Source organism: Advenella sp. FME57, assembly GCF_014897675.1.
Lineage (GTDB): Bacteria > Pseudomonadota > Gammaproteobacteria > Burkholderiales > Burkholderiaceae_B > Advenella.
In genome coordinates, this window is record NZ_JABUXU010000003.1 from 55,383 (window position 1) to 170,725 (window position 115,343).

Sequence of the window (115,343 nt, forward strand, 5' to 3'; positions counted from 1 at the left end):
GGCGTGTTGGACAGAAAAATACAATGAGATGACTGACCCGGTGCAAAATTGGCAGAACTGTCAATGACATGTAGGCGTGTCGGGGAGGGTGTATAGTGGAGTATTTACCCGGAGCATGTCATGACATTCAGGGACTGGGCTGACGAGAAAGGCAATACACTGGCAAATCAAGATGACGAATGTGAAGTTCGTGCTGAGTGGGCCAAGTTTTACGTGAAGAACCCGCAGGCGGGTTCGGTACTGGTGTATGAATCAGCTTTTGCAAAATTTGGCAGGCAGCAACTGGATAGTATGCTTGACGAGCAGTGGCACAAAGCGGATCTGCAATGGGTACAGATCACGGACAAGGGCGTTACCGAGACGCATAAAGAGGCACCCAACCGGCCGGGCAAAGGGTCCGCTACTAAACACTGACTCACGTGAGGCTGCTATCCGGAATAATTGATGCAATAAGCTGCAATCGGTCCACAATGCCTATCAGAATTGATGTTTATCGCCCTGCCATTGCCATTGGCCCAGCAGTGGCAAGCCAACGGGTTCCCCCTGCGGCACGTACCCTGGACTTGCCGGGCAGTCAGGAACCGGGCCTGATTAATCGCTACGATGCGTTCGGCCCGGGGTATTCGGCCTGACCATTGATCAGTTGGATCTGAATCCGCCAATAATCAGCTTTACGCCGAATCCCATCAGCACCACGCCGACCAATTGTTCCAAATACGCCTGCACATGCATATAGCCGCGGCGGACCAAAGGTCGGGAAAATGCCAGGGAAACCATCACGCGCCACAGCAGGGAAGTCAGGCTGACGCCGATCCAAATGGCCAGCTTGGTAGGCCATTGTGTGGAAGGCGTGATCGTGACAGAGAAAATACTCACAAAAAATAGGGCGGTCTGGGCATTGGCCAGATCGGTAATCATCCCTCTGCGAAAATTCACACCGGCGCTGGCGGCCAATGCTGGTGCTGCCGTATTGCCAATGACCGCTTTGGTGCGCCCCCGGGCCTGCTTAAACAGATTGAAGCCGTACCAGATCAGGTATGCGCCACCCAATACCTGAATGCAGGCGAATAAGGTGTGGCTGGTGGCGATAATGGTTGCCATGCCCACCAGGCCGAGCGCTGCGTAGATGGCATCGCCTGTTGCGACCCCTGCACCGGCAGCGATGCCTGCCGATTTACCTTGGGACAGGCTGGTCTGCACGATCAAAAACAGATTGGGGCCCGGGCTCAGAAAAGTAAGGGCGAACAGACCGATGGCAGTGAGTACGGCGTGGTAAGACATGTGAACAGTCCGATGAGAATGCGAGTGTGCAAAAATCCACTATAACGCGATGCGGGCCCGCACAGGTGATTTCACGTGTGATATTGCGCAGCGTTGGAAAAAAGCGGCAGCACGCATTGCCTCTATATGAGTCAGCGAGCACCGTTGCGGCCAATGATTGACCTTATTATCGCTATGACAGGCTATATTGCGGGGCAGTCAGTTTGGCGCGCTCTCTGCCGGCTGGGTACTGATCACGCCGTCGCTTCGCGCAAGGCACCCATGCGGCATGCAACTCGGGAATGGTCATGCAAGCGCATGAAGTAATGACTGCTGCTGTCGTATCGCTTGGTGCTCGCCAGGCAATCTACGACCAAGGGGCAAGACGACATCCCCTTATTTATCGACTTCGGAAATAAATGTTTTGATAAGGCCCAGCGTTCGTGCTTCGTCTTCCCGATAGGGTACGTGGCCGATGCCGTTCAGAATTTCAACCCGCCCGTAGCCTGCTGCGATAACGTGGGCGTGCTCGACCGAACCGTAAGGATCATTGTCGCCGTGGATAGCAAGTTTCGGACACCGGATCCGCGCCAGTTCATTGCGGACATGCCATTGTGAAAATTCCCGCGATAGCCAGGTATCAGTCCAGGCATCTACAACCCAGCGGCTTTTGTTTCCGTGATATTTGTCCAGTCTGGACAGATTCTCCGGCTTTGCGAAATCCAGTTTGGCCTGGCGTATCCCGCTGAGGGTGAGTTCCTCGACAAACACCTGTGCGCCCATGGTAATGAGCGCTTTGCAGGTGTCCGGAAATTGCGCTGCTGCCTGCACCGCCATGGCGCCGCCGACGCTGTGACCGCAAGCAATAAAGCGGTCGATATCAAGTGCTGTAAATATTTGCGGCATGATCTGCACGGCCTCCTGGGCGATGAAGTCAGCTGTTAATGTGCCCGGATGAGGATCGGAGCGGCCAAATCCAAGACGGTCATAGGCAATAACCGGGTGACCGGTGGCCAGCGCCAGTTTTTCCGGAAAGTCGCGCCAAAGGGGAATGCAGCCCAGCGAATCGTGCAGCAGAATAATCGGCGTCTGGCGGTCTGCGCCTGCCGGCGACAGCGACCAGGACTGGGCATGTAAACGGCCTTGGCTGGTCTGAATCTGGTGGGTATCAGTTATTGTTGTATGCGTCTGTGTCATTGCTGCAGTCGGAATTCATGTCAATAAATAGGTTGGCCTGGCAGGACGGCTTAGCCAGGCTGACCGGTGTAACTAGCATGTTGAGGCATTATAGTGCCTGCACCGGTTTTTTGACTTCAGGTGGTGCGATCGGCCATGATTGGGTGGCAGCGGACATTGCAGGAATAAAGCGCCTTGCCACAGGCCAGCAGCTAACGTAAACCCGCTGCTGGCAGCGGATTTGTCATTGTCGGCAAGACGGGCCCGCTTACGGTCAATCCTGGGTTTTCCGGCAGCGCCCACAAAGGCGATTGGTGTGCAATTTTTATAGATAAAACAAAAAATTTTTTGGTTGTCGCTGGCTTTTCGTTTGTCATACTGCACCTTGCTCTGTGCTGTGCGCCTCTGGCCAGGCGGACACGTCAAAGCGCTCCTTTCGCAGTGGCGCCTTGATGGTGAAACCTTGTCGGCATCCCATGCAGGGCCGGTGACAAGGCCGCACAAGTTCACAAAAAGCACAAGCAACCCATACCAATAATCGGGAGACAAGATATGTTCATGACCAGATTTCACCGCAGGGCAGCCAGTGTGGCGACCTGTCTGCTGCTTGGCAGCCCGTTGGCGCTCGCACCGTTTGCGGGCGCGCATGCCCAAACGTATCCCGATCAGCCGATCCGGCTGATCATTCCATATCCGCCGGGTGGCGCGACCGATGTGATCGGGCGCATTGTGGGCAAAAATCTGGGTGACCAGATTGGTGCCCAAGTGGTGATTGAAAACCGTGGCGGCGCCGGCGGCAATATCGGCGCGGTCGAAGTTGCCAAAGCCCGACCGGATGGCTACACACTGCTGATGGGGGCGCTAACGTCGCATTCGGTGATGTCCATACTGGAAAAAGGCAAGTTGAGCTACGATCTGCAAAAAGACCTGACCCCAGTGGGTGTAGTGGGTTCGGTGCCGCTGGTTGCGGTGGCCAATCCGTCCCTGAAGGTATCGACTTTGCCGGAGCTGGCAGATAACGCCAAAAAGAACCCAGGCAAGCTCAATTTTGCGTCCTCCGGCGCCGGTGCGCCGCAACGCATGGCCATGGAATTATTCAAGCAGATCGCAGGCGTCAATATTGTGCATGTCGCCTATCGCGGCAGTGGTCCGGCCATGACGGACCTGGTTGGCGGGCAGGTTGAGGTCATGACTGAAACTGTACCGGCAGCCATCAGCTTTATCAAATCGGGACAGTTGCGGCCACTGGCTGTGTTGACGCCCGAGCGCATTTCCATGCTGCCTGATATTCCCACCGCCAAGGAACAAGGTTATGACAATTACAATGTCAGCTCCCTGTTTGGCGTCATGGCGCCGGCCGGTACGCCTAAGGCGATACTCGATAAGGTGAACGCAGCACTGACTACGGCACTGGCCAAGGATGAAGTCAAGAAACAATTGCTGGAGCAAGGGGTGTATGCCGATCCCCTGAGTATCGACGCTTCGGCAGAGCGCCTGAAGGCAGAGATTGCCCTGTGGGACAAAGTTATCAAAGACGGCAATATCACCACCCGCTAATCACAATTGAGGTAAAGCAACATGTCCAGACGCAACCAGTCGGATGACCAACCCGAAGCAACAGGATTGAAAAAAGGCCTGACCAGTTATGGCGACAATGGTTTTTCTCTGTTCCTGAGAAAAGCGTTTATCAAGGGCGCCGGGTACTCGGATTCGGCGCTGACCCGTCCGGTTGTAGGCATTGCCAATACCGGCAGCGCCTACAACCCCTGCCATGGCAATATGCCTCAACTGCTGGAAGCGGTCAAACGGGGCATCATGCTGGCTGGCGGCCTGCCGTTGGACTTTCCCACGATCTCCATTCATGAGAGCTTTTCATATCCGACCAGCATGTACCTGCGCAATCTCATGTCGATGGACACCGAAGAGATGATCCGGGCCCAGCCGATGGACGCGATTGTCCTGATTGGCGGATGTGATAAGACAGTACCGGCTCAGTTGATGGGTGCGGCCTCGGCAGGCATTCCGGCGATTGAACTGGTCACCGGTTCCATGCTCACCGGTTCACACCGTTCCGAAAGAGTGGGCGCCTGTACTGATTGTCGCCGCTACTGGGGTAAATATCGGGCACAGGAGATTGACGACCAGGAAATTGCAGATGTGAATAATCAACTGGTCGCCAGTGTGGGCACCTGTTCGGTCATGGGGACCGCCAGCACCATGGCGTGTCTGAGTGAGGCGCTGGGCATGAGTTTGCCAGGCGGCGCGAGTCCGCCGGCCGTGACAGCAGATCGCATGCGCATTGCCGAGCTGACCGGGGCCCAGGCTGTGCAGATGGCGCACGACAAGCTGACGATCGATAAAATCCTGACGCCCGATGCATTTGAAAACGCCATGCGGGTGTTGCTGGCTATCGGGGGCTCCACCAACGGCATTGTGCACCTTGCCGCCATTGCCGGACGGGTCGGTCTGGATATCGACTTGCAGGCGCTGGATCGCATGGGCAAGGACACGCCGGTGCTGCTCGATCTGAAACCTTCGGGCCAGCACTATATGGAAGATTTTCACAAGGCGGGCGGCATGGCTACGCTGCTGCGCGAGCTCAAGCCGTTGCTCAAGCTGGATGCGTTGACCGTCACCGGCCGCACCCTGGGTGAAGAAATCGAACGCGCCGGCCCCGGGTTTGCGCAGACTGTGGTAAAAAGCGCTGCCGAACCAATCTATCCGCAAGGCGGGATTGCTGTGCTGCAAGGCAATCTTGCGCCGGGCGGTGCCATTATCAAGCAGTCTTCGGCTGATGCCGGCCTGATGGAACACGAAGGGCGGGCGGTGGTGTTCGAAGACGCCGCAGACCTGGCGTTGCGTATCGATTCGGATGAGCTGGACGTGACGGCCGATGATATTCTTGTTCTTAAAAACATCGGTCCCAAGGGTGCACCGGGCATGCCGGAGGCCGGTTATATTCCCATTCCCCGCAAACTGGCGATCCAGGGGGTGAAGGATATTGTGCGTATCTCCGATGGGCGTATGAGTGGCACCGCCTTCGGTACGATCGTGCTGCACGTCACACCGGAGTCGGCCATCGGCGGACCGCTGGCCTATGTACAAAATGGCGACAGAATTCGCCTGAGCGTGAGCCGGCGCGAGATATCCCTGCTGGTATCCGAGCAGGAGCTGGCGTCGCGTCGCGAGCGAGCGCCGGTGGTGGTACCAAGCGCCGAGCGCGGATATAAAAAGCTGTTTCTGGACACGGTAACGCAGGCAGACAAGGGCGTGGATTTCGATTTTCTGCGGGCGCCGCAGACCAAAGGCACGGTGCCGCGCTAATTCAGCGTCGCGCCAGGTCCAGGCTGCAGTGTCCCGCCACAGCAGCCTGGCGCCGCAGCACATGGATTCGGAATCCTGCAGCATGCGGCAAAGCGTCATCTTTCTTGGCCAGGGGCGCCAGCATCAGTTGCCCGCACCAAATACAGCCCGGGCCTGTTCATGGATACAGGCGGCCAGCCTGGCATGATGCCCATGCTGGTTCCAGACCAGCCCGTTGCGCCTGACCAGCGTTCTGCCCGGCAGCTTGATCTGTACAATATCCAGCGATTGCCACATGGCAGACCAGTCCGGCAGCAATGAGACGCCCAGCCCTTCGTGTACCATGACGGCAATCGAGGACAGGCTGTTGATCTCCAGGCGCTGCCTGGGGTGCAGGTCGTGGTCACGCAGATAGCGATCGGCTAGTTGTCCGCCGTAAACGCTGCGATCATAGCGAAGAAAGGGTTCGCTGGCCAGGACATCATGGGCGTTGCGACCCAGCATATGCGTAGGGGCAATCACCACCAGGGGTTCTTCCATGAACTTTTGCCAGATGCAATGCTTTGCCACGGCAAACTGCGGTTCGACCACGATGGCCGCATCCAGTTCGCCGACCGCGACCTTGCGACACAGCTCAATTGAGGCGCCCGGCGTCACAAAAACAGACGCTTCGGGATAAATGTCATAGAGGCGCTTCAGAATAGGTGGAAGGATATTGGTCAGCGCAGAGACAAAGCAGCCCAGACGCAGTTCGCCCTGATTGTTTCTGTCCATCGCCATGGCGCGCATATCCCTGATCTGCCTGACGACCGAACGCGTACTCTCGATAATCCGCATGCCGCTTGCCGTGGGCTTGACCGATCGACCCGAGCGGCGGACCAGTTCTACGCCCATGTCGTCTTCCAGGGCCTTGATGCGCGCGGCAACCGCCGCGGAGGTCAGATCAAGCCGGCGACCGGCTTCGGCAAAAGAGCCGGCTTCGACAACGGTGATGAAACTCTGCAGGTAATTAATATCCATTATTTTTATGCCATTTCAGGTTCGTGGACGATGGATGATAAAGCTGGCTGCGCATTCAAACTCCTTATTATGTAAGCCGGCGCTGCGCTCAGGCTGCACACGGGCCGGCCACGGTGGCCTTGTTCAGTTGCGATCAGTGTTGTGATCAGGCCTGGCTGCCGGCCAAGGATATTCCAGCTGCATCGCCACCACGCTGGCTGTCGGCAAGCCATAGCGCTTGCCGATTGCTTCAAGCGTGCCGGTCAGCGCGGTGGCCGGATGCGCCATGTCGACCATCGTGACGCCTGTGTTATTGTCCGACGTTGTAGCGGCGCGGTCGGCGATGATCTGCATGCCATTGCGCGAGACGATCGCGCTGCGATCGGGAGCGAACGTGGCTACGTGCGAGCGATAGGTGCGTGACCAGGCATCCGCCACCAGTGCCAGCGATACCTCGTCAATGCCCGTGTGCAGCGGCAGAGCCAACTGTTCCCTGCGCCAGAACGCCAGCGTATTTTCAATGACGGTAAGGGCAAAGGGGCGGGTGAACCGGAACGATTGGCTATCATGCGCCGCACTCCATTGCGCAACGCCCAGATTCTGGCCAACGTGCTGTGCCGTCTGGCGGCCGGCGATGGCCTCGATCAGCATGAGCATGGTCGGCATAGAGGCCGTGATGCCGGTTGTGGTGACAATGCCATTGTCCACCACCCATCGACGGTTGGCCACATAATCGATATCGGGATGATTCTCCAGCAGCGCGTTCAGATAATACCAATGGGTTGTGGCGCGCCTGCCATCGAGCAGCCCGGCTTCGGCCACGACCTTTGCGCCGGCACAGACCCCGATAATGATCGCGCCTTTGGCTTTCTGGTGGCGCAGCCACGCAATGACGGCGGGGTCATCGTCACGGCTCATCGCCGGTACAATCACATAGTCTGCGCCCGTGGGGTAGCGGCGATCAAACTGCGCAGCGGTGGCATCGGCCCGGACTGTCAGCGCCGGATATAACCGGACCGGTCCGTCTTTCATGGAAAGTGCCATGACGTCGGCGATGCCGGCACGTTTGAGAATGCCATAGGGCAACAGGTAGTCTGTGGTTTCGGTGGCGTCGTTAAGACCGATAACGGCAATCAGTGGGCGCTGGCGTTTTGGCGGAGCAAGGGCTGCCATTGCTGTTTCATGCTCGCGCGAATCAAGTCCGGGCAACGCAGGATGGCTGCCTGGCAGGGGAAGGGTTAGCAGCCAGATTACACCTGCCACTATCGAGAAGGCGACAATGCCAATCACAACCAGCATAAAAATACGGAGTTTCATGGGAGTGACCTCTGCGCTCAGCAACAGTGCTGATCAAAATAGAAATCGGCTCTCGGGCCTGCCAGTTGCCTGAGCGGACAGCAGGCCCGATGCATAAAAGACGGGTTGATGCTCAATATTATTCATTATTCAATTGTGTTTTACCACGAATGCATACACCCGTTATGTGTAGCTGCGATAAACTGGGCAGATTGCTTTTTTTAGCGTAAATCAACGGAGATACGGTATGAAGATCGGTCTGATCGGTGCAGGTGCGGTAGGACGTGCCTGCTTGATGTCCCTGGCCTATGGGGGCGGAGCGCGCGAGATTGTTCTGGTCAATCGCAATCACAAACGGGCCCAGGGCATGGTAGCCGACATTCAGTACGGAACCACATTGTTGCCGGCAGTTCATGTGCGGGCAGGTCACTATGAAGATCTTGACCAGTGCAGGCTTGTCATTGTAACCGTGGGTGTGAACGAGAAAACGGGCGGGGCGACGGACCGAAGCGATGACGCCGGTCGCTTGCGGCTGCTGGATGATAATGCAAAAATCTATCAGGACATTATCCCGAAAATCAATGCGGTGGCGCCTGGGGCCATCATTCTGGTCGTGACCGATCCGCCGGACCCGCTGGCCGAGGTTGCACGCCATTACAGCAACGCAGCGCATGTGATCAGCTCAGGAACGCTGCTCGATTCCCAGCGCATGCGCTTTCATATTGCCCGTCACGCGGGCGTACACCCTGCGTCCGTTGAAGCCATGGTGCTGGGCGAACACGGGACTTCCCAGGTGTTTATCTGGTCCGGCGTACGTATCGGCGGTGTGCCGCTGGCGCGGGTTTTGGATGTCAATGAAAAGGATTGCGAAGCATTCCAGAAAAAGATCGAAGAAGAAGTCAGGTTTGCCAATATCAGCATTATTGAAGGCACCGGCGCCAGCCAGTTGGGCATTGGCATGGTCACCGCGCATATTACCAGGACGATACTGAACGATGAAAAACTGGTCGTGCCCATTGGGTCTCATATTGAAGCCTATGAGACGACGCTGTCGCTCCCGTCGTTGCTTGGCAAGGAGGGGGTGCTGGAAACCTATATGCCGGCACTGTCGACAAGGGAACAAGATGCGCTGGCTGCCAGTGCCACTGTGATCCGGCAGGCCTGGGAGGGCGTGGCCTGATCAACCCGCCGGCGCCATCGTCCTGTGGCCGGGCCTGTAGGCAGTGTTCGTGACAGGATGACCGGGTTCGGGATCGGTGGGCCGAGCCGGCGCCGTGGCCAGTGCTTGCGACGGGCCGGCGAATCCCTCTTGCTTACTGGGGTCGGGGGCCGCGTGTCGACTGCTGGGCTCAGGTTGCCTGTCCGGCTGCAGACCTGAGGGTGAGCATCCCGGCTCGCGGTTTTCATACATAAAAAATGTACAAAAAATTTATCCAGATCAATGTCGGGTTTTTGACTGGGCGCTACTATTATGCCTGGACCTTTAATCCGGAGGCAGGCTCAAATCCCATACGCAGCAAGCAGGGCCTGTCGAAGGTGTTAAAGGTCTTTTTTTTGCCGTGCTTTTCCACGTTTTTTTCAGGCATCCCGCGCTTTTTTCTTCACTCTGTCTCTCAGCAATTCGGCATATTGCGCGCTTGCCCGTTTTCCGTCTGAATAGATCCGGATCTGATCGCAGTCGGGCGTAAACCTCACAATTGGAATCGGACCCAAGTCTGCCGGCAATGCATCACTCAAAATCAATGACCGCTTCCTGCGTGTCTTTCAGATACAGCACGTTTACCGTATTGTTTTTTTGTATTTTCGCCATATGGTAGATTGGAATGACCTGGCTGCAGACCGTCTCAAAGGCCGGCCCGAATGCCGGTGCAATGCGAACACCCACGTTCAGCACAAAATGGTCATTGATCCGGGTTCCCGAATCTTCCACCGACAGGATCGTGGCCTGGCCTGGCTCACCCGTCTGGCGGATCCGGCGATGATCGCTGGCGTCCGAGGACAGCGACACAAGAATCAATGCGATGCCGCTGATCATCGTGCACATCGAGATCACCAGGCAATATATCGAAACAGGGGGCAGCCATTCTTCTATCGGGTAGAACACATAGGAAAAGATGCCGATAAAGGGAATCCAGGAAAGGGCGAATAATCGCCAACCCAGGCTTGCTGCACTTTTTTTGTTGGACATAAACATGAGTTCACAGCACTATCTGCACACGGCAATGGTTGTAAGAAATAGGAATACTCGCGACTACTGAATGATATTACTTCAATCGTATGACAGAAATAATAACAGCGCGTATTACCGTTAGAGCGCAGGCGGCCGCTGCCGAACGGACCAAGTCATTCCCGCGGGTTTTGGCCGGGGCAAACGAACAGAGCCGTTTAATGATGCGACAAGCGCCTTGCTCACTGCGAAAGCGGATGCTGCTTTTATGCCTCATTTGCGCTATTGAAAAATATTTCAAATGTAAAAATATGTTCCGCAAGAGCCATGCAGGACCGCCGTCAGCCCGTTATATGGTCGTTTGACGCCAGACATATGCCACGAGGCAGGCATGCCGACTTATTCAGGTAATCATCCTGACATAAAGCCTGCCTATGATTTGTCGTATCCCGATCAGGTTGATCAATAAGCAACTGAACTATCTGAATATTAACCATTTCGGACAGTGGCCCATTTGACTGGCAGCCCTGATCACAAGTGAGCACCGCTCATACCCGCAAATTCGCTCCCTATTTCGATCGACCCGAACGCATCCAACGCGAGAGATGAACATGGATATCCCTCAGTTACAGAACCGGCCCGTCATTGCGCATACGCCCATGCCCGAAGTGCTGCACTTCAAAAGCATGAAAGGGCAGGCCGGACTGTCGGAACTATTTGAGTTCAATGTCGAGCTGGTTGCCAAGACCTATATGCTGGACGTTCGGTCTCTACTGGGCAAGCCGCTCACGCTGCAGGTGGAAACCGCCGGTGGCGCACCGCATTACCTCAATGGCCAGATTATCCGGTTCGAGCTGGTTGGCCGTGAATTGCTCAATTCCGAATATTATGTTTATCGCGCTACGGTGCGGCCTAGCCTGTGGTATCTGACCCAGTCCAGGGACAATCGTATTTTCCAGAATAAGTCGGCAGTGGATATTATCAAGCAAGTGCTGGGCACCTATAGCTTTGCGGTGGAATATAACCTGACCGAGTCTTACCGCGACTGGGAATATTGCGTGCAGTATCAGGAATCGGATTTTGATTTTGTCAGCCGACTGATGGAGCATGAGGGCATCTATTACTGGTTTCGTCATGAGAACGGCCAGCACACGCTAGTGCTCACAGATGATATGTCAACGCACGAGCCGGCGCCGGGCTACGATACCTATACCTTCTACGATGGCCAGATGCACATGCTTGCGCACGAAGAGTTCGTATCGGACTGGCATGTGCAGGCGCAGATCACGCCCGGCGGCTACGCGACGGTTGACTACGATTTTCGCAAGCCTGGTGCCCGACTGGACTCGACCAGCAAGAATGCCGAAGCAGCCAATACAGACAAGCTGGAAATCTACGAGTGGCAGGGCGGTTACCAGGAAGTGGACCACGGTGAAAAATATGCTCGCCTGCGGCTGCAGGAAATACAGGGAGCAAGAGAGCAGGTGCTCGGCATATGCAATATCCGCGCCGTTGAACCGGGACGTCTCTTCAAACTGCGCAATCATCCGCGCCGTGCCGAAAATCGCGAATACCTTTGCGTATCCGTCACCTACAATATGAGTGTGGCCGGTTATTCCTCCGGTACTGAGCAAGAGGATCATTTTGAAGTGATCTTTCGCGCGTTGCCATCCAATATTCAATTTCGCGCGCCTCGGGTGACGCCGCAGCCCAAAACCAGCGGGCCGCAAACGGCCCGTGTCGTGGGTCCGGCCGGCGAAGAATTGTGGACTGACCAGTACGGCCGCATCAAGGTCATGTTCCACTGGGATCGCCAGGCGACTGGGGACGAAAACAGCTCCTGCTGGATTCGTGTGTCCAGTCCGTGGGCGGGCGGCGGGTTTGGCGGACTGCAATTGCCACGTATCAATGATGAAGTGGTGGTGGATTTCATCGGCGGCAATCCGGATCGACCGGTCATTCTGGGACGGGTTTACAACGCGCAGAACATGCCGCCGGTGTCGCTGCCAGCCAATGCGACGCAAAGCGGTTTTCGCAGCCAGTCCGTATTCGGCGACCCCAGCATGCGCAACCAGATGATCTTCGAAGACAAGCTGGGCCAGGAGCTGGTGGATATGCGTGCCCAGCTGGACATGCTGCTGAACGTGGTGCGTGATATGACGGTCACAGTGGGCGCCAATTTGAAGACGACTGTGGGCGAGACCGAGACCCGGGACGTAACGGGAACGCGCACCACGCATATTATCGGGCATGAAAAGGAAACGTTCGACGCCGGTGTTCATCGGGAGATCACCAGCGCCGGCCTGGCCGACAATATCAAGGACGGCGCGGTGACCAAAATCCTGACTGGAGACAATGAATTCCGTGTTGAGGGAGGGGACAATACTGTCTACATAAACGGTCTCGAGGATTATCATGTAACAGGTACGCACACTCAGACAATCGACGATGCCGAGATCCAGAAGTACAACACCAGCCTGAATCAGACGGTCACCGGTCCTACAGATCTCATGTATGACGGCACGCTCAAGCGCACCGTGACGGATACCGAGACGGTTGAAGTTGAGGGTGTCGCAGACCATACCTATGGCGCGGAATATACATCCAAACATAGCGGCAAAGTCTATTACGACGTATCGGGTCAGGACTATGAAATTCTATGCGCAAATTACAAAATCAAGGCCACTGCGCAGGAAGAGCGTATCGTTACCGCTCACGCCAAGAATACCTTTAAAGCCGGACGGGAAACCAGCGTGACGGGTCACGACTCCTTTGAGGGTTCGACCAGGTCTGCCACTTATATTGCAGGAACGACGATGGCGGCCATGATTGCGAACTACCGTGCCTATGCGTTTTCTGCCGATGCACTCAACCTGAATCTGGCTGCTGTCAAATTTTCCTTTCAGGTCATGAAAGTCGATTTGAGTGCGGGCTCCATGAAAGCCGACGGTGCTGAGTTGAACACCGGGGGGCTGGACGTCAAGCTAAAGGGGCTGGGTACCCATATCTTTGGTTTTCTCGGACTTCTATAAGGAGATTTGCAATGATACTTCAAGGCCGTGTCGGCTCCTGCGCGACAATCGTCGACATCATGCTGCTGGGCCCACGGCCCAACTTTGGCCCAAAGTTAACAATGATACCTAATCCGCTTTCACGCGTATTTACCCCTGGGCTGGATTTGGAGTGCTGTCCGTTACCGACGATGATTACCTGGGCAAATGAGAGCGGTATTCTTGGGGTGTTGGTACCGGTGGTCAAATGTTTTTCCACCAAATTCATCAACGTCAGTTTTCGTGTGTTTTCGGGTGCGCTGCCAGTGTGTCGATGGACGTCTATTGGACTGAGCAATATTATCAACGGCGTGGCGTCACTCAATGCCATCCCGTCACCGAATCGTACTTTTGTGTTTGCCTGATCCCAAGGGTTGTCCGGCAGACTGATTGCGGTCCAGTATACGAAGTGTTGCCTGTTCAGTCCTTGAGTTTGTTGGCCAGGCTCCACGCCTGCGACTCGGCCAGATACGGCTGGCGAGCGATTGCCCCCGGTGAGCGCAGGACGGTTCCATCGGAGAACAGGGCGCCATGAAACAGGGTATCGTTTAGTCGGACTGCGTCAAACCGACCCTGCTGCAGATTAGCGAAAGAAAAATCGGCACGGGACAGGTTGCTATTTGAAAAATTGCCGGATTTGCAATTGGCATAATGAAGAATGGCTTCTGTCATATCACAGTCCAGAACGACGCTGTCTATGGCCAACGCATTCATCCATATCGATTGCTGCAACCGGCATGCAATAAATGCAGCCTGGGTCAGGTCCGCTTCTATAAGTAATACGTTTGTGCAATCTGAATGTCGGAATATACTGCGTTGTAGATTGGTGCCTTGAAAATTGCACATGGTCAGTTCACATTCACTGAATGTCACTGCTTCCATATTTGCGCGGGTAAATGGACACTGGTGAAAGGTCAGATTTTCAAACACCATGCCGGTCATAGTGCATTCAGTAAATACAACACGATCGAAATATACATTTTCAAACAGGGACTGTCGCAAGTCATTCTGGAAAAATATCACAAGTTCCAGATAGGCATCCGAAAAGTCAGTCCCTTCAAGACGGATATCATGGAATGTGGTTTTTTCTGCCGCCTCCAGATGCAGCGTTGCATTGGATAAGTCGGCGCTGGAAAAGGAGCATGATTGCAGCTTTGCATTGCGCCAGGTAGTCTGTGTCAGGTCGCTATACACAATATTGTGCTCGGTGAAGCTGGCTTGGTCAAAGCACACGTTCTTTACGCTGCAGTGCGATATCATGCCCTTGTTGAAATTCGTATTGCTGAAGTCCGCCTCGTCAAACACGCATTTGGAAAACATCGTTTCGGTCAGAACGGCGTTCCTGAACGAAGCGCCGGAAAAATCTACTTTCTCAAATATCTGCCCGCTCAGATCGAATCCATCCAGAATCAGTCTTCGGCAATCCTCTTGTACGACAGGTTCATACAGGGTCAGAAGTTCACGAAACTTTGCAATATCCATCATGACTGCTGCTCCCAGAAATGCGTTGCCCGTTTGCGCAACGGATATAGCTTTGCGTATTTAAGAAACACGCCCTGGGTACGCGAAGTGTCGTCCAGAAGGGTTTCTGATACGTCAGCGGTGCACAGGTTGGCCCGGCGCAAATCAGTTCCACGCATATCTGCCTGCTGAAAGTTGCTGCCGGTTAAGTCTGCAGCGACAAAGCGTGCAAGACGCAAGTCGGTACGCCTGAATATAGAGCCGGTCGCTTTGACTGCAGTGAAGTTTGCGGCTTGCAGAAGCGCCTCACTGAAATCACAATGCAGTATGACCGCATTGGAAAAATCAATGGTGTTTAACACTGTTCGATTAAACGAGCTGTTTTTCATATTTGCTCCCCGGAAGCTGCAAGTATCCATTTGCAGTTTGTAGGTGAAGGAGGCACCCTCCATATGAGTGTGCATGAAGCTTATGTTTTTCAGGTCGCTGGCAACGAAAGCAATACTGCTCAGTTTGGCATTTTCAAACGTGATGTTTTCAAGTGTATTGGCCTGGAATGCAACTTGTGAGAACTGCCCCAGGGCAAAGTTACTGTTGGAAAAACTGGATTCAGTAAAGATCGTCTTGTTGATGGTCGCATTGTCAAAGCGGCAGCTAGAGAACGTGGCGCGCGTTGTCTGTACGATGTCTTCCCAAAGAGTGCGCTCAAAGTTGCAGTAGGAAAAAGTGCTTTCCTGCAAAACCATTGCCGAGAGCCTGGCGCCGGTGAAATCTGCCCGCAACAGGGTGGTGGCGCCCAGATTGGTTTCGCTGAACAGGGCGTCGCGTAGAGAGGTGTTTTCAATCACCGCCCGTGTCAGCAAAGCACGACTGAAATTAGCCCCATCCAGTGTGGCGAGGGTCAGATCTGCATCCGATATGTCGCTGCCGGTGAAATCAGCGGCCGTCAGGTTCAGGCCAGACAAATTTGCACCAGACAGATCCAGCTCACGCATGTCCATGCCACTTCGATAGCGTTCAAGTACCACGTCGCGCTTCTGATCGGCTATGTGTTTTGTGACAGCGACACCCTGCGGCAGAAGATGGGCCGAGTACAAATTGATCTTTTTTATCTGTTGTTTGGTCTGATTTAACTGCTCCCTGTCCGGTGTCCCGGGAGTGCTTTTCTGGCCCGACTGATGTCCTGCCTGCCATTGTGTTTCCATCTCGGTTTGCAATTGCTCCAGCCGCAGCATGGCGTCTTTCATGTCCTGTGCTGCAGAGTCGGGTACCTTTCCGTCTACAACGTCCTGCATTTTCTTGGTAAATGCAGGATCAGGCCCCTGGTTTGCCGCAAGGTCCTTTTTGACACGTTTTTTTTCTTCATCAATCTGTCGTTCTGATGCTTTTTTCAGCCGTTGCATGCGTTCATGCAGTTCCGGCAGATATTCGCCGCTGATAGGGAACTGGGGGCCGCTGAACTCCGGCATGATATTGTATGGTTCCAGGCCAGTATCCAGCAATTTGTCACGGATTTCGGTGCGAATACGCTGTTCGCGTTTGCCCGCGTTTTCCAGCAATAATCCTGTGTCGACCGGCCGGGTATCGAGCCAGTCTCCCATGATCGATTTGGGCACCAGATCTTTGTCACGCAGGGCATATAATGCGCCTGTATCCATGTCGCTGCGCAGATCAAAAATGTCCTTGTACCAAGATTTTTCACGGGCATGTCCCGGCAGTTCGATGGCGGCGATAATGGCGCGTACGTCTTCGGCGTAGGTTTGCGCGACTGCGGTCGAACCATGGTACATCATGATGGCGTGTTTAATCCCCGGTAGCAGCCAGATCGTCGTCGGCTGCAAATCGACCTGTAGAAAATCTTCGTCGCCATGGTCGTTCTGCTGACTCACGAAGCACCGGGGAATCCAATCGGGAATTGTTCCTGTCCAGCATGCCTGCTCGGGGTGCATGTTCCAGACAGAGAACTCGCAGCCTAATGGCAGGCTGTCCCTGTTGGTCCAGTGCTGGTCATCGTCTGCCGCATTGAATAGGCGGGTATCCATGTCCGGAAAGAAGCCGGTAATATCCGTTTTCATCCAGGTCTCGCTAAAGCTGCCTACGTGCTTATAACGCCGCGGCCGGTTGATCATGACCGGACTGAATCCAGCTGGCTTGGGGCGCTGGGTTTTGGAAGAGATGCGTTCCGTTGGCAGCTCTATATTAGGCAGCCGCGTTGTCCATACGCCGTTGATAAGTTCGCGGTCGATGCCTTTGCCGTCAGGATTCTCGTCAAAGCCTTTTCCGCCAAATGCGTTGGCCCAGGTTACCGGCATCTGCTCAAAGGATTGTGGATCTGATATCCGATCGCCCAGCCAGTAGCGCTCGCCAAATACAAGTAGACTCTTTTCGTTGTCTCCTACTTTGGCGCGCACAGCACATTGTGTTTTATCTTGCTGATGCGCAGTGTAGGCCGTGCCACTGACAATAAATTCCGGACATGTTTTGGGCAGAATCAGGTCAAGAATGTTATTGCAGTCCATCGCCGGCAGCAGATGTGTGGTGATTTCAGCTTCGGGAACCAGCCGGGGCGTGGGGCCGTTGAAATCAATCAGCGTATAGACCAGAACACCCAGACGGCTTTGTTCCAGATATCCGTAGGGCCGTGTGAGTACGCCCACGCGAAGGGGTTTGACAGTTCTCATTGGCAGATGTGTGAGTGAAAGAAAGGCAGCCGGAGTGGGCGCAGGAAAGACTGCGCTAGCTATACCAAGGTTGAGCGTCAGCTCATATGGATTTGGTCGCCGTTGATTTTCATGACGTCCTGAGCCGTTAGCGTCGTGTAGCCGCCGTGGACTCGCGTCAATTTGTCTGCTTCGTAATCAATGGTTTGCGCACGCACATGGTCGACTTCTTTGATATGGCGAAAGCAGAGTCGGGCGATGCTGTTGATGCGATCGGCCATAAGACTGACAATACTGGAGAAAAAGGTGGTTGTGCCAACAGTGGCTTCCAGTGTTTCGCCGGCGTATGACATCTGTCCAATCGTAAGTTTGGCTGTGTCGTTCGTCTGTTCGTAATGAGCAGAGCTGAGGGTCAGCGTGGTATCGCTGGCTATCCGGGTGCTGGTTGCCGAGTGTAGCGACACACTGCCGGTTGTACTGCTGATGGCCAGGTCTCCCCGGATTTTGAGGGCAACCGGCGCATTGCTGCTGCGCGAGACCACAGCAATTAGATAAACACGGTCCTGATCCGGGCCGCTGATGATGACCTGATCGCCCACTTGCGGCTCGATCAGGCAGCTGAGGGCCTGCTGGCAGACCCAGTCAACTCCGTCGCAGTTGACGGTAAAGAGGGCGCCATCGACCAACTGAACCGTACCGATAAGCTGTACTGGATCATAGCTGAGTGTCCGCTTTTGTGTGGCGAGCATGACTTCTCTCCGGTCAAATGAATAATATGCAATTGTCAGGGTTGAATACTTCATGGATATGACATTCTGATGAATAGCGCCGTTTTTACATTTTGCAGCATCTGTATCGCACAAATAACCGGAGAGGTTCACGCAAGGCAACGTAATTGAGCGTTGCGGCATGAATACGACGACGGCGCGCTTCTGTGCCACGGGACGCTTCGCATGGCGGCAGCGGCGGCAGTGTTGCCTGGCTGGCATCGGTACCACTCGCTGGCTATGACAACTGTCGTATTCCTCCCCTGAAGTTGTCGTATCAGCCTATTTTCGCTTCAGCGCATTATGCGCATACTATGGCTGTAGACGACAGTGTCTGTCGCTCACAAACTAACGGAGAATACACATGAATTATGTCGATGGTTTTGTTGCTGCGGTGCCGACTGCCAACCGTGAAGCGTACATTAAACATGCCTCTGAGGCTGCGGAGATTTTCAAGGAGCTGGGGGCGTTGAGTGTTGTTGAGTGCTGGGGCGACGAAGTGCCCGATGGCAAACTCACCTCTTTTGCCATGGCGGTGCAATCCAAGCCGGATGAAACTGTGGTGTTTGCCTGGATTACATGGCCTTCCAAAGAGGTGCACGACGAGGGCATGAAGAAAATGATGGAAGATCCGCGGATGCAGCCTGACGTTAACCCCATGCCTTTTGACGGCAAACGCATGATATTCGGTGGGTTCGTTCCGGTTGTGAACGTGTAGGGTCGCCTGCCGCGCCGGCGTGGCGCTGCATTGGTCGTCGCGCTCTTGCTGCCTACAGTGCAGCAGCGCGGGGCGGGGTAGCAGCGCGTGATATTCTTGGAAGCCGACACGGCGCGATGGCGATGTCGTCGGTTTTCTGCCCGCAATCGCTGTTGGTATGTGACACAGCGGCGGGGAGCCTATAAAATACCAGATACTTAATCCCGCCTGGTGTCTGCGTTTCTGCCATTGGTTGGTCATGCAGCGCAATCGGGCAATCTGTCTGGATATTGCATTATGAGAAAAACCCTGCTGTTGCTTGCCGGCTCGTGCTCGCTGTTGGCTGCATGCGCCGCACCGCCGGTTGTTGCCCCGTTGACTGAATCACAATTGCAATCGATGAGCTGCAGGCAGATCGGACGCGAAAGCGATAAACTGAACCTGCAGGTCGATCAATTGCGCGGCAACGACGCCCTGTTCGGACCGGACGAGAGCCAGAAGCAGGCCGCCATCTCTGCAGGGCAGTTCCGCCTGCAGCAATTACGGACACAAAGCGTCAGAAAGCTTTGCACGTTCGGCTGAAAAACAGGATAGCCATGTTTAAAAATACAGCAGGGCGCGTGATCTGCATCATGGCGCTGGGGTTGATCGCAGCATGTTCAACCGGCACTGATCATTCAAAAAATGCAGAATGCGGACGCATCAATTCACGCATCATGATGGCGCCGGCGCCAGGAGCAGGGGACAATTTCCTGTCTCGCAACAGTGCAGACCAGCGTGCCGATGCGCATCGGGCAAGGGCACGTCGCATGGGCTGCGACTGACAACAACCCAGGAATCGTCACAACCGAGGGTGGCAACAGCCACTACAACATGGTATGAGACCCGCTATGCCTTGCTAAATGGGAGCGTCAGACATGAACTCACAGGACAAAAACGGAAAACTTGACTATATCGAGTTTACGGTCAGGGACATTGTTCGTACTTGCAAATTCTACGCGAGCGCTTTTGGCTGGTCCTTCAAGGACTATGGACCGCAATACTGTGAGTTTACCGACGGGCGTTTTACCGGGGGATTTGCGCAGGGCGAGCCGGTCAGCCCGGGCGGCCCGCTGGTCATTTTGTATACGGATAATCTGGCGCATATGCAAGAGCGCATCGAGCGGGCCGGGGGTCGGGTTGTCAAACCCGTTTTCGCGTTTCCCGGTGGCCGGCGATTTCACTTTGCCGACCCGGACGGCTACGAGCTTGCGGTGTGGTCAGACCAGCAGGATTAAGCCTGTACTGAGTGTTTCTGTTTCCTGACCAGATCCACGCCCTGGTTGGCCAGTGCATCTGCCCGCTCGTTGCCCGGGTCGCCGGCATGGCCCTTGACCCACTTCCAACTGACATCATGCCTGGCAATCTGCTCATTGAGCAACAGCCACAGATCGACATTTTTGACCGGCTTTTTATCGGCGGTTTTCCAGTTGCGCGCCTGCCAGCCGGCCATCCATTCGCAGATACCCTTTTTTACGTATTGTGAATCGACATGCAAGGTGACGTTGCAACTGCGTTTGAGCGCCCGTAACGCTTCGACAACGGCCATCATTTCCATTCGATTGTTGGTCGTTTGCGCCTCGCCGCCGAAAAGGGTTTTTTCATGCGGACCCTGGCGTAGCAGTACGCCCCAGCCGCCGGGGCCGGGGTTGCCCTTGCAGGCGCCATCTGTCCAAATATTGACTTGCGGTTTATCCATGAGGTTCTTTAAAAAGCTGACGTACTTCGCGGCGGGATATTGCGGCTTCGCCGCGGGCGAATTTTTTCTTCTTCTTGCCTTTCCAGGAGGGGCCGATCAGCGTCATCCCATGGGCCCGCTTGACTGCGGCCAGCAAGTAAACGGCGCCTGCGACTGGCCACCATCGATCGCCGGCTTGGTTCATGAAGTTCCACCGATTCAGCCACCGATCCGTATGGCAGGCGGGAGTGTAACAGCCAAAGTAGCCCCGGTCTACCTCGAATGACAGCAGTTTCATCCAATCTTTCAGGCGTGTGATCGATACCTGGCGCGAAGCGGCCACCGGCATCCAAGGCTTGCGTGCAGGCATGCGCGAGCGCAGGCCCCACAGGCTCCAGGGGTTGAACCCCGAGATAATCAGGCGCCCTTCGTGAACCAATACCCTTTCAGCTTCCCGCAGGACCAGATGGGGGTTGTCGGCGCATTCCAGAATATGGGGCAGGATCAGCAAATCGATGGAGTTGGAGGCCAGCGGCAGGGCGTCCAACTGCGTCTGGACAAATCGGGTGTTGGGGTAGTGGGTGCAATTGTTAAAGCTGTCATCGGTCAGAATGATTTTGCTGCGCATTCTGTTATGATGCAAAAAATTCCAGTCAGGCAGGCCGACCTGAACCGCGTTGAACCCGAAAGAGTCGGCCACAATCTGATCGAATTTTGATGATTCCCATTGAATGACGCGCTGGCCCGGGTCCGTATTGAACCAATCTGCCAGATTGATGATTCGCGAATGGATTTGTTTCACTGATTCCTCGGTATAAATGCGGCGCCTTAAGTAAAGTGATGACTATCTGATGACTATAAAAATCTGGCCGATCAGCGCGTTCAGCGACAATTATATCTGGGCAATTGTACAGGCTGATCAGGCGGTTGTCGTTGATCCCGGTGATGCGGCCCCGGTGCTGGCTTACTTGCGTGATCAAGGGTTAACCCTGACTAACATTCTCCTGACCCACCACCATGCCGATCACGTCGGCGGCGTGGCCGAGCTGGTCCAACACTCCGGAGCCACGGTCTATGGGCCGCCTGGTCCCACTATCCCCTGTCGCAATGTCGAGCTCAGGCAAGGAGATCACATCAATCTGGGTATATTTGGGCAATTTACCGTGTTGGAAGTTCCGGGCCATACGCTGGACCACATCGCCTATTTCGGGCAGGTCGATGAGCGAAATGTGCTGTTCTGCGGCGACACCCTGTTTGCGACAGGTTGCGGCAGATTGTTTGAAGGAAATTCTAGACAAATGCAACAAAGCCTTGATAAATTTAGAAAATTGCCCCACAATACGTCCGTCTATTGTGCTCACGAATACACGTTGGGCAACATCCGCTGGGCACGTACCGTCGATCCGCACAACCCTGATCTGGAGCAATGGCAGCGCGAAGCAGAAACATTGCGCAACAACAATCAGGCTACCGTTCCAACATCGCTGGAACACGAACTCAAAACCAATCCTTTCATGCGAACGGATGAACCGGTTGTCATAACAGCAGCCGAACAGCATGTTGGTCATTCTCTGGACCACCCCGAGAATGTGCTTGAAGTATTACGTGAGTGGAAAAACCAATTCTGAGAAAGCCTATATGAACTTAGTACGATTTTTTCTGGTGGGTTGTGTCGTCGCGCTGACCGGCTGCGCTTCTTCCGGCGGGGGCAAATATAGCGATACGGTCAACTACCACGGCCCTAATCGCGATGTCTGGGACCGCGTGCGCAAAGGGTTCGATATGCCCACCCTGCAGGATGAAAAAGTCGCTTACTGGACCAATTACTACGCAGCCCGTCCGGGATCGGTCCAGACCATGGCCGCCCGTTCCGGCAAATATATCTATCACATCACCAAAGAGCTGGAAAAGCGCAATATGCCCACCGAACTGGCCTTGTTGCCGTTTGTGGAAAGTGCATACAAGGCCACGGCATTATCCCGTTCCAAGGCGGCTGGTTTGTGGCAATTTATTCCCAGTACAGGCACACAGTACAAGCTGAAACAGGACTGGTGGAAAGACGATCGTCGCGATCCGGTGGAATCGACGCGCGCAGCGCTCGATTATCTGTCCTATCTTTATACCTTCCAGGGTAACGACTGGCACCTGGCGCTGGCGTCCTATAACTGGGGTGAAGGCTCAGTCAAGCGCGCCAGAAACCGGGCCGGTGGCGGTGGCTATCTGGATCTGAGGATGCCTTCCGAAACCCGTAATTACGTGCCCAAATTGATGGCCATCCGCAATATTGTGGCCAATCCGGCCAAGTATGGCATCACGCTGCCTTCCATCCCTGACAAACCGTATTTCGAGAAAGTGCGACGTACCAAGGATATTGACGTGGCAGTCATGGCGCGGCTGGCAGGCATCTCCGTGACCGATTTCAAGGAACTGAACCCGTCTTTCAATCGTCCTACGCTACTGGCCTTGCATGACCCCAATATTCTGCTGCCCGTATCGGCAGTAAAAACCTACAAGAAAAACCTGGCTGGTTACACGGGCCCGCTGGCCACCTATAAAGGTTACCAGCCGGCGCCGGGCGAATCGCTGTCCGCCATTGCCCAGTCGCATGGTATTTCTCTGAGCAAACTCAAATCGCTTAACGGTTATTCGTCGCGTCAGCGCGTTGCGCTGTCCTCGCGCGCGCTGATGGTGCCGGTACAGCGCGATTTCGATACCGACTCCATTGTCCCTCGTGGCCTGCCGCCAACAGCGCCTGATGGCAACCGACGCGATTCTGACAGCATGCTGGCTGACAATACGCCTGCACCGGTATCGCCGGCGGCTCCTGCGCCTGTGGTTGAACCGCGCGCTTATGCGGGCAATGCGCCAACATCGACACTGCGTCAGACATCCGGCGCTTCAGCTGGCGTACGTCAGGTAGCAAGCAACACCCGCAGTACATCCGGGGCGACACCGGTTGTGTGGGACGCGGGTGGCAATCAGCCGGCGCCGCGTAACGCACCTGCTGCAACCGATGATCCGCTGGCCGCGCTGGTTGCCCAGAACGAGGCCGGCAATCCTTCTGTCAATCGTGAATCGGTGCGTTATGTCGCCCAGGCGGCGCCAGCAAGCCATCAGGGTGCTGTACGCCCGGCTACCGCGACAGTGCGCGCTCCCGTGTTGGCCCAACAGGCCGCGCCGGCAGTTCGTGCTGCTGCCTACCGTCCGCGTGCAGCAACGACAGCGCGCACCCCCGAGCATTTTGTCACGCAGGGCGAAACCCTGTACTCGCTGGCTAAACGCTACGGCACAACGGTTGACGATCTAAAGGCACTCAATAATATTGGTACCGAAGGACTCAAAGCGGGTTTGCGTCTGCGTCTGCCAGGAACGGCAATCCGCGGTTAATTGCCGTGGACTGATGCTAAATGTTCCGGAATCACTGCGCAATGCCTTTGCATTGCGCATTTTTTTTATAATGACCATCATTGAAAAATAATTAGGACAGCAAATGGGCTTTCTTGCAAATAAACGAATACTGGTCACGGGCGTCATTTCGAACCGTTCAATCGCCTACGGCATTGCCAAGGCATGCAAAGCGCAGGGAGCTGAACTGGCTTTCACCTACGTCGGAGATCGTTTCAAGGATCGGGTGACCGAATTTGCCGCTGATTTTGGCAGCGCCATCGTAATCCCCTGTGATGTGGCTGAAGATGCGCAGATTGACGCTGCTTTTGAGCAACTGGCGCAGCACTGGGACGGGCTCGATGGGCTGGTACACTCGATCGGTTTTGCACCTCGCGAAGCGATCGCGGGCAACTTTCTGGACGGGCTTTCCCGCGAAGGCTTTCGTATTGCTCATGATATTTCGGCGTACAGCTTTCCTGCCATGACCAAGGCCGCTTTGCCATTGCTCAAGGCGCGCCAGGGATCCGTGCTGACACTGACCTATCTGGGAGCGGAGAAGGTTGTTCCCAATTACAACACCATGGGTCTGGCAAAGGCCTCGCTTGAAGCCAGTGTCCGCTATCTGGCCACCGCCCTGGGCAGCGAAGGCCTGCGCGCCAACGGGATCTCGGCCGGTCCGATCAAAACGCTGGCTGCCAGTGGCATTAAGGATTTTTCTTCCATCCTTAATTTCGTATCGGCTCATGCGCCGCTCAAACGTAATGTCACCATCGAAGATGTGGGCAATACTGCTGCGTTCCTGCTGTCGGACCTGGCTGCAGGTATCACGGGTGAAATTGTGCATGTGGACGCCGGATTCTCTACCGTCGTACCAGGCATGTCTTAAGGGTAGCAGGCGATGCGACAAATTATTCTCGATACAGAGACAACCGGCTTTGACCCGGCCGAAGGCGATCGGATCGTCGAGCTCGGGTGCGTGGAACTGATTGATCGTCAGTTCACCGGGAATAATCTGCATATTTATTTCAATCCCGACAGGGACAGTTCGCCCGGCGCACTCGAGGTGCACGGGTTGACCACCGAATTTCTATCGCAGTTCAATCGGTTTGAAGACGAAGCGGCACGGATTTTAGAGTACCTGCAAGGGACCGAAATTTATATCCATAATGCCTCATTTGACGTTAAGTTCCTGAATGCGGAATTTGCACGGGTGGGCATGCCGTCTATCGACAAGACTGCCGCCGCGATTCACGATACGCTGGCCATGGCGCGTGAGCAGTACCCAGGCAAGCGCAACAGTCTGGATATGCTGTGCGAGCGGCTGGGAATTTCCAACGCGCATCGTACTTTACACGGCGCGTTACTGGATGCCGAGCTGCTGGCCGAGGTATGGCTGGCCATGACCCGAGGCCAGTTTGGCCTGGTCATGGAGCACAGCGATCAGCCGCGCCAGCAGGAAGGTCAGCCGGTGGTGGCGCAATTTGATGCGACCATCTTGCGGGTGGAAGTGGCCACGGAAGCTGAGCTGGCCGAGCATACTGCCTATCTGGATGGGCTGGACCAGGCTGCAGGCGGTCTTAGTTTGTGGCGCAAGCTGACTGAGCCTGCCCCGGCTGCCTGATTGCCGGTCCTCGTCGCGTCCTTGCTGTGCATGGATACGGCGGCGCCACGCTCGGCGCTGGCCAGGGTCATGGTTGCGCACTGCCGGTTGCGGCTCGTTTGCTGTCACTCGTCTCTTCTTCCTCTGGGTGCTTGCTTTTTGCGCCTTGCCTGTGTCCATAGCAGGCAGCGATAGCAACTGTCGCCAATTTCACGGAAATTTAACGTCCACGGTCATATAGTCTGGTTTTCTGTGCTTTTACCATCGGGATGACCGTGTACACCAGATACCAAGATATGCGGCGTTGTCCGCAAGAGCGCCATGGCGATAAGCGGGCGAAGGCCGGCGGCATGCCTGCTGCGCAGCCTGCTATAGCAAAAATACGCAGGGCGACAGACGCATCGGTCAGTTGCGTGATTCCTGCATTGAACGAGGCGCGCAGTCTGCGCATCCTGTTGCCCATGCTTATCGTGTTGCTGCGCGATGCCTTTGCCTGCTGGGAAATGATCGTTGTTGACGATGGCAGCACCGACGATACGCCGGATTTTATGAGCGATGTCTGCCAGCGTGACAGCCGGGTGCGTTATCTGCAGTTGTCACGCAACTTTGGCAAGGAGGCGGCGTTGAGCGCCGGGCTGGAGCGGGCTACCGGCCAGGTTGTTGTCACGCTGGACGCAGACCTGCAGCATCCGCCCGCGCTGATTGCCCGTATGGTTGCGCACTGGGAGCAGGGGGCCGATATGGTCTATGCGGTACGCGAGGCGCGCGCCGATGAGCGGCTGCTCAAGCGCATTGGCACTCGGTTATTCTATTTTCTGATGAAAGGCACCGGCAAGGTTCGGATCGAGCCCGATGCCAGTGATTTTCGCCTGATGGATCGCAAGGTGGTGCAGGCGTTGTGCCAGTTGCCCGAGCGCACGCGCTTTATGAAGGGCCTGTATGCGTGGGTTGGCTTTCGCACACAAGCGGTGTATTACCAGCCGGATGAGCGGCGCTTTGGTGCATCCCGGTTCAGTCTGTTTCGTCTTGTCGGTCATGGCTTGCAGGGTTTGACGGCGTTTACGACATGGCCGTTGCGGATGGCCATGTTCGGCGGCATGTTGCTGGCTGGCCTGGCCCTCTTGTATGGTCTGTATGTCATATTTGAATATGTGATGGTCGGCAATCCGGTGCGCGGCTATTCCACGCTGATCGTGGCCGAGAGTTTTTTTGCGGGCATCATCCTGATCTCGGTAGGCATGGTGGGCGAATATGTGGCGCATATCTACGAAGAAGTAAAACGCCGCCCGCTTTATCTTGTGAGCCGGCAAATGGGGCAGGGGCTGGCCCAGGGCTCCCCGCGCGTGTCTGACCCCCGTCTTATGGCCGAAGAGGCAACTGTCAGGGCAGGGGAGCTGTCTGGCGGTTTATGACATTCGTATTGTCTGATAGGATGGGATATCGGCAATCGCTCCTGCGACACAACAAGCCGACACAACAAGCCGGGACAGGGAGCCATATGGCACGCAAGAAAAAACAGGTCATACTCTGCGCTGATGATTTCGGTTTGAACGAGCATATCAATCGTGCAGTATTGCAGTTGGCTGCAGAACACCGGATCAGCGCCACCAGTTGCCTGACCCAGGCAGGTGCGTGGGCTGCCGGCGCACAACGGTTGCGTACCCTGGACATCGACATCGGGTTGCATATTAATTTTACCGAGAAGCTGGGGCCGGATAATGATTTTCATCGGCCCCTGTCACGGCTTATTGTGAACGCATGGCTGCGCCAGCTGGATCCAGTTGTGCTGGTGCGCTCAATTGAGCGCCAATGCGATCTTTTTGAGCAGCATATGAAACGCACGCCGGATTTTTTCGACGGTCATCAGCATGTGCACCAGTTTCCGCAGATTCGTGACGCTCTGATGGATGTGCTGATTCGGCGCTACGATTGTGATGATTTCTGGGTGCGCTCGACGGCGATGCGCAATGCATCACTGGCCCGGGGGCTGCAATGGAAGGCGCGGCTGATCGCGCTGCTGGGAAGCAGTGCGCTGCGCCGACGCCTGCAACGGATCGATTTTCCCTATAACGATGATTTTGCCGGCGTATACGCGCTGACCGGTGGCAGCGCCCGTTTCGAGCAGCATATGCAGGCGTGGCTGGCCGGGGCGGGAGAGCGAATTGTCATCATGTGTCATCCGGCCGATGGCGTTGACCCGGCCGATGCCATTGGCGCCCAACGGACAGCTGAATATGCATTTCTCAAAAGCGATGCCTTTATTCATTTGCTTGCTACGCATACCAGCCGCCTGGTGCGTCATCCTACCTGAGCACAGCGGGGGTGATGTATATAGGCCGCGGCCTGAGCCGGGATCCTGCCCGCGGGCAACCGCCATGGCAAGGTGTTGCTGCAAGGGGTGATCATGGTCCCGACATGCCAGCCATATGTCAAAGACTTAGCTTGATTGCATCAGACGCGGGTAACCGCGGTGCAGCAGCCAGCCGGGTGCTATTAAGTGGTTGGGGATGCAGCCGTGTTTGCGGTATCGGGCAGGGTCTGAGCGCCGCCAGACAGGGCACGCTGCATCAGTACGGTATCGACCCATTGGCCGTGCTTGAAGCCGGTAGCGCCAAGGGTGCCGACCATTTCAAAGCCGGCCTTGCGATGCACGCCGATGGAGGCGGCATTGGCGCTGTCACCGATCACGGCGATCATCTGCCGCCAGGGGCCTGCCTCGCACAACCGGATCAATTCGGCCAGCAATTGGGATCCCGCACCCATGCGCCCCAGATCATGGCGCAGGTAGATGGCGTTTTCCACGGTGTAGCGATAGGCCACGCGTGGACGAAAAGACGAGACATAGGCATAACCGATAATTTCGCCATCCTTTTCCGCCACAATATAGGGATAACCCTGTGTGGTGATATGGACAAATCGCTCAAGCATCTGCTCACGATCGGGTACAGTTTCCTCGAAGGTGGCGATGCCATGCAGCACATGCCAGGCATAAATTTGCGCAATAGCTGACATGTCCTGAGCGGTTGCAGGACGAACGCGGCAGAAATCAGTCATTTACTGTTTTAAATCAGATCGTGGTGAAATTACTGATGCTATTTTATAGAGATTAGGGTAAATTTGTATCGGATGCTGCGTTAAACTGGCATAAAATTATTTCGGGCCGCTGTCCGATCTGCCCCGCCGCGCCATGGTATTGCAACTGTGATAAGGCGACAGATGACAGTTCAGGCAATCTTCAATCACGGTGCCCCAGGCATCAAAACTGTCGGAGCGGGTTCCTGTTCGCTGTCTATTTGGCTGCGTTGCTGCCCGACACTCTGTGAGGACATATGTCAACACCCATTACCCCGTTAAGTGACTCGCTGGCGGTGGCGCCCCAGCTGGGCGCCGAAGACATGCCCGCTGTCAAGGCGGCGGGTTACCACAGCGTCATTATCAATCGCCCCGATTATGAAGGCGGCGAATTGCAGCCCGCCTCGGCCGATGTCATCAAGGCTGGCGAGCAGGCCGGTCTGACGGTGGTTTATCAACCCGTCGTCAGTGGCGCCATTACCCCCGAGGACGTCAAGGCTTTCCGTCAATACCTCGATACTTTACCCGCGCCGGTTCTGGCATACTGCCGCTCGGGTACGCGCTGCACGCATCTTTACAATGCGGCCAAACAGGAAACATCGCAGTCTTAAGGAGTCCCACCATGTTCAATAAAATTCTTCTTCCTATCGACGGTTCGGACATTTCTGCACGGGCGGCCAATTCAGGCATTTGCTTTGCACGGCAGAACAGTGCCGAAGTCATCGCCATCAACGTGACGCAGCCGTTTTCAACATTGATCGGCTTTGACGGCATGGCTGCATCCTACGCCATTTCTGACGGCGACTATGAAGAGGCTGCGCGCAAGGAAGCCGAGTCCTATCTGAAACCGGTGCTCGATCGCGCTCAGACTGCAAATGTGAAAGCAACGTCACTTATTATTTCCAACTACAGTGTTGCTGACGGTATTGTCGAAGCAGCCAAGGAAAATGCCTGCGATCTTATTTACATCGCCAGTCACGGTCGCAGCGGGCTGTCCCGGCTGCTGCTGGGCAGCGTCACAACCAAAGTGCTGTCACTGGCCCACACATCGGTGCTGGTGTATCGTTTGAAAGACCAAAGCAATAGCTAGTTCCTGTTTTTTGTATTGCGATTCGCCGGCAGGTATGCCTGCGGCGGATCCGCAACACGCCCCAGCACAGGCATGGTCGATCAGCAAATATGATCGACCAGCAAATACGGCCGATAGACTATGCCACCTGCAATATAAACCGCGTCATGGATGTGCCTGGCTGGGTCGAGGACTCGACTCGAATGGTCCAGTGTTCAAGTTCACAAATGTGTTGCACAATGGCAAGACCCAGTCCGCGCCGCTTGGGCGGGCCGGCCATGGCGCTGCTGTCCCCGACAGTCTGTGTGTCGCGCGCGTGCCCACTGTAATAACGTTCAAAAATCCTGGGCAGATCGGTCTGGGCAATGCCCTTGCCATTGTCTTCGAAGTATAGATGCGTACCCGATAAATAGACTGTCAGCGTTGTCGCCGCAGCATGCTCCAGGGTATTGCGAATCAGGTTGCGCATGATCATCTGCATCGCGTAGCGATTGACGGTCAGCACATCGCCCGGCAGTAATTGGTTGATCAACTGCAATTTTATATTTTCATCATCACCGGTGCTGGTGCTCCAGGCATTTTCAAGGCAATCGCGCAGGTTGACGGGTTCGGCATTTTGCCGTGCCTGTGTTTTCAGATGGACCGTGCTCTCCAGCGTATCGGTGATCAGGTCGACATTGCTGAGCGTGCGCTTGAGTCTCATGCGGGTTTCATCAAGCAGCAGGGTATCTTCCAGCGCAAGTTCGGCATCGGTGCGGATCGTGGTCAGCGGGGTGCGGATTTCATGATTCAGGTTCGCAGAAAATTCCTTTTCCTGCGCAATGGATTTCTCAACCTGGCTTTGCATTCGGTTGAAGGCTTCGATCAGCCGTCCCACCTCGTCATTTCGACTGGGCGACAGGTTCGATGCGCCGGGCGCCCAGGTTGAAAGGGTCTGGGTCAGGCTTTGCACCGGGTCGGTAATACGCCTGGACACGCCGCGCGCCAGAAAATACGAGAAACCGATGCACAATATGCCGGCCATGATCACAATGAGAGCAAAGTCATGTACGCGTTGCTCATTGAGCGTAGCGTCGTAAAGCAGGACGGTTTTGCCCTGGTCACGGGCAAATACCAGTATATGCCAGGTATCGTCGCCCGGCTGCATGAAGTATGCACCTTCGTTCAGGTTGCGCAACAGGGGCGGCAGCAGACTTTCGTCAGTTGCACTGGCAATATCCCAGCGCCTGATGGGCTGGTTTTGACTTTCCTGCGCGCCATTGCCGGGCCGGTTGGCCAGACGGGCGTCCAGAGCAACAATCCGGTCCTTTTCAGCCAGCAGGGTCGAATCGACCAGATTGTCTTCCATGCTGTCAAATGCCCAGAGCGAGAGGACGCAAAGCACCACGACAAAAAGCGTGACGGCGCCGGTCAGCGCCAGCGACATCCGTTGCGCCAGCGACAGTGAACCCCGGTTTCTCATGATTGTCCAGCCGGTTTGCCAAGGCGCCACCCGGTGCCATGCACGGTTTCAATGACGTCGCAATCGTGTTCGGCCAGCGCCTTGCGCAGCAAATGAATCTGGCTGCGCAGGGCATCCGATGATTTCGGATCGTCGGCCCACAACAGGCTCTCGAAGCGTTCTTTGGTAATGACTTCTCCGGGATGTTGCAGGAAGGTGCTCAGAATATCGTAGGACTTGCGGGTCAGATGCACCGGTACGCCCTTGATGGCGACAATATGTGAGCGCGTGTTGATCTCGATCTGGCCCCAGCGTCGTACCGGGTTGGCCACATTGCCGGTGGCGCGCTTGATGAGCGCGCTGATCCGCGCTTCAAGTTCACTCAGAGAGAACGGTTTGGTCAGGTAGTCATCGGTGCCCAGGGAAAAACCGGTGAGCTTGTCCTGTAAGGCATCGCGCGCGGTGAGAATCACGACCGGGGTGCTGAGCATGGCCAGATCGCGGATGTATTGCAATACGTCAAATCCGCTTTTGCCGGGCAGTCCGAGGTCCAGAACAACCGTGTCAAAGGCATACTGATCAAGCAGGGAAATGGCCGCATGGCCTTCATAGGCAACATCCACCATATAGCCTTTTTTTTCCAGATAGCTGCAGACATTGGCCGCGATACTGATTTCGTCTTCGACCAGAAGGATGCGCTTGTGCGTGCTCATGATGGTTCCTTGAACAGGTGCTGGGCGTAGTGCGTTCCCAGATGTGCTCACATTATAGAAAAACGCCGCATCAAGCAGTGCTTTTTGCGGCGTTATCAACCAATTGGCAGGAGGTGCCTGGGGCGGTCCGATTGGAGCGCCGCCAGGGTCCTGCTATGGCCAAAGCAGGTTACTTGAACAGGGCTGCGGCGGTGATGATGGTATTGGCCACGCCCCAGATCAGCGGGATGCCCACCAGAAGCCAGAAGGCCACGATCAGTCCCACCGGGGTTTTTCTTTGAGCAGTATCTTGCATTTTCTCTCTCCCTGTTATTTGGCGCCGACCGCAATCGGCTCGCCTGCAACGCTGTCTGCCTGCATATGATGTTCGGCGGCAACTGGACGGATCATCATATTGCAGATGAAACCAATGACCAGCAGTCCGGCCATCACATACATGGTGTAGATATAGACGTCGGACCGTGGAATGCCCATCTGCAGCTGGTAATCACGAATGTAATTGACCAGGACCGGGCCGAAGACCCCTGCCGCAGACCATGCCGTCAGCAGACGTCCGTGTATGCCGCCCACATAACGGGTGCCGAAAAGATCGGCCAGATAGGCCGGGACCGTGGAGAAGCCGCCGCCGTACATGGACAGAATCACCAGGTAGAACAGCACGAACAGGGCCACGTGGCCGCCTGTGCCCATTCCGGGAACCAGCAAATACAATACGGTGCCTAGCACGAAGAAGGTGCTGTAGGTCATCTTGCGGCCGATATAGTCGGAAACGGTTGACCACAGGAAGCGCCCGCTCATGTTTGCCAGCGACAGCAAGCCGACGAAACCGGCGGCGGCTGCGGCGGTAATCATGCCCTGAAAGCTTTCCTGAATCATCAGTGAGGCCTGGCCAAGTACACCGATACCGGCGGTCACGTTCAGGCACAGCGCCCACCACAGCAGCCAGAATTGCGGCGTCTTGATGGCCCGGTCTATGTGCACGTGATTGCGGGAGATCATGGCGTTTTGCTGCACCGGCGGTGTCCAGCCCTCAGGCTTCCAGTCGGGTGCCGGAATGCGCACGGAGAGCGCACCAATGCACATATAGATAAAGTACACGATACCCAGCACCACGAAGGTCTCGGTGACCCCCATCGATGTCTCGGATTTGAACGTATCCATCAGTTGCAGAGACAGCGGCGAGGCGATCATGGCGCCCCCGCCAAAACCCATGATGGCCATGCCGGTGGCCATGCCGCGCCTGTCGGGAAACCATTTGATGAGCGTGGAGACCGGCGAGACATAGCCAATGCCCAGGCCGATGCCACCCAATACCCCATAGCCGAAATACACCAGCCACAACTGGTGCAATTGCAGGCCCAGCGCTGCCACCAGAAAGCCGCCGCCAAAGCAGCAGGCGGCAGCGAACATGGCCTTGCGCGGACCCACTTCTTCCAGCCACTTGCCGGCAAAGGCCGCTGACAGGCCGAGAAAGACAATGGCAATACTGAAGATCCAGCCCAGTTCCGGAATGGTCCAGTCATCGGGGGCGGATTCAGAAATACCCAGCAACTGGGTCATTGGTTTATTGAATACCGAAAAGGCATAGGCCTGTCCGATACATAAGTGAATGGCTAACGCAGCAGGCGGAACCATCCACCTGTTAAAACCCGGACCGGCTGTGATCCGCTCCTTGCTGAAGAATCCGCCACGGGTAACGGCTTGATTCATAGATGTCTCCTTGAATTATGGATTATGCATGGCCTGATGATGGCCTTATGGTGTAGCGGGTGTTGCAGTGTGTGCAGCGGGTTTGAGTTCCGCCTTGTGGTTATTGATGGCTTCCAGTGCGAATGCTGACAGCCCTATTTCTCCATCCTGCCCGTCAGGATGCTGTTCCAGAAATTCGAGCAAGGCAATGCGCATGCGCGGCTCCCAGAACTTGCGGATATGCTCGTAGACGCTGCGCAGCCCTTCTTCCCTATCGGGCAGTGCTTCGAAAAAACCGGCAATCTGGTTTGCCATTTTGATGAGCATTGCGGTCGTGTTGAACACATGTGGAGTCGTCATGATGCCTTGCCTTTGTTCGATAGTTGAAAGCGTTGTGAATGGGCGTAGATTGTAGCCTGTCGGGCGCGCGTAAAGCCCAGTAGCGTGATACCGGTTTCTTCGGCCAGTGCGATCGCCGCCGAAGTGGGTGCCGAGACTGCCGCCAGCACAGGGCAGCCTGCCATTGCGGCTTTCTGTACCATTTCAAAGCTGGCGCGGCTCGATACCAGCAGCGCCCCATGGCCGATGGTGGGCCGGGTGTCTCGCAGCAGGGCGCCGATGGTTTTATCCAGTGCGTTATGCCGACCCACGTCTTCCCGAATGAAAGTAGGGGTGTGACTGTCGGCGGACACCCAGGCAGCGGCATGGGTGGCACCGGTCTCCTGGTGCAATGGCTGTTGTTCACGCAGGGCGTTCATGGCCTCGAGCAGTTGCGCCAGCGTCAAGCCCGCCGGCATGGCGTGCAGGTCATGCTGTTGTACGGGGGAGGGAGTAGGGGGCGGTGAAGCGGGGCTGCCGGCGTGACTGGGCGGCGCCATTGGCGGCAGCCGGCGCACCGCTTCCAGGGTTTCAACGCCGCACAGGCCACAGGCGGTGCGTCCGGCCATTTGCCGGCGTCGCTCCTTGAGAAATTGCATGCACGCCGGGCTGATCTGCACATGTAGAATGATGCCCAGATCTGTGCGTTCCTGCTCGATATCACGAATGTCATCGGGAGAACGCACAATGCCTTCGGTCAGGCAAAAGCCCCAGGCGAAATCTTCCAGATCATCCGGTGTGGCAAGCATGACCGCATGGTTGATGCCATTGAGTTCAACGGCGACAGGTGTTTCGACGGCAATGGCATCGCTTTCGGCTTGTGAATGCATGACGCCGTCGCGCACGCGGTTGACCTGCAAACGCAGACTGCGTGTCAGTGCTGCGGGCAGCGCGACCGTATCGGTCGGATCGCTGCCCTTGAGTGCGGCCGTTGAAGCTGGGGTGACGACCTTGTCCATCAAAAAAATCCTGCCCTTAGCCGGTTACTGGTGTTTCGTCCATCGTGACACGATTTTTCAAAAGCGCACGCTGTTCGCGATTGAATTCGGACCACTTGTGCTGCCAGGCTGAAGGTTGCGTGACGCGTGTTACCTGCACGGCGGTTACCTTGTACTCGGGACAATTGGTGGCCCAGTCCGAGTTATCGGTGGTGACCACGTTCGCGCCCGATTCGGGAAAGTGGAAGGTGGTGTAGACCACGCCTGGCTGAACCCGGGTGGTGACATCGGCCCGCAATACCGTTTCGCCGGCACGGCTCTGGATGCCCACCCAGTCGCCTTGGCTGATACCGCGGTCTTCGGCGTCAACCGGATGAATTTCCAATACGTCTTCCGAATGCCAGGCCACATTTGGGGTTCTGCGCGTTTGTGCGCCCACGTTGTATTGCGACAGAATTCGGCCGGTGGTAAAGAGCAGCGGAAATTTGCGCGTGCTTCTTTCATCCGTCGGAATGTACTTGGTAATCATGAACTTGCCTTTGCCACGCACGAACTCGTCAATATGCATGATCGGGGTGCCTTCAGGGGCCTGGTCGTTGCAGGGCCACTGCACGCTGCCCATTTTGGTAATGAGATCGAACGAGACGCCGGTGAACGTTGGCGTCAGCGCTGCGATTTCGTCCATGATTTCCGACGGGTGGTTGTAGTTCATGGGGTAGCCCAGGGCATGGGACAGCGCGCAGGTGATTTCCCAGTCTGCCATGCCGCTGGCCGGTTCCATGACCTTGCGTACCCGTGAAATACGACGTTCCGCGTTGGTAAAGGTGCCGTCTTTTTCCAGGAATGTTGAACCAGGCAGGAATACATGGGCGTACTTGGCGGTTTCGTTCAGGAAAATATCCTGGATCACCACGCACTCCATGGCCGACAGCGATGCGGCCACATGCTGGGTATTCGGATCCGATTGCACAATGTCTTCGCCCTGGCAGTACAGTCCCTTGAAGGTGCCTTCCAGCGCGGCATCGAACATATTTGGAATGCGCAGGCCGGGTTCGGGCTGCAGGGTGACATTCCAGGCTTTTTCAAAGTCGTGGCGGGTGACATCATCGGAAATATGGCGATAGCCAGGCAGCTCGTGCGGGAACGAACCCATGTCGCAGGAGCCCTGCACGTTGTTCTGGCCGCGCAGCGGATTGACCCCCACGCCTTCGCGTCCGATATTGCCGGTGGCCATGGCCAGATTGGCAATGGCCATCACGGTGGTGGAGCCCTGGCTGTGTTCGGTCACGCCCAGCCCGTAGTATATGGAACCGTTGCCGCCGGTGGCAAAAAGTCTGGCCGCACCGCGGATCTGCTCGGCCGGGACGCCAGTTTCGGCTTGCATCGCTTCGGGTGAATTTTCCGGCAGACTGACAAAATCAAGCCATTCTCTGAATGCTTTTTCTTCGCAGCGCTCGCGGACAAAGTCCAAATTAACCAGGTTTTCCGTGGCAATCACATGCGACATGGCTGACAGCAGCGCGACGTTGGTGCCCGGGCGTACCTGCAGATGGTAATCGGCGCGAATGTGCGGGGAGCTGACCAGTTCGGTCTGGCGCGGGTCAATCACGATCAGGCGTGCACCCTGACGCAGCCGTTTTTTCAGGCGCGACGCAAAGACCGGGTGTGCGGCGCTTGGGTTGGCGCCCATGACGATAACCACATCGGTGAACATGACTGAATCAAACGTTTGCGTACCGGCCGATTCGCCCAGTGTAGACTTCAGGCCATAGCCGGTCGGCGAATGACAGACGCGAGCGCAGGTGTCCACGTTATTGGTATTGAAGGCGGCGCGCACCAGTTTTTGCACCAGCCAGGTTTCTTCGTTGGTGCAGCGCGACGAGGTGATGCCGCCCACGGAATCACGCCCATATTTGCCTTGCAGGCGTTTGAATTCGCTGGCCGCGTAGCCAATGGCTTCGTCCCATGACACTTCGGTCCACGGGTCGGAGATGCTTTTGCGGATCATGGGTTTGGTAATGCGTTCCTTGTGGGTGGTATAGCCCCAGGCAAAACGCCCCTTGACGCAGGAGTGCCCGCGGTTGGCCTTGCCATCTTTCCATGGCGTCATGCGAACCACGGTCTCGCCTTTCATTTCGGCCTTAAAGCCGCAACCTACACCACAATAGGCGCAGGTTGTGATGACCGAGTGATCGGCCTGGCCCAGTTCGATAATGCTTTTGTCTTCCAGTGTCGCGGTCGGGCAGGCCTGCACGCAGGCGCCGCAGGACACGCATTCGCTGTCCATGAACGGCTGGTCCTGGCCGGCCGACACGCGCGAGGCAAATCCTTTTCCGGAAATGGTCAGGGCAAAAGTCCCCTGGGTTTCCTCGCAGGCGCGTACGCAGCGGTTGCAGACAATGCACTTGCTGGGATCGTAAGTGAAATAAGGGTTGGACTCGTCTTTCTGGTCCTGCAGATGATTGGCGCCTTCGTAGCCGTAGCGCACGTTGCGCAATCCGACCACACCTGCCATATCCTGCAATTCACAATCGCCATTGGACGGGCAGGTCAGGCAATCGAGCGGGTGATCGGAAATATACAATTCCATGACGCCGCGCCGCAGTTGATGCAGCTTGGGTGTTTCGGTGCGGATAACCATGCCTTGCTCTACCGGTGTGGTACAGGACGCAGGGTAGCCGCGCCGGCCCTCGATTTCCACCAGGCACAAGCGGCATGAGCCGAACGCTTCAATGCTGTCAGTGGCGCACAATTTGGGAATGTTGACGCCGTTGAGCGCAGCCGCGCGCATGACCGAGGTGCCTTCCGGCACCGATATATCGTAACCGTCAATCGTGACAGTTACCAGTGTGTCGGAGATGACTTCGGGTGTACCCAGATCGGTATCACGTTTGACGACGGTTTCTAACATTGGAAGCTCCTTGCCTGTTCTGGCAGCGGATAATTTACTTGGTTCATGAATGTTCGGTTTCTGTGCTCGCTTCGATGCCAAAATCGGCAGGGAAGTGCTGCAGGGCGGACAAGACAGGATAGGGCGTCATGCCACCCAGGGCGCACAGCGAACCGCCCAGCATGGTGTCGCACAGATCGCGTAGCAGCTCGACATTTTCTTCGCGATTTTCGTTGGCGGTAATCCGGTCGATCACTTCCGTGCCGCGCGTAGAGCCGATACGACAGGGGGTGCATTTTCCACAGGACTCGACAGCACAGAACTCCATGGCATAGCGTGCCAGATCGTTCATTTTGGCGGTGTCGTCGAACGCGACAATACCGCCGTGGCCGATCATGGCCGATACTTTCATATAGGCTTCGTAATCCATGGGCACATCCCATTGCGATTCCGGCAGATATGCGCCCAGCGGGCCGCCTACCTGTACCGCCTTGATGGGCCGGCCACTGGCGCTGCCGCCGCCATAATCAAAAAGCAGTTCGCGCAAGGTCAGGCCAAAGGCCTTTTCCACCAGCCCGCCCTGGCGAATATTGCCGGCCAGTTGAAAGGGCAGGGTCCCTTTGGAGCGCCCCATACCGTAGTTGGCATAAGCCTGGCCGCCTTCGGCAAGAATGTAGGGAACAGACGCCAGCGATATCACATTATTGATGACCGTGGGTTTGCCGAAAAGGCCCTTGATGGCCGGCAGCGGCGGCTTGGTACGAACCAACCCGCGCTTGCCTTCGAGCGAATCGAGCAGCGAGGTTTCTTCGCCGCAAATGTAGGCGCCGGCGCCTTTGCGCACTTCAAGCGAAAAGGACTTGCCGCTGCCCTGGATGTTTTGCCCCAGCCAGTTGGCTTCGGTCGCCACGTCGATGGCGCGGTTCAATGCTGCAATGGCGTGCGGGTATTCGGAACGGACGTAGATGTATCCCTGGGTTGCATTGGTTGCCAGTCCGGTGATGGTCATGCCTTCGATCAGGCACAACGGGTCGCCTTCCATCAGCATGCGATCAGAGAATGTACCCGAGTCGCCTTCGTCGGCATTGCAAACGACATATTTCTGTTGCCCCGGCGTGCCCAGGACCGTTTTCCATTTGATGCCGGTGGGAAACGCAGCGCCGCCTCGTCCGCGCAGGCCGGAATCGGTTACTTCCTGCACGATATCGGCCGGCACCATGGCCAGGGCTTTTTTCAGGCCTGCAAAACCGCCGTGTGCCATGTAGTCTGTGAGGCAGAGTGGATCGGTAATGCCTACGCGCGCAAAGGTCAGGCGTTCCTGTTTTTTCAGGAACGGGATTTCTTCGGTGAGGCCATGGGCCAATGCGTGATGGCCGCCATGCAGGAAGTCGGCGTCGAACAGGGACGGCACGTCCCTGGCCTTGACCGGACCATAGGCCACGCGGCCATTTTCGGTCTGCACTTCGATCATGGGCTCAAGCCACAATAACCCGCGCGAGCCGTTGCGCACCACGGTAATGTCCTGGTTGCGCTGCGCCGCCTCTTTGCTGATGGCCGCCGCCACACGTTCGGCGCCAGCGGCAATGGCAGCGGCGTCAGCGGGGATGAAGATTCGAATAGTCATACAGAGACGGCCTCCGTGTGTTCGCGATACAGTTCATCGAACGCTTGCGGTGTGACATGCGCACAGGGTTCGCCGTTGATCATGATATTAGGCGACTGGGCGCACAGTCCCAGACAATAGACCGCATCGACAGACACCTGGCCATCGGCGCGGGTGCTGTTCATGTCACAGCCGGTTGCCTTGAGTATATGGGCTTCAAGCTGCACCGAACCCATGGCCTGACAGGATTCGGCCCGACAGACTTCGATATGCACTGCGCCCTTGGGCGTGGTGTGAAAATGGGGATAGAAGGTGATAACGCCGTGAACCTCGGCACGCGATAAATTCAATGCCTGTCCAATCTGGTCGACGCACTCAGGGGGGATATAGCCCAGTGTGTCCTGGATGTCATGCAGCACTGGCAGCAATGCACCCGGCATATTGCCCAGTTTGACCAGGCTGGCTGACACGGCACGCGAATTGGGCGTCTCTGGTGTCAGTGGAATCATCTTTCTGATCTTGTTATCGACCGACTGAATGAAAGGCGAGGAAATGCCCGTTTTGGACATGGCTGTCTCCGATACGTGTTTGAGCCTGCTTAATATGTAATTTTCATCATAATAAAATGCTGCAGCACCGCAATGCGCCGGGATGTTAAATTCCCATTTGACAAATGTGCTTATAGCCTCAATAGTAGCCACTTCAGATATATTTTCAATATGAAATTAATAACACATATAATGGTGATGAAACCGCCAAGGGAGATTGCACTATGTACCCGTTTTCGATCAGGATAAACCCTGAGTGGACCATCGATACCCAGGAAGGTAAAACCTTGTCGCTATCCATGCTGCTGGGTTTGCTGGCTGAAATTGATATCAGTGGTAATATCGTGGCGGCCAGCGAAACTTGTGGGCATTCCTATCGTCACGCCTGGGGCGTGTTGCGGCAGTTTGAGGAGGTTTTCGGGGTGCCGCTACTCATTACCAAGCGGCGCAAGGGGACAGAACTGTCCGAATTCGCCAAGCGGCTGGTGTGGGCCAACCGGCGCATCCAGGCGCGGCTGTCGCCGACCCTGGAAAGCCTGGCCTCTGAATCACAGGAAGAGCTGGAAAAACTGATTCCGGAGCATACGCCCAATGTGCGTCTGCATGCCAGCCATGGCTTTGCCGTGGAAGGGCTGACGCAACGCATGAATTCACCGCTACCCATCCTGGAGTTACGTTACCGTACGGCGATAGAGGCGCTGGCGGCGCTGGAGCAGAATGAGTGTGAACTGGCCGGATTCCAGGTGCCGATTGGCAAGTTCGAAAAACCGATCCTGGCCCGTTACTCGCCCTGGCTCAATGGCGAAACGCATTTGCTGATTCATCTGGCGATACGTAACACCGGGCTGTTCGTCAAGCCGGGCAATCCGAAGAATATTCAGTCGGTTCGGGATCTGGCGCGTGATGATGTGCGGTTTGTGAACCGTCAGCCGGGCTCAAGTACGCGTTATTTGGTGGGGCTGATGTTGCAGGAGGAAAATATTCCGGCGTCGACAGTCAGTGGATTCGAAGACAGCGAGTTCACGCACATGGCCATCGCGGCTCATATTGCAAGTGGCATGGCCGACGTGGGCATTGGCGTGCAGACGGCGGCCCATCGTTTCGGCCTGGACTTTATTCCGCTGGTGCGCGAGCGCTATTTTTTCGCCCTGAACCGCAATAGTCTGCAGCAGATCAATGTGGAAAAATTCATTCATTTCATGCGCAGTCAGGATTATCTGCAATTTCTCGGGCAGCTGGTAGGGTATGATGCAACTGAGGCAGGCAAAATCCAGACATTAGAAGAAGCCTTCAATGACTAACATTATTCCTATTTCCGATATCCGTAAAGTGGCACAGCGGCCCTTGCCGCAGGCGGAGTACATACCCGGCAGGCCCGTCGTGGACCAGCTGGGCCGCGCCTTGCGTGACTTGCGCATCTCGATCACCGACAAATGCAATTTCCGGTGCTCGTACTGTATGCCGCGTGACCAGTTTGGCAGCGACCATGTGTTTCTGCCGCACAGCCAGATTCTGTCGTTCGAAGAGATTACCCGCATGGCGCGCCTTTTTGCGCAGCTGGGTGTAAACAAGTTGCGCATTACCGGTGGGGAACCGCTGTTGCGCAAGGAAATGACCCGCCTGATCGCCATGCTGGCCCAGATCAGAGACCTGGAAGATAAGCCGCTGGATATTGCGCTTACCACTAACGGCACACTGCTGCAGCGTCTGGCTGTGCCATTGCGGGACGCCGGACTGGAACGGATTACCGTCAGCCTGGATGCGCTGGATCCTGATCTGTTCCGGCAGATGAGCGATACCAAAATTCATGTAGACCAGGTGCTGGCCGGTATCGAAGCCGCGCGGCAAGCAGGCATTACACCGATCAAGATCAATATGGTTGTGAAAAAGGGTGTGAATGAACACCAGATCGCGCCCATGGCGGAGTATTTCCGCCATAGCGGCCATATTCTGCGATTCATCGAATTTATGGATGTCGGCGTGACCAACCACTGGGATATGACAGATGTGGTCAGTGGCCGGGAAATCCTGCAACAATTGCAGGATAGATTCGAGCTGGAGCCGGTGCATGCCAACTATCCGGGCGAGGTGGCAAAGCGCTGGCGCTACAAAGACGGTGGCGGCGAAGTGGGTCTTATCACAAGTGTGACGCATGCATTTTGTGGTGACTGTACCCGTCTGCGCATGTCGCCGGAAGGCAAATTGTTTACCTGTCTATTCGCAGATCAAGGCTTTGACTTGCGAGCGTTATTGCGCTCTGCCGCAACAGACCATGATATTGCTGGTTCGCTGGCTGGTATCTGGACGGGCAGGGCTGACCGGTACTCCGAATTGCGTGACCAGTTAAGCGGTAAGCGGGAAAAAATAGAAATGAGTTATATCGGAGGCTGAGCATGACTGCCATACCGCAGCCGGCACAACTTCGGCGTGAGGACGTAACGGCATTGATACTGGCCGGGGGTCAGGGTCGGCGATTGGGCGGGGTGGACAAAGGCTTGGTCCGGCTGCATGCGCGCCCCCTGATCGAGTATGTGTTGCGGGCGCTGCGGCCGCAAGCGGCCAGCATGCTAATCAGCGCCAACCAGAATCAGGAGCAGTACCGCCAGTACGGCCAGGTTGTGCAGGATCCTGCCGAATTCGACGGCAGCCAGGGGCCGCTGGCCGGTCTGCTTGCGGCGGCGCCTCATGTCAAGACGCCGTGGCTGGTTGTGGCCGGATGCGATATGCCGGCACTGCCGGATGATTATGTGGTGCACCTGTATGCTGAGCTGATGGCCCAGGGCGGGCAAATTGCCTTTGCGCATGCCGGTGCGCGCGACCATTCCATCTGTCTGCTGCTGCATGCGACGATGCTGGCGACATTGCGAGACTACCTGCAAGGCGGTCGCCGCGCTGTGCTTCCCTGGCTGGAATCACAGCATGCCGTGCGGGTGGTGTTTGATCATGCTCAGGCATTTCTGAATGTCAATACGCCAGAGGAACTGGCGCTTGCCCAGGCCAGTGTGACGGCAATCGACTAGCGCCTGCACGAAGGGGTGGCCGATGGGTCCGCGTGTTTAACGAATCCAGTCTTCCTTGGGGTAGACCCATACGCGATCGCCCCCGGTATATTTCTGTACTGCAGGCACGCGTGCAAAGGCGTTGGCCCAGGGCAGGGACGAGCTCATGCCGGATCCCTGTCGCTCATAGGGTTCAGCCATGAGCATCCCGGTTTTCTCATCCTGGGTGATGCGAACGCGCAGAAATTCATCGCGGGTTTCGTTAAAAACCTTGTCTGTTTTCAGTGTGGCCTGAATCCGCGATGGCAGGCATTGCTTGCGTCCTTGCAGCTTGCGGATCAGTGGCGAGACCAGCACGGCCAGCACGGTATACGCGGAAACGGGGTTGCCCGGCAGGCAGATCACAGGGATGTTGTTGACGCTGGACAGCGCTACCGGCTTGCCCGGTTTCATGCGCACCTTCCAGAAATCCAGGCTGGCGCCCAGTGCCTCTAGTGCCGGTTTGATCAGATCTTTTTCGCCCACCGATACGCCGCCGACACTGATGACCAGATCGCAGTCGGCAAACAGGGTATTTAATGCCTCTCGTGTCGCATCCATATCATCCATGGCATGCAGGACATGTTCGATCTGCGCACCCAGGGTCTGAAACAGCGCGGTCAGCATGGGGGCGTTGGAGTTGAAAATCTGCGAGGAATCCCGTGATTGTCCCACGGGCACCAGTTCGTCGCCGGTCGTCAAAATGCCGACCTTGAGCCGGCGGTAAACAGTCAGCGTGGCAATGCCCTGGGTGGCAATCAGGCCGATTTCGGCTGCACCCAGTACCGTGCCTTGCTCCAGCAACACGCTGCCGGCACGGGTATCTTCACCCTGGCGGCGAATATTCTGGTTTTTGACGGGGGCCTGCGTGATCGTGACCAGCCCATTCTCTTCGCTGCACACTTCCTGAATGACGACCGTATCGGCACCCTCCGGAATCAGACTACCGGTAAAAATGCGGGAGATTTTCCCGGGTTCCTGGGGCTGCGGCGCCTGTCCGGCAAATACGCGCTGTTGCACCGGCAGGGTCGAGCCGGGAACATAGTCCTGCAGGCGCAATGCGTAACCATCCATCGAGCTGTTGTCGGCAGAGGGCATGTCCAGTGTCGCTACGACATCCTGTGCAAGCACGCGTCCGTGCGCCTGTTGCAGGCTAATGGTTTCCACGGGAATATCGGCGATGGGCAGATCCAGCAGCCGCTGCTGGGCAGTATCGAAATCGAGCATAGTGGCGTTTCCTGTGGTCATTTCTCAAATAAGTAATCGTACGGTATACGGTATAAGTGGTGGGCAATGCCGGGGCTGATGGCCAGCGCAATAGTGCCGGTCGTGTCCGTCATATGCACTCGGGCTGTTGACGACATAACCACGCCGCTATTGAAAAAAACGGCTTGCGCAATGCGGCGCAGCCCGCCTTGCATGCTGTCCCGGGCTGACCGCGCACGATTGGGTGCTGGCAATTCGAGCCTGTTATTGCAGTTGCCATCACTACCTGATGCCGATCACGTTTCAATCACGCTTGGCATAAGCCGATGCGAAATTGCAGGGTTGGTGATGGCTGTCGAATTGCTCGCGCAGAATCTTTTCCCATCCCAGGCGGCAGGCGCCAGTGGAACCCGGCAGGCAGAAGATCAGGGTGTTGTTGGCCTTGCCGCCCAGGGCGTTCGATTGTAAGCCAGACGAGCCGATGTCGGCAAACGAATAGGCGCGGAACAACTCGCCAAAACCGGCGATTTGCGTATCGAGCAACGGCGTGACGGCCGCCAGCGTGGCATTCCTGTCGCGCATGCCCGTGCCGCCATTGGTAATAATGGCCTGGATGTCATCATTGAGGATCCAGTCGGACAAATGCTTGCGGATGGCGTATCGATTATCCGGGCAAATGGCCTGGTCGGCCACTTGGTGGCCGCTTCCCACAATGGCTTGGGCCAGATAGCGGCCCGAGCTGTCAGTCTCCTGAGTGCGGGTATCGTGAATGGTCAGAATCGCAATATGCAATGCAACTTTGCTGTCGTTTTCCGTAAGCGACTTCATTTATGTTCTTCCTGCTCAGGTGTTCTTGCTTGCGCCGTATCGTCTTGCGGCCCCGTCCATTTTTCCAGGCGCTGCTGGTCGCTGCTGCGCGCCTGCACCCAGAATGCCTTGCCGTCGGCCAGCGTTTCCCGCTTCCAGAAAGGCGCGCGGGTTTTGAGCGCATCCATGATGTACTCGCAGGCGGCAAAGGCATCACCACGATGGGCACTGGCAATGCCCACGAAAACGATCTGTTGCTGGCGTGACAGGGCGCCCACCCGATGCACGATGGTGCTTTGGATGATATCCCAGCGTTGCATGGCCTGTTGTGCAATATCGGCCAGTTCCTGCTCGCACATGCCTGGGTAATGTTCAAGAAAGAGTTCCTGCGTCGGCTGCGATGCCGAGTAATCGCGCACATAGCCCACAAACGAGGCTACGGCGCCGGCCTGACCCTGGCTGCGTTCGTGCAGCTCGCGAATCAGTTTTCCGGCATCGAAATCGGCGTGCTGTACAGTGATCATGTCAACCTCCGGTAACAGGCTCGAAGATCGCAACTTCATCGCGGTCATGAATGAGGGTGTCGGCCTGGGCATGTTTTTTATTGACCGCCACTTTGAGTGCGCCGACATCCTTGAGCGCCGGGTACGTCTCGTGCAATTGCGCCAGCCACGCGTTGACGGTGACCGGGGCGGGCAAAGCCAGTTGTTCGGTGCGCTTGCCGGTGAGCTCGGCAATGCGGGCGAAATACAAAATATTAATCACAACGCCATTCTCCACTCTTGCCACCCGATTTGTATTCAAGTCGGGTGTCTTCAATAATAATGCCTTTGTCGGCAGCCTTGCACATGTCGTAAATGGTGAGTGCGGCGATCGAACAGGCAGTGAGCGCTTCCATTTCAACACCGGTTTTATAGTCGCTGCGACAGGTCGCGCGGATGGTGACGCACTGCGCTTGATCGTCCAGGGTAAAGTCGATCCCGGCGAACGTCAGCGGCAGGCTATGACACATGGGAATGAGTTCGGCGCAGCGCTTGGCGGCCAGCACACCGGCAACACGGGCCGTATTGAGCACTTCGCCCTTGCTGTTGTCCGCGGCATTCAGGGCGGCATAGGAGCGGGGTGTCATGCGTACAATACTGCGCGCTACCGCAGTACGCGCGGTGGCGGTCTTGCCCAGCACGTCGACCATTCGAACCTGGCCGGCTTCGTCCAGATGGCTAAGCGCCGATGCGGCGGAATCGGCCTTGGCCGGGGTATCGGAAACGACAGATGTTTTTTTCATGCGCAATAAGCGGTCCGGGGCCGCGAAAATAATAATGGAACCGCGCTACCTGTGCTGTCGTAATGGCAGTTTCATGGTGCGAACGCGGTATCCGATAACTATACCTGTATTTGCGGCCATTGTGAAAAACGCCCCTGTCGGCGTAGGTATTTGTGTCACAGGATAATGTTATGGTATGGACGCAGCGGTGATGGGGGATTTACCGCTTTGCTGCGGAGCCAGGTGTTACACTAATCGCACACGCATTTGCTTAATCAGACAGGAGTCAATATGACAATCAGCATTGGAGATCGGGTACCCGAAGGTACACTCACAGAGTTCATCGAAAACGCGGATAATGGCCAGAGCGGTGGTCCACAGGCCTTCAAGGTGTCCGAGCTGGTCAAAGGCAAGAAAATAGTGCTTTTTGCCGTACCTGGCGCCTTCACGCCGACCTGCACGACCAAACATGTGGTCGATTTCATTCGTGATGCAGAGCAGATCAAGGCCAAAGGCGTGGATGAAATCTGGTGCGTTGCCGTCAACGATGCTTTCGTGATGGGCGCCTGGGGGCGCGACACGGGCGCGACCGGCATCATCCGTTTGCTGGCCGATGGCGCTGCCACCTGGACAACAGAGATGGGCCTGGAGCTGGATCTGATCGCCCGCGGCCTGGGTGTGCGTTCGCGTCGTTATTCGGCCATTCTGGAAGATGGCGTGGTCAAGCAGTTGAACGTCGAAGAGGGTGGTGACTACAAGATCAGCGGCACCCAGACAATTCTTTCCCAGCTTTAAGCACAATCGGGCCGGCGCTGCGGGTTGCGTCGGCCGTCAATGACGCAGCGTTTATCGCGGGACTGCCGGCCGGATTCGAACGGGCCGGCTGCAGGCAGCTTCATTTTTATTGCATTTGTTGTTTTTTATCGTCCGCCTTTCTCGTCGGGTCAGAATGATCAGCCTTTTTCTGTCTTTTTTCTCTCTGTATCTTGCGACATTGCTCATGTCGCTCGGCACGGGTCTGTACAACACATTCATCGCGTTGCACCTGACAAATGAGGGAGTCAGCCAGGTCTGGATTGGCTTGCTGATTGCTGCTTTCTATACCGGCCAGGTACTGGGCGCGCGTTTCGGGCACAAGCTGGTGCAGCGTGTGGGGCATATTCGCGCCTACGCGATTTCAGCTGCGATGGTGACGGTGCTGGTTCTGGCCCAGACAATTACGCCGCTGCTGCCGATCTGGGTATTTCTGCGCTTTCTGACCGGCGCGACCATGGTCACGCAATATATGGTGCTGGAGAGCTGGCTTAATGACCAGGCCGACCAGAAGCAGCGCGGCAGCGTTTTTGCCTTTTATATGGTCATGTCTGGTCTGGGGCTGGTTGTTGGCCAGATGACCGTATCGTTTTTCTCGCCCGAAGATCTGACCACGCTCAATGTGGTTGCCATGTCCATGGCGCTCTGCCTGATTCCGGTGGCCATCACGCGTCGCAGTCACCCGGCCTTGCAGGTACATGCGCCGATCAAACTCAAAGTGTTCATTCGACTGGTGCCGATGTCCATGTTCGTGCTCTTTGTGGCGGGCAGTATTACCGGTTCCTTTTACGGCCTGGGGCCGGTATATGCCAGTAAAGAGGGTATGAATACCGACCAGGTTGCGGTGTTCCTGTCGGTCTCGGTCATGGCCGGTCTGCTGTCCCAATGGCCGATGGGCTGGTTGTCCGATCGCATTTATCGCTTGAACATGATTCGCTTCAATGCCCTTTTGCTGGGGCTGCTGACCATCCCGTTTTATGGCTACTGGCATCTGCCGTATCCGGTGATGCTGGTCATGGTCGCCATTTTCGGTGTCCTGCAATTTACGATTTATCCGCTGGCGACCGCTTTTGCCAATGAACACGTCGACCCGTCGCTGCGTGTAGGCTTAAGCGGCGTGTTGCTGATGACTTATGGCGTTGGCGCCAGTCTTGGGCCACTGCTGGTTGGTAAGCTGATGGACATTGGCGGCGCGCCCATGTTCTATATTTATACATCGCTGGCGGCTTTCTCGCTGGTTATTTTTGTGCGCAAAGAGAAAGTCAAGGGTACCTACAAGGTGGATCCAGAACCCTTTGTGCCCATGTCGGTCAACGTGCCGGCCTCTCCCATGGCAACCGCGCTGGATCCGCGTGTTGATGAATCGATTGATATTTCATCTGACGAACAAGCCATGGAAAAAGTACTGGATATTATCCAGTCCGGCGACCCGATTACTGAACTGAACCTGCCTCAGCGAGCCGATGCCGATCACTCTGTAGCCGACGAAGATCTTGCCATGGCTGGAGAAGAAATGGCTGAGGACGGCATAGTGGGCGACGGTACAACAGGCGAAGGTACAACAGGCGAAGGTACAACAGGCGAAGGTACAACAGGCGAAGGTGCGGGCGATGATGTAGCTGATGCTGCGTATCCGACAGCGCCGCCGGCGAAAAAGCCTTAGTCTTTGTCAGGCGCGGCGCGCAGTGGATCACGCGATGCTGCATTCAAAATGACATCAGCGACACTGGCAGGGCACGCTGCGCCCCCGGATCGCTGACACTCAGGCGCTGCCGATCATTGCCGATGAAGGAATGCGCCACCGACATTGTCTGCATGCAGTTTGTGGCGGCACGCATCGTGCAAGGCAACGTGTCGGGTTCTGTAACTGGTCTGGTTTGGCCGTCGTTATGTCGCTGTTAGCCACAAATGCGATAGAAACCAGCGGCGCCCGCTGAACGTTGCCCTCCTGCGCCCGGCGTGCCAGGACTTGGCGTGAAGGGCAATCTCCGCAGATATCCTCCTGTCTCATGACGTCTGCTGCAAACCATACTGCGATTTGTCCCCAAGCATGGGGCCTGAATTGAGAAAATTTTATCGACTGGCTGAAAAACTCCTTAAAGTTATCAGATAACCTGATATATTTATGCCATGCAAATGACAACTTCAACGCTGACCGACCGTGTAGCCCAGATGCTGATGCAGCGCATTGCCGATGGTGTGTATCCTGTGGGGACTAAACTGCCGTCGGGCAAGCTGCTGGCCGGAGAGTTTTCCGTCAGCGCAGCGGTCATCCGCGAGGCGACCGAACGTTTGCGAACCAAGGGTCTGGTGCGTACCCGGCAGGGCGCCGGTTGCACGGTGCTCAGCCGCGATGTCAATGACGGTTTTCAGGTACCGGTGCCGGATATGGTGGATCGCGATGCCTTGCGCCATATCTACGAGTTGCGCTTCGAAATTGAGGGCGCTGCGGCGGCATTGGCTGCCGTCAGGGCGACCACCGAAGACTTGCGTCATATGCAGCATATTCTGCGATCGCTGGAAAAAAGCCTGCACCAGCCTGAAGAGGCGATGGAGTGGGATGTGGGGTTTCACCGGGCGATTGCCGAGGCAACGCACAACCCGCATTATCGTGACTTGCTGGCTTACCTGGCAAGGCAGTGGCGACAAAGTGTGCACGCAGCCAGAGTCCATACGCTGAAGACGGAACAGGCATTAAAGACGCAGCAGGCCTCGCGCGCGGGCGAGCGGGGGGTGGCCCATAGCCCATTGTCCAGGCGGGTGCATGCCGAGCATGAGCAGGTACTTGAGGCCATACGCCAGCGCGATCCGGAACTGGCCCGCAGCCGCGCCCAGACCCATCTGCGCAAGGCCAGTGAACGGTTGGAACTCGATACCAGTGCGTTCACGCGCAAGACTGGCGGCTAAGGCGCAGAGCCAGGAATTTATTTTTTTCGTAATCACACTGACTGCCGCACATGCATCTGTCGCAGTTGGCTTTAACACTATTAGGAAAGACAATGCAGGAATTTCTTGAAAAATTGCAGGCAGCACTGGGGCCAGACGTGGTGCAGATCGACGCGGCCGTCATCGAACCATGGCTGAGCGACTGGCGCGGTGTATATAAAGGCAACGCCCAGGCGCTGGTGCGCCCGGTTTCTACGGAACAGGTTTCGCAATGTATGCGTCTGTGCAGTCAATACAAAGTGCCGGTTGTGACGCGTGGCGGCAATACGGGGCTTTGCGGGGCCGCAACGCCCGATGCGGGTCCCGACAACATTATTCTGTCCCTGGATCGCATGAACAATATCCGCGCCATTGACACCATTGCCAATACGCTGGTTGCGGATGCCGGCTGCATTCTGGGCAATTTGCGACGCGCTGCCCAGGAGCAGGATCGCTTGCTGCCACTCAGTCTGGCGGCAGAAGACTCATCGCACATTGGCGGGAATGTTGCAACCAATGCGGGTGGCGTCAATGTGGTGCGTTACGGCATGGCGCGAGAGTTGGTATTGGGGATCGAAGCGGTGCTGCCGGATGGAGAAATTTTCAATGGCCTGCAGACTTTGCGCAAGGATAATACCGGCTATGACCTGAAGCAGTTGCTTATCGGTTCCGAGGGCACGCTGGGCGTGATCACCGGGGTCGCGCTCAGGCTGCATGCACCAACGCATGTCCGTAGCGTGGTGCTGGCAGCAGTCGAGTCTGAGCAGCAGGCTTTGGAATTGTTTCGTCTCGTGTTTGGCGCCTGCGGACCGCGTCTGCAGGCCTTTGAGTTTTTCACCGACGCCTGCCTGGACCTGGTGCTGACGCACGTTGAAGGGGTGCAATTGCCTTTTGGCGACCGCCATCCGGCCTATGTGCTTATTGAGCTGGCCGATACGGCCAATGAGCAGGCGCTGAGCCAGTTGCTGGAAGAGGTGATCGGTCAGGCGCTGGAGCAGGAACTGTGTGTGGATGCGGCGGTGTCTGCTTCGCTGGCGCAACTGCAGGCGTTATGGCGCTTGCGTGAAGAGATTTCTGAAGCGCAGCGGGCTGATGGTCCGCATCTTAAACATGATATTTCATTGCCCATTGAGCGTATTCCGGAGTTTGTCAACACCGCTCAAGCGCAACTGCGCAAGGTCAGCCCCGATTGCAGGCTGTTCGTTTTCGGCCATTTCGGCGATGGTAATTTGCACTACAACGTGTCGCGTCCGCAAGGGGCGGACAAGCGTTGGGCGGCCGAATGGGAGACCCGGATCGCAGACGCCGTGTTCGACGAAGTCATGGCGTATGGTGGCAGCATTAGTGCTGAACACGGTATTGGGCAACTGAAGCGCCATGCCTTTTTGCATCACAAGGATCCATTGCAACTGAAATTAATGCGCCAGATCAAGCAGGTATTTGATCCCCATGGCATCATGAATCCCGGCAAAGTGCTGTAGCCGGCAACAGGGCCAACAGGGTGTTTTGTGTGATGTAGAAAAGGGCCGCAAGCCGAACGGCACCGCAAACATTGGACTAAGAAACCAATATTTGATGGTGCCGTTTTTTTTACGCTGGTTACGACAGTCGTGCTGCAAGCGCGGCTCGCAGCACATATGGTCTATGCTGTTATGCGCCAGGGCGCAGGCTGCGATCAGCCGAAGACCTCATCCTGTACTGGCGCATCCGTCACCCGCTGACCACTGTCCAGTAGTACAGCGTGAGAACCGCAATAATGGCAAGTGCAATACCCAGCAGATTGATGCGGCTGATTTTCTCGCGAAACACGACGGCCCCCACAATCGTGCCCAGACTGATCACGCCAATATTCATGACCGTAAACACCAGCGTCGGATTCTCATGGAAAGTCTGGTGGGCGCGAATATAAAAAAGAATATTGCAAAAATTGAGCAGGCCCAGCAGCAGCCCCCCCAGGACGCTGCGGCCATTCCATTGCGTGCGGCGTACCAGCAGATACCCAAACATAATGACACCGGCAAGTACAAAAGATAAAAACAAACCGCTGGAAAATGCCGTGCCGGTTTTGGCGATCTGTTTGAACAGCATATCGACCACACCATAGCCAAGCCAGATCAGAAAGAGATACAACGCGCCCTGGCGCACGCTGGTGCCTGGCGTAGTATCAGCCGGCTTCCACAGCAGGCAGAACAACGCGGCAAATGCCAGCGCCAGGCTCAGGCCGCGATTGACCGAGAGTGCTTCGCCAAACAGGACAAACGAGGCCAGCACTGTCAGAAACAGGGACAGCCGCTGCGCGGCATCGGAGCGCACAATGCCGGCATATTCCACCCCCCGCGACATGATCACGAACAGCACCGGCAGTATGATGCCCAGTATGGCGAAAAGCAGCCATGGAAAGTGGTGGCCGGCCTTGGGTTCCAGCGAAGGTGCAAGCAGGAACCAGGTCAGTGCGCAGGCCATCACATAATTGAAGGCGATGGCCTGGCGGATATCAACTCCCTGGCGGCGGGCGACCTTGAGCAGCACCGAGACAGCCACACTGCAAAGAATGCTTAGAATGAGATAGGTCATATTTCAATTGTGAATGAGAAAGGGTGATATCAGGTTACGGTGATGCCGTGGTCGGATTTGTCAGGTTGGTCAGGACGCCGCCAGGGCGCTGCTGGTGCAGGCGCATGGTCGGGCAGCTGTGTCCGCCGCTGGTGTTACCGGGTCATCTGTGTGGCACCGGCCCACCGGTTTGAGATCGAGTCGCTGGAACAATGCCTGGTCTGCCTGCAACTGCGGGTTACCGGTAGTGAGCAGTTTTTCGCCGTAGAACATGGAGTTAGCCCCGGCCATGAAGCATAGGGCCTGCAGGCTGTCGGGCATGGCTTCGCGTCCGGCTGACAGGCGTACAAAGGTGCCGGGCATGGTAATGCGGGCAACCGCGATTGTACGAACGAACTCGAATGGGTCGATCTCTTCATTGTCGGCCAGGGGTGTGCCTTGCACTTTGACCAGGTTGTTGATCGGCACGGATTCCGGATAGGGATTCATGTTGGCCAGTTGGGCAATCAGTCCGGCCCGCTCGCGACGCGACTCGCCCAGGCCGACAATGCCGCCGCAACATACGTGAATGCCTGCATCGCGTACACGCTCCAGCGTATCCAGGCGGTCCTGATAGGTGCGGGTCGTAATGATTTGCCCGTAAAACTCAGGCGAGGTATCCAGATTATGGTTGTAATAGTCCAGCCCGGCCTGCTTCAGTTGTGCTGCCTGGCCGTCACGCAACATGCCCAGCGTGACACAGGTTTCAAGGCCCAGCTCCTTTACGGCGCGGATCATCTCGGCGACCGCATCGACCTGATGCGGCTTGGGATTACGCCAGGCGGCGCCCATGCAGAAGCGCTGCGCGCCCGCGGCTTTGGCCTGCTGCGCCGCGTGTATCACCTGGTCCAGCGGCATGAGTTTTTCACGCTCCACAGCGGTGTCGTAGCGGGAAGACTGCGGGCAATAGGAACAGTCTTCAGGGCAGCCGCCAGTCTTGATGGAAAGCAGGCTGGAAAGCTGCACTGCGTTGGGCTCGTGATGTTCGCGATGCACCTGCTGGGCGCGGAAAAGCAAATCCATGAAAGGTAACTGGTATAGGTCCAGTATGGCCTGGACCGTCCATGCGGCGCCGGACTCATGGTTTTTGTGCACTGAAAGGGTATCCATGCTTACGTTCCTTGTCGTTTAGATAGTGTCTTGCCGTACAGGCAGTGCAGGGCAAAGGAGTGTGACGATGTAAACGTATGCTACGCAAGCGATTTAATTGATGCAATTTAAATTAATTGCACGATGGCTGCGAGTTGGTGTGTTTTGATGCGAATTAATGGAAGTTATTATTTTTTGTTGTGGTGTGTTGACGAGCGTGTCGGGCGTTTCGCAAAAAAATACATTCCCTGGGCGGGCGCGGTACCCTAGCAGGGAATGCAGTGGGTGGCGCTGGTTCGCCAGCGGCAACAGCGGCAAGGCTGCCTGCCGCTTCGCGTGCCGGATCAGCCGCCGTAAATATCGTATTTGAAATATTTATCGGCAATTTTCTGATAGGTGCCATCCTTGCGGATTTCATCAAATGCCTTGTTCAGTGCGTCCTTCAGTTCGGTATCGTTCTTGCGCACGGCAAAACCGGTGCCCTGGCCGAAAATCTCGGGATCGGCAGAAGAGGGGATCGGGTCGCCCACAAGCTGGAAGTCTTGGCCGCCCGGGCTGTTGACGAACTCGGTCGTCACGCCGCCATCGGCAAACACAACATTGACGCGGCCGGTAGTCAGATCGTTATAGGCATCTTCCAGCGTTTTATAGCGCTTGATATTGGTGTCCTTGAAGTACTTGGTCGCGTATTTGTCCTGGATGGTGCCTTGCTGCACGCCCAGATCCAGACCCTTGAGGCCTTCAGCGGTAGACTGATAGGTTGCGCCTTTTTTGGCGACAAACATATTGGGCGTGGTCCAGATTTTCTGCGTAAACAGTACCGCTTTTTCACGCTCGGGCGTAATGCTCATGGAAGAGGCGATGACGTCAAATTTCTTGGCGCGCAATGCGGGAATAATGCCGTCCCAGCCCTGATTCTGGAAAGTGCATTTGGCTTGCATTTTTTCGCACATGGCCTTGGCCACGTCGATATCGAAGCCGACAATTTCGCCGGATGGACTGGTGGACTCAAAAGGCGCGTATGTTGCGTCCGTACCGAAGCGGATGGTTTTGTCAGCCGCGACGGCTGAGGTGGAAACAGCCAGCGCGATTGCGCACAGACCGATTCCGAAAACGTGTTTTTTCAGGTTCATGGATATTCCTAAATGACGTAAGCAGTGCTGCAGCGGACAAACAGTCTTCAGGCCGGCGCCGGATGCATACCTGGTAGCATGAGGCCTTTGCCCGATCTGTTGCCGTTTGCAGCGTTGTCGCACCACCGCAGGCGGTGGTCCAGATTGAAGATTATGACAGCATCAGCCGGAAAATGTACAGGGAGTTTCCCTCAGGCGGCATAGAGGGCTAAGGGAAAACCGGCGGTTTATTTCAACGGTCAGGGCGATATAATGGCCGCGGGCGCCGGGATGGCGGATAAAATTGGGCGCCAATGGCACCGGTTTTACCGAACCGGGGCATGCGCCGGGCCAGTTATTGCGGTCTGGCTGTGGCCAATGGTATTGTTCTTTGCCCGTCAGGCACTGCAACGAATGGGTTGTGTATAGTCAAAAAGTATGCGCAGCGCCATGTAATGGGAAACAGGATGGAAGAAATAAATCTGATCGGTCAGTATCTGCCCCGCATTTTGCAGGGCGCGGTGCTGACCCTCGAAATTGCCGTGCTATCGCTGGTCATTTCTGTCGTTATCGGGTTGGTGGGTGCCAATATGCGGCTGTCGCGCAATCGCCTGCTCGCTCGTCTTGGCTGGGTCTATTCCAGCGTCGTGCGCGGGGTGCCCGACCTGATCTGGATGCTGATGGTGTACTACAGTGCGCAAATCGGCCTGAACGCCATTACCGAAGCCTGGGAGCTGGATTACTTCGAAATCAGCCCTTTTGCAGCGGGCGTACTGACCCTGTCATTTATTTTTGGCGCATATTTCACTGAAACCTTCCGTGGCGCCATCATGGCCATCCCCTACGGACAGATTGAAGCCGGCCACGCCTACGGTATGCGTGGCCTGCAGGTGCTGCAACGCATAACCTTTCCGCTGATGATGCGTTTTGCCCTGCCCAGTGTACGCAATAATTGGCTGGTCCTGACCAAGGCCACGGCGCTGGTATCCATTATCGGCCTGGATGATATGACGCGCATTGCACAGCAGGCCGGCAGCGCAACCCACATGCCTTTTGTCTTTAACACCGTCTCGGCGCTGTTGTTCCTGCTGCTCACTACGGTATCGCTGTATGTGTTCCGATATCTGGACAAGCATTATCAACGTGGTTTTGCCAGAGAGGACGCGCATGTCTGAAACGCTTTCCCTGTTTCTTGACGCGTTGGTCACCTGTTTGCGGGCAGCGCCGCTCACGCTCACGCTCACGGCCTTGTCAGTGGCGGTGGGGCTGTGCATGGCCATTCCGCTGTCCGTGATTCACCAGCGCCAGCATACGCTATCCGCACGCCTGGTTCATGCCTTCACCTACTTCTTTACCGGCACGCCGCTGCTGGTGCAGATCTATATTATTTATTACGGCATTCCCAGTTTTAACTTCATCGGACAGCTCATGTCGCAGCCCGGCTTCGGCTTTCTCAAGGAAGGCTTTGTCTGGGTGCTGGCTGCCCTGACACTGAACACAGCAGCCTATTCCACAGTGATTTTTTCCGGCGCCATCAAAAATACCGATCGCGGAGAAATTGAGGCGGCTCGCGCCTATGGCATGAATCGACGCAATGCAATGCGCCGCATTATTCTGCCGTCGAGCTTGCGCCGTGCATTGCCGGCCTATAGCAATGAAGTCATCATGACCATGCATTCCACAGCGCTGGCCTCTACGGTGGCCATGATGGAAATCACCGGCGCGGCCAGCCTGTTTGTGACCAATACCTATCAACCATTCATTGCCTATTCGGCAGCAGCGTGTATTTATCTAGTGCTCAATTTCGTGCTGGTCTTTATCTTTCGAAAAATCGAGCAGCGCTATCTTGTTCATCTGAATTCCCGACATCTGGCACAAGCATAATGCATCACAAAAAACATGTTTTATCACTAAGCGCTCCCGGTGCTTCATTTGAAATCAATGCCTTTCATTTCGGGCCGACCGATACCGGCCGCAAGGTGTATATGCAGGCCAGTCTGCATGCGGACGAATTGCCCGGTTCGCTGGCGGCCTTTTACCTGAATCGTCGTTTGCAGGAACTGGAGCAGCAGGGCGCGCTCAACTGTGAAATTATCCTGGTGCCGTTTTGCAACCCGATCGGGCTGTCGCAAACCGTGTTCTATGAGCATATCGGCCGTTTCCAGTTGCCGACCGGACAGAATTTCAATCGTCTTACCGGTGTCCCGCTATACGAGAACCTGCAGACTGCTTTGCAAAACAGCCGTGAAAAGCCCGGTGCAGATGCCCAGGCCAATCTGGCGCTGATCCGCGGCAAAATGCGGGACGTGCTGGATGCGCTGGCGCCCGCCCGCCTGATCGACGAGCTGCATGTCACGCTGTTGAAAATGGCGTGTGATGCCGACGTCGTGCTGGATCTGCATTGCGATAACCGCGCGGTCATGCATGTGTATTCTCTGCCTCAGGTTTGGGACCGCTGTGAACCGTTAGCCCGCTATCTGCAAAGCGAATGCCAGTTGCTGGCCGAAGATTCTTTGTCATGTTCGTTTGACGAAATGGTGTCCACCCCCTGGCTGAAACTGCAAAGCGTATATCCAGAGGCGAACATTCCGCTGGCATGTTTTGCGGCAACCGTTGAATTGCGCGGTGATCGCGATTTGACACATGAGTATGCCGAGCATGATGCGCTTGCGCTGATCCAATATCTGAACCAGCAGGGTTATATACAGTTGCCCGCCACCGAGGTGGCGCCAATGCCGCCATTACGCTGTGAGCCGCATCCGCTGGGCGGGCTGGCCTATGTGGTCACGCCTTGTGCTGGTATTGTGGTGTATCATGTTGCCGCAGGGCAGTGGGTGCAACGCAATCAGCTGCTGGCCGAAATCGTGGATCCGGTCGCGCTGACGGTGACGCCAGTCAATGCGCCGGTCGGCGGGTTTATATTTGCCACTGCGGGCGTACGCCTGGCGCAGACTGAAACCAAGCTGCTTAGCCTGTCCAGCCCCGACGATATCGGCAGCGTGGGGCTCTCGCCCTGACGTACGGTTTCTGTATAGCGGCTGGCGCGATGCGAGGGTGCTGCATCGTGCTTGTCGCCGTGGTGCGTATCTTATTTTTCCAGCAACCACGATTGCAATGCCACCAATGTCTTGGCATCGCGAATCTGTTGCTTGTCAATGGCCTGGCGAACTTCTTCGCGGCTCATCAATACCGTTTGCACAAATTCATCGTCATCTGAATCCAGGGTGCTGTCCTGTCGTACGCCTTCGGCACGGAAGATGTACATCAACTCGTCGCAAAAGCCGGGTGCCGTATAAAAGGTGTGTATCAGTGTCATGCCGCCAGCGGTATAGGGCGTTTCTTCGGCCAGTTCACGATAGGCGCATTGTTCGGGCGGCTCGTTGTCTACATCCAGTTTGCCTGCTGGTATTTCCAGCAGCGGGCCGCCAGTAGGGTGGCGAAACTGCCTGACCAGAACGACTTTGTCTTCGGGCGTGACGGCCAGCACGGCGACCGCGCCGCAGTGTCGCACCACTTCGCGGGTCGCCGTCTTGCCATTGGGCAGGACGACGGTGTCGACCGTCACCTTGATGATCTTACCTTCAAAAATAAAGGCGCTGTCCTGCAGGGTTTCGGTCAACGCCGCGTCGGGCGTATCGTCTGTGATTGAAGTGCTGGATGAATAAGTAGACATAATGGGCGATCTCAATCGAATAATCATGCGGATGAAAGAATGAGTATAGGTTACCACGGTGACGTCCGGCTTACCGGTTTCGGTGGCATCGCTGTCCGACCCGAGGTAGCAGGCGAGGTGATTGTCTGAAGAGCCAATTCACGGTTTGCGCCAAGCGGTTCAAAGCAAAGGCGAGAACAACCGCGCGACGGCTTTGCTCAGCCTGGAAAAGAACGGTTGGTGCGTCAGTTGCACTTCCTGCGCATATTTCATGGAGGCATTGAATTCTTCCAGCAATACCTGGTTTGCCTCGCGTTCGTAGCAAAGCACGCTCACTTCAAAATTCAGGTAAAAGCTGCGGTTGTCGAAATTAGCCGAACCGATAAAGGAGATGTCGTCGTCCACGATCATGCTTTTGGTATGTAGCATGCGAGGGCCGTACTCGAAGACGCGGATGCCTGCGGCAACCAGATCATCGAACCAGGATTGGGCCGCCTTGGTCACCACATAGTTGTCGGTTTGCTTGGGCAGCAGAATGCGTACGTCGACGCCGCGCAGGGAGGCGGAGGTCAGCGCCTGGGCCGAGGTTGCGTCCGGTACGAAGTACGGTGTGGTCAGGTAGACGCGGTGGCGCGCGCGCTGTATGGCATCAACCGTGACGCGTAAAATGGAGGCGTAATCAAAATCCGGGCCTGATGGAATGATCTGGGTACGTATCCAGCGCGGTGTTTCCTGAACCGGCTGGCTGTCGTGGCTTTGCTCATCATTGGCCAGGCGTCGCGCAGCAGGCGCCTTGCCGGTCTCTTCCTTGGTCTGTTCCTGCAGGCGTTCAAGACGATCACGATAGTGCTCGCGCAGCATGTGACGTACCGACAAGTCGTGCGTGGAATAGTGCCAGTCTTCGACAAAAATGGTTTCCAGCCAGGAGACGACCGGACCGGTCAATTCCAGGTGTACGTCATGAAATGCCCGCTTGTTGCGACGCCTATCTTGCTGGTCGCTGATGTTGATGCCGCCGGTGAAAGCCACTGTGCCATCACAGATGACAATTTTTCGGTGGTTTCGCAGGTTCATGAACGACAGCAAATGCTTCAGGCTGATGTCGTGAAAGAAGGTCAGTCTGGCTCCGGCGTCGATCAACGGGCGCATGAAACGGCGGTTCAGGCCCAGCGAACCAATGGCATCAGCAATCAGGTAGATTTTGACGCCCTGTTTGGCCCGCTCGGTCAGCAGGTCGCGCAGGGTGGTGCCGGTCTGGTCCTGTTCAAAAATATAATACTCAAGAAAGATGTAATGCTGCGCTTCGCGTACCGCTTCGAAAATACGGTCATAGGTTTTTTCGCCACCCGATAGCAGCTTATAACTGGTTGCGTAGCTCAGCGGATAGTGGGTGATCTGCAGGGCCAGGTCATGGATGGGGCGTTGCTGCTCGGTCAGGTCCGAAGGCTGAATGCGCACGTTCCATAACGTATCGTCGCGTTCAATAAGGTGCTTGCTCAGGCTGCGATTAATCCTGTTGCGGGTGATTTTTTTCGGGCCGAAAAAATAATAAATGACAAAACCGACGACCGGTACAAAGCTTAGAAACAGAATCCACGTAAGCGTGGAGACGGGCGGGCGCTTTTGCAGCACCACCCATAGCCCGATCACGATGATATAAACGGCCCAGAGCACGTTCCAGAACCATTCGCTGGCCAGCCATGCCGCGCCCATCAGCGAACCGTCCGCCTGCTATGTTGTGCTGGAGAAGGGTCATTGTGCTGTCGGTGGCGACGATACCCGGGGACGATGACCAGAACAGGCAAGTGCAGCGGCTTCCAGGTGGGGTGCGTTTGGCCTTGGTCGCGCTTCATGAATGTCATCCTGCAAGAGGGGCGCTGCACGCATGCACGCTTTCGAATTCCAGCAACCAGCGCTTGCGTGCCAGCCCGCCACCATAACCGGTGAGTGAGCCGTCGGCGCCAATAACCCGGTGGCAGGGAATCACAATGCTGATGCGGTTGCGATGATTGGCGGTGCCGACAATGCGGGCATGCGCGCCATTGCCTATTTCGCTGGCCAGGTCGCCGTAACTGCAGGTCCTGCCATAAGGAATTCGCTGCAAATGCGCCCATACGGTTTCATCAAAAACGGTACCAGGCGCATCCAGGGCGAGCTCGAATGTTTGCCTTTGGCCGGCGAAATAAGCATCCATCTGTTGCTGTACCGCATCCAGGCACGGATGATCCTGTCGGCTCAGGGCAAATCCGTAACGAGTACGCAAATCGGTGATTTCCTTGGTGATCGTCTCGATCGTGTCCAGAAACTCCAGCAGCACCACGCCTTTATCCGACGCCATGGTAATCATGGGACCCACAGGAGAGTCCAGAAACCGGTAATGCAACGGCTTGCCGCCGGCGCTGTGGGGCACGGGATTATCGCAGAGCGCGTGAACACCGTGTTGCAGGCACGCCAGTGTCTCTGGGGCCAGGGTGAAAGCAGGGTGCGGGAATAATTCGTTATTGAGCATGGGTCATAACAAGGAGAAACGGTACCGGTCGCGGTGGGTAAGGTCGCCGGACAGACACCTATCTTACTGTGAACAGAAGTCAATGGTGCGATTTTACGTGATCAGCTCATATTCGCAACAGTGCCAGCGGCGGTTAACAATGAGTGGGCCGGCACAAGGGCAAGGACGTGATGGGCTGGAGGTTATACGCAGGCGATACTGTAGTGAAAGCGCTGCGGGCAGTCGGGCACAGCATCCATTTTTCCGAATTCCGCCGCAAACCACTTGTCTGACATGGGTAAATGAAATAAGATGTCATACAACATAAAGATGATAACAAGATTGTCATGTATCTTGCGGCACTTGCGCTGCGTTTCCATTTTTTCAACGACAGGGTATTCATGAATCCACAGGAATTGAAACAGACCGTCAGTGAAGGACTGTTGTCCTTCCCCGTTACCGATTTTGATGAGCAGGGCGATTTCCTAGCCGACAGCTATGCGCGCCGACTCGAATGGCTGGCGCCCTATGGCGCCAGCGCATTGTTTGCCGCAGGGGGGACAGGCGAGTTTTTTTCGCTTGAGCCGCAAGAGTATTCAAATGTGATAAGCACCGCAGTGCAAACCTGCGCAGGCAAAGTTCCGATTATTGCTGGGGCGGGTGGCGGTACCCGGTTGGCGATCAGCTATGCACAGCAGGCAGAAAAGGCCGGCGCTCAGGGATTGCTGCTGATGCCGCATTACCTGACCGAAGCTGATCAGGACGGTGTTGCGCTGCATGTGGAGCAGGTATGCAAAGCGGTCGGGTTGGGCGTTATAGTTTATAACCGATCGCTGTGCCGGCTCAATGCCGATCAGCTTGAGCGGCTGGCCGAACGTTGTCCGAACCTGGTGGGTTACAAGGATGGCATAGGCGATATTGAGCTGATGGTCACGATCCGCCGTCGTCTGGGTGAGCGCCTGTCTTATCTGGGTGGGCTACCCACTGCCGAGTTCTACGCTGCCGCTTATCGGGCGCTGGGGGTGCCGGTGTATTCGTCGGCTGTATTCAATTTCATTCCGAAAACAGCCATGGACTTTTATCGTGCTATCGTAGCAGGAGACCAGGCAACGGTTGACCAGCTGATAACGGATTTTTTCATTCCCTATTCAGTCATCCGCAATCGTTGCAAGGGATATGCGGTTAGTATCGTCAAGGAAGGCGCCAGAATTGTCGGACATGACGCCGGCGGTGTGCGGGCTCCCCTGACCAACCTGACCCGCCACGAGAGCGAGGCGCTGGCTGCCCTGATTCATAAGCTGGGGCCTCAATAGTTTGTCGTGAGCAAGCCCGCAGCCCTGGAGCTAAAACACATTGGAGCGTATGTTGACCATCGTGCAGCGCTGGTGGCCAATGCAGGTATCAACAGGCCAGGCTTGTTCGTTTACCAGTGAGGATCATGTTGCAAGAGACACTTAAGCCTTTATATATCCGAATCAGTGGCCAGGACAATGTCGCTATTGTTGTCAATGAGGGCGGGCTGCCGGCCGGCGCTGTCTTTGCCTGTGGCCTGACATTACAGACTGCAGTGCCGCAGGGACATAAGGTCGCCTTGCAGGCGATTGCCAAGGACGCACCGGTCATCCGTTACGGCGTGGCCATCGGTTATGCGCTGTGCGACGTAGCGGCGGGCACCTGGGTCAATGAAGCCATGTTGCGCATGCCGCAGGCGCCGACGCTGGATGCGCTGCCGGTGGCGACGTGCCAGCCGGGCGAGGCAGCGCCGTTGACAGGCCTGACTTTTGACGGGTATCGCAATGCCGACGGCACGATTGGCACCCGCAATATCCTGGCCATCAGCGTAACCGTGCAGTGCGTGACAGGCGTCGTTGAATTTGCAGTGCGCAAAATTCGCGAAGAATTATTGCCGCGCTATCCGAACGTAGACGATGTGGTGTACCTGGAGCATGGTTATGGTTGCGGTGTGGCGATTGATGCGCCCAATGCCGATATCCCGATTCGCACCTTGCGTAATCTAAGCCTGAATCCCAATTTCGGCGGTCAGGTTCTGCTGGTCAGTCTGGGTTGCGAAAAACTGCAGCCGGCAAGAATGTTTCCCGTCGGCAGTATTCCGATAGCGCAGGACGACCCATATCTGATTACGCTTCAGGACGAAGAAAATGTCGGCTTTGCCAGCATGATTGAGGCGATCATGACAAAGGCCGAGAGACGGCTGGCCCAGTTGAACGCCCGCAAGCGTGAGCCCTGTCCGCTGTCGGGGCTGGTGGTGGGAGTGCAGTGCGGCGGCAGCGATGCCTTTTCCGGCGTTACCGCCAATCCGGCGGTCGGGTATGCGACTGACCTACTGGTGCGGGCCGGTGCGACGGTCATGTTCTCGGAGGTCACCGAAGTGCGCGATGGCATTGCTCAGTTGACCGCGCGCGCGGCGACCCCGGAAGTTGGCCAGGCGCTGCTGCGTGAAATGCAGTGGTATGACAATTATCTGATGCAGGGAGGGGCGGATCGCAGCGCCAATACGAGTCCGGGCAACAAGCGCGGCGGCTTGTCCAATATTGTGGAAAAAGCGATGGGCTCGATTGTCAAATCGGGCACGACGGCGATCAACGGCGTGGTTGCGCCCGGTGAAAGAGTGGCCAACAAGGGACTCAATTTTCTGGCCACGCCGGCCAGCGATTTTATTTGTGGCACCCTGCAACTGGCTGCAGGCATGAATCTGCATGTCTTTACCACCGGCAGAGGGACGCCCTATGGCCTGGCGGCGGTGCCCGTGATCAAGGTGGCGACTCGCGACAGCCTGGCGCGACGCTGGTTTGATCTGATGGATCTGAATGCGGGCCAGATTGCCACGGGCCAGGCCACCATTGAACAGGTGGGCCAGGAACTGTTTGATCTGATGTTATCCATTGCCAGTGGCCGGCAGCAATCCTGTGCCGAAAAGCTCAAACTGCACAATTCATTGGTCCTGTTTAACCCGGCGCCGGTGACCTGATGGTGGTATTCCGATCGGAGCTAACCGGCCTGTCATTTTCAAATGTCGCAGAACAATCCTGGAACTGGAGGCGTTCTGGCCGTTTTTAGGAAAAAACGTTTTAAAATCATACTTTTCCTACCTGTAACCAAACTATTCTTACGGTGACCACAGTACCTATGCCAACCCGCCTATTGATTAACGCTGGCCCAATTAAAAAAAGAGGCAGAACGCTCTCGGATGAAGTGGTCGAGCAACTGACCGAAAAAATCCAGTCGGGCAGCCTGGAAGTGGGGAAAAAGCTCCCGACAGAATCCGAATTTGTCGAAGCCTTTGGCGTGAGCAGAAGTGTTATTCGCGAAGCCATTTCACAATTGCAGGCGCGTGGCCTGGTCGAAACGCGCCACGGTGTCGGAACCTTCGTGCGTGAGCCTTCTGTCAAAGATGTGATTTTCGATCGCAGCACCATGTCGCCGGGTACGGCCGAAGAGCTGGCCGCCGTGCTGGAGGTGCGGGCATGCCTGGAGTCCGAGGCGGCAGGCCTGGCGGCCCAGCGGCGCACCGACGAACAGTTGGCAGAGCTTGAGCGCATTCTGCGCGCCTTGGTCAAGGAAGATATTTCCCGCGATATTTCGGTGGATGTCGATTTTCAGTTCCATGAACAGATCGCCAAGGCGACACACAACTCGCACTTTCTGGATCTGCTGCGCCAGTTGGGCAAACACGCGATACCGCGCAGCCGGCTGGCGATTTTCGATCAGGAAAAAGCCATGTACCAGCAACGCCTTAACATGGAGCATGAGGCAATATTTAACGCCATCGCGGCGCAGGATGCCGATGCTGCGCGTGCCGCCATGCGTATGCATATTATCAATAGCCGCCAGCGCATGAGGTCGGCGAGCAAATAAACGGTGCCGCCACGCTGTCGTGCGTGGGTTTTTATGTGCAGCTGCCTGTGCCGGTCCTTGCGCCGGCCGAACGCTTCGTGGTCCTTGACGGACCCGTGCGACTGTGCTGTCATTGAGCTGAAAGACAAAAAAGCCAAAGCCTCAATGGCATCAGCGAGAAGCCTGTCGTTTTGCCGCAAGGGCGTTTGGCCTGGTCCCTGCAATGACAAAGGAGCACTATGACAGTCGAATACGCAAGACAACATTTTCCCGCGCTGTGTCGCCCCCGTCTCGCAGACAGTCACAAGGGCAGCTTCGGTACCGTCGGCGTCATCGGCGGGGCGCCTGGCATGACGGGGGCTGCATTGCTGGCTGCCCGGGCAGCCCTGATGCAGGGCGCAGGCAAAGTGAAAGTCGGGTTTGTTGATGATTTGCCTTTTGTTGTTGACCCTTCGCACCCCGAACTGATGCTGGGGCGCGCCGACCAGTTGCTGCGTTCGGACCAGATGACCGTGTGCGTGGCCGGTGTGGGCATGGGGCTGGATGAGAAGTCACTGGGCCTGCTGTACCAGGTCTTTCGGGCGACCCTTGATATTCCGTTGGTACTGGATGCAGACGGCCTGACTTTGCTGGCACAGGGGAAAATTGGCGCCGGCGCGCGTAATCGGGTACTGGTGCTCACGCCGCATCCTCAGGAAGCGGCAAGGCTGCTCGATTGCGACGTGACAGAAGTGCAACAGGGCCGGGCGCGTGCCGCCGTGGCAATCAGCAAGAAATATGAGGCGTGGACGGTGCTCAAGGGCTACAGAACGGTCATCTGCTCGCCACAGGGAGACACCCATGTGAACAATACCGGGAACCCCGGGCTGGCCTCTGGTGGCACCGGCGACGTCCTGGCGGGGATGCTGGGCGCATGTCTGGCGCAAGGCATTGAAGCGGGCCAGGCAATATCTGGTGCAGTGTGGCTGCATGGTGCCGCGGCCGATCTATTGGTCAAAGAGGGCACGGGCCCTATCGGCCTGACGGCCACCGATGTCTTGCTGGCAGCGCGTCGTGTACGCAATGCAATGGTGATGACCGACTCGTGATGCCGGATGCTTTGCGCCCGGGCCAAGCTTCAATAGGCGGGCAAATTGTTGTATTTTTATTGCATTGCCGAAAAAGCTTGCGCAAGAGCGCAAAAGAAGTCATAATTCCGCTTCTTCGCTAGACAACATTAGTTGAGGCGTGTGGGGGTATAGCTCAGCTGGGAGAGCGCTTGCATGGCATGCAAGAGGTCAGCGGTTCGATCCCGCTTATCTCCACCAAAAAATTTCAACAAAGTTGTTGGCAGGAAACCAGAAGATGTGATAGAATCTCGGATTCTTAAATTGACTGGTTAGTAGTTTCAGGCAGTATTTACATGCCAACGTAAATACAAGGTTTGAGAGAAAAAGTTAGTACAGTCCTGTCCCCTTCGTCTAGAGGCCTAGGACACCACCCTTTCACGGTGGGTACAGGGGTTCGAATCCCCTAGGGGACGCCAGACATTTTGTTTTATAAACAGATTGTTTGAAAAATTTCACCGCTGCGGAGCGGTAGTTCAGTTGGTTAGAATACCGGCCTGTCACGCCGGGGGTCGCGGGTTCGAGTCCCGTCCGCTCCGCCATATCTTTGTTGTAAATCAATCACTTAATTGTCTTTCGATTATTTCATATGATGAAGTGGTGACGCTTTTTCGCAAGTGGTGATTTCCAGCCGTCTATTCAGTTGCTGGCTCTACCCCATAAACGGGGGATGGCATTCACCAAACTCGATTAATCACTCCATTCCAACCGCATTGGGCCAAGACCCTCAGCCGGTAATTCTCAAAATTTCTAAATCCATATGCACGCCGCGAGAGCATTTCCATTTTAGTATGGAAGCCCTCGGTAATGCCGTTCGATTTGGAGAAACGCCACATCCGCACAATCGGCTCCAGCCAGGACTTAAGCGTGCTGGCCAGGGCACTCGCGGGACTGTAAGCGAACTGCTCCAGTAGCCCAAGCAACCGGGGCAGCAGCCGTGTGGCCTGTTTTGCCCGGATGTTCTTTTGCACCAGAAACCCGTTCAGTTGCTGGCGAGCAACGTAAAGTGAGCGTAGCACGGGGTATCGCGCCAGGTACTGCTCCAGCCGCGCCTTCTGCTGCGAGCTCAGCTTCCAGTGGTGGCGGCGCATCAGGTTGATCAACCCCCGGTTCTTGCGGCCCTCGGGGTCGTGCTGCTGCCACAGCTTCATAAAATGCTGATTGACCAATCGCACACCACATGAAACCGGTCGGCCAAACATTCCGGGCAGATGCAAAAGCAGCGGTCCCTAGCTATTTCCACCTCGGCAGTCTGATACAGAATATCCAAGCCGCAATTTACACAGGTCCACATAGCGTAGGCCCCTGATCGGTCATAATTTGGTGACGAACATCGTAGCTCTATTGAATGATGATTTTCTTACAGCCAGCCCAACCTGAGTCAATATCCCAATAGTGATTGCATAGACTGTCACTGGTTCCTATCTACGCTGACAATTGGTTCATTATTTTTCATACGTCATTGTTTTTATTTAAAAATCATTGATTTTCATCTGATGTTTGTTAATAATTTGTCTATAAAATATTTCAATTATTTACAGCCGTAAGGGTGAATAAGCTAAGTCGCCCATCAAAGATAACCAATTAACAGGATAGGTGAACTCATGGCAGATATATATATTGATGAATCCATAGATCAACTAACAGTTGATCAAGCTGACTACGAAGCAGACGGCACGCTTAATGTTCAGTTGGGGCCTATGGGCGCGCTCAGCAATTTAAAAATCACAAATCCGTCCGGCTCGCCGGATCCGCTCAATTTGACAGTATCGAGCGGTCGGTACGAAGCCAATACCTCTTTACACTTAGACGATGGTGCTGATGTCAAACTTGTTGCGTTTGATGGCTCGTATATAGGTAGCTATAACGGGCCCATTGTTGAGGTTAATAATGGTTCCACGCTTGAACTTACACCTGAGTTTATATCCAGTGGGCAAGTCCCTTTAGATATTCGGGCTTATGGGAACAGCAAAATTATATATGACTCGACAGGAACCAATATCGATCAGTCCAGCCCAGAGATCCTGATATATGCTATGCATCCTGGTTCCGAATTACAGGTTATCGGCGCTGATAGTTATAGTTATATCGATGAGGTGCTTACTTTCAAAAACAGTGATGGTGAAATCGTTGGTAATTTCAAAGCCCCATGGCTGAATGACCCTATGGAATTGGAAGGTGACATACTGACAATCACATGTTACTTAAAAGGTACACACATCGCGACACCCGACGGGGAAGTCAAAGTCGAAACCTTAAAAGCAGGTGATAAAGTACTGACCGCAAGTGGCGGTGTTGCCACAGTCAAATGGCTGGGCTTTCGCAAACTGAACAGAAATCGCATCCCCGAATCTCTCGTCTTACGCGCTTCTCCAATTCGTATTTGTAAAGGCGCTTTCTCTAAAAATGTGCCGCACCGCGATCTGACTGTCTCTCCTGGCCATCGCTTCAACTTTGATGGCGCCCTGGTTCCCGCTCTGTCCTTGGTCAACGGCATCACCGTTATCCAGGACTTCGACGTTCAGCAGTTCGAGTACTATCACGTCGAGTTGGAGAAATTCGACATGCTGCTGGCCGAAGGCGCTGCTGCAGAAAGCTATCTGGACGTTGGCGATTATCGCCAATCATTTGAAAACGCCCATACCGTAGCCGCGCATCCTGATTTTGGACCTGCGCCTGAGCGTGTTGTTCTGCCTGATTACGTTCAGAAAATTACACCTGAAATCATTCAACCCATTCGCCAAGAACTGTTCGATCGCGCGCAGGTGTTGACTGGTGCAACGCGCTCAGGTGACGCCAATCTGCGTGTTGAGACAAATGGCGTAATGATCGCTTCACTGACTCCATGCGCTAAACGCGGAGTGTATCGTTTCGAGCTCCCCGCAGGACTGAAATCTGACATCCGCATCCTGTCGAACTCAACTGTCATACGTGATACATCGCTCAACAGCCGTCGCGATATGCGCATAGTTGGTGTCGGTCTGAACGAGATCGGTCTGGTTGTAGATGGTATTCGTCATCAAATTGATATTACTGACAAGTCGCTCACAGGGTTGCATGAGGTTCAGGACGTGAATAACACGAATATGCGCTGGACAACGGGCGAGGCAGTCATTCCGGCAAGTCTGGTACCAGCATCAAAAAGCACTATTGCCTTGGATTTGAGTGTCTTGCGTACAAATATGTACTGGACCGCCGGCGAGCAGCAAAAAGCACGAAAAGCAGCCTGACAGTGGGCGCAGTTAGCAATCGGCTATAAGGAGAGCCGCACTCTTGTGCGGCTTTTTCTACACATACAGGCCACGCATATCCTTGGATCTCGTCACAAGATATCTATCCGGTTCACGGCTCTGACTGACTCTTCCGCACATATGCTGCCCCTTGATGAGTGAGCTAAATTCACTTGCACGACAAATCGTTGATGACGTGTCAAACCTTAGCCTCACCAGCCCGATTGGTGTTTGTATGCAACTAATAATCGCGTGTCACGGTTTTGTCATATAAATCCCCGAGAATATTCTATTGTTCCAGTAATATCAAAATATGGAATTCAACAATAACCGCTTTCTGAGGCTTTCATGACTGACAAAACCTATAACATCCTATTCCTCTGCACTGGCAATTCTGCTCGGAGCATTATGGCAGAAGCCCTTGCGACTACCCTAAGCCACGGTAAATTCATTGGCTACAGTGCGGGCAGCCACCCGGGAGGACAGGTTAATCCATTTGCTATCGATAAAGTAGAAAAGACTGGCTATCCTACCGACAAGCTGCGCAGTAAAAGCTGGGATGAGTTTGCTGCCGTCGATGCGCCGCATATGGATTTTGTGATTACGGTTTGTGATAATGCCGCGGGAGAAGTGTGTCCACTATGGCCTGGGCATCCAATATCCGCACATTGGTCTTTTGAGGACCCGGCTGCTGTTCAGGGTACAGAGGACGAGAAGCAGGCTGCGTTTGATAAAGTATTCAGGCAAATAACGATGCGGATGAACTCGTTCATTAATTTGCCATTCCACCTACTTGACAAAGAGGCCATTCAAAAAGAAGTCAGAAAGATCGGCGATACGCCGGCGGCCAACTAATTACGACAGCGCTGATCGAATCTATTAATTGGCCATGGACAATTTCATTCCATGGCCAATTCGTTTACTGTTTACCACAGCGTGAGCCTTAATGCCAAGGCAGCCAGCGTCACTAGTAGAACCGGTACAGTCAACACGATACCAACCCGGAAATAATATGCCCATGTAATCGTCATGCCTTTGCGCGACAGAACATGTAGCCATAACAGTGTTGCCAGACTACCAATGGGCGTAATTTTTGGCCCCAGGTCACTACCGATCACATTCGCATAAATCATGGCTTCTTTTATGACCCCGGTGGCCTGGCTAGACTCGATCGACAATGCGCCTACAAGTACAGTAGGCATATTATTCATGATGGACGATAGAAACGCTGTTAAAAATCCTGTCCCTAGCGCCGCGCTCCAAAGGCCTTTGTCTGCCAAATCGTTTAAAAGTCCTGCTATGTAATCTGTTAAGCCTGCATTGCGCAGTCCATACACCACCAAGTACATTCCCAAAGAGAAAATCACAATTGACCAAGGTGCCTCGCGGATTACCTTCTTTGTGCTGATTACATGATTGCGGCCAGCCACAGCCAACAAAACGGCAGCGCCCATGGCGGCAATGGCGCTGACTGGAATGCCGAAATTCTCAAGCACAAAGAAACTGATCAAAAGTAATGCCAACACATACCAGCCTGCACGGAATGTTGCGAAATCCTTAATCGCTTCGTTCGGCTGCTTGAGTTGTCGGCGATCATATGTAGCGGGCACGCTTGAGCGAAAATACCAAAGTAAAACAAGTAGCGTTGCTGCAACTGATACAAAGTTAACCGGTACCATGATAGCGGCATACCGCGCAAAACTAATGTTGAAAAAGTCTGCCGAAACGATATTTACCAGATTTGAAACGATCAAAGGAAGACTGGCCGTATCGGCGATGAATCCTGCCGCCATGACAAAAGCCAAGGTAGCTCCCGGACCGAAACCGAGAGCCAAGAGCATTGCCATGACAATGGGCGTAAGAATAAGGGCTGCTCCATCATTGGCGAAAAATGCTGACACCGCAGCGCCAAGCAAAATAATCAGACAGAATAGAACCTTGCCCTTGCCGCCGCCCCAACGAGCGACATGTAAGGCTGCCCATTCAAAAAAACCAGCTTCATCTAATAACAAGCTGATAATAATAATGGCAATAAATGTGGCGGTTGCATTCCACACGATATTCCATACGACCGGAATGTCGCCAATTTGAATGACACCAAATAATAACGCCAGTAATGCTCCAAAAGAAGCGCTCCAACCGATGCCTAATCCACGAGGCTGCCAGATGACTAATACAATAGTCACAATAAAAATTGCTACAGCTGTAAACACGTTAATCCTTGTTGAATAAAATCAGCAGTTTTTGCTGATCATCGTATAGAGAAATGGTGCGAATTAGAACACTGAGGATGTGATTAATGATTGTCGATTAACGCTTCAGACCTGGCGCAGGGGTCCATCGAAACTGAAATGCATAGGTTCCCGCCACAGCAGTTTTCTGTTAGGAATGACAGCAACTCTGACATTGACTGGAACTTTACCGAGTAAATGACATACCGACCTTCTTGCCGGGAATCCAGCAGGTCGGCGTTCATTAGTTCTTTCAAATGAAACGAAAGCGAGGAGGGTGGGATCTCAAGCAAGTCAGCCAGCTGTCCCGCCTGTAAACCCCCGGGACCGGCTTGCATTAAATGACGATAGGCCACCATGCGGGATTCATGGGCCAATGCGGCTAGCGCCTTCACGGCATTTTTTGTTTCCATAGCAGTTCTCAATATTATCTACGATATTTCGATATTTATAGAATTATAGTATAATATTGTCATTGATACTATTTTATTGACTGTAATATGAAGTTATGACACGCATATTACATGCCAGTTATTTGTTTTTAACCAGCTAACAGAGTGTAATTTTTCAAATTTTGGAGCAACATGAACGACGTTACTATCTACCATAACCCGGACTGCGGCACTTCTCGCAACACATTGGCAATGATACGTAATGCGGGCATTGAGCCGACTATTATTGAATACTTAAAAACGCCGCCAGATCGTGAAACAGTGAAATCTCTTATCTCGCAGGCAGGGTTGACGGTGCGCGAGGCGCTAAGAGAAAAAGGAACGCCTTACCAGGAACTGGGGCTATCAGAGTCCTTGTTGACTGAAGACCAATTGCTTGATGCAATCGAGGCGCATCCGATCCTGATTAACCGCCCATTCGTTGTGACTTCCAAGGGGGTCAAACTGTGTCGTCCCTCAGAGGTTGTTCTGGATATTTTGCCTCAGCCGCAGTTGAATGACTTTGTAAAAGAAGACGGCCAGGTCGTAGCGAGGAATGAGTGATCCGAGTTCATGACTGCCTGACAAAGCGCGGCCCCCTGATCATAGCTTGTCCTATTTATTAAAATATTATGAAATCGATAGAATTTACTTCGTCAGACGAGATGCCAAATCTGAACAGCGACCAATTTGACACACCTTCAATCGAGAAACTCGAGTTATCTGCAGATTTTCCACATCCGCCACGAATACTTTTATTGTACGGATCTTTAAGAGAGCGTTCGTTCAGTCGCTTGTTGACCATGGAAGCTGCCAGAATTCTCGAAAAACTGGGGGCGGAGACGCGTATTTTTGATCCTCACGGTTTACCGCTGCCGGATAGTGTGCCGGCGAGTCATCCGAAAGTGGCCGAATTACGGCAATTATCAGAATGGTCAGAAGGGCAGGTATGGTGCAGCCCTGAGCGACATGGCAATATGACTGGTGTTTTTAAAAGTCAGATCGATTGGTTGCCGCTTGAGATAGGAAGCGTAAGGCCGACGCAAGGCCGAACGCTTGCGGTTATGCAGGTGTCTGGGGGCTCGCAGTCCTTTAATGCTGTCAATTCCTTAAGAATTCTGGGACGCTGGATGCGCATGGTGACTATTCCTAATCAATCTTCAGTGGCAAAAGCTTACCTGGAGTTTGATGAGAATGATCGAATGAAACCATCTCCATACTATGACCGGGTCGTGGATGTGATGGAAGAGCTCTACAAATTCACCTTGCTAATACGAAGCCGTAGCGATTATCTTACAGAAAGGTATAGTGAAAGAAAGGGTGTTGCCGCATCGGCCCTGCGCCACACCGAGGCGGCAATGAATCAAGAGGTTTGACTTCAAGAGATTCTGCGGTTCAAGCTCAACGGGTTTGAGCCGATAAATGATTGTGTTTCATACACTTGGCAGCGTGGGTGTCATGTCATGAAGGACAGTTGCCGCGCCGTGTGCCAGGCTTCTTTTGAACTGCCAATGCTGGTGTGCTGTTTTTGATTTTCCACTGCCCCGCACTTATACAGATGTCATATTTTTTTCGCGTCGGCAAAAGCAGCAGGAATTTGTCTGTCGGCCGGCTGTCCTCCGGAGATGGCCGGGAAATAGATGGCCTGTCGTCTATTGTGACAGGCGGCATATTATGTTTGTGGCAGGCTATTTTCTGTGCCTGGCGGCTTCGTCTCTTTGTATCCGATCCAGCGATCTCTCGGTTTCGTTTTCGTTAAGAGCCTGTTGTTGCAGCATGCATTGGTCAAAATGAGGTGAACCAGGTTGGATACCCAGCGTGGCGCACTGCTTGCGGTATCCATCTGCTTCCATATCGTCCAGCGCCTGGCATCCGCTCAGCAGGCCGGCCAGCACAAGGCTCATGGCTACGATGGTTTTGGTTGACGACAGTTGACGCATTATATTTTCTCCCCTGAAAAAAAGAATGAATGTTCATTAAATCATTGATCATGGTTTCTGCATAGCGGTTAATCCGCTCCGGTATCCTGAATGAAAAGTGGCGGTATCGGTTCAGTGTCGCAAACGAACATACCAAGCGCCCAGCGCACATATAATCACGCATGCAATCACTCATGCTCATGTCTCGCCGCGAACAGAGACGCTGCACGTACGCGCCGGTAGTTCCGTTATGCGCGGTCATCGGCTATACGCTGTGCGGCATTGCGGCGGGTGTTGGGGGCAATGAAGTCGTGTTGTGCATGCAGAGGGTGTTTTGGAGCACTTTGCCGCGGGACAAGGCACAGATACGGCTTATCCGTCCAGACAGGATTGAGCTGCGCTCAAAAACGGGCTCGGTGTCCAGCTTTTTGAGCGCAGTTTATTGGGGGGCGTCCAGCTTAGCGGGCTATTATTTTGTGGTGTAGCCACCATTGACCAGAATGGTCTGGCCGGTCATCCACCAGCCTTCAGATACCATGAAGCGGACCCATGGCACGATATCTTCAATATCCGTAAGTCCGGTTTTGGAAAAGGGTGACAGGGCTGCCGCTGTCTTGTGATATTCCACTGCTTCTTTGCCTTCGGCCGGATAAAAGAACGGGGTATCCATGGGGCCCGGGCCGATGGCGGTGACCGAAATGCCTCGCGCGCCAAACTCTTTTGAAGCTGCACGGGTGAAGTGTTCAACGGGTGCTTTCAGTCCTTCATAGGCAGAATAAAAAGGCGTATAGGCACCCAGCAGGGACGTGACCAGGGTGCAGATCTTGCCATTATCGTTGACCGCCTTGCCTGCTTCCTTGAGAAAGAAGAAAGCGGATTTGACGTTCACCGCACTGGATTGATCAAATTCCTTTTCTGTGACTTCGGTCATCGGTTTTTTAAGAACCATGCCAACTGTGTTAATGGCAATGTCCGGTCGTCCCACTGCGGCAATGGTGTCGGCAAACAGTTTTTCCATGGCGGCCGCGCTGCTCAGATCAGCCTGAAAGGCAACTGCCTTGGCGCCGGCTTGTTCGATTGCTGCAATCGTCTGGTCGGCCGCAGATTTGGCCTGGCCGCCGTGATAGTGAATGGCTACGGCTTTTGCGCCGTGCTGGGCGAATTCGCGTGCCAGCAGTCCGCCCAGGTTTTTTGCGCCGCCTGCAATGAGAACCACTTTTCCTTCAATTGTATTTCGGGACATATGTTTTTCCTCTGGAGTTGGGACGCGACGTATTGCCACGTTTGTCATATAGATTAATTGATCGTAAATCTCAAATAAAGCTGTTATTGTTGACGTCTTACGTCAATATTTACGAACAATAGAGTGCTCATGGATCGGATCAGGCAGATGCAGGTCTTCATCCAGGTGATGAAAAGCGGCAATTTCACGCGTGCGGCCGAAGCGCTTCGTTTGCCGCGCTCGACGGTTTCGACCCTGATCCAGGAGCTGGAGGATCGATTGGGCGTTCAGCTTTTGCGCCGTACAACGCGTCGCATGACACCCACCTTCGAGGGGGCGCAGTTTGTCAAGACTGCGCGTGAAATCGTAGATGCGATTGAAGCTTCCGAGCAGATGTTTCATCCGGCCTCACAGCAGATGACCGGCCGTCTCAGAATCGATATGCCCAGTCGCATCGGCCGGCGCATCATCATTCCGGCGCTACCGTCATTGATCGCGATGCACCCTGAAGTCGAACTGGAGGTGAGCATGACCGATCGTATGGTGGATCTTGTTTCCGAGGGCATCGACTGCGTCATACGGGTGGGTGAACTGAGCGACTCCGATCTGATTTGCCGAAAACTTGGGGATATCGATATTATTACGTGTGCCAGCCCAGCTTATCTTGCAGGCATGGGTACTCCCGCAACACCTGACGCGTTGGGTACGCATCAGGTGGTGAACTATGCCTCGCGGTTTCCGACAGCGATGCCGGCCTGGGAATACGTGGCTCAGGGCAAACTGAATGTGGTGACCATGAGCAGTGTGATTTCGGTCAATAATGTGGAAGGCTATCTGGCTGCCGCGCTTGCCGGAATGGGGCTGATCCAGATTCCGGCATTTGATGTGCGCGATCTGCTTGAGTCGGCTGAACTGATCGAAGTGCTGCCACAATTTCGTGCACCATCCATGCCATTGACGTTTCTTTATGCCCGACGGCGCAATGTGCCTGCACGTATCCGCATATTCCAGCATTGGGTTTCCGAGCTGCTGAGCAAAGAGGGTGTGTTCAACGGTTCGTAGCAAGCGACAGCACCAGGCGTATGAGTCTGCCCGGGATCGGATGTAGTCAACGGGTTGGCAATGGTCACGCTGCAGGGTGAAGTCTTGCTACTGAGTTCAAACCTTGAGCGCTGGCGGGTATTTGCCGGGCCGGTGCAGCGGGTTCTATGCATGCTTGATGTTAACCACGGATGACCGGCAGCATCCAAATGACCCTGTGTCTGGGGCGGCGCAGACACATCTCGTTCGAAGGCCTTCAGTGGGCATTTCTGTTATATATTTTTACACTTCGGTTTTGAGTTGATGCGGTCACCGGTTTACCGGAGAATAGTAAATCCACAGGTAGCTCAACTGGTAGAGTATCCGAGTACTTCACGAGGAGGTTTACGGTTCGAACCCGTACCTGTGGAAGAATTTTCGCATCGGCATTGCGCTGACCGACTGAAGTGATAACAAGCGCTGGCTATGATCCGGTTGTCGCGATGGCGGCGTTTGTATTTTGCATATGCCTGGGGCCGAGCACAGCTTGTGGTTTAATGCTGCAGTCTTGCGGCAATGCTGCAAAATTTTTGCCGATGCGTTCCCTATCCAGGAGGCCCGTTCTCATGACAGATGCAAAAACAGTAAGCACAAAGCCATCCCGGCCTGGTTCCTGAGCATGCAAAGCCCCATTTTTCCCGGTATTGAATAAAAAAGACGGTGTTCGTCGGATAATAAAAATCAGTGATCGTTGTTTTTGCCCGTGAGGTGTGCCGGACGGCGGCAAATTGTCGGCGCTGCATGTTCCAGGCATGTCAGGCGTGATTGGCAGCCGGATATTTTTCTTACAGTATCAGACCCATATGCTTGTTTGGGGGAGATAGTTAAAAAGTAGAAATGGCAGTGGCTACAGCGACTATGGTGGCTAGAGAGGGTGCCGATTGCATTTTATGCTGTCAAGCGATGGGCTTGCCGATCGACGGCAATCTGCCGGGTCATTTACATAAATGGGGTAACGGGATGCTGGTAACAAGAATTAGAACCTCGCTGGAATATGAAGTATTTTCAGCGAGTGAGTTTTTTCTGAATATGCTGGTTTCCAAAAAAAGCCAATTGCTTCTGGAAGAGTGCCTGAGTGTGGAGTATGTCGACAGCAATGGGAGCAAGACGCCTGTTTATTTTCAGAAGAATATTGATGCAATGGGCGGACGCTTCGTATCGTTTCCTGCTAAAGAAGGAACGATCAATGTCGATTACACGGTCAGCGTCGTTACCAATCATGCCAGGCGACTGTCCGAGGCCGCCATTTATCCCATAGGGCGTCTGCCAAAGAAAACCATTCCCTGCTTGCGGCCAAGCCGGTATTGTGAATCGGATGTACTTTCAGCCCAGGTGCAGGCTCTTTTCTGTGCGCAGGGCGACGGCATCGTGCTGGTCGAGTCAATTATTGACTGGATACAGGAACATGTCCAATATGAAGTGGGATATTCAGATTCCACCACTTCAGCCGCTGATGTGTTTGAAAAGCGCAAAGGCGTATGCAGGGATTTTGCCCATTTGGCCATCACGTTTTGCCGTGCCTTGAATATACCTGCCCGTTTTTGCGTAGGCTATGTATATTTTGAAGAGCCCCCTCAGGATTTTCACGCGATTTTTGAGGCATACCTGGGAGGACGATGGATCAAGTTTGACCCAACAGGGCTGGCGCCACCCGATAATCTGGTGGTTATTGCACGCGGCAACGATGCCCAGGATACGCCCTTTGCCACTATTTTCGGCAATATAAAACCCAGCCGCATGCGCATCAATATCGAGCAGGAGGATCCGTATTCGGATTTGCATTTGAAGGCTGGCGATGAGCAGGCGGCGATTATTGGGCGCTAGGGTGCTGCGCCAGGCGTCCTTGCCAGCATGATCTGTGCAGGGGCAAAGCAGGGAAGCGCTTGTCGGGCAAGAGAAATGGTGCAATGACGCCTGTGATATCAGAGTCGCGGTATCTGAGACGTGATATCTGGATTGTAATATCTGAATTGTCAGATGGCAGTCTTGGTGTTGGCGTTGTGATAATGACAGATCAAATGCGCCATGGCTGTTGGTGCCCGAATATATCGGGCACCTGTCTGACCGTTATTGCTTTTGTTCTTCCTTACGGGAGATGACCTTACCTGTATTGGCATCAATGACCAGTTCATATTTGGTGCCGGGCTTCAGAGTTGTCACTTCATATGACCAGACGTTGTTTTCCCGGTCAAAATCCACTTCGACCGCTTTGGCGCCGGTTTCTGATTCGGCCGTTTGCACTGCCTGTGCAAGCGTCACTTGTGCCTCATTGATGGCCTGGGCTTCCTGCTGGTGATTCGATTGCGCAGCGGCCATGCCTGGCACGATGATAAACAGTGAAAAAAGCAGGGAAGAGGTAATTTTCATAAGTCATTCCTGTTGGTAAAGGGAAAAAAACAGTACGCTCAGTGTAATACATCAGTGCGGTTGTGTAGACCGTCTTGATTCAGATACCTCGGTTTTCCGAAGATGTGGTAATTTAAAAATACTGTATACTTATACAGTACTTAAAGGAATTGCCATGATGAAAAACACAGCGAAAAAATCCTCCAGAACACTCGTTGAAAAGGCATCGGGCTCTCGCTTTGACGGTCTGCCGGAAAGCAACTCCGAAGGCGTGTCCGAAGGTGTTGTGAATGCTGCACAGCTATCCGGGCGCTCAGGTGTCCTGGCCGGGTCGGCCGCTTCCAGGGCGTTATTCTCAGAAGGGTCTTTTTCAGAGGCATCCGCCGAAGAAATGCCGGCGCAACGGGTCGGGCAGGGCACTGCCTCGCCTTCTATCCTGACTGCGCCGGAGCGCATTCACTCCTCGCTGTGGCGAGCGTCGCAAATCGCCCGTTCCCCAGGTCTTTACGCCAATACCGGCTATCCTGAAATATCGGCTCAATTGCCTGGCGGCGGCTGGCCCTTAGGCAATCTGATCGAGGTCATGACGCCACGTGCCGGCGTCGGGGAGATCCAGTTATTCAAACCCGTTTTTTGTGGGCACAAGGCGAGTCAGTTGCCTCATGCGTCAACTGCTGCGGGCCTTGACAGCACCAGCAGCCCAGAGCAACGGCCCATCGTGCTTATTCAGCCACCGTATGCGCCGCAGGCCTGCGCGTGGGCGCATTGGGGAGTCGCCCCTTCCCGCCTGCTCTGGCTCTCTCCGCAAAGTACTGCCGATGCCTTGTGGGCGGCCGAACACATTCTGAACAGCGGGGCCTTTGCGGCGCTGGTGTTATGGCAAAATGCCCTGCGCGATGGCGCCCTGCGTCGCTTGCAATTGTCGGCGCAAAAGGGTGACACGCTGTTCGTGCTGGTTCGGGCCCTGTCCGCTGCCCGGCAATCCTCCCCGGCACCCTTGCGGCTTGCACTGCATCCGGTGCCCAGGGGGCTTTACGTGCATATTGTCAAACGTCGTGGCAGCGTCAGTGAACATCCTGTCCATATCTCACTTTATCCGGATGCATCCGGCAGGGGTATCTCTCCTGGGGGCGCTTCCGATCCCTATTCTGCTGCTTATCCTGCTGCTTTTACCGAGTCCCGCCATGCGAACATGGATAGCCGTACATCTGCTACACCCCACGCTGGACACACTTTGCCCTGACTGGCGCAACACGGCGGCCGTTGTGATTGATCATGGCCAGGTCCGGGTGTGTTCGCCTGCTGCCCGGGTGGCAGGTGTGCAACCAGGCATGCGTATTAGCGGCGTCAATACCCTGTGTCCCCAGGCCGTTCTTACCGAATATGATGAGCATATTCATCATTCGGCAATCCAGGCGGCCTCGCTGGCGCTGTTGCAGTACACACCCGAGCTCGCGCTGGGGGAGCGGGATACCCTGTTGCTGGATGTCACCGCCAGTCTTAGTCTTTTTGGCGGCATTCGGCGGCTTTACCGACGTATCCAGGGCACCTTGCATGGGCTCTGCCTGAGTGCAGGCTGCGCTATTGCCACAACGGCTGGCGGCGCCTGGCTGCTGGCGACTGCCGAGTGCGTGCGCTTGCGCCGCTGCCTGAAACCTGGCACCCAGATTCGCCGGCTGGACGCCTTGCCAGTCGGGTCGTTGCCGGCCGCGCATCCTTATGAAGCCTGGCTGGGCAGCATTGGCTGCGCCACCCTGGGGGCCATGCGACAACTGCCGCGCGCCGGGTTGCAGCGACGCACCAGCCGGCAGGTTTTGCAGGTTCTTGATGCCGCCTACGGGAACACGCCTGAAATATTCAAATGGGTTGTCGCGCCACTGCAGTTTCAGGGGCGGATAGAACTGGTTGAACGAATTGAATATGCCCAAGCCGTTGGCAGGGTGGCCGGCCGGCTGATCGAGCAGCTTTGCGGCTGGCTGGCGGGGCATCAGCGGGCGGTAACACAGCTTGTCCTGCTTCTTGAGCATGAGCGTGGTCGTCATGCGCGCGAGCCATCCCGGGTGGAACTGGCTACTGCTGCCCCCACCCGGGATCCGGCCCACCTGATGCGCTTGTTGCAGGAACATCTGCATCATCTGAAACTGGCAGCGCCCATTATTGCCGTGACCCTTGACGCTGCCAGAGTGCAGGAGACGGCGCCGGTTGCCGACGATTTGTTTCCTGAACGCGGGGGAACGCCGCAGGACCGTCAACGGGTCCTTGAAATCATTCTGGCCAGGCTGGGACATGATCGGGTATTGGCGCCTCAGCCGGTCGCCGATCATCGCCCCGAAATTGCAAACCGGTGGAGACCGGCAAACACGGCTTCTGCCGCAGGGTCTGTTGTCGAAGGCGTGGCGCGGCCTTGCTGGTTGCTGGAAAAGCCGCTGCTACTGTCTGTGCGCAAGCATCGTCCCTGGTATGGTTCGCCATTGCGTATTTTGCAGGGTCCGGAAAGAATCGAAGATGGCTGGTGGGAAGGGTGGGCGCTAAGAGACTATTTTGTTGCAGAAGACAATACCGGCGTACGCTACTGGCTCTTTCGTGAACGCTATGGTCATTGGCGCTGGTTTCTGCACGGGGTTTTCGGGTAACAGGACAAGGTCATGACGACGCCTTCTTTTTCTTCATACGCGCTGCCTGGCTATGCCGAACTGTATTGCCAGAGCAATTACAGTTTTCTGCAGGGCGCGTCTCATCCCGAGGAGCTGGTGCGACAGGCGTTCGAACTCAATTATATGGCGTTGGCCATCACAGACGAATGTTCCGTGGCAGGGGTGGTACGTGCCCACGCGGAAGTGGAAAGGCTGAACAAGCCCATCCTGGACGAAGCGGAGCGCAGGAAAAAGAACGCATTGGAAAAGGCAGGCTACGTGCAGGGGCAATCCGATCCGGCGCAGGCCACGCCTTCACTCCCTGCTTTGCCAGCGTGGTTATCGCAACTGTCGCAGACGTCATCGCCCGCTTCATCCATTGCGCCCGCTGGATCGCCATTGCCATCAGCCTCAGCCTCAGCACCGGCGGGGTCGGGGTCGGCACTATCGACAGTATCAACCTGCGAAACGCCGCTGCGCCTGCCTTTGAAACTGATTGTGGGTTCTGTTTTTTCTCTGCATACGGGCGAACATTCACCCACCCTGAAACTGCTCGTACTTGCTCAAACCCGTCAGGGCTATGGCAATCTGTGCGAATTCATCACCCTGGGGCGACGTCGTGCCCCCAAGGGTAATTATTATTTGACGACTAGCGACATTACCAGTCCTGCCGATCTTTCTCTGGCTCATTTGCAGAACCTGCCCGAGTGTCTGGGGGTGTTGGTGCCCGAGTATGGCTCATCCTACGAACAGATGCTGGCCCAGGCCCAATGGGTTGCGCAGGCATTTGCCGGGCGTTGCTGGCTGGCGCTCACACTGTTGCACCAGGGGCAGGATGCGGCTCACAAGGCCAGGCTCATGGCTGTCTCAGAGGTCACCGGGGTGCCGTTGGTGGCAACCGGACAGGTGCAGATGCACGTGCGTTCACGCAAACCCGTGCATGACACACTGACTGCGATCCGGCTGGGCAAAAGCGTACAGGAGTGCGGCTTTGCGCGCGCGGCCAATGCCGAGCATCATTTGCGCCAGCTGGTGACACTGGCCAATCTTTATCCGCCTGCTGCCCTGGAACAAACCCTCGAGGTGATGCTTCAATGTCAGTTCAATCTGAAAGAGCTCAAATATGAATACCCAGGCGGCATCTGTCCTGAAAACCTGAGTCCGACAACTTATCTGCGCCAGCAAACCTATGCGGGGGCGCGGCAGCGTTTTAGGGATGGGATACCTGAGAGTGTCACACGCCAGCTGGAAGATGAGTTGCAGCTTATTGCCGAACTGCAATACGAAGCCTATTTCCTGACGGTCTACGATATTGTGAAGTTTGCCCGCGCCCAGGAGATTTTGTGCCAGGGCAGGGGGTCGGCGGCCAATAGCGCTGTTTGCTATTGTCTGGGTATTACCGAAGTCAATCCTGTACTGGGAAATAATCTGTTCGAGCGTTTTATCAGCAAGGAGCGCAATGAACCGCCCGATATTGACGTCGATTTCGAGCACCAGCGCCGCGAAGAAGTCATCCAGTATATTTATGAAAAATATGGTCGGGATCGCGCCGCGCTGACTGCTGTGGTGATCACCTATCGGGTCAAGAGTGTGCTGCGCGATACGGGCAAGGCGTTAGGCGTGGATCCTATTATTATCGAGGCGGTGGCGCGTTCCTATCATTACTGGGATGGCCGTGCCAATCTGATGGCGCGCATGCAGGAGAGCGGCCTGGATCCGACTTCGTCTGTTGCCATGCAATGGGTTTATCTGGCAGAAAAAATCATGGGCTTTCCGCGTCATCTTTCACAGCATCCTGGCGGTTTTGTCATGTCGCACGGTCCGCTTTGCCGGCTGGTTCCCATCGAGAATGCCGCCATGGAAAATCGTAGCGTGGTGCAGTGGGACAAGGATGATCTGGATGTCCTGGGTATTCTCAAGGTCGATGTACTGGCGCTGGGTATGCTCAGTGTCATTCGTCGGGCGCTGGAGTTTGTGGCATTGCGATACGGCAGGCCATTTTTTCGAATGCAGGACATCCCGCTGGAAGATTCCGATACCTACGATATGATCTGCAAAGCCGATACTATCGGTGTATTCCAGATTGAATCGCGCGCGCAAATGACCATGCTGCCGCGCTTGCGGCCACGTTGTTATTACGATCTGGTCATCGAGGTTTCCATCATTCGCCCCGGTCCGATACAGGGAGGAATGGTGCACCCCTATCTGCGGCGACGCCAGGGGCTCGAAGCGATTAGCTACCCAAGCAAAGATGTCGAGTCGGCGCTGGAACGTACGCTGGGTGTGCCGATTTTTCAGGAACAGGTGATGCAGATTGCCATGAAGGCGGCGGGTTTTACTGGCGGGGAGGCCGATGATTTGCGACGTTCCATGGCTGCCTGGAAACGCAAAGGGGGGCTGGAAAAATTCTATAACAAAATTATCGACGGCATGTTGGGCAAAGGCTATGAAAGGGAGTTTGCCGAGCAGATTTTCCGTCAGATCCAGGGGTTTGGCGAGTACGGTTTTCCAGAAAGCCATGCAGCCAGCTTTGCACTGCTGGCCTACGCCAGCAGCTGGCTCAAATGCCATGAGCCCCAGGCCTTTCTGGCTGCGCTGCTCAACAGCCTGCCCATGGGGTTTTACAGTGCTTCAACGCTGATCCAGGACGCCAAGCGACACAAGGTAGAGATACTGCCTGTCGATGTGCAGGTCAGCAACTGGGAAGCAACGCTGGAGTTTGCTGCTGCCCAGTCTGCAGACACATCTACCGCAGAGCCTGTAACAGAACCCACAACAGAACCCGCCGAACACGGTTCAGATTGTCGTTCCGGCAAGCCCCAGTCCAAGCCCAAACCGGCGGTCAGGCTTGGGTTGAATCAGCTTAAAGGAATGCAAGAGGCGGCGGCGCAGCGGATCGTGCAGGCGCGCGCCCAGACTCCCTTTGACTCTGTTGCCGACCTGGCGCGACGCGCTGACCTGAGCAGGCATGACCTGAATGCGCTGGCTGTTGGCAATGCGCTGGAGAGCCTGGCCGGTCATCGCAGGGCCGCCTTGTGGGATGCCGTTGTCAGTGTGCCCGATAAAGATATTCTGCGGGAAGCACCAATATATGAAACGGTGAGTCCGCAGCTGACGTTGCTCACGGAAGGGCAATCGATGGTGGCCGATTATGATTCGCTGGGCCTGACGCTGGGGCGTCACCCCTTGGAATTATTGCGTGACAAATTGAGCAAGATGCGTTTTTCCTCTTCTGCTGTCTTGCAGGAACAACCTGATCGACGCCTGGTACGTGCGGCCGGAATTGTTACGGTCAGGCAGCGTCCCGGCACGGCCAAGGGCGTCGTTTTTGTGACGCTGGAAGATGAATATGGGCAGATCAATCTGCTGGTGCGGCCAGCGCTGGTAGAGCGCCAGCGCAAGGAACTGCTCACTTCCCGTCTGATGGGGGCCTATGGACGCTGGCAGTCAGCCAACGGTGTACAACATGTGATTGTGGAGCGGCTGGTCAATTTGACGCATTTGCTGGGTCAATTGCAGACGCGCAGCCGCAATTTCCATTAAGCAGGTTCGTTGCGCGGACAGTCGGTCCTGGGCGCAGCAGTCTTCATTAACCATTGCACCGGTTGTGCCGCTATCGGGCATGGCGTCAGGATGTGCCCGAACCTGCAGCGCGCGTGCGTCGCTTCTGAATAAATCCAACGATCAGACCCAACAGGCTGATGACAATGATTAGCCCATTCCCAACCCGAGTGTATAGCGTCAGGCCCTGCGTACCTTGTATCTGTACATCCAGAATGCCGGCTGTTGCCGTGGGCAATTGCGACAATACACGGCCCTCGGCGTCAATGACTGCCGTCGATCCGGTATTGGTGGCGCGAAGCATGGGCCTTGCTGTTTCCATACTGCGCATGCGCGAGATCTGCAAATGCTGTTTTAGCGCCCAGGTATTGCCAAACCAGCCCAAATTGCTGACGTTGAACAGCACGCTGGCTCCTGGCGTGCCGTCTGCCTGGGTACGCAAGGAGGGCAGCAATTCCTCGCCAAACACATCTTCATAGCAGATATTGGGCGCGAATCGCTGATTATTGACGGCAAAGCTTTCCTGGCCCTGGCCGCCACGATCAAAGTCGCCCAGCGGAATGTTCAGGGCATCAACAAACCAGCGAAAACCCAAAGGAACAAATTCACCAAACGGCACCAAATGTTGCTTGTCATAGACCGGCAGTTGCCGGCCCTGCATCAGGGCTGAAACCGACGTATCGCTGTCTATCGCCAGCACGCTGTTGGTATAACGATCCTGGCCATCCGGTACCGTGTGCAAGGGCGTGCCCATGAACAGCGTTGCTTTCATCTGATCTGCAAGGTCTACAACCGATTGCCAGAACTCTGGCGCCATCCTGTCCTGAAATGTCGGCAGAATGGTTTCGGGGAAAATAATCACCGAGGGCGTGCGTTGTGCGTCTATCGCAGGACGCGTGGCCAGCGCAAACTGAGTCTGCAGGGAACTCATCAATTGCGCCGGGTCAAATTTCATCTGCTGCGCAATATTGCCTTGAACCAGCCTTACCGTCATGACAGGGCCATGGTTGTCAAACCATGTAATGCGAGACAGCGCAAAACTGACGATGAACATGCCCAGGAGTGCACTGGCCATGGCCGCCATGATGCCGGAGCGATTGTGTTTCACATAATAAACGATACAGGCAACCAGCCCGCTGGCCAGCGCAGCCAGAAAGGCCACGCCATAGACGCCAGCGACGGGTGCCCAGGCCGACAGCAGGCTGTTGGTATGGGCGTAGCCGATATTGTTCCAGGGAAAACCGGTGAATATAAAGCCGCGCAGCCATTCACCCAGCGTCCAGGCGCAGGCCCAGAGCAGCGGGCGGCCCAGCGCCTGCGGCACCCGCATGACATTCAGGTCGCGACCCAGCCAGGCGGTACAGGCCCCCGCAAGAGCAGCATACAACGATAGATAAAGCGCAAAAAGCAATACGGCCAAAGCGGCAAGCGGCGCTGCCAGGCCGCCGAAATGGTTCATGCTGATGTACAGCCAGTACACACCTACACAGAAACTGCTGGTGCTAAAGACAAAGGTGGCCAGGGCGGCGCGTTTGATATGTTTTGTGCTGAAAACAATAAATGCCGGTACCGCCATAGACAGCACCTGGATATAGGGCAAGGTCCAGCCGGGCAGGGGATCAGGGGAAAAACTCAGGGCATGAATAGCCCCAGCCGCGATGAGAAGGAGCCAGACCATATTCTCAGGATTCTGTTTTACTGTGACTGCTGCTCATGGCAGACAGACGTTTGACATGCAGCCACAAGGCGCGCCGGGCATCGGCACGCAGGACCTGGAATCGCAACCCTTGGAAATCGTGGCTGTCGCCGCGTTGCGGGATGTGATCCAGCTCTGCCGCCAGCCAGCCGCCGATGGTATCGTAATCGTCTTCGGGAATCGCAACCTGCAGTGTCTGATTCAATTGCCGGATATCGGTGATGGCCATCACGCGCCACGAAGTATCGGTTTCCGGGAAGATGGTCATTTGCGCATCGTCGTCGTATTCGTCTTCGATATCGCCCACGATCTGTTCCAGGACATCTTCCATGGTGACCAGGCCGGCAATACTGCCGTACTCGTCAATCACAATGGCGATATGATTGCGGTTCTCGCGGAAATCCCGCAGCAACTGGTTCAGCCGCTTGGTTTCAGGAATGTAGTTGGCAGGCCGGACCAGACTGCGGATATCGGTTTGCGGATTGTTGACGAAGCGCAGCAGATCCTTGGCCAGCAGGATACCGATAATATTGTCTTTTTCTTCTTCATATACCGGAAAGCGCGAATGAGCCGTATCGATAACGATAGGGAGCAGTTCCTGCAGGGGCTTGCTGATATCCAGCAAATCCATGCGCGAACGCGGGATCATGATGTCGCTGACGTTTTTCTCGGTAAAGGAGATGGAGCCGACGATCATGGAATAGGAATCGTCGTCGATGATGTCCCGATCATGCGCAGAAGAGAGAATCTCCTGGATATCGTCCCGGTCTTCGGGTTCGTTCTGGCCCAGCAGGCCTTTTATTCGCTGGAGAAGTGAGCGGGAAGTATGCTTTTTGCCTGGCTGACTGTCTGCCTCGGCATCGTTGGAAGGGTATGGATCTGACATCTCTGGACGTCTAGTTTAGGAAGTTATAAGGATAACGCAAATTTACGTCTATTTGATGAAAAACGCGCGATACTTTGGGTAAACCCGGCCTTTGTCGACATTGGGCCTTCTTTATTCAGACTGTGCCTACGCAGGAGGGGATTTCGCTGAAATTGGGTCTTTGTTGTGCTGGAACGTCGCAGAAAACCCGAATGTTACAGAAAACCGGAAGCTTATAGAAAGGGATACGTTGCAGAGAATGCGGGAACTGATAGAAAGCCCAAGCCTCGTAGAAGCCAGACCAGGTCAGCGCGGCTGGTACGGATCCGGAAAGCCCAGGCTGGCCAGCAGGGCGGTTTCCACCGTTTCCATGTGGACGGCGTCGTCTTCGTCTTCATGATCGTAACCCAGCGCGTGCAGTACACCGTGTATCACCAGATGGGCCGCGTGCTGTCGCAGGGTTTTGCCCTGTTCGTTCGCCTCTTGTCTGAGAACCGGCACGCACAGTACGATGTCGCCACGCGCCGTGCCATCGGGATCAATCCCGTATTCGAAGGTCAGCACGTTGGTGGCATAGTCGCGGCCACGGAACTGGCTGTTGAGCTCACGCGCTTCGTCGGTATCAACCAGTCGCAGGGCCAGTTCCGCCTGGATAATGTCCGGGTTATCGGCCATGGCGGCGTCGACGGCCCGCAACATCCAGCCGCGAATGCGCTGGCGGGTGATTTCCGGAACCGGCACCACGTGCTGAACTGTCGTGTGCAGATAAGAGGTGTCGCGCATGCCGCGAGGCCGAGGCGTGGCCGGATTACTCATTGGGGGTGCGGCCTTCTGCCAGATCGTAGGCATCAATGATGCGGGCGACAAGTGGGTGCCGCACCACATCTTCGCTGGTAAAGCGCGACATGGCGATGCCCTGGACTTGGGATAGCACGCGCAGGGCGTGTTCCAGACCGCTTTTCTGCCCCTTGATCAGGTCGATCTGCGATGGGTCGCCCGTGATCACGGCCTTGCTGCCAAATCCAATGCGTGTCAGGAACATTTTCATTTGTTCCTGGGTTGTATTCTGCGCTTCGTCCAGAATCACAAAAGCATGGTTCAGGGTACGGCCCCGCATATAGGCCAGCGGTGCGATCTCAATAGTCTGTTTCTCGAACAGACGCATGACTTTGTCGAACCCCATCAGATCATAAAGCGCATCGTATAGGGGACGCAGGTAGGGGTCGACTTTCTGGGCCAGGTCGCCGGGCAGAAACCCCAGGCGTTCACCAGCTTCCACAGCAGGCCGGGTCAGAATAATGCGCTGTACGTGTTCTCGTTCCAGGGCATCAATGGCACAGGCAACGGCCAGCCAGGTCTTGCCGGTGCCGGCCGGACCCGTGCCGAAGGTAATGTCATGGCGCAAAATATTGTTCAGATAATCACGCTGGCGCGGGGTACGCGGACGCAGGTCATTGCGTCGCGTGCGCAGCGCAATGGTGCCGCTGTCATCATCTAGCGGCGGCAGCTCGGGCAGGCCGGCTGCACCTGCCTGGCGCTGTTGCCGGCTGTCATCAGTGTCGGCCTTGCTGCGATCGATACTGTCCGAAGGTTTTGCGTTGGCCCGCAATTCGACCAGCCCCAGCTGGATATCGTCAATGGTCAGGTCGCGATGGCGGGCACGGCGATGGAACAGGTTGACGGCGCCTGCCGCATCCTGGGCCTGCTCGCCTTCGACGATCACCCGGTTGCCGCTGCGGCCGATCGTGACATCGTAAGCCTGTGCAATCTGCTTCAGGTTTTCATCCAGCGGCCCGCACAGATTGGCCAGCTGGGTGTTGTCGCCTTCCAGATGGAAGACCACAGGCAAAGTGCGTTTTCCCGTCATGAAGCGGCGTCTCCGGTCGCGAGCTCGCCGCGTAGAGAGTTGGTATATATGGCGGTAATGCGCACGTTGACAATCTGGCCGATCAACTGTTCGGGCGCAGCAAAATTGACGATCCGGTTGTTTTCGGTCCGACCGGTCAGTTCGCTGGCATCACGGCGCGAGGGCCCCTCGACCAGCACCGGTTGCAGGGTGTCGAGCATGCCATGACTGATGGCGCTGGCCTGCGCCGTAATCTGGGCCTGCAAGCGTTGCAGCCGAGCCAGTTTGACCTCGTAAGGCGTATCGTCTTCCAGGTCGGCGGCTGGCGTGCCCGGCCGGCGCGAATAGATGAACGAGAACGAGGTGTCGAAATTGACGTCTGCGATCAGCTTGAGCGTGGCCTCGAAATCCGCTTCGGTCTCGCCAGGAAAGCCGACAATGAAGTCCGAAGACAGGGTCATGCCGGGCCGGGCTGCATACAGGCGGCGGGCAATGGACTTGAACTCCAGCCCCGTGTAGCCTCGTTTCATGGCGGCCAGGATCCGGTCGCTGCCGGTCTGGATAGGCAGATGCAGGAAAGGAACCAGCTTGGGCAGGCGCCCATGGGCTTCGATCAGCCGGCTGGTCATTTCCTTGGGATGAGAGGTCGTATAACGAATGCGTTCGATGCCCGGAATGTCATGCACATAATCGAGCAACATGGCGAAATCAGCCAATTCGGCGGTGTCGCCCAGGGTGCCGCGATAAGCGTTCACGTTCTGACCAAGCAGATTGACTTCCTTGACGCCCTGGTCTGCCAGATCGGCAATTTCGGTCAGGACGTCTTCGAACGGTCGGGAAATTTCTTCGCCACGGGTATAGGGGACGACGCAAAAGCTGCAGTATTTGCTGCAACCTTCCATGATTGAAACGAAGGCAGAAGGACCGTCGACCCGGGCCGGTGGCAGGGCATCGAATTTTTCAATTTCCGGAAAACTGATGTCCACCTGGGCGCGCCCGGTGTTTTTACGCCGTTCAATCAGTTCGGGCAGGCGATGCAGGGTCTGCGGGCCGAACACCACGTCTACATAGGGTGCGCGCCGGATAATGGTGGCGCCCTCCTGGCTGGCGACACAACCGCCAACGCCAATGACCAGGTTGGGATTTTTCTTTTTGAGCTGATTGATGCGGCCAAGATCCGAAAATACTTTTTCCTGCGCTTTTTCACGTATGGAACAGGTATTGAGCAGAATGACATCTGCATCTTCGGGCGTGCTGGTCAGTTCCAGTCCCTGGTTTTCACGTAATACATCGGCCATTTTGTCCGAATCATATTCGTTCATCTGGCAGCCGAAAGTCTTGATGTACAGCTTTCTGGCAGACGGGTGAATACGGATGGGCGATTCCTGAACAGGCGTGGTGACAGCGGGCGCGTTGCCGCGTTTGAGTGAGGTTTCTTGCATGATATGGGTACCGTTGCGGGTTTTTGTCCCGGGGGTAAAATTTGGAAAACGTGATTGTAACGTGTTTGCCCAGATTACACCTTATCCTGTTGTTTTTTCAAACGAAAAAGCGCCCGCAGGCGCTTTTTTCCAGTCCGGGAGGCAACGGGGTGTTGCGCCCACGGTACAGTCTTTTGATCAGAAGATCACTTCGCTGGCCGGATCTTCTTTCTTCGGCGCTTTGATCAGGTCTTCGCGTTTGACACCCAGCCACATGGCGATGGCTGCTGCCACGAATACCGATGAATAGATACCAAACCAGATACCGATAGTGAGCGCCAGCGCAAAGTAGTGCAGGGACGGGCCGCCAAAGAAGAACATGGACAGCACCATCATTTGCGTAGATGCGTGGGTAATGACCGTACGGGAAATGGTTTGCGTGATGGCGCCGTCGATCACCTCACGGACACTGGCACGGCGCTGCTTGCGGAAATTCTCGCGGATCCGGTCCATGATCACCACCGACTCATTCACCGAATACCCCAGGACCGCCAGCACCCCTGCCAGTACCGGCAGTGAGAACTCCCATTGGAAGAACGCGAAAAACCCGAGGATGATCACCACGTCATGCAGGTTGGCGAGCACGCAGGCCAGTGCGAATTTCCATTCGAAGCGGATCCCCAGATATATCATGATCCCGATCACCACAAACGCCAGCGCCTTCAGACCGTTACTGAACAGCTCACTACCCACTTGCGGTCCGACAAATTCCACTCGACGCAGTTCCGCGTCGGGGCTGGCTTTCTTGAGCGCAGTCATGACGGTATTGCTCTGCTCTGTCGAAGACATGTTCTTGTCTACCGGCAGGCGGATAATGACGTCGCGCGAGGTACCGAAATTCTGCACCTGAAAGTCGCTGTAGTTGAGCGCACTGATGCTGCTGCGCACCTCATCAAGCTGGACAGCCTGCTGATAGTTGACTTCCATGACCGTACCACCGGTAAATTCGATGGACAGATGAAAGCCGCGGGTCACAATGAAAAATACCGCCAGCACGAAGGTGATGCCGCTGATCAGATTAAGGATCAGCGCGTTCTTCATGAACGGGATGGTTTTGCGAATTCTGAAAAATTCCATATTTATTCCTGCTCTGTCCGGTCAGCCCGGACAGAAAAAGTGTTCTGCGCTATTCAGTTCTTGGCGACGTCTTTCTTCTCGCCTGCCTCGGGACGCCAGACGGTACCGATGGAAACCGATTTGAGTTTCTTGCGCCGGCCGTACCACAAATTCACAATAGCCCGTACGCCGACCACTGATGAGAACATGGAGGTCAGGATACCGATGCAGTGAACCACGGCAAAGCCGCGAACCGGGCCGCTACCGAAAGCCAGCAGCGCCAGGCCCACAATCAGGGTCGTCAGGTTCGAGTCAAGGATGGTGGCCCACGCCTTGCTAAAGCCTACGTTGATGGCCTGTTGCGGCGAGGCGCCGTTGCGCAGTTCCTCCCGGACCCGTTCATTGATCAGCACGTTCGAGTCAATCGCCATGCCCAGCGTCAATGCAATGGCGGCAATGCCCGGCAGCGTAAGCGTGGCCTGCAGCAGCGACAGGACCGCCAGCAGCAGCAATACGTTAAAGGCCAGGCCCAGGGTAGAAAACACACCGAACACGTGGTAATAAATGATCATGAAGATCGCGATCATCACGAAACCGTAAAGTGTGGAATCGAATCCCATCCGGATATTGTCGGCGCCCAGACTTGGGCCGATGGTGCGCTCTTCGATAATCGACATGGGGGCGGCCAGCGAACCTGCGCGCAGCAGCAGGGCGGTATCGGCGGCCTGCGTGGCATCCATGCTGCCTGAAATTTCGACCTGTCCGTTAGGGATTTCGCTGCGAATGACCGGAGCCGTCACGACCTGGCCTTTGCCATTTTCAAACAGAATGATGGCCAGGCGTTTGCCAATATTGTCGCGTGTGGTATCACGGAAAATGCGTGCACCCTTGTCGTCCAGTGTGAGGTTGACAGTAGGCTGCTGGGTTTGCTGGTTGCGTCCGGATTGGGCGTTTTCCAGATTCTCGCCGGTCAGCAATACCTGGCGGCGGACCAGCACTGTCCTGCCGTCGGTGTCCTTGAAACTCTCCAGTCCGAAAGGCACGGTGCCGGTGGCCATGGTGTTTTGCGCCGCAGGCGAATCATCGACCATGCGCAACTGCAGGGTGGCGGTGCGGCCGAGAATTTCCTTGGCCTTGGCGACGTCCTGAATGCCGGGCAGTTGTACGATGATGCGGTCCAGTCCCTGTTGCTGAATAATCGGTTCAGCCACACCTAGCTCGTTGATCCGGTTGTGCAGGGTCAGGATATTCTGTTTGAGGGCAGTGTCCTGAACCCGCGCAATTTCGGTCGGCAGGATGCTGCCGGTCAGCAGGAATTTGTCGCCAGACTGACTGGTGGTAAATTCCAGTTCATTGGTGCGGGTACGCAGCACATCCTGCGCCTTGTTACGGTCTTGCTCAGAGGCGAAGGTGGCGGTAATGCGGTTGTCTGCGTTGTTGACCGATTCCATTGCGACACGTGCGTCGCGCAAAATGGAACGGATGTCTGTCGTCAGGGACTCATAGCGAGCAGTCAGCGCGCCTTGCATATCGACCTGTAGTAGAAAATGCACACCACCGCGCAAATCAAGACCCAGGTACATGGGATTTGCGCCGATTGCGCTCATCCAGTCCGGAGAGGCCGACAGCAGGTTCAGCGCCACGGTATAGGAAGGGTCATCGTTGACGGGATTGAGCGCGTTATCCAGTATGTCGCGAGCCTTCAGCTGCGTGTCGGTATTGGCCAGGCGGACCCGGACGGTGCCGGCAGGGCCGTTTTGTTGAAAATAGGTACCGGAAAAGGCAATATTGTTCTGCCGTAGTATGTCCTCTACCTGACCCATGGTCTGCGTGGTGACTTTTTGCGTCACCTTGGCGCTGGACACCTGCACTGCCGGTGTTTCACCAAAAAAATTGGGGGCGGTATACAGGATGCCGATAATCAGGGCAACCAGCACCGTAATGTATTTCCAGAGGGGATAGCGGTTCATACCGTAGCCGTTTTCGATAAGGGGTTGAAACAGGGGGCCGGGCAAAAAGCAGGGCGGTAATTACCGCCCGCCTGTTGCCGGATTACAGCGATTTGACTGTGCCTTTTGGCAATACTGTGGTCACTGCAACGCGTTGTACCAGCACCTCGACGGGTTTGTCTGCCAGGTTGGATACTTCCACGGTCAGGTAGTTGTCGGTGACTTTGGATATCTTGCCCAGAATACCGCCGGCAGTAATCACTTCGTCACCCTTGGCAAGGGCCTCGATCATGGCTTTGGTTTCTTTCTGGCGTTTCATTTGCGGGCGAATCATCAGGAAGTACAGCACCACGAACATCAGGATGATAGGCAGAAAACTTGTCAGACCGCCAAGGATGCCGCCGGCCGGTGCAGCCTGCGCAAGAACCAGTGTAGATAAATTGCTTGTAAGCATAAGAAAGACTCCCGTAAGTATAAATTAACCAAATATTGTAGCCGTTTCTGGGCTAGTCAATGCCTTTGGACCGATCGATGAAAAATTGTTCCTGCCAATGGGCAAAACGGCCCTGTTCCAGCGCTTGCCGCATCTGTTCCATGATGTTCAGGTAAAAATGCAGGTTGTGCAGCGTATTTAGGCGGGCGCCGGTGATTTCATTGGCCTTCTGCATATGGTGCAGGTAGGCGCGAGAAAAATGCCGACAGGTATGGCACGCGCAGGTCGGATCCAGCGGGCGGGTATCGTCGCGATACCGCGCATTGCGGATTTTAATATCACCGAAGCGGGTAAACAGCCAGCCGTTGCGTGCGTTGCGCGACGGCATGACGCAATCGAACATGTCTACGCCCTGGCTGACGCCTTCGACCAGGTCTTCCGGCGTACCTACCCCCATTAAATAGCGCGGGGCATTGTCGGGCAACTGATGGGCGATATGTGCCAGTATACGACGCATGTCCGGTTTGGGTTCGCCCACGGACAGGCCGCCGATGGCGTATCCGTCAAAACCAATGCGCTGCAGTCCGGCCAGCGATTCGTCGCGCAGGTCCTCGAACATGCCGCCCTGGACAATGCCGAACAGCGCATTGGGATTTTGCAGCGTGTCAAACGCATCCCGGGAGCGTTGGGCCCAGCGCAGGGACATGCGCATGGAACGCGCTGCCTCATCGTGCGTGGCGGGACGCCCGTCGATGGTGTACGGTGTGCATTCGTCAAACACCATGGCGATATCCGAATTGAGTGCACGCTGGATGCGCATGGACTCTTCGGGCGTCAGAAACAGCCTTGAGCCATCGATAGGCGACGAGAACTTGACGCCTTCTTCGGTGATTTTGCTGCGCAAGTCGCTCAGGCTGAACACCTGGAAGCCGCCGGAGTCGGTCAGTAGCGGTTTTTTCCATTGCATGAAGCCGTGCAGGCCGTCATGTTTTTCAATGACTTCGGTGCCTGGCCGCAGCCACAGATGAAAGGTGTTGCCAAGCACTACCTGCGCCCCGATCTCTTCCAGTTCGTGCGGCAGCATGGCCTTGACGCTGCCATAGGTGCCCACCGGCATGAACATGGGCGTCTGGACGGTGCCGTGATTCAGAGTGATGCTGGCCCGGCGGGCTTTACCCTCGGTTTTTATTAAAGAAAAGGAAAGTCCTGGCATGATAATTGATTGATGAAGGGGAGGTGCGCGCACGACAAAGAGGCAAGTATGACAGAAACAGCACTGATTCGTTCCCTTGCGCCTGGGTCAGGGTTGTAAAGTTGGGCAGGTAAATGCACCGGCAACTGCTTTGGGCAGTGCCGGGTCGGATTAGGCGGGTGCAATAAACATGGCGTCCCCATAACTGAAGAATCGGTAGCGCTGTTCGATGGCATGGCGATAGGCCTGCTGCATGCGCTCGCGACCTGTCAGGGCGGAGACCAGCATCAGTAGCGTTGACTGGGGCAAATGAAAATTGGTGATCAGTCCGTCGATCACGCGAAACGTGTAGCCTGGCGTGATAAATAGCTGCGTATCGGCGCTGTGGGCGACGGGGCAGCGCAGGTTGTCCAGTGTGCCGCCTTGCTGCGCAGCCGATTCCAGTGCCCGCACGCTCGTGGTACCAACGGCAATAACCCGTCCGCCACGCTCGCGGGCCGCAGCAATGGCGGCTACGGTCGTTTCCGGTACGGTATACCATTCTGCGTGCATAATATGCTCACTGATTTTTTCTACCCGCACCGGCTGGAATGTGCCGGCGCCCACGTGCAATGTGACCCAGGCCGTGTTTATTCCTTTGTCTTGCAGTCGCTGCAGCAGCGTTGCATCAAAATGCAAACCGGCAGTGGGTGCGGCGACGGCGCCGGGGTGGCGGGCGTAGACAGTCTGGTAACGGGTTTCATCCTGCTGGTCGGCGCTGTGTTTGATATACGGAGGCAATGGAAGGTTGCCGTGTTTGTCCAGCACGGGCAGAATATCGGTATCGAACTGCAATTGGAAAAGATCGTCATGCCGCGCCACGACTGTACAGGTAACGGCGCCATCAAAAACCAGCGTGGTGCCGGGGCGCGGTGATTTGCTGGCACGAACATGCGCCAGGGCGCGGGTGGGTTCGATAATGCGTTCAATCAGCGCTTCCACGCGCCCGCCGCTGTCCTTTTGGCCGTATAGTCTTGCCTTGATCACCTTGGTGTCATTGAAGATCAGCAGGTCTCCCGGCAACAGCAGGTCGGGCAAAGCGCTAAAGTTCAGGTCCTGCAGTGCGCCATTGTTTTGCACGCGCAACAGGCGGCTGTCGGTTCTGGTGGCAGGCGGGGTCTGGGCGATCAGGTCTTCGGGAAGTTCGTAGTCGAAGTCGGCAATACTCAGCGAGGGATCTATGGGTAACATGAATATAAAAGCAACGGAAAGCAGGGTATCGAAGGCATTGATGCGCGCAGCTGCACGTATCTGGGCTCGCAATATCGGGAAGGTTGGCGGACGAATTTCGCCGGTTTTAACCGGTTTGTCGTAATTAACCATTATAAAGTGTCTTTTTCGTTCCGGACTGCAACAGGAGAGCCAGATTACAATGATTCACCCCAAGCCTTCTTATCCGAAGCCGCGTTCTGTGGTGGGCGCCGTTTCCTGCGCAGCGACGATTGGGCAAGCGTGGCATTCGGCTTGTGCTTCTGACGCTTCTGTATGCCAATAGCAAATGTGGTGATGCGCCCTGTAGCAGGACGACTGTCCATGGTGGCTTGTCTGCTCCTGCTTAGCCTGGCGCTGGCGACCCCCGCTTGCGCGCGCGACAGCGGCGCAGGCAGCAAGCCGCAGACAAAAAAGAAGGCCTCGTCCGATAAAAAGGGAAAGACTGCAACCATTCGGGTTGCACCCGGTGCGACGTTTGAGTTCAATCGGCCGGGCGCCCTTGATGTGAAAATCGTGCCGCCCGTGAAAAAGAGCGGCCTGGGTGTAAAGAAGAAAGGGGCAACCGGTCTGGCTGCGGCAGCCGCAGCCCAAAGCGAAGCTGACGCAGGCGACCTGTTGAATGTCTATGGATTTCCCATTGCGTCGATCAAATCGGCCGATCATCTGCCCGACACCATACGAGCGCGCTGGGACAAAACCGGCGTACCGTTATCGTCGCTGTCGCTGCTGATCAAGGAGGCTGGCGGCCCTGTCATTCTGGCAATCAATCCAAGTACGCCACGTAATCCGGCTTCAGTCATGAAAATGCTCACTACCTGGGCAGCGCTCAATCGGCTGGGCAGTCAGTACACCTGGAAGACCCGTTTTTATATTGATCGCAGGGCGCGCTTTGACGTATCGCAGGCCATGCGCACGCCGCTGTATATCAAGGGGGGTGGTGATCCGGCGCTCAATTATCATAATCTGCGGCAGATGATTCGTGCCATTCAGGCCAAGGGTTTGCGTCATTTGTCGGATGTGATTGTGGACCGCTCACTGTTTGCGCCTATTTTTACGGATCCCGGCGATTTTGACGGCTCGCCGGAGCGCCCCTATAACGCCAACCCGGATGCCATGATGGTCAATCTTGGCGCGATCATGCTCAATTTGAAGCCGGATCGGCAGTCCGGCAACTGGGAGGTATCGTTTGAACCGGATATACACAATCCGCCCGTAGCGGGTCACCTGGGGTTGACCACGGGTGCCTGCGTCAAGTCGCGAACCGGCTCGGAGCTGACCGGCACGGTGCAGACCGACAGTGGCCCCGCCTTGCAGCTCAAGGGAAAACTGTCTGCGGCCTGTGGGGAGTTTTCCATTTACCGGCTTGTCGGATCGCAAACCTATATGTTTTCTAGTATTTTTGAGCGGCTATGGACGGCCGAGGGCGGGACTATTTCAGGCGTGATACGCGACGGCCTGGTGCCGCAGCGCGCCGTGCCGCTGGAGACCCGCACGTCACCTTCGCTGGGGCAGGTGATACAAACGATCAACAAATACAGTAATAATGTGATGGCCAAAACACTGCTGCTGACCCTGGGGCAGGAGCTGTACGGCGCGCCGGCGACCTTCGAAAAAGGCAGCCAGGCGGTTCTGGATACGCTGCGCAAACAAGGTGTTAATATTGGCGCGTACACCGTCGTCAATGGCTCTGGGCTGTCCCGCGCAGGACGCATCACTGCCGGAGGGCAGGCCCAGATGCTCGATACCATCTGGGCTTCGCGCTTGCGGGACGTATTCATCGATTCATTGTCAGTCTCGGGTGTCGATGGTACTATGCGTCGCCGCCTGACGGATCAGGCGGCAAAGGGCCGGGGATACTTCAAGACAGGGACGCTGGGCAATGCCAGTGCATTGTCAGGTTATGTCACTGCGGCTAGCGGCAAAACCTATATCCTGGTCAGCCTGGTCAATGATGTTGCCGCCCTTAAAACCAAATCCTTTGTCGACGGCCTTGTCCAGTGGCTCATTGCACAATAATTTTTCGGAGAAAAAAACATGTCCGTTCACGAAATCAGCCATCCCCTGATCCAGCACAAGCTGGGCATCATGCGGCGGGCCGATCTGAGCACCAAGAGTTTTCGGGAACTGGCCCAGGAAATCGGGGCGTTGCTGACCTACGAAGCGTCCAAGGACTTTCCCTTGGAAGATGCCGTCATTGAAGGCTGGTGCGGCAACGTCACAGTCAAAAAAATCGCCGGAAAGAAAGTGACTGTCGTGCCGATTTTGCGTGCCGGCATCGGCATGCTCGATGGCGTCTTGTCCCTGATTCCCGGCGCCAAGGTCAGTGCCGTGGGCATTGCACGTAACGAAGAAACGCTGGAAGCGGCCACCTATTTGCAGAAACTGGTTGGCGATCTGGATCAGCGTCTGGCGCTTATCATTGATCCGATGCTGGCGACCGGTGGCTCCATGGAAGCGACCATCACCATGCTCAAGCAAGCCGGTTGCCGGGAAATCAAGGCGCTGGTTCTGGTTGCCGCACCCGAAGGCATTGAGCGGGTGCTGAACGCGCATCCCGAAGTCAAAATTTACACGGCATCCATTGATGAGCGACTGAACCGGGACGGCTATATCATTCCCGGACTGGGCGATGCCGGTGATCGCATATTCGGAACAAGACAGAAAGAATAGGCTACCAATTTTGTCAGAGTGTTGCGTCGTATATGCCGTGCCGTATAAGGCAAGTTATTGTTTTTAAATATGAAAATATAAAATACATGCTTTTTTCAGGGCTCGCGACGGATGTCAGGACCTGTGTAAATGAAAACAATCTTAAAGTCTGGTCGATAAGTGCCTGGAATGCGCTATGATGAACTTGAAATTCTCAACAATGGCTTAATATAAGAAACAAGAAAGCAGGACCCGGACTAAGCGGGTGTTCCGCTTGCCGGCAATTTTAGATAATCATTGCAGGAGAGTCACATGGCTAGTAAATCAAGTCTCGAACAATCTCAGGAACAGCTGTTGAACAATCTGCGGGCCAGTATTGCGGAAGCAGAAGGTATGCTCAAGGAAGCCTCCGAAATCGGCGGCGACAAAGCCAGCGAGTTGCGAGATCGTGCTGTGAACGCTCTGAACAAAGCGACCGGTTCATTCAAGGATGTGCAGGAACGCGCGGTAGAACAAAGCAAGCAGGCAGTCAAGGTGACAGACGACTATGTGCATGATAATCCATGGCGTACGGTCGGTTTTGCTGCGCTGGCAGGAATCCTGCTGGGTGTCATCATCGGTCGCAAGTAACGCGAACCAACGATGTCAGTCAAACAGAATCTGCGTGCCGTCAGCGGCGGTTTTACCTCGCTGGTCAAAACGCGCCTTGAACTGCTGTCTCTGGAACTGACGGAAGAAAAGGACCGGCTTTTGTCGGTTCTTTTATTCGGCGCTGTTGGCTTGCTGTTTTTGCACTTGGCACTCACTGTTGTCGCTGTGCTGGTCGGGCTGTTGTTCTGGGGCACGGAGTACCGTTACATCGCCCTGGCAGTCCTGGTGCTGGTCTATGCCTTAATCGGTCTGGGCTGTTTGCTTTTGATGAAAAAGCATCTGGGGCTGGCGGCGACGCCTTTCGCGGCAACCATCGATGCCTTGCGGGATGATGCGCAGGCCCTGCGCGGGCGTAGTGAGCCGGCATCTGCTGCCGCTACCAAAGGAGTCGGCGATGAATGAGCCAGTACTGAAAAAGCCTTTACGCAAGGCCTTGCTGACCGCCCGGGTCCTGGCCGAGCGCGAACAATTGCGACAGGATGTGAGTGTGCTTGGTCATTCGCTCTCTCCGGACGCCATCAAAACGGCCCTGCTGGATGCGGGCGGCGAAACGCTGATGAGCTTTACGCGCAGGCGCAGCGGCTTTTTTTCACTGATCGAAAAAAATCCGCTGGTCAGCCTGACCATCGCGCGCTTTTTGCTGCGTGCCGCCAAGTCCCGTTCGGCGCTGATCAAGCCGATCGCCCTGGCCGCGACCTCATGGTTTGTCTATAACAAATTCCAGTCGAAGCAGACGTCACGGCGCCAGGCACCGTCTCGCAGTAAGTCTGAGCAGGATCTCCCGGTCGATCATGGTACATTTACGTATCAAGACCAAGATCCTGCCACAGAGCATCGACCCTGAGTCTGACGTCCTGATCCATGGCAATGGGCGTTCCCCATTCGCGATGCGTTTCGCCCGGCCATTTGTTGGTGGCGTCCATGCCCATTTTTCCACCCAGCCCGGACTCGGGTGAGGCAAAGTCCAGATAGTCGATTGGTGTATTTTCCACCAGTACCGTATCACGCACCGGGTCCATGCGCGTGGTCATCGCCCAGATCACTTCCTTCCAGTCGCGCGCGTTTATATCGTCATCGACAACGACAATGAATTTGGTATACATGAACTGGCGCAGGATACTCCATACCCCAAACATGACACGCTTGGCATGGCCGGCGTATTGCTTGCGGATCGACACGACTGCCAGGCGGTAGCTGCAGCCTTCAGGCGGCAGATAAAAATCAACAATCTCCGGTAGCTGTTTCTGCAGCAGCGGCACGAACACTTCATTGAGCGCCACGCCCAGTACGGCAGGTTCGTCTGGCGGCTTGCCGGTGTAAGTGCTATGGTAGATCGGCTTATTGCGCATGGTGATGCGATCAATGGTGAATACCGGAAACCAGTCCTGCTCATTGTAATAGCCCGTATGGTCACCATAAGGGCCTTCGAGCGCCATCTCGAAACCGTTGCCGCGCGGGGCTGTGATGCCGGTCGCAGGGTCGGGAGCAATGGCATCGGGATGGCTGGCCGGCAGAATATGACCTTCAAGCACGATTTCCGCAGAAGCGGGTACAGACAGGGTGTTGCCGATCGATTTGACTAGTTCGGTTCGCGAGCCGCGCAGCAGGCCTGCGAACTGGTATTCGGACAGGCTGTCGGGCACTGGAGTGACCGCTCCCAGAATGGTGGCCGGGTCCGCGCCCAGTGCCACTGACATGGGGAAGGGCTGGTCGGGGTGGGCAAGCGCGTGGTCACGAAAATCCAGCGCGCCGCCACGGTGGGACAACCAGCGCATGATAACCTTGTTTCTGCCGATGACCTGCTGCCGGTAAATCCCCAGGTTCTGGCGTTTCGCCTTTGGCCCACGGGTCACCACCAGCCCCCAGGTGATCAGCGGGGCGATATCGCCGGGCCAGCACAGCTGAATCGGCAGGCGTGATAAGTCAACCTCGTCTTTTTCCCAGATAATTTCCTGACACGCTGCATGGCGTTGCATTTTCGGCGCCATGTCCCACAGTGCCGACTTGAGCATGGACACGGTGCCGATCGCTTCGCGGAGGCCTTTTGGCGCTTCGGGCTCGCGCAGGCTGGCCAGCAGTGTACCCGTATCGCGCAAGGCGCTGACCGATTCGGCGCCCATGCCCCAGGCCACACGTTCGGGGGTGCCAAACAGATTGGTTAGCACCGGGATGTCCGATTTGCGTCCCTGGTGTACGGGCTGTTCGAAACGCAGGGCCGGGCCGCCGGCGCGCAGCACCCGGTCACTGATTTCGGTCATTTCCAACCGGGTTTGTACCGGCACTTGAATGGATTTAAGATTATCCCGCTTTTCCAGTTGCTTGAGAAAATCCCGCAGATCCGCATATTTCACGATAGACAGCCTATTGATGACTCAGATAGTGCATTATAGGAGAAAGGCAGGGGAGGATGCGGGCCAGCCAAAACTGGGGTATAGTAAATTTCCTCAAATCTCTCCGGACCCTTGCGTGGGGTGATCCGGTCTTTGTCATACATGAATTCTGCGACAACCCGTTCTGTTGCTTCCCGCTATTTTGGCTCCGTTTATCGGACTGCGCTCGATATTGTCCATCTGATGGTCTCCTATCTGGGGATCGCCGTGCTTGTTGCTGTGCTGGCGGCTGCGCTTTTGCCGGCCATCCGCGACCAAATCCGCGTGATTCACCAGGCATCGTTGAATGCCCTGATGCCCGACAGCACGGTCATGTCTGACAAGGACCTGCTCACCATTTTCAATTCGCCGCATGTGCGCACAGGCGATTTGGTGCCGCCGCCGGCACCATCGCCAGAGCAGCAGCATAACGCGGCGCTGACCAGAGAGCTCGATTACACGGACGAGGGTTTTTTTGCCAATCTTGGTATTTCGAACAGCCAGTTCACCGTTCCCGGCCTAAGCAACAGCCAGGCGCTGGCGTTGCGCGAGTATGTCGCGCGCAAATTCAGAATTGCCCGTAATGTGACCGGCGCGCTGATCCGCGTGGTCTATTCGGTCGCCGAAAAGCAGCAGCTGGATCCGATTCTGATGCTTGGCGTCATCGCGATAGAGTCACGCTACAATCCGTTCGCAGAAAGCCATGTGGGCGCACAGGGGCTGATGCAGGTCATGCCCAAGGTGCATGCCGAGAAATTCGATGTGTTTCACGGCGGTATATTGTCTGCCCTCAATCCCGTGGCCAACATTCAGGTGGGTGCGAAAATTCTTCACGATTGCATTGCACGCCGCGGTTCCGTGGATCGGGGGCTGGGATGCTATGTGGGCGCCATCGGCCCCAATGATGGCGGTTATGCTGCTAAGGTGCAGGCCGAGCGGCGTCGGATCGCGCTGGAATCGGGCATTGCGCTCAAGCGTAACCTAGGCAAATATCAATAGACAGGGTCCGGGGGGATAGGGCGCCGGCACAACCGGCCGGCGTATCTTCCCAGGGTGCTACAGGATCTTTTGCAGCCGCTCGATGGCTTCGCGCAGCCTGTCCAGTGCGGTGGCGTATGAGACGCGGATCATTTTCTTCGCATAGGCAGGGCCAAAATCGAGCCCTGGAACAACCGCAATGCCGGCTTCGTGCAACAGTTTGTGGGCGAATTGATGGCTGCTCATACCGTGCTGACTGATGTCGGCATAAATATAAAATGCGCCATCAGGCTTGACCGGCACATGGATGCCGAGTTTTTCGAACTCGGGCAACAGAAAATCACGCCGTTCCATGAAGGCCAGGCGCCGGTGCTCGTAAATGGCCAAAGCCTCTTCCGTAAAACATGAAATGGCCGCGTGCTGGGCAAGCGTGGGCGGGCAGATGCTCAGGCTTGCGGCTAGTTTTTCGACCGGGCTGACCATGGCTTCGGGCACGACCATCCAGCCCAGCCGCCAGCCGGTCATATTGAAGTATTTGGAAAAACTGTTGATGACGACAATTTCCGGATCCAGTGTCAGCGCAGATCGCGGCACGCGGTCATAGCACAGGCCAAGATAGATTTCGTCCATGATGACCACGCCGCCACGCTCCTTGACGGTCTGGATGATCCGGACCAGTTCCTCGCGTTCGATGGACGTGCCGGTCGGATTGCTGGGCGAGGCAATGAGCACGCCGCGCGTCTTATCGGTCCAATGGGCGGCAATCTTGTCCGCTGACAACTGGAAGCGTTCTTGCGCCGTGCAGGGCACCAGCCGAGGTGTGGCCCCGGAGCACAGGATGAAATTCGAATTGGCCGGATAGGCCGGATCCGGCATCAGAATCTCGTCACCGGGATTGAGCAGCGTCATGCAGGCCAGCGACAACGCGCCGGAAGCGCCTGCGGTAATGATGATCCGCTCCGGGTCCACTTCCGCGCCCCAATGACTTTTGTAATAATCGGCAATGGCCGAGCGCAGCGGCATGATGCCCAGTGCCGGACTGTAGCCGCTCAAGCCCGCCTGCGCCGCTCTGGCCAGCGTATCGACCACGATAGGGGGCGCAGTAAAATCGGGTTCCCCGATACCAAGGCTGATAATATCCCGGCCCTGTTCACGCAGTTGCTGGGCGGCCTTGGTGACCTCGATTGCGTGAAAAGTAAGGGCCTGGTCGATTCGGTGGGCAAAACGGGTCATGGTGAAACTGCGCAAGGTAAAATAGATCAGAATGAATACGTGTGGTGAGCGCCCATTGTAACGGTAAACGCCTGCCGGCACGTTATCCGTCCCTTTGCCGGACTGTTTTACCGCTGTTGCAACAAAGGCTTTTGCAATTGATCATGCATGTGAATCGTCGTCGCTTTCTTACCCTTAGTAAACGCCCTCAGGAAGGGCCGTGGCCGGCCTTCTGCCGTCGGGTACAGCGGGCACTGGAAGCGCCCCTCACCGACGAGCAGGAGACGGACGGATACTATTGCGCGCGCATCGTGTTACAAGACTTGGGCGATCTGCCTTCGCTCAGGCAGCTTTGCCAGGAGTACGACGTGGCGATGGTGCAGGAAGGCACAGCGACGGCGGCTACTATCATTGGCCGTTCCTGCCTGATAGTCGGCACCGGTTCGCGGCTGCATGGCACCGAAGCGCTGGGCGAACACGCCTGCCTGGCATTGCCGGGCACAGCAGTCGCACATATGCAAGCGCTGGGCTATGAACAATTCTCACATGTGCCCCCTGAACTGACCTTGGTGCAATGGCTGGCCATGCCGCAGTGGCACGACTGCAGGCCCGGCTGCACCGCCAGTTCCGGGCTGGAGCGGGTGCATGCCCTGTTTGCCGACGGCCAGACTGCCGTGCTGGGCGGTTTTGGTGTGAATGACGAGTCGCCGCTGCGCCTGCCTGCGCTGCAACGGCTGATTCCGGCCCTGTTCGAACAGTTGTCCGATCCCGATATCGCCCGTTGCGCCGATATGCCCCGCTGGCCGCTGGCCTACAGGCTGGATGCGCTCAAGCCCCAGCTGGGCGATATCAATCTGGCCCAGCTCTTTCTGGGTCATGGCGGAACACTCGTCTGGTGCCAGGAACTGGTGATCCGCCGCATGCGGTACAACGCCATTGTGACCGATGCCGTGCTCAGCGACGCCGATCGTGACTTTGTTGCCGGGGTGCATCATCATATTGAGGGCAATATCAAAGCCCTGTTTGATCCGGGCGGACTGTTTGTCTATCCCGATGAATTGCTGCCGGGCAGTGCTGGGCGATGATCGTCGCAAGGCACCACCAGGGTGACGCAAACCGGGCTGGCAGTGGCAATAGGGGATAAACCTGTGTCGGAATTACCGGATGCATTTCTGGATGAATTTTCGTATGATAGCTGTCAGACCGCTCTGAACTGGCAGCCCGGTGCGCGCCTTGCGTCACACTTGCCATGAAACGCCACATTTGCCATGAAACGCCACATTTGCCATGAAACGCCACATTTCTCAGGAATTAGAATGGATCAAAATTTCCGTGCCAAGGCCCATGAGTATCATGAAAAGGGAGCTTGCAATAAGGGCAAATGCCAATGAACGATCCGTCCCTGTCGCGCATTATGGATACTACCTCCGGTCCCCAAACGGCCCTGGTCCTGACCGGGGGCGGGGCGCGGGCAGCCTATCAGGTAGGGGCGTTACAGGCTATTTTGGCGATTCTCGATCCCAACAAGTCTGCGCACTTCAGAAACCCATTTCCGATCGTATGCGGCTCGTCAGCCGGGGCCATCAATGCCACCGCCTATGCCTGTCGTGCCGCACACCCACACGCTGCGCTCAAGCGGCTTGAAAAAATCTGGCGCAGCCTGCATACAGCCGATGTCTATCGTTCTGACCCGATGGGGGTGTTCGGTAACGGCATGCGCTGGCTGGGCATGCTGATGTTCGGCTGGGCGCTGCAGGGGCTCCGCGATAATGCGCCCAAGTCGCTGCTGGATAATCGTCCGCTGGCCAAATTGCTGTGCGGCAGTATTGATTTTCCCAATTTACAGCGCAACCTGCACACGGGTCATTTGCATGGGTTGGCCATTACGGCATCCAGCTATACCAGTGGTAATCATCTGACGTTCTACCAGTCCAGCGGCCCGCTTGATGCCTGGGAGGGGCGTCGCCGCTATGCCATTGCAGAACCCATCACAATTGATCATCTGATGGCGTCCAGCGCCATCCCATTCGTGTTTCCGGCAGCCCACCTGGCACTGGGAGAAAAAGGAGAGTGGTGTGGTGACGGGTCCATGCGCCAGTTGGCTCCCATCAGCCCGGCCATCCATCTGGGGGCTGACCGGGTATTGGTCATCAGCACCAACGCCCATGGCGATACGCCGACAGAAGAAGATTCGGTGCATCAAAGCGACCAATATCCAACGCTGGCGCAAATTGGCGGCCACGCCTTGTCGGACATCTTCATTGATGGTCTATCCATCGATCTGGAACGCATCAGTCGCATCAATACACTGCTCGAATCTGTACCACCTAGTGTACAGTTAAATACAGGTGTGAAAAAAATTGATGTTTTAACGATTAGTCCGAGTAAATCTATTGACGAAATTGCCCTGAAGCATTTAAATTTCATGCCTAAGTCGGTTCGGGCCTTTTTGCGGGTATTGGGCGTTTCGGGACGACCCGAAAAAGAGTCTGGCGGATTGCTTGCTTCGTTCCTGCTCTTTGAATCAGCCTTTACGGGTGAGCTGATCGAACTGGCCTTTAATGACGTGATGGCACGTCAGGAAGAAATCAAAGCGTTTTTTTATGGAGAGGTCAATGAATAAAAAAACAGGTACCGCACTGAAAGCTATCCTGGAAACGGGTGGCGCCATAAAAGAAAAAACGATTGGTCTAAATGAACTCAAAGCGCATGCTGAAAAAGCAGGTCTGGCCTATTTCGAGGCCGATTGCGACAAGGCGCGCAGTTGCTCGGCCGTGCTGCGTGCCATTGCCAAGGCGGTAGACTATCCGGTGTTTTTTGGCAGCAATATGGATGCTTTGCTCGATTGCCTGGGCGAGACGCTGCTTGAGCAGAAAGGCGGAATGGTGCTCGCATTACGTCGCCTGCATTCCGAAGACGATTCACTTCTTGAACATATCGATGCGCTCAAGGGTGTGCTTAACGATACCGTGGAATATGGCGACGATAATGGGCGCGTCTTTTCCTACATGGTAGAACACGCAGGCAAGCACGAAGCGGCCGAGCCCGGGCGTGCCCCCAGGCCATACGCGCAAAGCGATTGATGTCTGCCCTTTACGCGGCAGCGACAATGCGTTTCAAGTGAAGAGGGTCACAGCCGAACAAACCAACCGACATAGAGCGACCGAATGCTGCGATCGATTACTGAAAACGATTGGAGCACTTGATTACAGCAGCCAGATAGCGCTATTAACAGATAGCGCTATTAAATATCGCAACACAATATGTACCGTCACCGGCATGTCTTTTTAGTATTGCGGCGCCGGCTTCGGTGGCATCAGCCACTGCACGCCACGCGCGCCGGTTCCTGATCATATAAAGGGAGGGGTACCTATGCTATCTGATTATTTATGGAATCTGCGGGCAAAAATCGGCAATGAACTGATCCAGCTGCCTTCTGTTGCTGCCGTCATCCTTAACGCGAATGACCAGATTCTGTTGCAGGAAAAAGACGGCGCTCAAGGATGGAATCTGCCGGCAGGTGTCATCGAACTGGCAGAGACGCCACAGCAAGCACTGGCCAGGCAGGTCAGGCAGGATACAGGCCTTGAGCTGCTTTGCTCGCAGCTTCTGGACGTGTTCGGCGGCAAGGCGTTTCGTTATATTTACCCTAATGGCGATGAAGTGGAGTACACCGTCATTGTGTTCAATTGCGTGACCGAAGGCCAACTGAGGGCACAGGACGAGCAAAATGGGAAATTACGCTACTTTTCAAGATCGCAGATGCCCACGCTCGCTTTACCTTATCCCAGGGAAGTGCTGTTTCGCCATTGCCGAGCGAATCCGCCTGCTTAAATCGCTAACCAACCCTTTTTGCCGCCAGTTGGGCAGTTTTCCTACAGCCAGCCAAGCGTGGCGATGGCTGCAGCGGTCATGGCAAGGCCGGCGGTTTCCGTTCTTAAAATTCGTGCGCCGAAAGTGACGGTCTCAATGCCGGCCGCCTGCACCTTGCGAAGTTCCTGCGGCGACCATCCTCCCTCCGGTCCGATCAGCAGGCGAAACGAGAGCGGTGCTGGCGGGGTCGCCGTTGAAGAGGTCTGCGACAGCGTTGCAAGTGCCTGCAAAAGCGAGCGCTCGCCCTCGGGATGACACAGATATCCCCGCGCCCCGCTGGCTTGTTGCAGATACGCGTTCAGTGTCTGCAGCGGATGGACCTGCACAATACAGTTGCGACCCGATTGCTCGCTGGCCGATTCGGCAATGCGTTGCCAGTGCAGCTGACGTTTTTCCAACCGGTTGCCGGACAGTTGCACAATACTGCGTTCTGCGCTGACCGGAAACACATCGGATACGCCCAGTTCGGCTGCCTTTTCGATAATCCAGTCCATCTTGTCGCCCGATGGCAGTCCTTGCACCAGGCCAATTCTGCCTGGCAGCTCGGTACGGGTATGCTGTTGCGGGCCAAGGTCAGCCATGGCTCGTCCCTGTTCAAAGCGCAACTGTGCCGGAAATTGGGTGCCGTCGCCATTGAAGAGCACAATCGCGTCGCCTTCGCGCAGTCGCAAGGCGCGGGAAGCGTGATGCGCAGCGGCATCGGGCAGGGCAACGCGGGTGTGCGCCAGCAGCGGTATCGGACAATAGAAGCGGGGTGGGGTATGCATGGCTAAATTTTACTTTATTTAACGAGAGCGTCACGGACAAAACATGGAGTGTTAAAATCGCTGGCTAATCGTAACTAAACCGTGATTTCTACAGGATCCGCATGACCACCACGGCCGCCACATCGAATTCCCACCTTTCCAATGCAATCCGCGCGCTGGCCATGGATGCCGTGCAACAGGCCAATTCCGGCCATCCCGGCGCGCCCATGGGCATGGCTGAGATTGCCGAAGCGCTGTGGACGCGCCACTTGCGTCACAATCCTGCAGATCCGGCCTGGGCTGACCGGGACCGTTTTGTTCTATCCAACGGCCACGGCTCCATGCTGCTGTACGCGTTGCTGCATTTAACCGGCTATGATTTGCCTATTGAAGAGCTGCGCCAATTCCGCCAATTGCATTCCAAAACACCGGGGCACCCCGAAGTGGGCATCACTGCCGGCGTGGAAACCACAACCGGCCCGCTGGGTCAGGGGCTGTCAAATGCGGTTGGTTTCGCACTGGCCGACCAATTGCTGGCAGCAGAGTTCAACAAACCCGAACACAAAATCGTCGACCACTACACCTATGCCTTCGTTGGCGATGGATGCCTGATGGAAGGCATTTCCCACGAGGTGTGCTCGCTGGCCGGGACCCTGAAACTGTCCAAACTCATCGTTCTGTATGATGATAATGGTATCTCTATCGACGGCAAGGTTGAACCCTGGTTTGCCGATGATACCGGCAAGCGCTTTGAAGGTTACGGCTGGAATGTGATTCGTGGCGTCGATGGTCACGATGTCGTTGCCGTCGACCACGCCATCGCCAAAGCCAAACAGCAGGCGCAGCGTGGCTCTTCCGGTCCGACGATCATTATCTGCAAGACGACGATCGGCAAGGGCGCACCCAATCTACAGGGTAGCGACAAGGTTCATGGCGCACCATTGGGCGCGGCGGAAATTGCCGCCACGCGCGAAGCCATTGGCTGGACGCTGCCGCCCTTTGAAATCTCCGAAGACGTATATGCCGGCTGGAACCAGCGCGAGCGTGGCGATCAGATCCAGCGTGACTGGAAAAAACAGTTTGCGCTCTATAGCATAGACTACCCACAGCAAGCCCAGGAATTTACCCGCCGGATGAATGGCCAGATGCCTGAAGGCTTCGCCGAAAAATTCGCGGCATTTCTGCAGCAAACCGTCAGCAAGGCTGAAACCGTCGCATCGCGCAAGGCATCGCAGTTTGCCATTACGGCGCTGGTCGATATGCTGCCTGAAATGCTGGGCGGCTCGGCAGACCTGACCGGGTCGGTCTTTACCGACTGGAAAGGCGCCGGCGCAGTGCGTTGCGGTACAGACGGCCATCTGAGCTTCGGTCGTCATATCAATTATGGCGTGCGCGAGTTCGGCATGGCAGCCATTATGAATGGTATTGCCCTGCATGGCGGTTACCTGCCTTTTGGCGGCACGTTCCTCACTTTTTCAGATTATTCACGCAACGCCATCCGCATGGCCGCGCTGATGAAGCAGCGCGTTATCCATATTTTTACGCACGACTCCATTGGTCTGGGCGAAGATGGACCCACGCACCAGTCGGTGGAGCATGCCGCCAGCCTGCGCCTGATCCCCAATCTTGATGTCTGGCGTCCTTGCGACACGACTGAAACAGCCATCGCCTGGAAGTCTGCCGTATCGCGTCCTGTCAGCGTCGGCATGCAGGTGCAAGAGGGTGGCCCCAGTGCCTTGCTTTTATCGCGCCAGAACCTGCCTTTTGTTGAACGCGATGACGCCACCGTCGAACAAATAGAAAAAGGTGGTTACGTCTTGCGTGACGCTCAAGGGGCACAAGCCGTTATCATTGCTACCGGTTCCGAAGTAGGCCTGGCGCTTGAAGCCCAGGCATTGCTTGCGCAGGAAAATATTCCCGTCCGTGTCGTATCCATGCCCAGCACGTCTGTATTTGATCGCCAGAGCGCCCAATGGCGCGACAGCGTGATCCCGCGGGCCTTGCCTGCCGTCTCTGTCGAGGCGGGGGTCACCTCGGGCTGGTACAAATATATCGGCCGCAACGGCGTGGCCGTCGGTCTGGATACCTACGGTGAATCGGCGCCTGCCGGCGTACTGTTCAAGCATTTCGGGTTTACCGCGGAGAACGTGGCGAACAGGGTTAAACAGGTTTTATAAAACAGGAGAGAATGTAATGACCATTCGTGTTGCAATTAACGGCTACGGCCGCATCGGCCGTAATGTACTGCGCGCTCACTATGAAGGTGGCAAAAAGCATGATATTGAAATCGTCGCGATCAATGATCTGGGCGATCCAAAGACCAATGCCCACCTGACTCAGTATGACACTGCGCATGGCCGCTTCCCTGGTACTGTCGCCGTCGATGGTGATTACATGGTAATCAATGGCGACAAGATCCGTGTCCTGGCCAACCGCAATCCGGCAGAACTGCCATGGGGCGAGCTGAACGTTGACGTAGTCATGGAATGCACAGGCTTTTTTACTTCCAAGGAAAAAGCCAGCGCCCACCTCAAAGGCGGTGCCAAGAAGGTCATTATTTCCGCCCCGGGCGGCAAAGACGTAGACGCCACTATTGTTTACGGCGTCAACCACCAAGTGCTCAAAGCAAGCGACACCGTCATTTCCAATGCCTCATGCACCACCAACTGCCTGGTTCCGCTGGTGCAACCGCTGCATGAAGCGCTGGGTGTGGAAAACGGCCTGATGACAACCATCCACGCCTACACCAATGACCAGGTGTTGACTGACGTTTATCATGAAGACCTGCGTCGCGCCCGTTCAGCCACCATGAGCATGATTCCTACCAAAACCGGTGCGGCTGCTGCTGTCGGTCTGGTCTTGCCCGAACTGAACGGCAAGCTGGATGGCTATTCGGTCCGCGTTCCGACGATCAACGTATCTCTTGTCGATCTGTCTTTCGTGTCCAAACGCGACACGACGGTCGAAGAGGTAAATGCCATTCTGAAAAAAGCGTCGGAAGGTTCGCTCAAAGGTATCCTGGATTACAACGAAGCCCCGCTGGTGTCAGTGGACTTCAACCACAATCCGGCATCCAGCACGTTCGATGCTACGCAAACCAAAGTATCTGGAAAACTGGTCAAAGTGGCGTCCTGGTACGACAACGAGTGGGGTTTCTCCAATCGTATGCTCGATACCACGGTAGCCCTGATGTCTGCCAAGTAATCGGTTGGTGTCTGTCAAGGACATTGCAAACGGCATTGCGCGCTTCGGCGGGCAGTGCCGTTTTTCACAATAACACCAAGGAGTGACAAGATGGCGAATGTACAAACGCTTTCCGCCCTGGCAAAGAATGGCCAGCTCAAAGATAAACGTGTTTTCATCCGTTCCGATTTGAACGTGCCACTGGCCGACGACGGCAGTATCACTGAAGACACCCGTATTCGCGCCTCCGTGCCGGCCATCCAGATGGCGCTGGAAGCAGGCGCTGCCGTCATGGTGACATCGCATCTGGGCCGCCCGACAGAGGGCACGTTGACGTCCCAGGACTCGCTTGCCCCGGTAGCCAAGCGCCTGAGCGAATTGCTGGGCAAGCCCGTGCATTTGATCCAGGACTGGGTCGAAGGCGTCAGCGTGGCGCCTGGCCAGGTCGTGTTGCTGGAAAACTGCCGCGTCAATAAAGGCGAGAAGAAAAACGATGAAGCGTTGGCCCGAAAATTGGCTGCGCTTTGCGATGTCTATGCCAATGACGCATTCGGCACGGCCCATCGCGCCGAGGCCACCACGCATGGTATTGCCAAATTTGCACCTATTGCCTGCGCCGGTCCTCTGCTCGAAGCCGAACTGGAGGCCCTGGGTAAAGCGTTGCAGAATCCCAAGCGGCCGCTGGTGGCTATTGTCGGTGGTTCCAAAGTCTCGACCAAGCTGTCTATCCTGCAGTCGCTGGCCGACAAGGTCGACCAGCTGGTTGTCGGTGGCGGCATTGCCAATACCTTTATGCTTGCCAGCGGCAAGAAAATCGGCAAATCACTGGCCGAACCCGATCAGATCGATCAGGCCAAAATCGTGATCGATATGATGGCCAAACGTGGCGCCAGTGTTCCTATTCCGACAGACGTTGTCTGCGGCAAGGAGTTTTCCGCCCAGGCCAAGGGTGAAGCCAAATCGGCCGATGCGGTGGCCGATGACGATATGATTTTCGACATTGGCGACAATACAGCCGACGAGCTGACCGGCATTCTGAAAAATGCCGGTACGATCGTATGGAACGGCCCGGTAGGCGTTTTTGAATTTGACGCTTTTGCCAACGGCACCCGCAAGGTGGCCGAAGCCATTGCCGCATCTGACGGCTTTTCCATTGCCGGTGGCGGCGATACACTGGCAGCCATTTCCAAGTTCGGCATCACCGACCAGGTAGGCTATATCTCTACCGGCGGCGGCGCGTTCCTGGAGTTTCTTGAAGGCAAGGTGTTGCCTGCGGTAGAGATTCTCGAGCAACGCAACAAATCATAAGCCTGCGGCTGGTCCCGCGTGATGCTGCATTGTGGTATCAGCATTACGCATTAGCATCAGCATCACAAGACAACAGCAATAACAGACAAAAGGCCAGCGACTGTGTCGGTGGCTTTTTTCATGGGCGATATCGATATTGCGATATTGCTCACTCTGCAGCAAGATCCAGCCACGGGCATTTATCCCGCTATGGTCCCCTTCTGGCCGATAGCTGAACCACACGGACTTCTGTTATGATTTCAGGCAGCCACCGGTTCGGCGTGTGGCCCTGATTATTTTTGGGAAGGCGGTAACTATGAAACGCATCTTTGTTGCCGGAGCCGCACTGGTTCTGTCCGGAATTATCGGCACTGCAGGCGCCGCCAATATTACTTCGGTGTCACCCACGGGTAGCCAAAGCAAGGTCGCCGCCATTGATATCGTGTTCAGCACTAACGTCATTCCGCTGGGGCGCAACGATTTGCCGCCACCGGTCTCGGTCAGTTGCAAGGGGAGCCAGATAAAGGGGCATGGCAAGTGGTCCGATGGCGCGCACTGGTCTTATGAATTTGAACAAAAGCTGCCAGCAGGCGTGCAATGCACGATTACTCCGGATACGGCCTTTCGCGATACTACCGGCAAGCCGGTACAAGGCAAAAAACAATATCAGTTTGATACCGGTCGGCTGGCTGTCACATCAGTTGGCCCCTCGGGCAAAATCGATGAAGATCAGGCTTTTACGGTCAAGTTCAACCTGCCGGTGCAGGCCAGCAGTTTGCAGGCGCACGCAAGCTGCGTGGTGCAGGGCCTGGGGGAGCAAATTCCGGTCAAAGTGCTGTCCGAGCAGGATAAGAACATAATCATCAGCCAGGCCAGGCCCTATCTGGCAGATGAGGCCCAGAACATTGCGTTTGTTCAGTGCGCGCGCCGTCTGCCAGCAGCAGCCAAAGGCAGACTGGTCATCGGACAGGCGGTTACCAGCCTGGGCGGCATATCCATGAGCAAACCCTATGGTTTCGAATTCGAGGTGCGCAAGGACTTTGCCGCCGGCTTTTCCTGCTCGCGCGAAAACCAGAACGCCGATTGCTCGCCGGCCAGGCCGGTATATCTGACGCTCAGTGAATCAATTTCCCGGGCGGACATACAAGGCATTTCGCTTGTCGGCGCAAATGGCAAACCGTATCCGTCAGACATCGATGACAGCGACAGTACGATAAGCAGCGTGAAATTTCCAGGCCCGTTTGCCGAGCACGAGACGCTGACGCTCAATGTGCGTGCAGGGCTGAAAGACGAGTCGGGACGCGCCCTGAGCAATGCCGGCCAGTTCCCCATGAAGGTTCGCATGGCATCCTATTCTCCCATGCTCAAGTTCGCTTCCTCTACCTTCGGCATTATCGAGCGCAAGGCAGATACCGCCGACGGCAGGGCACCTTGGCATGTACCGCTGACTGTCCGGTATGTAGAGAACCACCTGGCCATCAAAGACCAGAGCCTGTCTCCGGGCACCATTAGCGATTATGTTCCTCAAGAGGATGCCGACGTACTCAGGGCATTTGCACGTGTGCGCCGCCTGGAGGAAACGTCGATGACGGCAAAAAATATTCGTGCCGTGATGAACGATCAGCCTGACAGTCAGACGGAAAAAAAACCCGTTTATATAGACACCCGATCCATTTCCATGCTGGCCGAAAACCCGAATGCAACCACCATCACGCTGCCAGAGGTGAAAACGGCGGGCAAGAGCCGCGATTTTGAAGTACTGGGCGTGCCATTGCAGCAGCCAGGCTTTCATGTGCTGGAAGCCAAGTCCGCCAGCCTGGGTCAGGCGCTGCTTGCCAATAAAAATCCCATGTATGTACGCAGTTCGGTGCTGGTGACCAACATGGCCGTGCATGTCAAAAAAGGCCGGGACGATCTGCTGGTGTGGGTGACCACGCTGGATGACGCCAAGCCGGTTGCGCATGCACAGGTCAATGTACTTGATTGTTCCGGTAAAACGCTACTGACTGGCCAGACGGGCAGCGATGGCATCTGGCATTATCGCAAGGCGGTCAAAGGCGAAGATTATTGCAACGCTACGGAGTTGTCCGGCCTTTTTGTCTCGGCGCGCATTGGCCCCGATCATCCGCAGGCCGCTGGCGTAGG

106 protein-coding genes and 4 tRNA genes (1 of these 110 only partly in view) are annotated in these 115,343 nt (G+C 55.6%); 60 read left to right on the forward strand and 50 right to left on the reverse strand.

Annotated features, from left to right (window positions below; all coding sequences use genetic code 11):
* Nucleotides 1–120 precede the first annotated feature (120 nt).
* Together INT32_RS04915 and INT32_RS04920 are read left to right on the forward strand one after the other, a co-directional pair.
* Nucleotides 121–414: a hypothetical protein gene (locus tag INT32_RS04915; protein WP_193087624.1), complete on the forward strand. Its 294-nt coding sequence runs from the start codon at nt 121–123 to the stop codon at nt 412–414.
* Nucleotides 415–470: 56 nt separating this feature from the next.
* Nucleotides 471–632, forward strand: a complete 162-nt coding sequence (locus INT32_RS04920) for a hypothetical protein (RefSeq protein ID WP_193087625.1) — start codon at nt 471–473, stop codon at nt 630–632.
* A 7-nt stretch (nt 633–639) separates the two neighbouring features.
* Here INT32_RS04920 and INT32_RS04925 read toward each other — a convergent pair whose 3' ends face one another.
* Nucleotides 640–1,281 (reverse strand): LysE family transporter, encoded by a 642-nt coding sequence (locus INT32_RS04925; protein WP_193087626.1) that lies wholly within the window; start codon nt 1,279–1,281, stop codon nt 640–642.
* A 375-nt stretch (nt 1,282–1,656) separates the two neighbouring features.
* On the reverse strand, nt 1,657–2,457 hold the full coding sequence (locus INT32_RS04930) for an alpha/beta fold hydrolase (RefSeq protein WP_193087627.1): 801 nt from the start codon (nt 2,455–2,457) through the stop codon (nt 1,657–1,659).
* Between the two features lie 531 nt (nt 2,458–2,988).
* Between INT32_RS04930 and INT32_RS04935 the strand changes: the two genes are divergently transcribed.
* A complete protein-coding gene (locus INT32_RS04935) occupies nt 2,989–3,993 on the forward strand; it encodes a tripartite tricarboxylate transporter substrate binding protein (RefSeq protein ID WP_193087628.1) in 1,005 nt (334 codons plus the stop codon).
* A 21-nt stretch (nt 3,994–4,014) separates the two neighbouring features.
* Nucleotides 4,015–5,760: an IlvD/Edd family dehydratase gene (locus INT32_RS04940; protein ID WP_193087629.1), complete on the forward strand. Its 1,746-nt coding sequence runs from the start codon at nt 4,015–4,017 to the stop codon at nt 5,758–5,760.
* Nucleotides 5,761–5,883: 123 nt separating this feature from the next.
* Here the strand turns inward: INT32_RS04940 and INT32_RS04945 are convergent, their stop codons facing one another.
* Nucleotides 5,884–6,759 carry a LysR family transcriptional regulator gene (locus INT32_RS04945; RefSeq protein WP_193087630.1) on the reverse strand — a complete coding sequence of 292 codons (876 nt, stop codon included), beginning with the start codon at nt 6,757–6,759 and terminating at the stop codon, nt 5,884–5,886.
* 123 nt (nt 6,760–6,882) lie between these two features.
* Entirely contained in the window at nt 6,883–8,055 is a 1,173-nt protein-coding gene (locus tag INT32_RS04950; protein ID WP_193087631.1) for a DJ-1/PfpI family protein, read from the reverse strand.
* Between the two features lie 226 nt (nt 8,056–8,281).
* Here INT32_RS04950 and INT32_RS04955 point away from each other — a divergent pair, with 226 nt between their 5' ends.
* Complete coding sequence (locus tag INT32_RS04955; protein WP_193087632.1) at nt 8,282–9,214, forward strand: NAD(P)-binding domain-containing protein; 933 nt, start codon at nt 8,282–8,284, stop codon at nt 9,212–9,214.
* Between the two features lie 549 nt (nt 9,215–9,763).
* On the opposite strand, the gene INT32_RS04960 is transcribed toward INT32_RS04955, so the two are convergent.
* The gene (locus INT32_RS04960; protein ID WP_193087633.1) at nt 9,764–10,222 is read right to left on the reverse strand and encodes a hypothetical protein; all 459 of its coding nucleotides are present in this window, start codon (nt 10,220–10,222) and stop codon (nt 9,764–9,766) included.
* A 590-nt stretch (nt 10,223–10,812) separates the two neighbouring features.
* Between INT32_RS04960 and INT32_RS04965 the strand changes: the two genes are divergently transcribed.
* The gene (locus INT32_RS04965; RefSeq protein WP_193087634.1) at nt 10,813–13,233 is read left to right on the forward strand and encodes a type VI secretion system Vgr family protein; all 2,421 of its coding nucleotides are present in this window, start codon (nt 10,813–10,815) and stop codon (nt 13,231–13,233) included.
* A gap of 11 nt (nt 13,234–13,244) precedes the next feature.
* The gene (locus INT32_RS04970; protein WP_193087635.1) at nt 13,245–13,616 is read left to right on the forward strand and encodes a hypothetical protein; all 372 of its coding nucleotides are present in this window, start codon (nt 13,245–13,247) and stop codon (nt 13,614–13,616) included.
* A gap of 55 nt (nt 13,617–13,671) precedes the next feature.
* On the opposite strand, the gene INT32_RS04975 is transcribed toward INT32_RS04970, so the two are convergent.
* The 3 genes from INT32_RS04975 to INT32_RS04985 form a co-directional block, all read right to left on the reverse strand.
* Nucleotides 13,672–14,736: a pentapeptide repeat-containing protein gene (locus INT32_RS04975; protein WP_193087636.1), complete on the reverse strand. Its 1,065-nt coding sequence runs from the start codon at nt 14,734–14,736 to the stop codon at nt 13,672–13,674.
* Entirely contained in the window at nt 14,733–17,393 is a 2,661-nt protein-coding gene (locus tag INT32_RS04980; RefSeq protein WP_193087637.1) for a DUF2169 domain-containing protein, read from the reverse strand. Before INT32_RS04980 ends, INT32_RS04975 begins: the two co-directional genes overlap by 4 nt.
* A 77-nt stretch (nt 17,394–17,470) precedes the next feature.
* A complete protein-coding gene (locus INT32_RS04985) occupies nt 17,471–18,121 on the reverse strand; it encodes a DUF3540 domain-containing protein (RefSeq protein ID WP_193087638.1) in 651 nt (216 codons plus the stop codon).
* 382 nt (nt 18,122–18,503) lie between these two features.
* Here INT32_RS04985 and INT32_RS04990 point away from each other — a divergent pair, with 382 nt between their 5' ends.
* From INT32_RS04990 to INT32_RS05005, 4 genes are all read left to right on the forward strand, one after another.
* Nucleotides 18,504–18,857, forward strand: a complete 354-nt coding sequence (locus INT32_RS04990; protein ID WP_193087639.1) for a DUF1428 domain-containing protein — start codon at nt 18,504–18,506, stop codon at nt 18,855–18,857.
* 276 nt (nt 18,858–19,133) lie between these two features.
* Nucleotides 19,134–19,418, forward strand: a complete 285-nt coding sequence (locus INT32_RS04995; protein ID WP_193087640.1) for a hypothetical protein — start codon at nt 19,134–19,136, stop codon at nt 19,416–19,418.
* A gap of 14 nt (nt 19,419–19,432) precedes the next feature.
* A complete protein-coding gene (locus INT32_RS05000; RefSeq protein WP_193087641.1) occupies nt 19,433–19,660 on the forward strand; it encodes a hypothetical protein in 228 nt (75 codons plus the stop codon).
* A gap of 93 nt (nt 19,661–19,753) precedes the next feature.
* Entirely contained in the window at nt 19,754–20,113 is a 360-nt protein-coding gene (locus INT32_RS05005; protein ID WP_193087642.1) for a VOC family protein, read from the forward strand.
* Here INT32_RS05005 and rnhA read toward each other — a convergent pair.
* Complete coding sequence (gene rnhA / locus INT32_RS05010; RefSeq protein WP_193087643.1) at nt 20,110–20,574, reverse strand: ribonuclease HI; 465 nt, start codon at nt 20,572–20,574, stop codon at nt 20,110–20,112. The genes INT32_RS05005 and rnhA overlap by 4 nt on opposite strands.
* Nucleotides 20,567–21,355, reverse strand: a complete 789-nt coding sequence (locus INT32_RS05015; protein ID WP_193087644.1) for a methyltransferase domain-containing protein — start codon at nt 21,353–21,355, stop codon at nt 20,567–20,569. The genes rnhA and INT32_RS05015 overlap by 8 nt, the downstream gene beginning before the upstream one ends.
* 49 nt (nt 21,356–21,404) lie before the next feature.
* Here INT32_RS05015 and gloB point away from each other — a divergent pair, with 49 nt between their 5' ends.
* The 6 genes from gloB to INT32_RS05045 all read left to right on the forward strand — a co-directional run bounded on the left by gloB (nt 21,405) and on the right by INT32_RS05045 (nt 27,851).
* Nucleotides 21,405–22,181, forward strand: a complete 777-nt coding sequence (gloB, locus tag INT32_RS05020; protein WP_193087645.1) for a hydroxyacylglutathione hydrolase — start codon at nt 21,405–21,407, stop codon at nt 22,179–22,181.
* A gap of 10 nt (nt 22,182–22,191) precedes the next feature.
* Nucleotides 22,192–23,940 (forward strand): LysM peptidoglycan-binding domain-containing protein, encoded by a 1,749-nt coding sequence (locus INT32_RS05025; RefSeq protein WP_226816537.1) that lies wholly within the window; start codon nt 22,192–22,194, stop codon nt 23,938–23,940.
* Nucleotides 23,941–24,043: 103 nt separating this feature from the next.
* Entirely contained in the window at nt 24,044–24,826 is a 783-nt protein-coding gene (gene fabI / locus INT32_RS05030; protein WP_193087646.1) for an enoyl-ACP reductase FabI, read from the forward strand.
* A 12-nt stretch (nt 24,827–24,838) separates the two neighbouring features.
* The gene (gene dnaQ / locus INT32_RS05035; protein ID WP_193087647.1) at nt 24,839–25,561 is read left to right on the forward strand and encodes a DNA polymerase III subunit epsilon; all 723 of its coding nucleotides are present in this window, start codon (nt 24,839–24,841) and stop codon (nt 25,559–25,561) included.
* Nucleotides 25,562–25,815: 254 nt separating this feature from the next.
* Nucleotides 25,816–26,952, forward strand: coding sequence for a glycosyltransferase family 2 protein (locus tag INT32_RS05040; protein ID WP_370540175.1), 1,137 nt, complete (start codon nt 25,816–25,818; stop codon nt 26,950–26,952).
* Nucleotides 26,953–27,038: 86 nt separating this feature from the next.
* Nucleotides 27,039–27,851: a ChbG/HpnK family deacetylase gene (locus INT32_RS05045; RefSeq protein ID WP_193087648.1), complete on the forward strand. Its 813-nt coding sequence runs from the start codon at nt 27,039–27,041 to the stop codon at nt 27,849–27,851.
* A gap of 182 nt (nt 27,852–28,033) precedes the next feature.
* Here INT32_RS05045 and INT32_RS05050 read toward each other — a convergent pair whose 3' ends face one another.
* Nucleotides 28,034–28,594 carry a GNAT family N-acetyltransferase gene (locus tag INT32_RS05050; protein ID WP_193087649.1) on the reverse strand — a complete coding sequence of 187 codons (561 nt, stop codon included), beginning with the start codon at nt 28,592–28,594 and terminating at the stop codon, nt 28,034–28,036.
* Nucleotides 28,595–28,869: 275 nt separating this feature from the next.
* Here INT32_RS05050 and INT32_RS05055 point away from each other — a divergent pair, with 275 nt between their 5' ends.
* On the forward strand, nt 28,870–29,223 hold the full coding sequence (locus INT32_RS05055; protein WP_193087650.1) for a TIGR01244 family sulfur transferase: 354 nt from the start codon (nt 28,870–28,872) through the stop codon (nt 29,221–29,223).
* Between the two features lie 11 nt (nt 29,224–29,234).
* Nucleotides 29,235–29,702, forward strand: a complete 468-nt coding sequence (locus INT32_RS05060) for a universal stress protein (protein WP_193087651.1) — start codon at nt 29,235–29,237, stop codon at nt 29,700–29,702.
* 118 nt (nt 29,703–29,820) lie between these two features.
* Here the strand turns inward: INT32_RS05060 and INT32_RS05065 are convergent, their stop codons facing one another.
* From INT32_RS05065 to INT32_RS05105, 9 genes are all read right to left on the reverse strand, one after another.
* On the reverse strand, nt 29,821–31,143 hold the full coding sequence (locus tag INT32_RS05065) for a HAMP domain-containing sensor histidine kinase (RefSeq protein WP_193087652.1): 1,323 nt from the start codon (nt 31,141–31,143) through the stop codon (nt 29,821–29,823).
* A complete protein-coding gene (locus INT32_RS05070; RefSeq protein WP_193087653.1) occupies nt 31,140–31,835 on the reverse strand; it encodes a response regulator transcription factor in 696 nt (231 codons plus the stop codon). Before INT32_RS05070 ends, INT32_RS05065 begins: the two co-directional genes overlap by 4 nt.
* Before the next feature lie 169 nt (nt 31,836–32,004).
* A complete protein-coding gene (locus INT32_RS05075) occupies nt 32,005–32,130 on the reverse strand; it encodes an oxalate:formate antiporter (RefSeq protein ID WP_128395239.1) in 126 nt (41 codons plus the stop codon).
* Between the two features lie 14 nt (nt 32,131–32,144).
* Nucleotides 32,145–33,545 (reverse strand): OFA family MFS transporter, encoded by a 1,401-nt coding sequence (locus INT32_RS05080; RefSeq protein ID WP_193087654.1) that lies wholly within the window; start codon nt 33,543–33,545, stop codon nt 32,145–32,147.
* 45 nt (nt 33,546–33,590) lie between these two features.
* The gene (locus INT32_RS05085; RefSeq protein ID WP_193087655.1) at nt 33,591–33,884 is read right to left on the reverse strand and encodes a formate dehydrogenase subunit delta; all 294 of its coding nucleotides are present in this window, start codon (nt 33,882–33,884) and stop codon (nt 33,591–33,593) included.
* Entirely contained in the window at nt 33,881–34,732 is an 852-nt protein-coding gene (locus tag INT32_RS05090) for a formate dehydrogenase accessory sulfurtransferase FdhD (protein WP_226816584.1), read from the reverse strand. Before INT32_RS05090 ends, INT32_RS05085 begins: the two co-directional genes overlap by 4 nt.
* A gap of 145 nt (nt 34,733–34,877) precedes the next feature.
* Complete coding sequence (fdhF, locus tag INT32_RS05095) at nt 34,878–37,751, reverse strand: formate dehydrogenase subunit alpha (protein WP_193087657.1); 2,874 nt, start codon at nt 37,749–37,751, stop codon at nt 34,878–34,880.
* A 43-nt stretch (nt 37,752–37,794) separates the two neighbouring features.
* Nucleotides 37,795–39,354: an NADH-quinone oxidoreductase subunit NuoF gene (locus tag INT32_RS05100; protein ID WP_193087658.1), complete on the reverse strand. Its 1,560-nt coding sequence runs from the start codon at nt 39,352–39,354 to the stop codon at nt 37,795–37,797.
* Nucleotides 39,351–39,902: an NAD(P)H-dependent oxidoreductase subunit E gene (locus INT32_RS05105; protein WP_193087659.1), complete on the reverse strand. Its 552-nt coding sequence runs from the start codon at nt 39,900–39,902 to the stop codon at nt 39,351–39,353. Before INT32_RS05105 ends, INT32_RS05100 begins: the two co-directional genes overlap by 4 nt.
* Before the next feature lie 203 nt (nt 39,903–40,105).
* On the opposite strand from INT32_RS05105, the gene INT32_RS05110 reads away from it, so the two are divergent.
* From INT32_RS05110 to mobA, 3 genes are read left to right on the forward strand one after another with little or no spacing between them, the layout of a single operon-like run.
* The gene (locus tag INT32_RS05110; protein WP_193087660.1) at nt 40,106–41,182 is read left to right on the forward strand and encodes a substrate-binding domain-containing protein; all 1,077 of its coding nucleotides are present in this window, start codon (nt 40,106–40,108) and stop codon (nt 41,180–41,182) included.
* Nucleotides 41,175–42,272: a GTP 3',8-cyclase MoaA gene (gene moaA / locus INT32_RS05115; RefSeq protein ID WP_193087661.1), complete on the forward strand. Its 1,098-nt coding sequence runs from the start codon at nt 41,175–41,177 to the stop codon at nt 42,270–42,272. Before INT32_RS05110 ends, moaA begins: the two co-directional genes overlap by 8 nt.
* Before the next feature lie 2 nt (nt 42,273–42,274).
* On the forward strand, nt 42,275–42,901 hold the full coding sequence (gene mobA / locus INT32_RS05120) for a molybdenum cofactor guanylyltransferase MobA (protein ID WP_193087662.1): 627 nt from the start codon (nt 42,275–42,277) through the stop codon (nt 42,899–42,901).
* A gap of 36 nt (nt 42,902–42,937) precedes the next feature.
* Here the strand turns inward: mobA and glp are convergent, their stop codons facing one another.
* The 5 genes from glp to moaC form a co-directional block, all read right to left on the reverse strand.
* Nucleotides 42,938–44,146, reverse strand: a complete 1,209-nt coding sequence (glp, locus tag INT32_RS05125; RefSeq protein WP_193087663.1) for a gephyrin-like molybdotransferase Glp — start codon at nt 44,144–44,146, stop codon at nt 42,938–42,940.
* 282 nt (nt 44,147–44,428) lie between these two features.
* The gene (locus INT32_RS05130) at nt 44,429–44,953 is read right to left on the reverse strand and encodes a molybdenum cofactor synthesis domain-containing protein (protein ID WP_193087664.1); all 525 of its coding nucleotides are present in this window, start codon (nt 44,951–44,953) and stop codon (nt 44,429–44,431) included.
* Nucleotides 44,950–45,456, reverse strand: coding sequence for a molybdenum cofactor biosynthesis protein MoaE (locus INT32_RS05135; protein ID WP_193087665.1), 507 nt, complete (start codon nt 45,454–45,456; stop codon nt 44,950–44,952). The genes INT32_RS05130 and INT32_RS05135 overlap by 4 nt, the downstream gene beginning before the upstream one ends.
* A 1-nt stretch (nt 45,457) precedes the next feature.
* Nucleotides 45,458–45,697, reverse strand: a complete 240-nt coding sequence (gene moaD / locus INT32_RS05140; RefSeq protein ID WP_193087666.1) for a molybdopterin converting factor subunit 1 — start codon at nt 45,695–45,697, stop codon at nt 45,458–45,460.
* Nucleotides 45,690–46,217: a cyclic pyranopterin monophosphate synthase MoaC gene (gene moaC, locus INT32_RS05145; RefSeq protein WP_193087667.1), complete on the reverse strand. Its 528-nt coding sequence runs from the start codon at nt 46,215–46,217 to the stop codon at nt 45,690–45,692. Before moaC ends, moaD begins: the two co-directional genes overlap by 8 nt.
* 270 nt (nt 46,218–46,487) lie before the next feature.
* Between moaC and INT32_RS05150 the strand changes: the two genes are divergently transcribed.
* The 4 genes from INT32_RS05150 (at nt 46,488) to INT32_RS05165 (ending at nt 51,415) form a co-directional block, all read left to right on the forward strand.
* Nucleotides 46,488–46,991, forward strand: coding sequence for a peroxiredoxin (locus INT32_RS05150; RefSeq protein WP_193087668.1), 504 nt, complete (start codon nt 46,488–46,490; stop codon nt 46,989–46,991).
* Nucleotides 46,992–47,145: 154 nt separating this feature from the next.
* Nucleotides 47,146–48,672, forward strand: a complete 1,527-nt coding sequence (locus INT32_RS05155; RefSeq protein WP_193087669.1) for an MFS transporter — start codon at nt 47,146–47,148, stop codon at nt 48,670–48,672.
* Nucleotides 48,673–49,145: 473 nt separating this feature from the next.
* On the forward strand, nt 49,146–49,916 hold the full coding sequence (locus tag INT32_RS05160; RefSeq protein ID WP_370540176.1) for a FadR/GntR family transcriptional regulator: 771 nt from the start codon (nt 49,146–49,148) through the stop codon (nt 49,914–49,916).
* Between the two features lie 92 nt (nt 49,917–50,008).
* A complete protein-coding gene (locus INT32_RS05165; protein ID WP_193087671.1) occupies nt 50,009–51,415 on the forward strand; it encodes an FAD-binding oxidoreductase in 1,407 nt (468 codons plus the stop codon).
* 229 nt (nt 51,416–51,644) lie between these two features.
* On the opposite strand, the gene INT32_RS05170 is transcribed toward INT32_RS05165, so the two are convergent.
* The 3 genes from INT32_RS05170 to INT32_RS05180 all read right to left on the reverse strand — a co-directional run bounded on the left by INT32_RS05170 (nt 51,645) and on the right by INT32_RS05180 (nt 54,748).
* Complete coding sequence (locus INT32_RS05170) at nt 51,645–52,508, reverse strand: EamA/RhaT family transporter (protein ID WP_193087672.1); 864 nt, start codon at nt 52,506–52,508, stop codon at nt 51,645–51,647.
* 69 nt (nt 52,509–52,577) lie between these two features.
* A complete protein-coding gene (bioB, locus tag INT32_RS05175) occupies nt 52,578–53,636 on the reverse strand; it encodes a biotin synthase BioB (RefSeq protein ID WP_193087673.1) in 1,059 nt (352 codons plus the stop codon).
* Nucleotides 53,637–53,959: 323 nt separating this feature from the next.
* The gene (locus INT32_RS05180) at nt 53,960–54,748 is read right to left on the reverse strand and encodes a lysine/arginine/ornithine ABC transporter substrate-binding protein (protein WP_193087674.1); all 789 of its coding nucleotides are present in this window, start codon (nt 54,746–54,748) and stop codon (nt 53,960–53,962) included.
* A 446-nt stretch (nt 54,749–55,194) separates the two neighbouring features.
* Here INT32_RS05180 and INT32_RS05185 point away from each other — a divergent pair, with 446 nt between their 5' ends.
* From INT32_RS05185 to INT32_RS05195, 3 genes are read left to right on the forward strand one after another with little or no spacing between them, the layout of a single operon-like run.
* Nucleotides 55,195–55,902: an ABC transporter permease gene (locus INT32_RS05185; RefSeq protein WP_193087675.1), complete on the forward strand. Its 708-nt coding sequence runs from the start codon at nt 55,195–55,197 to the stop codon at nt 55,900–55,902.
* Entirely contained in the window at nt 55,895–56,611 is a 717-nt protein-coding gene (locus INT32_RS05190) for an ABC transporter permease (protein ID WP_193087676.1), read from the forward strand. The genes INT32_RS05185 and INT32_RS05190 overlap by 8 nt, the downstream gene beginning before the upstream one ends.
* The gene (locus INT32_RS05195; protein WP_193087677.1) at nt 56,611–57,744 is read left to right on the forward strand and encodes a succinylglutamate desuccinylase/aspartoacylase family protein; all 1,134 of its coding nucleotides are present in this window, start codon (nt 56,611–56,613) and stop codon (nt 57,742–57,744) included. Before INT32_RS05190 ends, INT32_RS05195 begins: the two co-directional genes overlap by 1 nt.
* 71 nt (nt 57,745–57,815) lie before the next feature.
* On the opposite strand, the gene INT32_RS05200 is transcribed toward INT32_RS05195, so the two are convergent.
* From INT32_RS05200 to INT32_RS05210, 3 genes are all read right to left on the reverse strand, one after another.
* Nucleotides 57,816–58,400 (reverse strand): NUDIX hydrolase, encoded by a 585-nt coding sequence (locus INT32_RS05200; protein WP_193087678.1) that lies wholly within the window; start codon nt 58,398–58,400, stop codon nt 57,816–57,818.
* Nucleotides 58,401–58,559: 159 nt separating this feature from the next.
* Nucleotides 58,560–60,092 (reverse strand): phospholipase D-like domain-containing protein, encoded by a 1,533-nt coding sequence (locus INT32_RS05205; RefSeq protein WP_193087679.1) that lies wholly within the window; start codon nt 60,090–60,092, stop codon nt 58,560–58,562.
* A 145-nt stretch (nt 60,093–60,237) separates the two neighbouring features.
* Nucleotides 60,238–60,888, reverse strand: coding sequence for a methylated-DNA--[protein]-cysteine S-methyltransferase (locus tag INT32_RS05210; protein WP_193087680.1), 651 nt, complete (start codon nt 60,886–60,888; stop codon nt 60,238–60,240).
* A gap of 380 nt (nt 60,889–61,268) precedes the next feature.
* On the opposite strand from INT32_RS05210, the gene kdgD reads away from it, so the two are divergent.
* The 7 genes from kdgD (at nt 61,269) to INT32_RS05245 (ending at nt 66,370) form a co-directional block, all read left to right on the forward strand.
* A complete protein-coding gene (gene kdgD / locus INT32_RS05215) occupies nt 61,269–62,180 on the forward strand; it encodes a 5-dehydro-4-deoxyglucarate dehydratase (RefSeq protein WP_193087681.1) in 912 nt (303 codons plus the stop codon).
* 125 nt (nt 62,181–62,305) lie between these two features.
* Nucleotides 62,306–63,856, forward strand: coding sequence for a galactarate dehydratase (garD, locus tag INT32_RS05220; protein ID WP_193087682.1), 1,551 nt, complete (start codon nt 62,306–62,308; stop codon nt 63,854–63,856).
* 158 nt (nt 63,857–64,014) lie between these two features.
* On the forward strand, nt 64,015–64,743 hold the full coding sequence (locus tag INT32_RS05225) for a FadR/GntR family transcriptional regulator (protein ID WP_193087683.1): 729 nt from the start codon (nt 64,015–64,017) through the stop codon (nt 64,741–64,743).
* Between the two features lie 218 nt (nt 64,744–64,961).
* The gene (locus INT32_RS05230; protein ID WP_193087684.1) at nt 64,962–65,810 is read left to right on the forward strand and encodes an NAD(P)H-hydrate dehydratase; all 849 of its coding nucleotides are present in this window, start codon (nt 64,962–64,964) and stop codon (nt 65,808–65,810) included.
* A gap of 143 nt (nt 65,811–65,953) precedes the next feature.
* Nucleotides 65,954–66,029 (forward strand) — tRNA-Ala (locus tag INT32_RS05235).
* Between the two features lie 142 nt (nt 66,030–66,171).
* Nucleotides 66,172–66,247: transfer RNA gene (locus INT32_RS05240), tRNA-Glu, on the forward strand.
* Between the two features lie 46 nt (nt 66,248–66,293).
* Nucleotides 66,294–66,370 (forward strand) — tRNA-Asp (locus INT32_RS05245).
* Between the two features lie 135 nt (nt 66,371–66,505).
* On the opposite strand, the gene INT32_RS05250 is transcribed toward INT32_RS05245, so the two are convergent.
* Nucleotides 66,506–66,997, reverse strand: a complete 492-nt coding sequence (locus INT32_RS05250; RefSeq protein ID WP_193087685.1) for a transposase — start codon at nt 66,995–66,997, stop codon at nt 66,506–66,508.
* A 435-nt stretch (nt 66,998–67,432) separates the two neighbouring features.
* Between INT32_RS05250 and INT32_RS05255 the strand changes: the two genes are divergently transcribed.
* Together INT32_RS05255 and INT32_RS05260 are read left to right on the forward strand one after the other, a co-directional pair.
* Nucleotides 67,433–69,058 carry a Hint domain-containing protein gene (locus tag INT32_RS05255; protein WP_193087686.1) on the forward strand — a complete coding sequence of 542 codons (1,626 nt, stop codon included), beginning with the start codon at nt 67,433–67,435 and terminating at the stop codon, nt 69,056–69,058.
* Nucleotides 69,059–69,406: 348 nt separating this feature from the next.
* Nucleotides 69,407–69,913: an arsenate reductase ArsC gene (locus INT32_RS05260; RefSeq protein WP_193087687.1), complete on the forward strand. Its 507-nt coding sequence runs from the start codon at nt 69,407–69,409 to the stop codon at nt 69,911–69,913.
* A gap of 71 nt (nt 69,914–69,984) precedes the next feature.
* On the opposite strand, the gene INT32_RS05265 is transcribed toward INT32_RS05260, so the two are convergent.
* Nucleotides 69,985–71,271, reverse strand: coding sequence for an arsenic transporter (locus tag INT32_RS05265; protein ID WP_193087688.1), 1,287 nt, complete (start codon nt 71,269–71,271; stop codon nt 69,985–69,987).
* An 83-nt stretch (nt 71,272–71,354) separates the two neighbouring features.
* On the reverse strand, nt 71,355–71,702 hold the full coding sequence (locus INT32_RS05270) for a helix-turn-helix transcriptional regulator (protein WP_193087689.1): 348 nt from the start codon (nt 71,700–71,702) through the stop codon (nt 71,355–71,357).
* Between the two features lie 171 nt (nt 71,703–71,873).
* Here INT32_RS05270 and arsC point away from each other — a divergent pair, with 171 nt between their 5' ends.
* Together arsC and arsH are read left to right on the forward strand one after the other, a co-directional pair.
* On the forward strand, nt 71,874–72,284 hold the full coding sequence (gene arsC / locus INT32_RS05275) for an arsenate reductase (glutaredoxin) (protein WP_193087690.1): 411 nt from the start codon (nt 71,874–71,876) through the stop codon (nt 72,282–72,284).
* Nucleotides 72,285–72,385: 101 nt separating this feature from the next.
* Nucleotides 72,386–73,096, forward strand: a complete 711-nt coding sequence (gene arsH / locus INT32_RS05280) for an arsenical resistance protein ArsH (RefSeq protein WP_370540181.1) — start codon at nt 72,386–72,388, stop codon at nt 73,094–73,096.
* 312 nt (nt 73,097–73,408) lie between these two features.
* Here arsH and INT32_RS05285 read toward each other — a convergent pair whose 3' ends face one another.
* Entirely contained in the window at nt 73,409–73,660 is a 252-nt protein-coding gene (locus tag INT32_RS05285) for a hypothetical protein (RefSeq protein ID WP_193087692.1), read from the reverse strand.
* A 448-nt stretch (nt 73,661–74,108) separates the two neighbouring features.
* Nucleotides 74,109–74,882, reverse strand: a complete 774-nt coding sequence (locus INT32_RS05290; RefSeq protein ID WP_193087693.1) for an SDR family oxidoreductase — start codon at nt 74,880–74,882, stop codon at nt 74,109–74,111.
* Between the two features lie 129 nt (nt 74,883–75,011).
* On the opposite strand from INT32_RS05290, the gene INT32_RS05295 reads away from it, so the two are divergent.
* The 3 genes from INT32_RS05295 (at nt 75,012) to INT32_RS05305 (ending at nt 77,765) form a co-directional block, all read left to right on the forward strand.
* Nucleotides 75,012–75,923 (forward strand): LysR family transcriptional regulator, encoded by a 912-nt coding sequence (locus tag INT32_RS05295; protein ID WP_226816541.1) that lies wholly within the window; start codon nt 75,012–75,014, stop codon nt 75,921–75,923.
* A gap of 315 nt (nt 75,924–76,238) precedes the next feature.
* Nucleotides 76,239–76,312: transfer RNA gene (locus tag INT32_RS05300), tRNA-OTHER, on the forward strand.
* 589 nt (nt 76,313–76,901) lie between these two features.
* On the forward strand, nt 76,902–77,765 hold the full coding sequence (locus INT32_RS05305) for a transglutaminase family protein (protein ID WP_193087694.1): 864 nt from the start codon (nt 76,902–76,904) through the stop codon (nt 77,763–77,765).
* A 243-nt stretch (nt 77,766–78,008) separates the two neighbouring features.
* On the opposite strand, the gene INT32_RS05310 is transcribed toward INT32_RS05305, so the two are convergent.
* Entirely contained in the window at nt 78,009–78,308 is a 300-nt protein-coding gene (locus tag INT32_RS05310; RefSeq protein ID WP_193087695.1) for a PepSY domain-containing protein, read from the reverse strand.
* A 154-nt stretch (nt 78,309–78,462) separates the two neighbouring features.
* On the opposite strand from INT32_RS05310, the gene imuA reads away from it, so the two are divergent.
* Genes imuA through INT32_RS05325 form a run of 3 tightly spaced genes read left to right on the forward strand, consistent with a single transcriptional unit; the run spans nt 78,463 to nt 84,463 of the window.
* Nucleotides 78,463–79,530: a translesion DNA synthesis-associated protein ImuA gene (gene imuA, locus INT32_RS05315; RefSeq protein WP_226816543.1), complete on the forward strand. Its 1,068-nt coding sequence runs from the start codon at nt 78,463–78,465 to the stop codon at nt 79,528–79,530.
* Nucleotides 79,472–80,920 carry a DNA polymerase Y family protein gene (locus INT32_RS05320; RefSeq protein WP_193087696.1) on the forward strand — a complete coding sequence of 483 codons (1,449 nt, stop codon included), beginning with the start codon at nt 79,472–79,474 and terminating at the stop codon, nt 80,918–80,920. Before imuA ends, INT32_RS05320 begins: the two co-directional genes overlap by 59 nt.
* Nucleotides 80,921–80,932: 12 nt before the next feature.
* The gene (locus INT32_RS05325; protein ID WP_193087697.1) at nt 80,933–84,463 is read left to right on the forward strand and encodes an error-prone DNA polymerase; all 3,531 of its coding nucleotides are present in this window, start codon (nt 80,933–80,935) and stop codon (nt 84,461–84,463) included.
* 85 nt (nt 84,464–84,548) lie between these two features.
* Here the strand turns inward: INT32_RS05325 and lnt are convergent, their stop codons facing one another.
* The 10 genes from lnt to queA all read right to left on the reverse strand — a co-directional run bounded on the left by lnt (nt 84,549) and on the right by queA (nt 96,229).
* Nucleotides 84,549–86,159, reverse strand: a complete 1,611-nt coding sequence (gene lnt, locus INT32_RS05330; protein WP_193087698.1) for an apolipoprotein N-acyltransferase — start codon at nt 86,157–86,159, stop codon at nt 84,549–84,551.
* Nucleotides 86,160–86,163: 4 nt separating this feature from the next.
* The gene (locus tag INT32_RS05335) at nt 86,164–87,063 is read right to left on the reverse strand and encodes an HlyC/CorC family transporter (protein WP_193087699.1); all 900 of its coding nucleotides are present in this window, start codon (nt 87,061–87,063) and stop codon (nt 86,164–86,166) included.
* A 285-nt stretch (nt 87,064–87,348) separates the two neighbouring features.
* On the reverse strand, nt 87,349–87,858 hold the full coding sequence (gene ybeY, locus INT32_RS05340) for an rRNA maturation RNase YbeY (protein WP_226816547.1): 510 nt from the start codon (nt 87,856–87,858) through the stop codon (nt 87,349–87,351).
* A complete protein-coding gene (locus tag INT32_RS05345; RefSeq protein WP_193087700.1) occupies nt 87,851–88,909 on the reverse strand; it encodes a PhoH family protein in 1,059 nt (352 codons plus the stop codon). Before INT32_RS05345 ends, ybeY begins: the two co-directional genes overlap by 8 nt.
* On the reverse strand, nt 88,906–90,330 hold the full coding sequence (gene miaB, locus INT32_RS05350; RefSeq protein WP_193087701.1) for a tRNA (N6-isopentenyl adenosine(37)-C2)-methylthiotransferase MiaB: 1,425 nt from the start codon (nt 90,328–90,330) through the stop codon (nt 88,906–88,908). The genes INT32_RS05345 and miaB overlap by 4 nt, the downstream gene beginning before the upstream one ends.
* Before the next feature lie 177 nt (nt 90,331–90,507).
* A complete protein-coding gene (gene secF / locus INT32_RS05355) occupies nt 90,508–91,446 on the reverse strand; it encodes a protein translocase subunit SecF (protein WP_193087702.1) in 939 nt (312 codons plus the stop codon).
* 53 nt (nt 91,447–91,499) lie between these two features.
* Entirely contained in the window at nt 91,500–93,395 is a 1,896-nt protein-coding gene (gene secD / locus INT32_RS05360) for a protein translocase subunit SecD (protein ID WP_193087703.1), read from the reverse strand.
* Between the two features lie 82 nt (nt 93,396–93,477).
* Nucleotides 93,478–93,828, reverse strand: a complete 351-nt coding sequence (yajC, locus tag INT32_RS05365; RefSeq protein ID WP_193087704.1) for a preprotein translocase subunit YajC — start codon at nt 93,826–93,828, stop codon at nt 93,478–93,480.
* Between the two features lie 52 nt (nt 93,829–93,880).
* Nucleotides 93,881–95,020 (reverse strand): tRNA guanosine(34) transglycosylase Tgt, encoded by a 1,140-nt coding sequence (tgt, locus tag INT32_RS05370; RefSeq protein ID WP_193087705.1) that lies wholly within the window; start codon nt 95,018–95,020, stop codon nt 93,881–93,883.
* Between the two features lie 150 nt (nt 95,021–95,170).
* Nucleotides 95,171–96,229 carry a tRNA preQ1(34) S-adenosylmethionine ribosyltransferase-isomerase QueA gene (gene queA, locus INT32_RS05375; protein WP_193087818.1) on the reverse strand — a complete coding sequence of 353 codons (1,059 nt, stop codon included), beginning with the start codon at nt 96,227–96,229 and terminating at the stop codon, nt 95,171–95,173.
* Nucleotides 96,230–96,544: 315 nt separating this feature from the next.
* On the opposite strand from queA, the gene dacB reads away from it, so the two are divergent.
* From dacB to INT32_RS05400, 5 genes are all read left to right on the forward strand, one after another.
* A complete protein-coding gene (gene dacB, locus INT32_RS05380; RefSeq protein ID WP_193087706.1) occupies nt 96,545–98,266 on the forward strand; it encodes a D-alanyl-D-alanine carboxypeptidase/D-alanyl-D-alanine-endopeptidase in 1,722 nt (573 codons plus the stop codon).
* Nucleotides 98,267–98,284: 18 nt separating this feature from the next.
* Nucleotides 98,285–98,920: a uracil phosphoribosyltransferase gene (upp, locus tag INT32_RS05385; RefSeq protein ID WP_193087707.1), complete on the forward strand. Its 636-nt coding sequence runs from the start codon at nt 98,285–98,287 to the stop codon at nt 98,918–98,920.
* A gap of 291 nt (nt 98,921–99,211) precedes the next feature.
* Entirely contained in the window at nt 99,212–99,529 is a 318-nt protein-coding gene (locus INT32_RS05390) for a YqjD family protein (RefSeq protein ID WP_193087708.1), read from the forward strand.
* A 12-nt stretch (nt 99,530–99,541) separates the two neighbouring features.
* Nucleotides 99,542–99,952: a phage holin family protein gene (locus INT32_RS05395; RefSeq protein ID WP_193087709.1), complete on the forward strand. Its 411-nt coding sequence runs from the start codon at nt 99,542–99,544 to the stop codon at nt 99,950–99,952.
* Nucleotides 99,945–100,394 (forward strand): hypothetical protein, encoded by a 450-nt coding sequence (locus tag INT32_RS05400; protein WP_193087710.1) that lies wholly within the window; start codon nt 99,945–99,947, stop codon nt 100,392–100,394. Before INT32_RS05395 ends, INT32_RS05400 begins: the two co-directional genes overlap by 8 nt.
* Here the strand turns inward: INT32_RS05400 and ubiD are convergent.
* Nucleotides 100,351–101,901, reverse strand: a complete 1,551-nt coding sequence (gene ubiD / locus INT32_RS05405; RefSeq protein WP_193087711.1) for a 4-hydroxy-3-polyprenylbenzoate decarboxylase — start codon at nt 101,899–101,901, stop codon at nt 100,351–100,353. The two genes, INT32_RS05400 and ubiD, sit on opposite strands and share 44 nt — an antisense overlap.
* A 141-nt stretch (nt 101,902–102,042) precedes the next feature.
* On the opposite strand from ubiD, the gene INT32_RS05410 reads away from it, so the two are divergent.
* The gene (locus INT32_RS05410; protein ID WP_193087712.1) at nt 102,043–102,918 is read left to right on the forward strand and encodes a lytic transglycosylase domain-containing protein; all 876 of its coding nucleotides are present in this window, start codon (nt 102,043–102,045) and stop codon (nt 102,916–102,918) included.
* A gap of 57 nt (nt 102,919–102,975) precedes the next feature.
* Here the strand turns inward: INT32_RS05410 and INT32_RS05415 are convergent, their stop codons facing one another.
* On the reverse strand, nt 102,976–104,130 hold the full coding sequence (locus INT32_RS05415; protein WP_193087713.1) for a pyridoxal phosphate-dependent aminotransferase: 1,155 nt from the start codon (nt 104,128–104,130) through the stop codon (nt 102,976–102,978).
* A gap of 143 nt (nt 104,131–104,273) precedes the next feature.
* Between INT32_RS05415 and INT32_RS05420 the strand changes: the two genes are divergently transcribed.
* The 4 genes from INT32_RS05420 (at nt 104,274) to INT32_RS05435 (ending at nt 107,943) form a co-directional block, all read left to right on the forward strand.
* The gene (locus INT32_RS05420; RefSeq protein WP_193087714.1) at nt 104,274–105,194 is read left to right on the forward strand and encodes a hypothetical protein; all 921 of its coding nucleotides are present in this window, start codon (nt 104,274–104,276) and stop codon (nt 105,192–105,194) included.
* 302 nt (nt 105,195–105,496) lie between these two features.
* Nucleotides 105,497–106,732 carry a patatin-like phospholipase family protein gene (locus INT32_RS05425; protein ID WP_226816549.1) on the forward strand — a complete coding sequence of 412 codons (1,236 nt, stop codon included), beginning with the start codon at nt 105,497–105,499 and terminating at the stop codon, nt 106,730–106,732.
* Nucleotides 106,725–107,192, forward strand: a complete 468-nt coding sequence (locus INT32_RS05430; RefSeq protein WP_193087715.1) for a barstar family protein — start codon at nt 106,725–106,727, stop codon at nt 107,190–107,192. Before INT32_RS05425 ends, INT32_RS05430 begins: the two co-directional genes overlap by 8 nt.
* A gap of 289 nt (nt 107,193–107,481) precedes the next feature.
* Nucleotides 107,482–107,943, forward strand: coding sequence for an NUDIX domain-containing protein (locus INT32_RS05435; protein WP_193087716.1), 462 nt, complete (start codon nt 107,482–107,484; stop codon nt 107,941–107,943).
* Between the two features lie 41 nt (nt 107,944–107,984).
* On the opposite strand, the gene INT32_RS05440 is transcribed toward INT32_RS05435, so the two are convergent.
* Nucleotides 107,985–108,749, reverse strand: coding sequence for a 16S rRNA (uracil(1498)-N(3))-methyltransferase (locus INT32_RS05440; RefSeq protein ID WP_193087717.1), 765 nt, complete (start codon nt 108,747–108,749; stop codon nt 107,985–107,987).
* 101 nt (nt 108,750–108,850) lie between these two features.
* Between INT32_RS05440 and tkt the strand changes: the two genes are divergently transcribed.
* The 4 genes from tkt to INT32_RS05460 form a co-directional block, all read left to right on the forward strand.
* A complete protein-coding gene (gene tkt / locus INT32_RS05445) occupies nt 108,851–110,905 on the forward strand; it encodes a transketolase (RefSeq protein WP_193087718.1) in 2,055 nt (684 codons plus the stop codon).
* Nucleotides 110,906–110,921: 16 nt separating this feature from the next.
* Nucleotides 110,922–111,932 (forward strand): type I glyceraldehyde-3-phosphate dehydrogenase, encoded by a 1,011-nt coding sequence (gene gap / locus INT32_RS05450; RefSeq protein WP_128395299.1) that lies wholly within the window; start codon nt 110,922–110,924, stop codon nt 111,930–111,932.
* 90 nt (nt 111,933–112,022) lie between these two features.
* Nucleotides 112,023–113,219 carry a phosphoglycerate kinase gene (locus INT32_RS05455; RefSeq protein ID WP_193087719.1) on the forward strand — a complete coding sequence of 399 codons (1,197 nt, stop codon included), beginning with the start codon at nt 112,023–112,025 and terminating at the stop codon, nt 113,217–113,219.
* 295 nt (nt 113,220–113,514) lie between these two features.
* Nucleotides 113,515–115,343, forward strand: partial view of an alpha-2-macroglobulin gene (locus INT32_RS05460; RefSeq protein ID WP_193087720.1) — the start only. Its footprint extends 4,132 nt past the window's final position; only the first 1,829 of its 5,961 coding nucleotides appear in the window; the start codon lies at nt 113,515–113,517; its stop codon lies off the right edge, out of view.

Coding starts and splice junctions, on each gene's coding strand:
- imuA (WP_226816543.1), top strand. CDS start 78,463: ATGATGAAAAACACAGCGAAAAAATCCTCCAGAACACTCGTTGAAAAG.
- tkt (WP_193087718.1), top strand. CDS start 108,851: ATGACCACCACGGCCGCCACATCGAATTCCCACCTTTCCAATGCAATC.
- INT32_RS05255 (WP_193087686.1), top strand. CDS start 67,433: ATGGCAGATATATATATTGATGAATCCATAGATCAACTAACAGTTGAT.
- INT32_RS05430 (WP_193087715.1), top strand. CDS start 106,725: ATGAATAAAAAAACAGGTACCGCACTGAAAGCTATCCTGGAAACGGGT.
- INT32_RS05325 (WP_193087697.1), top strand. CDS start 80,933: ATGACGACGCCTTCTTTTTCTTCATACGCGCTGCCTGGCTATGCCGAA.
- INT32_RS05100 (WP_193087658.1), bottom strand. CDS start 39,354: ATGACTATTCGAATCTTCATCCCCGCTGACGCCGCTGCCATTGCCGCT.
- INT32_RS05005 (WP_193087642.1), top strand. CDS start 19,754: ATGAACTCACAGGACAAAAACGGAAAACTTGACTATATCGAGTTTACG.
- INT32_RS05335 (WP_193087699.1), bottom strand. CDS start 87,063: ATGTCAGATCCATACCCTTCCAACGATGCCGAGGCAGACAGTCAGCCA.
- INT32_RS05225 (WP_193087683.1), top strand. CDS start 64,015: ATGCCAACCCGCCTATTGATTAACGCTGGCCCAATTAAAAAAAGAGGC.
- fabI (WP_193087646.1), top strand. CDS start 24,044: ATGGGCTTTCTTGCAAATAAACGAATACTGGTCACGGGCGTCATTTCG.
- INT32_RS05180 (WP_193087674.1), bottom strand. CDS start 54,748: ATGAACCTGAAAAAACACGTTTTCGGAATCGGTCTGTGCGCAATCGCG.
- INT32_RS05345 (WP_193087700.1), bottom strand. CDS start 88,909: ATGACGGGAAAACGCACTTTGCCTGTGGTCTTCCATCTGGAAGGCGAC.
- INT32_RS05065 (WP_193087652.1), bottom strand. CDS start 31,143: ATGAGAAACCGGGGTTCACTGTCGCTGGCGCAACGGATGTCGCTGGCG.
- INT32_RS05230 (WP_193087684.1), top strand. CDS start 64,962: ATGACAGTCGAATACGCAAGACAACATTTTCCCGCGCTGTGTCGCCCC.
- INT32_RS05210 (WP_193087680.1), bottom strand. CDS start 60,888: ATGCTCAATAACGAATTATTCCCGCACCCTGCTTTCACCCTGGCCCCA.
- INT32_RS05025 (WP_226816537.1), top strand. CDS start 22,192: ATGAACTTAGTACGATTTTTTCTGGTGGGTTGTGTCGTCGCGCTGACC.
- INT32_RS05085 (WP_193087655.1), bottom strand. CDS start 33,884: ATGACGACTCCACATGTGTTCAACACGACCGCAATGCTCATCAAAATG.
- INT32_RS05285 (WP_193087692.1), bottom strand. CDS start 73,660: ATGCGTCAACTGTCGTCAACCAAAACCATCGTAGCCATGAGCCTTGTG.
- gap (WP_128395299.1), top strand. CDS start 110,922: ATGACCATTCGTGTTGCAATTAACGGCTACGGCCGCATCGGCCGTAAT.
- moaA (WP_193087661.1), top strand. CDS start 41,175: ATGACTAACATTATTCCTATTTCCGATATCCGTAAAGTGGCACAGCGG.
- INT32_RS05395 (WP_193087709.1), top strand. CDS start 99,542: ATGTCAGTCAAACAGAATCTGCGTGCCGTCAGCGGCGGTTTTACCTCG.
- INT32_RS05185 (WP_193087675.1), top strand. CDS start 55,195: ATGGAAGAAATAAATCTGATCGGTCAGTATCTGCCCCGCATTTTGCAG.
- miaB (WP_193087701.1), bottom strand. CDS start 90,330: ATGCAAGAAACCTCACTCAAACGCGGCAACGCGCCCGCTGTCACCACG.
- INT32_RS05050 (WP_193087649.1), bottom strand. CDS start 28,594: ATGACTGATTTCTGCCGCGTTCGTCCTGCAACCGCTCAGGACATGTCA.
- INT32_RS05270 (WP_193087689.1), bottom strand. CDS start 71,702: ATGGAAACAAAAAATGCCGTGAAGGCGCTAGCCGCATTGGCCCATGAA.
- INT32_RS05455 (WP_193087719.1), top strand. CDS start 112,023: ATGGCGAATGTACAAACGCTTTCCGCCCTGGCAAAGAATGGCCAGCTC.
- fdhF (WP_193087657.1), bottom strand. CDS start 37,751: ATGTTAGAAACCGTCGTCAAACGTGATACCGATCTGGGTACACCCGAA.
- queA (WP_193087818.1), bottom strand. CDS start 96,229: ATGTTACCCATAGATCCCTCGCTGAGTATTGCCGACTTCGACTACGAA.
- INT32_RS05195 (WP_193087677.1), top strand. CDS start 56,611: ATGCATCACAAAAAACATGTTTTATCACTAAGCGCTCCCGGTGCTTCA.
- tgt (WP_193087705.1), bottom strand. CDS start 95,020: ATGCCAGGACTTTCCTTTTCTTTAATAAAAACCGAGGGTAAAGCCCGC.
- rnhA (WP_193087643.1), bottom strand. CDS start 20,574: ATGGATAAACCGCAAGTCAATATTTGGACAGATGGCGCCTGCAAGGGC.
- INT32_RS04945 (WP_193087630.1), bottom strand. CDS start 6,759: ATGGATATTAATTACCTGCAGAGTTTCATCACCGTTGTCGAAGCCGGC.
- INT32_RS05170 (WP_193087672.1), bottom strand. CDS start 52,508: ATGACCTATCTCATTCTAAGCATTCTTTGCAGTGTGGCTGTCTCGGTG.
- INT32_RS05130 (WP_193087664.1), bottom strand. CDS start 44,953: ATGAAGTCGCTTACGGAAAACGACAGCAAAGTTGCATTGCATATTGCG.
- INT32_RS04995 (WP_193087640.1), top strand. CDS start 19,134: ATGAGAAAAACCCTGCTGTTGCTTGCCGGCTCGTGCTCGCTGTTGGCT.
- INT32_RS05155 (WP_193087669.1), top strand. CDS start 47,146: ATGATCAGCCTTTTTCTGTCTTTTTTCTCTCTGTATCTTGCGACATTG.
- INT32_RS05390 (WP_193087708.1), top strand. CDS start 99,212: ATGGCTAGTAAATCAAGTCTCGAACAATCTCAGGAACAGCTGTTGAAC.
- yajC (WP_193087704.1), bottom strand. CDS start 93,828: ATGCTTACAAGCAATTTATCTACACTGGTTCTTGCGCAGGCTGCACCG.
- INT32_RS05135 (WP_193087665.1), bottom strand. CDS start 45,456: ATGATCACTGTACAGCACGCCGATTTCGATGCCGGAAAACTGATTCGC.
- INT32_RS05075 (WP_128395239.1), bottom strand. CDS start 32,130: ATGCAAGATACTGCTCAAAGAAAAACCCCGGTGGGACTGATCGTGGCC.
- INT32_RS04960 (WP_193087633.1), bottom strand. CDS start 10,222: ATGTCCAACAAAAAAAGTGCAGCAAGCCTGGGTTGGCGATTATTCGCC.
- INT32_RS04965 (WP_193087634.1), top strand. CDS start 10,813: ATGGATATCCCTCAGTTACAGAACCGGCCCGTCATTGCGCATACGCCC.
- INT32_RS05045 (WP_193087648.1), top strand. CDS start 27,039: ATGGCACGCAAGAAAAAACAGGTCATACTCTGCGCTGATGATTTCGGT.
- INT32_RS05420 (WP_193087714.1), top strand. CDS start 104,274: ATGCATGTGAATCGTCGTCGCTTTCTTACCCTTAGTAAACGCCCTCAG.
- moaC (WP_193087667.1), bottom strand. CDS start 46,217: ATGAAAAAAACATCTGTCGTTTCCGATACCCCGGCCAAGGCCGATTCC.
- glp (WP_193087663.1), bottom strand. CDS start 44,146: ATGCTCGATTTCGATACTGCCCAGCAGCGGCTGCTGGATCTGCCCATC.
- INT32_RS05000 (WP_193087641.1), top strand. CDS start 19,433: ATGTTTAAAAATACAGCAGGGCGCGTGATCTGCATCATGGCGCTGGGG.
- INT32_RS05080 (WP_193087654.1), bottom strand. CDS start 33,545: ATGAATCAAGCCGTTACCCGTGGCGGATTCTTCAGCAAGGAGCGGATC.
- INT32_RS04990 (WP_193087639.1), top strand. CDS start 18,504: ATGAATTATGTCGATGGTTTTGTTGCTGCGGTGCCGACTGCCAACCGT.
- INT32_RS04920 (WP_193087625.1), top strand. CDS start 471: ATGCCTATCAGAATTGATGTTTATCGCCCTGCCATTGCCATTGGCCCA.
- INT32_RS05070 (WP_193087653.1), bottom strand. CDS start 31,835: ATGAGCACGCACAAGCGCATCCTTCTGGTCGAAGACGAAATCAGTATC.
- kdgD (WP_193087681.1), top strand. CDS start 61,269: ATGAATCCACAGGAATTGAAACAGACCGTCAGTGAAGGACTGTTGTCC.
- INT32_RS04950 (WP_193087631.1), bottom strand. CDS start 8,055: ATGAAACTCCGTATTTTTATGCTGGTTGTGATTGGCATTGTCGCCTTC.
- INT32_RS05205 (WP_193087679.1), bottom strand. CDS start 60,092: ATGGGCGCGGCATGGCTGGCCAGCGAATGGTTCTGGAACGTGCTCTGG.
- garD (WP_193087682.1), top strand. CDS start 62,306: ATGTTGCAAGAGACACTTAAGCCTTTATATATCCGAATCAGTGGCCAG.
- gloB (WP_193087645.1), top strand. CDS start 21,405: ATGACTATAAAAATCTGGCCGATCAGCGCGTTCAGCGACAATTATATC.
- arsH (WP_370540181.1), top strand. CDS start 72,386: ATGCCAAATCTGAACAGCGACCAATTTGACACACCTTCAATCGAGAAA.
- INT32_RS05320 (WP_193087696.1), top strand. CDS start 79,472: ATGCGAACATGGATAGCCGTACATCTGCTACACCCCACGCTGGACACA.
- INT32_RS04955 (WP_193087632.1), top strand. CDS start 8,282: ATGAAGATCGGTCTGATCGGTGCAGGTGCGGTAGGACGTGCCTGCTTG.
- INT32_RS04985 (WP_193087638.1), bottom strand. CDS start 18,121: ATGCTCGCCACACAAAAGCGGACACTCAGCTATGATCCAGTACAGCTT.
- INT32_RS05435 (WP_193087716.1), top strand. CDS start 107,482: ATGCTATCTGATTATTTATGGAATCTGCGGGCAAAAATCGGCAATGAA.
- INT32_RS05165 (WP_193087671.1), top strand. CDS start 50,009: ATGCAGGAATTTCTTGAAAAATTGCAGGCAGCACTGGGGCCAGACGTG.
- INT32_RS04925 (WP_193087626.1), bottom strand. CDS start 1,281: ATGTCTTACCACGCCGTACTCACTGCCATCGGTCTGTTCGCCCTTACT.
- INT32_RS05440 (WP_193087717.1), bottom strand. CDS start 108,749: ATGCATACCCCACCCCGCTTCTATTGTCCGATACCGCTGCTGGCGCAC.
- upp (WP_193087707.1), top strand. CDS start 98,285: ATGTCCGTTCACGAAATCAGCCATCCCCTGATCCAGCACAAGCTGGGC.
- INT32_RS05290 (WP_193087693.1), bottom strand. CDS start 74,882: ATGTCCCGAAATACAATTGAAGGAAAAGTGGTTCTCATTGCAGGCGGC.
- ybeY (WP_226816547.1), bottom strand. CDS start 87,858: ATGAGTAATCCGGCCACGCCTCGGCCTCGCGGCATGCGCGACACCTCT.
- INT32_RS05090 (WP_226816584.1), bottom strand. CDS start 34,732: ATGCATTCACAAGCCGAAAGCGATGCCATTGCCGTCGAAACACCTGTC.
- dnaQ (WP_193087647.1), top strand. CDS start 24,839: ATGCGACAAATTATTCTCGATACAGAGACAACCGGCTTTGACCCGGCC.
- lnt (WP_193087698.1), bottom strand. CDS start 86,159: ATGGTCTGGCTCCTTCTCATCGCGGCTGGGGCTATTCATGCCCTGAGT.
- INT32_RS05105 (WP_193087659.1), bottom strand. CDS start 39,902: ATGTCCAAAACGGGCATTTCCTCGCCTTTCATTCAGTCGGTCGATAAC.
- INT32_RS04970 (WP_193087635.1), top strand. CDS start 13,245: ATGATACTTCAAGGCCGTGTCGGCTCCTGCGCGACAATCGTCGACATC.
- INT32_RS05400 (WP_193087710.1), top strand. CDS start 99,945: ATGAATGAGCCAGTACTGAAAAAGCCTTTACGCAAGGCCTTGCTGACC.
- INT32_RS04940 (WP_193087629.1), top strand. CDS start 4,015: ATGTCCAGACGCAACCAGTCGGATGACCAACCCGAAGCAACAGGATTG.
- INT32_RS05305 (WP_193087694.1), top strand. CDS start 76,902: ATGCTGGTAACAAGAATTAGAACCTCGCTGGAATATGAAGTATTTTCA.
- INT32_RS04930 (WP_193087627.1), bottom strand. CDS start 2,457: ATGACACAGACGCATACAACAATAACTGATACCCACCAGATTCAGACC.
- INT32_RS05425 (WP_226816549.1), top strand. CDS start 105,497: ATGAACGATCCGTCCCTGTCGCGCATTATGGATACTACCTCCGGTCCC.
- INT32_RS05260 (WP_193087687.1), top strand. CDS start 69,407: ATGACTGACAAAACCTATAACATCCTATTCCTCTGCACTGGCAATTCT.
- INT32_RS05160 (WP_370540176.1), top strand. CDS start 49,146: ATGACAACTTCAACGCTGACCGACCGTGTAGCCCAGATGCTGATGCAG.
- INT32_RS05310 (WP_193087695.1), bottom strand. CDS start 78,308: ATGAAAATTACCTCTTCCCTGCTTTTTTCACTGTTTATCATCGTGCCA.
- INT32_RS04975 (WP_193087636.1), bottom strand. CDS start 14,736: ATGATGGATATTGCAAAGTTTCGTGAACTTCTGACCCTGTATGAACCT.
- INT32_RS05110 (WP_193087660.1), top strand. CDS start 40,106: ATGTACCCGTTTTCGATCAGGATAAACCCTGAGTGGACCATCGATACC.
- bioB (WP_193087673.1), bottom strand. CDS start 53,636: ATGGATACCCTTTCAGTGCACAAAAACCATGAGTCCGGCGCCGCATGG.
- INT32_RS05055 (WP_193087650.1), top strand. CDS start 28,870: ATGTCAACACCCATTACCCCGTTAAGTGACTCGCTGGCGGTGGCGCCC.
- INT32_RS04915 (WP_193087624.1), top strand. CDS start 121: ATGACATTCAGGGACTGGGCTGACGAGAAAGGCAATACACTGGCAAAT.
- INT32_RS05415 (WP_193087713.1), bottom strand. CDS start 104,130: ATGACCCGTTTTGCCCACCGAATCGACCAGGCCCTTACTTTTCACGCA.
- secD (WP_193087703.1), bottom strand. CDS start 93,395: ATGAACCGCTATCCCCTCTGGAAATACATTACGGTGCTGGTTGCCCTG.
- INT32_RS05410 (WP_193087712.1), top strand. CDS start 102,043: ATGAATTCTGCGACAACCCGTTCTGTTGCTTCCCGCTATTTTGGCTCC.
- INT32_RS04980 (WP_193087637.1), bottom strand. CDS start 17,393: ATGAGAACTGTCAAACCCCTTCGCGTGGGCGTACTCACACGGCCCTAC.
- INT32_RS05295 (WP_226816541.1), top strand. CDS start 75,012: ATGGATCGGATCAGGCAGATGCAGGTCTTCATCCAGGTGATGAAAAGC.
- dacB (WP_193087706.1), top strand. CDS start 96,545: ATGCGCCCTGTAGCAGGACGACTGTCCATGGTGGCTTGTCTGCTCCTG.
- mobA (WP_193087662.1), top strand. CDS start 42,275: ATGACTGCCATACCGCAGCCGGCACAACTTCGGCGTGAGGACGTAACG.
- INT32_RS05060 (WP_193087651.1), top strand. CDS start 29,235: ATGTTCAATAAAATTCTTCTTCCTATCGACGGTTCGGACATTTCTGCA.
- INT32_RS05200 (WP_193087678.1), bottom strand. CDS start 58,400: ATGTCTACTTATTCATCCAGCACTTCAATCACAGACGATACGCCCGAC.
- INT32_RS04935 (WP_193087628.1), top strand. CDS start 2,989: ATGTTCATGACCAGATTTCACCGCAGGGCAGCCAGTGTGGCGACCTGT.
- INT32_RS05150 (WP_193087668.1), top strand. CDS start 46,488: ATGACAATCAGCATTGGAGATCGGGTACCCGAAGGTACACTCACAGAG.
- INT32_RS05190 (WP_193087676.1), top strand. CDS start 55,895: ATGTCTGAAACGCTTTCCCTGTTTCTTGACGCGTTGGTCACCTGTTTG.
- secF (WP_193087702.1), bottom strand. CDS start 91,446: ATGGAATTTTTCAGAATTCGCAAAACCATCCCGTTCATGAAGAACGCG.
- arsC (WP_193087690.1), top strand. CDS start 71,874: ATGAACGACGTTACTATCTACCATAACCCGGACTGCGGCACTTCTCGC.